98 protein-coding genes and 1 tRNA gene (1 of these 99 running past the window's edge) are annotated in these 106,251 nt (G+C 61.8%); 67 read left to right on the forward strand and 32 right to left on the reverse strand.

The genetic code is table 11. The features are described from left to right. The 17 genes from ACILRC_RS05200 to ACILRC_RS05280 all read left to right on the forward strand — a co-directional run. Positions 1–36: the end of a helix-turn-helix domain-containing protein gene (locus tag ACILRC_RS05200; RefSeq protein ID WP_395668296.1), read on the forward strand. Its footprint begins 891 nt before the window's first position; only the last 36 of its 927 coding nucleotides appear in the window; its start codon lies off the left edge, out of view; its stop codon occupies positions 34–36. After that, complete coding sequence (ispG, locus tag ACILRC_RS05205) at positions 36–1,310, forward strand: flavodoxin-dependent (E)-4-hydroxy-3-methylbut-2-enyl-diphosphate synthase (protein ID WP_395668297.1); 1,275 nt, start codon at positions 36–38, stop codon at positions 1,308–1,310. The genes ACILRC_RS05200 and ispG overlap by 1 nt, the downstream gene beginning before the upstream one ends. Before the next feature lie 7 nt (positions 1,311–1,317). Then, positions 1,318–2,631 (forward strand): histidine--tRNA ligase, encoded by a 1,314-nt coding sequence (gene hisS / locus ACILRC_RS05210; RefSeq protein WP_395668298.1) that lies wholly within the window; start codon positions 1,318–1,320, stop codon positions 2,629–2,631. A gap of 12 nt (positions 2,632–2,643) precedes the next feature. Next, a complete protein-coding gene (locus ACILRC_RS05215; RefSeq protein WP_395668299.1) occupies positions 2,644–3,324 on the forward strand; it encodes a YfgM family protein in 681 nt (226 codons plus the stop codon). Continuing rightward, positions 3,321–4,460, forward strand: a complete 1,140-nt coding sequence (gene bamB / locus ACILRC_RS05220; protein WP_395668300.1) for an outer membrane protein assembly factor BamB — start codon at positions 3,321–3,323, stop codon at positions 4,458–4,460. The genes ACILRC_RS05215 and bamB overlap by 4 nt, the downstream gene beginning before the upstream one ends. A 3-nt stretch (positions 4,461–4,463) precedes the next feature. Then, the gene (gene der / locus ACILRC_RS05225; protein WP_395668301.1) at positions 4,464–5,798 is read left to right on the forward strand and encodes a ribosome biogenesis GTPase Der; all 1,335 of its coding nucleotides are present in this window, start codon (positions 4,464–4,466) and stop codon (positions 5,796–5,798) included. Between the two features lie 93 nt (positions 5,799–5,891). Beyond that, positions 5,892–6,140, forward strand: coding sequence for an RNA chaperone Hfq (hfq, locus tag ACILRC_RS05230; RefSeq protein WP_395668302.1), 249 nt, complete (start codon positions 5,892–5,894; stop codon positions 6,138–6,140). 1 nt (position 6,141) lies between these two features. Then, on the forward strand, positions 6,142–7,344 hold the full coding sequence (gene hflX, locus ACILRC_RS05235; protein ID WP_395668303.1) for a GTPase HflX: 1,203 nt from the start codon (positions 6,142–6,144) through the stop codon (positions 7,342–7,344). 3 nt (positions 7,345–7,347) lie between these two features. Next, entirely contained in the window at positions 7,348–8,715 is a 1,368-nt protein-coding gene (gene hflK, locus ACILRC_RS05240; protein ID WP_395668304.1) for an FtsH protease activity modulator HflK, read from the forward strand. Positions 8,716–8,724: 9 nt separating this feature from the next. Beyond that, positions 8,725–9,630, forward strand: coding sequence for a protease modulator HflC (gene hflC / locus ACILRC_RS05245; protein WP_395668305.1), 906 nt, complete (start codon positions 8,725–8,727; stop codon positions 9,628–9,630). 14 nt (positions 9,631–9,644) lie between these two features. After that, positions 9,645–9,833: a DUF2065 domain-containing protein gene (locus tag ACILRC_RS05250; protein ID WP_395668306.1), complete on the forward strand. Its 189-nt coding sequence runs from the start codon at positions 9,645–9,647 to the stop codon at positions 9,831–9,833. Between the two features lie 57 nt (positions 9,834–9,890). Next, the gene (locus ACILRC_RS05255; RefSeq protein WP_395668307.1) at positions 9,891–11,039 is read left to right on the forward strand and encodes an ATP phosphoribosyltransferase regulatory subunit; all 1,149 of its coding nucleotides are present in this window, start codon (positions 9,891–9,893) and stop codon (positions 11,037–11,039) included. A gap of 12 nt (positions 11,040–11,051) precedes the next feature. Then, positions 11,052–12,428 carry an adenylosuccinate synthase gene (locus ACILRC_RS05260; RefSeq protein ID WP_395668308.1) on the forward strand — a complete coding sequence of 459 codons (1,377 nt, stop codon included), beginning with the start codon at positions 11,052–11,054 and terminating at the stop codon, positions 12,426–12,428. Positions 12,429–12,445: 17 nt separating this feature from the next. Continuing rightward, the gene (locus tag ACILRC_RS05265; protein ID WP_395668309.1) at positions 12,446–12,970 is read left to right on the forward strand and encodes a phosphoribosyltransferase; all 525 of its coding nucleotides are present in this window, start codon (positions 12,446–12,448) and stop codon (positions 12,968–12,970) included. A gap of 10 nt (positions 12,971–12,980) precedes the next feature. Further along, a complete protein-coding gene (locus ACILRC_RS05270; protein ID WP_395668310.1) occupies positions 12,981–14,186 on the forward strand; it encodes a PLP-dependent transferase in 1,206 nt (401 codons plus the stop codon). 70 nt (positions 14,187–14,256) lie between these two features. Next, positions 14,257–15,078 carry a DUF2189 domain-containing protein gene (locus ACILRC_RS05275; protein ID WP_395668311.1) on the forward strand — a complete coding sequence of 274 codons (822 nt, stop codon included), beginning with the start codon at positions 14,257–14,259 and terminating at the stop codon, positions 15,076–15,078. A gap of 17 nt (positions 15,079–15,095) precedes the next feature. Beyond that, positions 15,096–15,278, forward strand: a complete 183-nt coding sequence (locus ACILRC_RS05280) for a hypothetical protein (RefSeq protein ID WP_395668312.1) — start codon at positions 15,096–15,098, stop codon at positions 15,276–15,278. Between the two features lie 125 nt (positions 15,279–15,403). Here ACILRC_RS05280 and mnmH read toward each other — a convergent pair whose 3' ends face one another. Both mnmH and ACILRC_RS05290 read right to left on the reverse strand, forming a co-directional pair. Beyond that, a complete protein-coding gene (gene mnmH, locus ACILRC_RS05285; protein WP_395668313.1) occupies positions 15,404–16,471 on the reverse strand; it encodes a tRNA 2-selenouridine(34) synthase MnmH in 1,068 nt (355 codons plus the stop codon). Between the two features lie 28 nt (positions 16,472–16,499). After that, positions 16,500–17,183, reverse strand: coding sequence for an arylesterase (locus ACILRC_RS05290; RefSeq protein ID WP_395668314.1), 684 nt, complete (start codon positions 17,181–17,183; stop codon positions 16,500–16,502). Here ACILRC_RS05290 and ACILRC_RS05295 point away from each other — a divergent pair. Further along, entirely contained in the window at positions 17,182–17,853 is a 672-nt protein-coding gene (locus tag ACILRC_RS05295; RefSeq protein ID WP_395668315.1) for an ABC transporter ATP-binding protein, read from the forward strand. The two genes, ACILRC_RS05290 and ACILRC_RS05295, sit on opposite strands and share 2 nt — an antisense overlap. Positions 17,854–17,886: 33 nt before the next feature. Continuing rightward, positions 17,887–18,666 carry a 23S rRNA (guanosine(2251)-2'-O)-methyltransferase RlmB gene (gene rlmB / locus ACILRC_RS05300; protein ID WP_395668316.1) on the forward strand — a complete coding sequence of 260 codons (780 nt, stop codon included), beginning with the start codon at positions 17,887–17,889 and terminating at the stop codon, positions 18,664–18,666. Here the strand turns inward: rlmB and ACILRC_RS05305 are convergent. The 7 genes from ACILRC_RS05305 to ACILRC_RS05335 all read right to left on the reverse strand — a co-directional run bounded on the left by ACILRC_RS05305 (position 18,663) and on the right by ACILRC_RS05335 (position 24,161). After that, positions 18,663–19,259 (reverse strand): chromate transporter, encoded by a 597-nt coding sequence (locus ACILRC_RS05305; RefSeq protein ID WP_395668317.1) that lies wholly within the window; start codon positions 19,257–19,259, stop codon positions 18,663–18,665. The two genes, rlmB and ACILRC_RS05305, sit on opposite strands and share 4 nt — an antisense overlap. Further along, positions 19,256–19,822 (reverse strand): chromate transporter, encoded by a 567-nt coding sequence (locus tag ACILRC_RS05310; RefSeq protein WP_395668318.1) that lies wholly within the window; start codon positions 19,820–19,822, stop codon positions 19,256–19,258. The genes ACILRC_RS05305 and ACILRC_RS05310 overlap by 4 nt, the downstream gene beginning before the upstream one ends. Positions 19,823–19,908: 86 nt before the next feature. Then, positions 19,909–20,673 carry an ABC transporter ATP-binding protein gene (locus ACILRC_RS05315; protein WP_395668390.1) on the reverse strand — a complete coding sequence of 255 codons (765 nt, stop codon included), beginning with the start codon at positions 20,671–20,673 and terminating at the stop codon, positions 19,909–19,911. A 44-nt stretch (positions 20,674–20,717) separates the two neighbouring features. Further along, positions 20,718–21,848 carry a succinylglutamate desuccinylase/aspartoacylase family protein gene (locus ACILRC_RS05320; protein WP_395668319.1) on the reverse strand — a complete coding sequence of 377 codons (1,131 nt, stop codon included), beginning with the start codon at positions 21,846–21,848 and terminating at the stop codon, positions 20,718–20,720. Between the two features lie 11 nt (positions 21,849–21,859). Next, on the reverse strand, positions 21,860–22,573 hold the full coding sequence (locus tag ACILRC_RS05325) for an ABC transporter permease (RefSeq protein WP_395668320.1): 714 nt from the start codon (positions 22,571–22,573) through the stop codon (positions 21,860–21,862). Further along, entirely contained in the window at positions 22,570–23,259 is a 690-nt protein-coding gene (locus ACILRC_RS05330) for an ABC transporter permease (RefSeq protein ID WP_395668321.1), read from the reverse strand. Before ACILRC_RS05330 ends, ACILRC_RS05325 begins: the two co-directional genes overlap by 4 nt. Before the next feature lie 74 nt (positions 23,260–23,333). Beyond that, complete coding sequence (locus ACILRC_RS05335) at positions 23,334–24,161, reverse strand: ABC transporter substrate-binding protein (protein WP_395668322.1); 828 nt, start codon at positions 24,159–24,161, stop codon at positions 23,334–23,336. Between the two features lie 233 nt (positions 24,162–24,394). Between ACILRC_RS05335 and ACILRC_RS05340 the strand changes: the two genes are divergently transcribed. After that, positions 24,395–26,833: a YgiQ family radical SAM protein gene (locus tag ACILRC_RS05340; protein ID WP_395668323.1), complete on the forward strand. Its 2,439-nt coding sequence runs from the start codon at positions 24,395–24,397 to the stop codon at positions 26,831–26,833. Positions 26,834–26,931: 98 nt separating this feature from the next. Here the strand turns inward: ACILRC_RS05340 and ACILRC_RS05345 are convergent, their stop codons facing one another. The 6 genes from ACILRC_RS05345 to ACILRC_RS05370 all read right to left on the reverse strand — a co-directional run bounded on the left by ACILRC_RS05345 (position 26,932) and on the right by ACILRC_RS05370 (position 31,644). Then, positions 26,932–27,900, reverse strand: coding sequence for a hypothetical protein (locus tag ACILRC_RS05345; RefSeq protein WP_395668324.1), 969 nt, complete (start codon positions 27,898–27,900; stop codon positions 26,932–26,934). A 48-nt stretch (positions 27,901–27,948) separates the two neighbouring features. Continuing rightward, on the reverse strand, positions 27,949–28,557 hold the full coding sequence (locus ACILRC_RS05350) for a hypothetical protein (RefSeq protein WP_395668325.1): 609 nt from the start codon (positions 28,555–28,557) through the stop codon (positions 27,949–27,951). After that, a complete protein-coding gene (locus tag ACILRC_RS05355; RefSeq protein WP_395668326.1) occupies positions 28,547–29,965 on the reverse strand; it encodes an exonuclease domain-containing protein in 1,419 nt (472 codons plus the stop codon). Before ACILRC_RS05355 ends, ACILRC_RS05350 begins: the two co-directional genes overlap by 11 nt. A gap of 5 nt (positions 29,966–29,970) precedes the next feature. Continuing rightward, entirely contained in the window at positions 29,971–30,516 is a 546-nt protein-coding gene (locus ACILRC_RS05360; RefSeq protein ID WP_395668327.1) for an NUDIX hydrolase, read from the reverse strand. 69 nt (positions 30,517–30,585) lie between these two features. Next, positions 30,586–31,281, reverse strand: a complete 696-nt coding sequence (locus ACILRC_RS05365) for a fumarylacetoacetate hydrolase family protein (protein WP_395668328.1) — start codon at positions 31,279–31,281, stop codon at positions 30,586–30,588. Between the two features lie 60 nt (positions 31,282–31,341). Next, positions 31,342–31,644 (reverse strand): antibiotic biosynthesis monooxygenase family protein, encoded by a 303-nt coding sequence (locus tag ACILRC_RS05370; RefSeq protein ID WP_395668329.1) that lies wholly within the window; start codon positions 31,642–31,644, stop codon positions 31,342–31,344. A 78-nt stretch (positions 31,645–31,722) separates the two neighbouring features. Between ACILRC_RS05370 and pgeF the strand changes: the two genes are divergently transcribed. Continuing rightward, entirely contained in the window at positions 31,723–32,661 is a 939-nt protein-coding gene (pgeF, locus tag ACILRC_RS05375) for a peptidoglycan editing factor PgeF (RefSeq protein ID WP_395668330.1), read from the forward strand. Here the strand turns inward: pgeF and ACILRC_RS05380 are convergent. Continuing rightward, positions 32,590–32,895, reverse strand: coding sequence for a hypothetical protein (locus tag ACILRC_RS05380; RefSeq protein ID WP_395668331.1), 306 nt, complete (start codon positions 32,893–32,895; stop codon positions 32,590–32,592). The two genes, pgeF and ACILRC_RS05380, sit on opposite strands and share 72 nt — an antisense overlap. 88 nt (positions 32,896–32,983) lie before the next feature. Between ACILRC_RS05380 and ACILRC_RS05385 the strand changes: the two genes are divergently transcribed. From ACILRC_RS05385 to ACILRC_RS05405, 5 genes are all read left to right on the forward strand, one after another. Beyond that, on the forward strand, positions 32,984–34,693 hold the full coding sequence (locus tag ACILRC_RS05385) for a PHA/PHB synthase family protein (protein ID WP_395668332.1): 1,710 nt from the start codon (positions 32,984–32,986) through the stop codon (positions 34,691–34,693). A gap of 33 nt (positions 34,694–34,726) precedes the next feature. Continuing rightward, positions 34,727–35,905 carry an acetyl-CoA C-acetyltransferase gene (locus ACILRC_RS05390; RefSeq protein ID WP_395668333.1) on the forward strand — a complete coding sequence of 393 codons (1,179 nt, stop codon included), beginning with the start codon at positions 34,727–34,729 and terminating at the stop codon, positions 35,903–35,905. Positions 35,906–35,946: 41 nt separating this feature from the next. After that, entirely contained in the window at positions 35,947–36,684 is a 738-nt protein-coding gene (gene phbB, locus ACILRC_RS05395) for an acetoacetyl-CoA reductase (protein ID WP_395668334.1), read from the forward strand. A gap of 200 nt (positions 36,685–36,884) precedes the next feature. Continuing rightward, positions 36,885–38,165, forward strand: a complete 1,281-nt coding sequence (locus ACILRC_RS05400; RefSeq protein WP_395668335.1) for an HD-GYP domain-containing protein — start codon at positions 36,885–36,887, stop codon at positions 38,163–38,165. Next, positions 38,162–40,201, forward strand: a complete 2,040-nt coding sequence (locus ACILRC_RS05405; protein ID WP_395668336.1) for a putative bifunctional diguanylate cyclase/phosphodiesterase — start codon at positions 38,162–38,164, stop codon at positions 40,199–40,201. Before ACILRC_RS05400 ends, ACILRC_RS05405 begins: the two co-directional genes overlap by 4 nt. A 5-nt stretch (positions 40,202–40,206) precedes the next feature. On the opposite strand, the gene ACILRC_RS05410 is transcribed toward ACILRC_RS05405, so the two are convergent. The 3 genes from ACILRC_RS05410 to ACILRC_RS05420 all read right to left on the reverse strand — a co-directional run bounded on the left by ACILRC_RS05410 (position 40,207) and on the right by ACILRC_RS05420 (position 41,840). After that, positions 40,207–41,019: a sulfite exporter TauE/SafE family protein gene (locus ACILRC_RS05410; protein ID WP_395668337.1), complete on the reverse strand. Its 813-nt coding sequence runs from the start codon at positions 41,017–41,019 to the stop codon at positions 40,207–40,209. Between the two features lie 252 nt (positions 41,020–41,271). Then, positions 41,272–41,598: a cell division protein ZapA gene (locus tag ACILRC_RS05415; protein WP_395668338.1), complete on the reverse strand. Its 327-nt coding sequence runs from the start codon at positions 41,596–41,598 to the stop codon at positions 41,272–41,274. Beyond that, positions 41,595–41,840 (reverse strand): DUF904 domain-containing protein, encoded by a 246-nt coding sequence (locus tag ACILRC_RS05420; protein WP_395668339.1) that lies wholly within the window; start codon positions 41,838–41,840, stop codon positions 41,595–41,597. The genes ACILRC_RS05415 and ACILRC_RS05420 overlap by 4 nt, the downstream gene beginning before the upstream one ends. Before the next feature lie 192 nt (positions 41,841–42,032). Between ACILRC_RS05420 and ACILRC_RS05425 the strand changes: the two genes are divergently transcribed. From ACILRC_RS05425 to ACILRC_RS05445, 5 genes are read left to right on the forward strand one after another with little or no spacing between them, the layout of a single operon-like run. Beyond that, the gene (locus ACILRC_RS05425; protein ID WP_395668340.1) at positions 42,033–43,049 is read left to right on the forward strand and encodes a FecCD family ABC transporter permease; all 1,017 of its coding nucleotides are present in this window, start codon (positions 42,033–42,035) and stop codon (positions 43,047–43,049) included. Continuing rightward, complete coding sequence (locus tag ACILRC_RS05430; protein WP_395668341.1) at positions 43,046–43,849, forward strand: ABC transporter ATP-binding protein; 804 nt, start codon at positions 43,046–43,048, stop codon at positions 43,847–43,849. Before ACILRC_RS05425 ends, ACILRC_RS05430 begins: the two co-directional genes overlap by 4 nt. A gap of 15 nt (positions 43,850–43,864) precedes the next feature. Then, positions 43,865–44,980, forward strand: coding sequence for a nicotinate-nucleotide--dimethylbenzimidazole phosphoribosyltransferase (gene cobT / locus ACILRC_RS05435; RefSeq protein ID WP_395668342.1), 1,116 nt, complete (start codon positions 43,865–43,867; stop codon positions 44,978–44,980). A 13-nt stretch (positions 44,981–44,993) separates the two neighbouring features. Next, positions 44,994–45,836, forward strand: a complete 843-nt coding sequence (locus tag ACILRC_RS05440) for an adenosylcobinamide-GDP ribazoletransferase (protein ID WP_395668343.1) — start codon at positions 44,994–44,996, stop codon at positions 45,834–45,836. Continuing rightward, positions 45,833–46,423 (forward strand): histidine phosphatase family protein, encoded by a 591-nt coding sequence (locus tag ACILRC_RS05445; protein ID WP_395668344.1) that lies wholly within the window; start codon positions 45,833–45,835, stop codon positions 46,421–46,423. Before ACILRC_RS05440 ends, ACILRC_RS05445 begins: the two co-directional genes overlap by 4 nt. Here the strand turns inward: ACILRC_RS05445 and nth are convergent. Beyond that, positions 46,420–47,058 carry an endonuclease III gene (gene nth / locus ACILRC_RS05450; protein WP_395668345.1) on the reverse strand — a complete coding sequence of 213 codons (639 nt, stop codon included), beginning with the start codon at positions 47,056–47,058 and terminating at the stop codon, positions 46,420–46,422. The genes ACILRC_RS05445 and nth overlap by 4 nt on opposite strands. A 197-nt stretch (positions 47,059–47,255) precedes the next feature. On the opposite strand from nth, the gene ACILRC_RS05455 reads away from it, so the two are divergent. The 3 genes from ACILRC_RS05455 to ACILRC_RS05465 all read left to right on the forward strand — a co-directional run bounded on the left by ACILRC_RS05455 (position 47,256) and on the right by ACILRC_RS05465 (position 50,218). After that, positions 47,256–48,455, forward strand: coding sequence for a PLP-dependent aminotransferase family protein (locus ACILRC_RS05455; protein ID WP_395668346.1), 1,200 nt, complete (start codon positions 47,256–47,258; stop codon positions 48,453–48,455). Further along, positions 48,452–49,138, forward strand: a complete 687-nt coding sequence (locus ACILRC_RS05460; protein WP_395668347.1) for a DsbA family oxidoreductase — start codon at positions 48,452–48,454, stop codon at positions 49,136–49,138. The genes ACILRC_RS05455 and ACILRC_RS05460 overlap by 4 nt, the downstream gene beginning before the upstream one ends. Positions 49,139–49,345: 207 nt before the next feature. Then, entirely contained in the window at positions 49,346–50,218 is an 873-nt protein-coding gene (locus tag ACILRC_RS05465) for a restriction endonuclease (RefSeq protein WP_395668348.1), read from the forward strand. Positions 50,219–50,418: 200 nt separating this feature from the next. Here ACILRC_RS05465 and serB read toward each other — a convergent pair whose 3' ends face one another. Then, positions 50,419–51,135, reverse strand: a complete 717-nt coding sequence (gene serB, locus ACILRC_RS05470) for a phosphoserine phosphatase SerB (RefSeq protein ID WP_395668349.1) — start codon at positions 51,133–51,135, stop codon at positions 50,419–50,421. A gap of 113 nt (positions 51,136–51,248) precedes the next feature. Here serB and ACILRC_RS05475 point away from each other — a divergent pair, with 113 nt between their 5' ends. The 4 genes from ACILRC_RS05475 to ydiK all read left to right on the forward strand — a co-directional run bounded on the left by ACILRC_RS05475 (position 51,249) and on the right by ydiK (position 55,217). Further along, positions 51,249–52,184 (forward strand): chromate resistance protein ChrB domain-containing protein, encoded by a 936-nt coding sequence (locus tag ACILRC_RS05475; protein ID WP_395668350.1) that lies wholly within the window; start codon positions 51,249–51,251, stop codon positions 52,182–52,184. Then, entirely contained in the window at positions 52,181–53,557 is a 1,377-nt protein-coding gene (gene chrA, locus ACILRC_RS05480) for a chromate efflux transporter (RefSeq protein ID WP_395668351.1), read from the forward strand. Before ACILRC_RS05475 ends, chrA begins: the two co-directional genes overlap by 4 nt. Before the next feature lie 41 nt (positions 53,558–53,598). Continuing rightward, positions 53,599–53,925 carry a rhodanese-like domain-containing protein gene (locus ACILRC_RS05485; RefSeq protein ID WP_395668352.1) on the forward strand — a complete coding sequence of 109 codons (327 nt, stop codon included), beginning with the start codon at positions 53,599–53,601 and terminating at the stop codon, positions 53,923–53,925. A gap of 95 nt (positions 53,926–54,020) precedes the next feature. Beyond that, the gene (gene ydiK / locus ACILRC_RS05490; protein WP_395668353.1) at positions 54,021–55,217 is read left to right on the forward strand and encodes an AI-2E family transporter YdiK; all 1,197 of its coding nucleotides are present in this window, start codon (positions 54,021–54,023) and stop codon (positions 55,215–55,217) included. 85 nt (positions 55,218–55,302) lie between these two features. Here the strand turns inward: ydiK and mfd are convergent, their stop codons facing one another. After that, positions 55,303–58,809, reverse strand: coding sequence for a transcription-repair coupling factor (gene mfd / locus ACILRC_RS05495; protein ID WP_395668354.1), 3,507 nt, complete (start codon positions 58,807–58,809; stop codon positions 55,303–55,305). Between the two features lie 44 nt (positions 58,810–58,853). Here mfd and ispD point away from each other — a divergent pair, with 44 nt between their 5' ends. From ispD to ACILRC_RS05525, 6 genes are all read left to right on the forward strand, one after another. After that, a complete protein-coding gene (ispD, locus tag ACILRC_RS05500; protein ID WP_395668355.1) occupies positions 58,854–59,633 on the forward strand; it encodes a 2-C-methyl-D-erythritol 4-phosphate cytidylyltransferase in 780 nt (259 codons plus the stop codon). Beyond that, entirely contained in the window at positions 59,630–60,118 is a 489-nt protein-coding gene (gene ispF / locus ACILRC_RS05505) for a 2-C-methyl-D-erythritol 2,4-cyclodiphosphate synthase (RefSeq protein ID WP_395668356.1), read from the forward strand. The genes ispD and ispF overlap by 4 nt, the downstream gene beginning before the upstream one ends. A gap of 73 nt (positions 60,119–60,191) precedes the next feature. Next, positions 60,192–61,394, forward strand: a complete 1,203-nt coding sequence (locus tag ACILRC_RS05510; RefSeq protein ID WP_395668357.1) for an MFS transporter — start codon at positions 60,192–60,194, stop codon at positions 61,392–61,394. Between the two features lie 7 nt (positions 61,395–61,401). Beyond that, entirely contained in the window at positions 61,402–63,336 is a 1,935-nt protein-coding gene (locus tag ACILRC_RS05515) for a DUF294 nucleotidyltransferase-like domain-containing protein (RefSeq protein ID WP_395668358.1), read from the forward strand. After that, a complete protein-coding gene (locus ACILRC_RS05520; RefSeq protein WP_395668359.1) occupies positions 63,333–64,028 on the forward strand; it encodes a 3'-5' exonuclease in 696 nt (231 codons plus the stop codon). The genes ACILRC_RS05515 and ACILRC_RS05520 overlap by 4 nt, the downstream gene beginning before the upstream one ends. An 86-nt stretch (positions 64,029–64,114) precedes the next feature. Further along, on the forward strand, positions 64,115–65,866 hold the full coding sequence (locus ACILRC_RS05525; RefSeq protein ID WP_395668391.1) for a thiamine pyrophosphate-binding protein: 1,752 nt from the start codon (positions 64,115–64,117) through the stop codon (positions 65,864–65,866). Positions 65,867–65,933: 67 nt separating this feature from the next. On the opposite strand, the gene ACILRC_RS05530 is transcribed toward ACILRC_RS05525, so the two are convergent. Beyond that, positions 65,934–66,380 (reverse strand): SWIB/MDM2 domain-containing protein, encoded by a 447-nt coding sequence (locus tag ACILRC_RS05530; protein ID WP_395668360.1) that lies wholly within the window; start codon positions 66,378–66,380, stop codon positions 65,934–65,936. A gap of 193 nt (positions 66,381–66,573) precedes the next feature. Beyond that, entirely contained in the window at positions 66,574–67,515 is a 942-nt protein-coding gene (locus ACILRC_RS05535; RefSeq protein ID WP_395668361.1) for a DMT family transporter, read from the reverse strand. A gap of 143 nt (positions 67,516–67,658) precedes the next feature. On the opposite strand from ACILRC_RS05535, the gene speB reads away from it, so the two are divergent. Continuing rightward, positions 67,659–68,585, forward strand: a complete 927-nt coding sequence (speB, locus tag ACILRC_RS05540; protein WP_395668362.1) for an agmatinase — start codon at positions 67,659–67,661, stop codon at positions 68,583–68,585. 13 nt (positions 68,586–68,598) lie between these two features. Beyond that, the gene (locus ACILRC_RS05545) at positions 68,599–69,900 is read left to right on the forward strand and encodes an NAD(P)/FAD-dependent oxidoreductase (protein WP_395668363.1); all 1,302 of its coding nucleotides are present in this window, start codon (positions 68,599–68,601) and stop codon (positions 69,898–69,900) included. Positions 69,901–70,020: 120 nt separating this feature from the next. On the opposite strand, the gene ACILRC_RS05550 is transcribed toward ACILRC_RS05545, so the two are convergent. Continuing rightward, positions 70,021–71,484: a PLP-dependent aminotransferase family protein gene (locus tag ACILRC_RS05550; protein WP_395668364.1), complete on the reverse strand. Its 1,464-nt coding sequence runs from the start codon at positions 71,482–71,484 to the stop codon at positions 70,021–70,023. Between the two features lie 110 nt (positions 71,485–71,594). On the opposite strand from ACILRC_RS05550, the gene ACILRC_RS05555 reads away from it, so the two are divergent. The 20 genes from ACILRC_RS05555 (at position 71,595) to ACILRC_RS05650 (ending at position 93,553) form a co-directional block, all read left to right on the forward strand. Continuing rightward, the gene (locus tag ACILRC_RS05555; protein ID WP_395668365.1) at positions 71,595–72,407 is read left to right on the forward strand and encodes a gamma-glutamyl-gamma-aminobutyrate hydrolase family protein; all 813 of its coding nucleotides are present in this window, start codon (positions 71,595–71,597) and stop codon (positions 72,405–72,407) included. 3 nt (positions 72,408–72,410) lie between these two features. Beyond that, positions 72,411–73,778, forward strand: coding sequence for a glutamine synthetase family protein (locus ACILRC_RS05560; protein ID WP_395668366.1), 1,368 nt, complete (start codon positions 72,411–72,413; stop codon positions 73,776–73,778). Between the two features lie 36 nt (positions 73,779–73,814). After that, the gene (locus ACILRC_RS05565; protein ID WP_395668367.1) at positions 73,815–75,212 is read left to right on the forward strand and encodes an aspartate aminotransferase family protein; all 1,398 of its coding nucleotides are present in this window, start codon (positions 73,815–73,817) and stop codon (positions 75,210–75,212) included. A 77-nt stretch (positions 75,213–75,289) separates the two neighbouring features. Further along, the gene (locus tag ACILRC_RS05570) at positions 75,290–76,438 is read left to right on the forward strand and encodes an extracellular solute-binding protein (protein ID WP_395668368.1); all 1,149 of its coding nucleotides are present in this window, start codon (positions 75,290–75,292) and stop codon (positions 76,436–76,438) included. 116 nt (positions 76,439–76,554) lie between these two features. Continuing rightward, positions 76,555–77,652 carry an ABC transporter ATP-binding protein gene (locus tag ACILRC_RS05575; RefSeq protein ID WP_395668369.1) on the forward strand — a complete coding sequence of 366 codons (1,098 nt, stop codon included), beginning with the start codon at positions 76,555–76,557 and terminating at the stop codon, positions 77,650–77,652. Positions 77,653–77,663: 11 nt separating this feature from the next. Then, complete coding sequence (locus ACILRC_RS05580) at positions 77,664–78,590, forward strand: ABC transporter permease (protein WP_395668370.1); 927 nt, start codon at positions 77,664–77,666, stop codon at positions 78,588–78,590. Between the two features lie 10 nt (positions 78,591–78,600). After that, positions 78,601–79,461 (forward strand): ABC transporter permease, encoded by an 861-nt coding sequence (locus ACILRC_RS05585; protein ID WP_395668371.1) that lies wholly within the window; start codon positions 78,601–78,603, stop codon positions 79,459–79,461. 36 nt (positions 79,462–79,497) lie between these two features. Beyond that, positions 79,498–80,967, forward strand: coding sequence for an aldehyde dehydrogenase (locus ACILRC_RS05590; protein WP_395668372.1), 1,470 nt, complete (start codon positions 79,498–79,500; stop codon positions 80,965–80,967). A gap of 29 nt (positions 80,968–80,996) precedes the next feature. Then, complete coding sequence (gabT, locus tag ACILRC_RS05595; RefSeq protein WP_395668373.1) at positions 80,997–82,301, forward strand: 4-aminobutyrate--2-oxoglutarate transaminase; 1,305 nt, start codon at positions 80,997–80,999, stop codon at positions 82,299–82,301. Positions 82,302–82,328: 27 nt separating this feature from the next. Further along, a complete protein-coding gene (locus ACILRC_RS05600; RefSeq protein WP_395668374.1) occupies positions 82,329–83,660 on the forward strand; it encodes a type III glutamate--ammonia ligase in 1,332 nt (443 codons plus the stop codon). 269 nt (positions 83,661–83,929) lie between these two features. Beyond that, the gene (gene aceA, locus ACILRC_RS05605) at positions 83,930–85,249 is read left to right on the forward strand and encodes an isocitrate lyase (protein WP_395668375.1); all 1,320 of its coding nucleotides are present in this window, start codon (positions 83,930–83,932) and stop codon (positions 85,247–85,249) included. A gap of 275 nt (positions 85,250–85,524) precedes the next feature. Continuing rightward, positions 85,525–87,438, forward strand: a complete 1,914-nt coding sequence (thrS, locus tag ACILRC_RS05610; protein ID WP_395668376.1) for a threonine--tRNA ligase — start codon at positions 85,525–85,527, stop codon at positions 87,436–87,438. Between the two features lie 85 nt (positions 87,439–87,523). Beyond that, positions 87,524–88,111, forward strand: coding sequence for a translation initiation factor IF-3 (gene infC, locus ACILRC_RS05615; RefSeq protein ID WP_395668392.1), 588 nt, complete (start codon positions 87,524–87,526; stop codon positions 88,109–88,111). A gap of 170 nt (positions 88,112–88,281) precedes the next feature. Beyond that, a complete protein-coding gene (gene rpmI / locus ACILRC_RS05620; protein WP_094481090.1) occupies positions 88,282–88,485 on the forward strand; it encodes a 50S ribosomal protein L35 in 204 nt (67 codons plus the stop codon). Between the two features lie 25 nt (positions 88,486–88,510). Continuing rightward, positions 88,511–88,870 carry a 50S ribosomal protein L20 gene (gene rplT / locus ACILRC_RS05625; protein WP_293662877.1) on the forward strand — a complete coding sequence of 120 codons (360 nt, stop codon included), beginning with the start codon at positions 88,511–88,513 and terminating at the stop codon, positions 88,868–88,870. Positions 88,871–88,974: 104 nt separating this feature from the next. Further along, positions 88,975–90,045 carry a phenylalanine--tRNA ligase subunit alpha gene (pheS, locus tag ACILRC_RS05630; RefSeq protein WP_395668377.1) on the forward strand — a complete coding sequence of 357 codons (1,071 nt, stop codon included), beginning with the start codon at positions 88,975–88,977 and terminating at the stop codon, positions 90,043–90,045. Positions 90,046–90,085: 40 nt separating this feature from the next. Further along, on the forward strand, positions 90,086–92,521 hold the full coding sequence (gene pheT / locus ACILRC_RS05635) for a phenylalanine--tRNA ligase subunit beta (RefSeq protein ID WP_395668378.1): 2,436 nt from the start codon (positions 90,086–90,088) through the stop codon (positions 92,519–92,521). Between the two features lie 29 nt (positions 92,522–92,550). Continuing rightward, the gene (locus tag ACILRC_RS05640) at positions 92,551–92,877 is read left to right on the forward strand and encodes an integration host factor subunit alpha (RefSeq protein WP_395668379.1); all 327 of its coding nucleotides are present in this window, start codon (positions 92,551–92,553) and stop codon (positions 92,875–92,877) included. 111 nt (positions 92,878–92,988) lie between these two features. Beyond that, on the forward strand, positions 92,989–93,474 hold the full coding sequence (locus ACILRC_RS05645; protein ID WP_395668380.1) for a MerR family transcriptional regulator: 486 nt from the start codon (positions 92,989–92,991) through the stop codon (positions 93,472–93,474). A gap of 2 nt (positions 93,475–93,476) precedes the next feature. Then, a tRNA-Pro gene (locus ACILRC_RS05650) sits at positions 93,477–93,553 on the forward strand. Between the two features lie 202 nt (positions 93,554–93,755). Here ACILRC_RS05650 and ACILRC_RS05655 read toward each other — a convergent pair. The 4 genes from ACILRC_RS05655 to ACILRC_RS05670 all read right to left on the reverse strand — a co-directional run bounded on the left by ACILRC_RS05655 (position 93,756) and on the right by ACILRC_RS05670 (position 97,986). Next, entirely contained in the window at positions 93,756–94,688 is a 933-nt protein-coding gene (locus ACILRC_RS05655) for a bile acid:sodium symporter family protein (RefSeq protein ID WP_395668381.1), read from the reverse strand. A 34-nt stretch (positions 94,689–94,722) separates the two neighbouring features. Beyond that, the gene (locus ACILRC_RS05660; RefSeq protein ID WP_395668382.1) at positions 94,723–96,471 is read right to left on the reverse strand and encodes an AMP-binding protein; all 1,749 of its coding nucleotides are present in this window, start codon (positions 96,469–96,471) and stop codon (positions 94,723–94,725) included. Positions 96,472–96,633: 162 nt separating this feature from the next. Next, positions 96,634–97,548, reverse strand: a complete 915-nt coding sequence (locus ACILRC_RS05665) for an SPFH domain-containing protein (RefSeq protein WP_395668383.1) — start codon at positions 97,546–97,548, stop codon at positions 96,634–96,636. A gap of 12 nt (positions 97,549–97,560) precedes the next feature. Next, positions 97,561–97,986 (reverse strand): NfeD family protein, encoded by a 426-nt coding sequence (locus ACILRC_RS05670; RefSeq protein WP_395668384.1) that lies wholly within the window; start codon positions 97,984–97,986, stop codon positions 97,561–97,563. A gap of 142 nt (positions 97,987–98,128) precedes the next feature. Here ACILRC_RS05670 and ACILRC_RS05675 point away from each other — a divergent pair, with 142 nt between their 5' ends. Continuing rightward, on the forward strand, positions 98,129–100,399 hold the full coding sequence (locus tag ACILRC_RS05675; RefSeq protein WP_395668385.1) for an Orn/Lys/Arg decarboxylase N-terminal domain-containing protein: 2,271 nt from the start codon (positions 98,129–98,131) through the stop codon (positions 100,397–100,399). Positions 100,400–100,426: 27 nt separating this feature from the next. On the opposite strand, the gene ACILRC_RS05680 is transcribed toward ACILRC_RS05675, so the two are convergent. The 3 genes from ACILRC_RS05680 to ACILRC_RS05690 all read right to left on the reverse strand — a co-directional run. Beyond that, positions 100,427–102,655, reverse strand: a complete 2,229-nt coding sequence (locus ACILRC_RS05680; RefSeq protein WP_395668386.1) for a tetratricopeptide repeat protein — start codon at positions 102,653–102,655, stop codon at positions 100,427–100,429. A 40-nt stretch (positions 102,656–102,695) separates the two neighbouring features. Then, a complete protein-coding gene (locus ACILRC_RS05685; RefSeq protein ID WP_395668387.1) occupies positions 102,696–103,346 on the reverse strand; it encodes a methyltransferase domain-containing protein in 651 nt (216 codons plus the stop codon). Next, positions 103,346–106,251 (reverse strand): beta strand repeat-containing protein (locus ACILRC_RS05690; protein ID WP_395668388.1); only part of this gene is annotated, 2,906 nt, incomplete at its 5' end. The genes ACILRC_RS05690 and ACILRC_RS05685, both read right to left, overlap by 1 nt.

Below are 106,251 nucleotides of genomic sequence, written 5' to 3' on the forward strand. Positions count from 1 at the left end.
GCCAAAAGTAACGTTGCGCGCTTCGAGGTGAAATGATGCAAACCGACATGCCTATTGAGTTGGCCACGCCGCAAACCCGGCGCTCCTTGACCGCCAATGTGTCCTGGGGCGGAAAGACCGTGACTGTCGGTGGCGGTGCACCGGTGCGTGTGCAGTCGATGACCAATACCGACACCGAGGACGCGGTGGGCACGGCCATCCAGGTCAAAGAACTGGCATTGGCCGGGTCGGAGCTGGTGCGCATCACGGTCAACACCCCCGAAGCGGCCAAGGCGGTGCCCTACATCCGTGAGCAACTTGACCGCATGGGCATCGAAGTCCCCCTGATTGGCGACTTCCACTTCAATGGGCACCGTCTGCTCACCGAGTATCCCGACTGCGCCCAGGCGCTTTCTAAGTACCGCATCAACCCAGGCAATGTGGGTAAGGGTGACAAGCGGGACCGCCAGTTTGGCCAGATGATCGAGGCGGCCATGCGCTGGAACAAGGCCATCCGAATCGGTGTGAACTGGGGCAGCCTCGACCAAGAGCTGCTGGCTTCCATGATGGACGCCAACAGCAAGCGCGCGGTGCCCTGGGATGCCAAGCCGGTGATGTACGAGGCACTGATTACCTCGGCTATCGAATCCGCCAAGCGGGCAGAAGAGATGGGCCTGGCCGCCAACCAAATCATGTTGTCCTGCAAAGTCAGCGGGGTGCGTGACCTGATTGCGGTGTACCGCGAACTGGCCCAACGCTGCAACTACGCCTTACACCTTGGGCTCACCGAAGCGGGCATGGGCACCAAGGGCACGGTCGCCTCCACGGCGGCGCTCTCCGTCCTGTTGCAAGAGGGCATTGGCGACACCATTCGCGTTTCGCTCACCCCGGACCCGACCGAATCGCGCACCCAAGAGGTCATCATTGCTTCCGAAATCTTGCAGGCTCTGGGTCTGCGCACCTTTGTTCCCAGCGTGACCGCTTGCCCGGGTTGTGGCCGCACCACCAGTACCACGTTCCAAGAGCTGACCAAGCAAATCGACGATTTTTTGCGCTCGCAAATGCCAGTGTGGCGCGAGGCTTACCCGGGCGTGGAACACCTCAAAGTGGCGGTCATGGGCTGTATCGTGAATGGCCCGGGCGAGAGCAAGCATGCAGACATCGGCATTAGCCTGCCCGGCACCGGCGAGGCACCGGCGGCTCCTGTGTTCATTGATGGTGAGAAGCGCATGACGCTGCGCGGCGACAATATCGCAGGCGAGTTCCAGTCGGTGGTGGAGAACTACATCGCGCAACGCTTCGGCGGCGCTGGCCAAAAAGCGCCAGCCTGAGAGACCCATGGAAGAGAAGAAAACATCGCCCAAGGCGGAGAAACTGTTCGCCGTCAAGGGCATGAACGACATCCTGCCGCCCGACTCCGGGCGCTGGGAGGCCCTGGAAGACCAGGTGCGCCGCTTGATGCGGCGTTACGCTTACGAGAATGTGCGCACGCCCATCGTCGAGCCCACCGCACTTTTTGTGCGCGGTTTGGGCCAAGTCACCGATATCGTCGAGAAGGAGATGTATTCCTTCGTGGACCGGCTCAACGGCGAGGCTCTGACCCTTCGCCCTGAAAACACCGCAGGCGTGGTCCGCGCCGCGGTGGAGCATGCGCTTTTGTACAACGGCCCCAAGCGCCTGTTCTACATCGGCCCGATGTTCCGCCACGAGCGACCCCAGCGTGGCCGCTACCGGCAGTTCCACCAGATTGGTGCCGAAGCCTTGGGCTTCTCTGGCGGTGAGGTGGATGCGGAACTCATTCTGATGGCCCACGCACTTTGGAAAGAACTGGGTTTGACCGACGTGGCCCTGCAAATCAACAGCCTCGGCCAACCCGATGAGCGCAAGATGCACCGGGACGCACTGGTTGCGCACTTCGATCAGCACCACAACGTCCTGGATGAGGAGGCCAAGCGGCGGCTTCACCTGAACCCTTTGCGTTTGCTGGACAGCAAGAACCCTGCAATGCAGACTGTCATTGAAGCCGCCCCGAGGCTGATCGACTTCTTGGGCGCCGCGTCCAAGGCCCACCTGGCCACGGTCACTGCCATCCTCGACGCCAACGGCGTGGCCTACACCATCAATCCGCGTTTGGTGCGCGGCATGGACTACTACAACCTCACGGTGTTCGAGTTCGTCACCACCCAGTTGGGCGCGCAAGGCACTATTTGCGCTGGTGGCCGCTACGACTACTTGATGGAACAAGTCGGCGGCAAACCCACGCCGGCAGTGGGTTGGGCCATGGGTGTGGAGCGGGTGCTTGACATCCTGAAGTCCCAGGGCAGTGCGCAGTCTTTGCCACTACCCGATGCCTACGCCATCGTGCCCGACGCGCAGGCCCTGCCGGCGGCGATGGTGTGCCTGCAAGCGCTGCGCGAAGCGGGCGCCAGTGTTCTGATGCATGCATCCACACCGGACGGGCTGGCCAGCATCAAGTCGCAATTCAAACGTGCAGACAGCAGCGGCGCGCGCTACGCACTGGTATTCGGCGCGGACGAGATGGCGCTTGGAGAAGTCACCGTCAAGCCTTTGCGTGAGCCCGATGCGCCCCAGGTGCGCCGCCCGCTTGGCCAAGCTGCGCAGTGGGCGCACAGCCTACAATCCCCCGCCTAACCGAGTGGACCCATGGCAAACAATTTAGACCTCGAAGAACAGGAACAGCTCGACCAACTCAAGCACTTCTGGAAGCAGTACGGCAACCCGATCACCTGGTTGCTCATCCTCGTGCTGGGTGGTTTTGCGGCATGGAATGGCTACCAGTACTGGCAACGCAGCCAGTCCGCCCAAGCGGCCGCCATGTTTGACGAAGTGCTTCGGGTTATCCAAACCAACGAGCCCGACAAGGCCGAGCGCGCTTTCAGCGATATGAAAGAGCGTTTCCCCTCGGCCATCCAAACCCACCAGGCAGGCTTGGTCGCCGCCAAAACCTTGGTCGACGCCAACCAGGCAGACAAGGCCAAGGCGGTACTGACCTGGATGGCTGAGAAGCCAACGGATGCGGGTTACGCGTCGATTGCGCGCTTGCGCTTGGCCGCCTTGCTGCTGGAGTCCCAGTCATATGACGCGGCGCTCAAGCAGGTGGACGCGGTGCAGGACCCCGCATTCTCTGCACTGGCTGCCGACCGCCGTGGCGACATCCTGATGGCGCAAGGCAATCGGCCCCAAGCCCTGGCGCAGTACCAAAAGGCGTATCAAGCATTTCCTGAGCGCACCGAATACCGGCGCCTGGTCGAAGTGAAGTTGAATGCCTTGGGCGTGGACCCGACTGCATTGGCCCAGTCCAGTACGGCGGAGGTGGCCAAATGAAGGCGCGTGCATGGCCTATGCGCCTCTGGCTTGCACCGCTCGCGGCGCTCGCCTTGGGCGCCGTGCTGGCGGGCTGCACCAGCCCCGAGCGGCCTAAGCCTGCGCCACTGCCAGCCAATGTGGCGTTGATAGGCGTCAAGGCGGCGTGGACGAATTCCATCGGTGCCGTGGCATTTCCCCTGGAGTTGCGCGTGGTGGGTGATGTGCTGTTCGCTGCCGCCTCCGACGGTACGGTGGCCGCCATCAACACCACCACCGGCGCCGATGTCTGGCGCGCGCGGCTCAACACCGCCCTGAGTGCGGGCGTGGGCTCGGATGGCCGCTTTGCTGCGGTCGTCAGCAAAGAGAACGATTTGATCGTGGTGGAAGCCGGCAAAACCGTGTGGCGCCAACGGCTGGGCGCGGCGACCTTGACCGCGCCTTTGGTGGCCGGTGCCCGGGTGTTTGTGCTCTCGGCAGATCGTACCGTCACGGCATTTGACGCCGCCACCGGCCGGCGTCTGTGGCAACAGGTGCGCAGCGGCGAGGCGCTGGTGCTGGGCCAGTCGGGACTGTTGACCGCGGTCGGTGACACCTTGGTCGTCGGACTGGGAGGCCGATTGGTCGGCATGAATCCGCAAAGCGGCGCATCGCGCTGGGAAAGCCTGGTTGCAAGTGGCCGCGGCACCAATGAGGTGGAGCGGCTGGCCGACCTGGTGGCCGGTTTCAGTCGAGAAGGCAACCAGCTGTGCGTGCGCGCCTTCCAACATGCCATCGCTTGCGTGGATGCTGCCAATGGCCGAACGCTGTGGGCCAAAACAGCCAATGGTGGCGCTGGTGTCGCGGGCGATGCGGCCGCCGTGTTCAGCGCGGAGGGCGATGGACGCATCCTCGCGCTCAGCCGCAAAGACGGTGAGCGGCTGTGGCTTTCCGAGCGCTTGCGCTTTCGCCAGCTGAGCACGCCACTGTCACTGGGCCGGTCAGTCGTGTTTGGAGATGATGCGGGCAACCTGCATTTCCTCTCCAAGGAAGACGGTGCGCCATTGACCCGCGTTGCTACCGACGAATCGGGTGTGGCGGTGGCTCCGGTGTTATCAGGACAAACCTTGGTGGTGGTCACCCGCAAGGGCGTGGTTCGGGCCTTCCGTCCCGACTGACGCATGAAACCTGTTATCGCGTTGGTAGGGCGGCCCAATGTGGGCAAGTCCACGCTCTTCAATCGGCTCACCAAAACCCGCGACGCCATCGTGGCGGATTTTGCCGGTCTGACCCGTGACCGCCATTACGGCAATGGCAAACACGGCAAGCAAGAGTTCATTGTGGTGGACACCGGTGGGTTCGAGCCGGACGCCACTTCCGGCATTTACAAGGAAATGGCGCGGCAAACCCGCCAGGCAGTTGCGGAGGCCGATGTCGTGCTGTTCGTCGTCGATGCCCGTGCCGGTGTCAGCGCCCAAGACCACGAAATCGCCAATTACCTGCGCCGGCTGGGCAAACCCTGCGTGCTGGTGGCCAACAAGGCCGAGGGCGTCAAGCAAGGTGGCTCACTGGTCGAATTTTTTGAATTGGGCTTGGGTGAGGTATTGCCGGTGTCGGCCTCGCACGGGCAGGGCATGCGGGAAATGCTCGATGTCGCACTGCGTCCCTTAGACCTTGGCGATGCAGACACGCTCGACGCGCAGGCCGAGGAAGGCGTGATCGGCTTGGCGGTCGCAGGGCGGCCCAATGTCGGCAAATCCACGCTGATTAACACCTGGTTGGGCGAGGAGCGGCTGGTCGCGTTTGACCTGCCGGGCACCACCCGCGATGCGATTCGTGTTCCTTTCGAGCGCGATGGCCAAAAGTTCGAACTGATCGACACCGCCGGATTGCGTCGCAAAGGCAAGGTGTTTGAGGCCATCGAAAAGTTTTCGGTGGTCAAGACCTTGCAAGCCATTGGATCTTCCGGTGTCGTGTTGTTGCTGATCGACGCTGTGGATGGCGTGACCGACCAGGACGCCCATATTGCGGGTTTCATTCTGGAGTCCGGCCGGGCCGTGGTGATCGCGGTCAACAAGTGGGACGCCGTTGATGCATACCAGCGCGAGATCGTCAAGCGTTCACTAGAGACTCGCCTAGGATTTTTGAAGTACGCCACGGTGCACCTGATATCGGCCAAGAAGCGCCAGGGCCTGGGGCCCCTGTGGGAGTCCATCGTGCAAGCGCACCGTGCTGCCAATTGCAAGATGCCCACGCCCCTGCTGACGCGCTTGCTGCTGGAGGCAGTGCAGTTCCAGACGCCTCAGAAAAACGGCATGTACCGCCCCAAGCTGCGCTACGCCCACCAAGGCGGCATGAATCCGCCGGTGATCGTGGTCCACGGCAACTCGCTAGAGCATGTGACCGACGCTTACAAGCGTTTCCTCGAGGGGCGCTTTCGCAAAGAGTTCAATCTGGTGGGAACGCCGCTGCGCATCGAGATGAAGACCTCGTCCAACCCCTACGCCGACAAGTGATTGCGCAAAGACCTTGCGGGTGTGGGTAAGCGCACACCGTAAGGACAGTCAGTTGTGCTATCGTCGGCCCTCACTTTTAACACGGAGAATATCGTGAACAACAAAGGCCAATTGCTACAAGACCCGTTCCTCAATGCGCTTCGCAGGGAACATGTGCCCGTATCCATCTACTTGGTCAACGGCATCAAACTTCAAGGCCAAATCGAGTCCTTCGACCAGTACGTGGTGCTGCTTCGCAATACGGTGACGCAGATGGTCTATAAGCACGCTATTTCGACCATCGTTCCCGGTCGCGCAGTCAATTTTTCGTCCTCCGCTGCGGACGACGCGCCCGCCGCTTAGCTTGACCGATTTTTCACAGCGAACCCACGCACCCACTTTGCTGGTGGGTGTCGATTTGGGCAGGCCCAACTTCGACGCGGATCTAGAGGAGCTTGGCTTGCTCGCGAAGTCGGCCCATATGGAGCCGGTGGCGCGCGTCACCTGCAAGCGCCGTGCGCCAGACGCGGCCTTGTTTGTAGGCTCGGGTAAAGCCGATGAAATCAAGTTCTTGGCCCAGCAAACCGGCGCCACCGAGGTATTGTTCGACCAATCGCTCAGTCCCAGCCAGCAGCGCAATTTAGAGCGCCACCTGCAACTCCCCGTCAACGACCGCACCTACCTGATTCTGGACATCTTTGCCCAGCGGGCTCGCAGCCATGAAGGAAAGCTGCAAGTGGAGTTGGCCCGCTTGCAGTACCTCAGCACCCGGCTGGTGCGTCGTTGGTCGCATCTGGAGCGGCAAAGCGGCGGCATCGGCATGCGGGGCGGCCCTGGCGAAACCCAGATTGAACTGGACCGCCGCATGATTGGCGAATCCATCAAGCGCACCAAAGACCGCTTGGTTAAGGTCCAACGGCAACGCCGTACCCAAAGGCGCCAACGTGAGCGCAACGAGGCGTTCAACATCTCTTTGATTGGGTACACCAACGCAGGCAAGTCGACCTTGTTCAACGCGCTGGTAAAGGCCCGCGCTTATGCGGCGGACCAATTGTTTGCCACATTGGACACGACCACCCGGCAGCTGTACCTGGGCGACGCTGGGCGCACCGTGTCGCTGTCGGATACGGTCGGCTTTATACGGGACTTGCCCCACGGTTTGATCGATGCATTTCAGGCCACGCTGCAGGAGGCTATCGATGCCGATTTGCTGCTCCATGTGGTGGACGCATCCAACCCTGCCTATCCAGAGCAAATCCACGAAGTGCAGCGGGTGTTGCACGAAATCGGCGCACACGACGTGCCTCAGATGTTGGTATTCAACAAGGCCGATGCTTTGTCTGAGCCAAGCCGTCCGGCGAAGTCGCGAGACAGTTACGAGATCGACGGTGTTCAGACTTCCCGGGTTTTCGTGAGCGCGGCCAGCGGCGAGGGCCTGGGCCTCTTGCGCTCTGAGTTGGCAGCCCGCGTGCTTGCCCACCTACCGTCGCTCCATTCCAGTAACCCCGACCCAGTCGGGGCCGAGACCGACTTGGGCACAATCGCCCCTTTGGCCATGAGAAGCTAAGCTATGAGAATTAACGCGTTGAAAATCAACTGGCACCCGATGCGGGCCGCCATGGGGAGGATGTTCAACCTCAACGACTCACGGTGGGGCCGCGGTGACGATCCGAAGTCCGACGCCGGCAAGCCCGAGCAGGACCCGGCGGACAACCAGCCTCCCAGGCCACCGTACCAAAACAATGGGCCCACATCCGGCCGCCGCGGTGGCGCCAATGCTGGCCCCCCTGACCTTGACGAGCTGTGGCGCGACTTCAACCGCAAACTCTCCGGCATGTTCGGCGGCTCCAAGCCCCCGGGCTCCGGTGGACCCAAGGGTTTTCAACCCGATATGAAGAACGCTGGCCTGGGCTTGGGTCTGGTCGCCGGTGTGGCGGCCCTGATCTGGCTGGGAACCGGGGTTTTTATCGTGCAGGAGGGTCAGCAGGCGGTGATTACGCAGTTTGGTCGTTACCACACGACCATTGTGAATGCTGGAGTCAACTGGCGCCTGCCCTATCCGATTCAGCGACATGAACTGGTGTTTGTGACGCAAATTCGCTCAGTAGATGTAGGCCGGGACTCGATCATGAGTGTTACTGGCTTGAAGGACTCGTCCATGCTGACCCAGGACCAAAACATCGTGGACGTGAAGTTCTCGGTGCAATACCGACTCAATGACGCCCGAGCTTTTTTGTTCGAGAGCAAGAACCCCGGTGAGGCGGTGGTGCAGGCCGCTGAGTCGTCAGTCCGTGAGGTAATGGGGCGTACCAATATGGACGAGGCGCTGACTCGGAACACGATCGTTCCGCAGGTGAGAGAGCTGATGCAAACCATTTTGGACCGCTACAACGTCGGGGTTGAGATTGTTGAGATCAACCTTCAGCAGGGGGGCGTGCGACCGCCAGAGCAAGTTCAAGCGGCGTTCGATGACGTGAACAAAGCTGGTCAGGAGCGTGAGCGTGCCAAGAATGAAGCCGAGGCCTACGCCAACGACGTGATCCCCCGCGCGGTGGGTTCCGCGTCTCGATTGCAGCAAGAGGCCGACGCCTACAAAGCCCGCGTGGTGGCGCAGGCGCAGGGTGACGCACAGCGCTTCCGTTCTGTGCTTGCTGAGTACCAAAAGGCACCTCAAGTCACCCGAGACCGCATGTACCTCGATGCTATGCAGCAGATCTATACGAACGTGACCAAGGTGCTGGTCGAATCACGCCAAGGTTCTAGTTTGTTGTATCTGCCGCTGGAGAAAATTCTTCAAGCGGGAGCCTCACCGCAGGGCGAGGCACTCGGTACTGCGGTGCCTGGCTCTACGGTTATCCCGGCGCAGCCTGCTGCCGCAGGCACCGTGGATGCACGCAGCAGAGATGCTGCACGGACACGTGAACGTGAAACCCGCTAGGAGCCCAACATGAACCGTATCGGATTTGTTCTGACTGGCTTAGTGGCGCTAATCGTGCTGGCCAGTTCTACTCTTTTCGTTGTGGATCAACGCCAATTTGGTGTGGTTTACACGCTAGGCGAAATCAAGAAGGTGATTACAGAACCAGGGCTGAATGTCAAACTGCCACCGCCGTTTCAAAACGTGTCTTACATAGACAAACGGCTGTTGACCTTAGAAGGCAACGGGGCCGAGGAAATGCTCACCCAAGAGCAGCAACCTGTCGTAGTGGACTGGTATGTTCGTTGGCGTATTTCTGACCCGACAGACTACATTCGCACGGTCGGCGCTGCAGATGAAAGCCTCGGAGCTAACAGACTGAGCGGTGTAGTCCGTACCGCCTTCAATGAGGAAGTTCGCAAACGTTCGGTCAAGGAACTGCTTTCAGGTGAGCGCGAAAAGCTCATGGCCGACGTCAAGGCCCAAGTGCTAAGTACGGTGAGAGGGGCCAAGCCGTGGGGCATCGACGTGGTGGACGTGCGCATTACGAGGGTTGACTACACCAAAGCCATCACCGAATCCGTCTACCGCCGCATGGAAGCTGAGCGCAAGCGGGTGGCTAATGAATTGCGTTCCACTGGTGCAGCCGAAGGCGAAAAGATCCGCGCCGATGCGGACCGCCAACGCGAAGTGACGATTGCCAATGCCTACCGCGATGCGCAAAAGGTCAAGGGCGAGGGCGATGCACAAGCGGCTCGCATTTACGCAGAAGCCTTTGGGCGTGACCCCCAGTTCGCGCAGTTCTACCGCAGCTTGGATGCGTACAAGTCCAGCTTTAGCAGCAAGAGCGATGTGATGGTGCTGGACCCGGCGGGTAGCGAGTTCTTCAAGACCTTTCGCAGCGGTGGGCCAGGCGGCACGGCACCCAAAAAGTAGGCGTGTAGCTTCTGTTGGATAGCAACACGCTCTTGCTGGCAATCGCGATCGCACTGCTGATCGAAGGGTTCTTTCCTCTGATTGCGCCCGCGCTGTGGCGCAAGCGCTTAGAACAGCTCTTGCAACTCTCGGACGGTCAGATTCGGTTCTTCGCCATCGTCGTCGTGGCGATGGCATTGACCATCATTTGGTGGCCAGCGTAAGTCAACCGGGCCAGCGGGGCCGGTAAAATCTCGTCTTTTCACAGCCGCCACCAATTCATGTCTGCTTGGGTCCTGCCGGATCACATTGCCGATGTGCTGCCTTCCGAGGCCCGCCACATCGAAGAAACTCGCCGAACCCTGCTGGACATGGCCCGATGCTATGGCTACGAGCTGGTGTCGCCGCCGCTGTTAGAGCACCTGGAGTCTTTGCTCTCTGGCACCGGCAAAGCCTTGGATTTGCAAACCTTCAAGTTGGTCGACCAGCTTTCGGGCCGTACCATGGGCGTGCGGGCCGATACCACGCCGCAGGTGGCCCGTATCGATGCTCACCTGCTCAACCGCCGCGGCGTGGCCAGGCTGTGCTACTGCGGCCCGGTACTGCACACCCGCCCCAGCTCCTTGCATGCCACCCGCGAGCCACTGCAGTTCGGTGCCGAGATTTATGGCCATGCCGCGCTGGAAGCCGACCTTGAAATTCTGACCCTGGCGTTGGACCTGTTTGCTGGGGTCCACGCCGGCCCGGTCACGGTGGACCTGGCGGACGCGCGCTTGGTGGGTGCACTTTTCCACGCGGGCGCAGTGGCCACTGAATTGCAGGTTCAGATCCAAGCCGCCTTGGCCTCCAAAGACGGCGCCGAGTTGCGAGCCCTGACCCGCGGACTGCCCGCCGAGGTGGCCCAGGCTCTAATGCAGCTGCCGCAGCTGTATGGCGATGCAACCGTGCTGGACGAGGCCCTTGCCATACTCCCCAAGTTGCCCGCGGTGTCCAAGTCAATCGAGAGCCTGCGCTGGTTGGCGGGCCACTTGGATGCGGCGCGGGTCACTTTCGACTTGTCGGACTCGCGTGGCTACGCGTACTACACCGGCGTGCGTTTTTCCATTTTCTCCAATCGCTCCAACGACGCCCTGGCGCGTGGTGGCCGCTACGACGCGGTGGGTTCGGTATTTGGTCGTACCCGGCCCGCCGTGGGTTTCAGCCTGGACGTGAAGATGCTGGCCGCCGCCATGGAGCGTAGTCCGCTGCATCCGGCGATTCGGGCGCCTTGGGGCGAGGCGGCAGATTTGCGCGCGGCCATTGCCGGCCTGCGCCAGCGGGGCGAGACGGTCGTGTGCGTCTTGCCCGGGCATGAAAACGAAGTCGATGAATTCCACTGTGACCGCGAGCTGGTGCAGCGCGCTGGCGCTTGGGTTGTGCAAGCTGTTTGAGAACTCTGTGCGATGAACAAAACCAAAGGTCGTAACGTGGTCGTGGTCGGCACCCAATGGGGTGACGAGGGCAAAGGCAAGCTGGTGGATTGGCTCACTGAAAGCGCCCAAGGTGTGGTGCGTTTTCAAGGTGGGCATAACGCGGGGCACACCCTGGTGATCAATGGCGTGAAGACCGCCTTGCACCTGATCCCCAGCGGCATCATGCGTGCCGGTGTGCGCTGCTATATCGGCAACGGCGTGGTGCTGTCGGCCGGAAAGCTGTTTGAAGAAATTGCGGGCTTAGAGAAGGCCGGTGTCGAGGTGCGTTCTCGTCTTCGGGTGAGCGAGGCCTGTCCGCTGATTTTGCCTTTCCACGTTGCCTTGGACTTGGCGCGGGAGTTGGCGCGGGAGAAGGGGGGTTCGGCCAAAATCGGCACCACCGGTCGCGGCATCGGGCCGGCCTACGAAGACAAGATCGCACGCCGCGCGCTGCGGGTGCAAGACCTGATGCACCCCGATCGATTTGCGCAGAAGCTGCGGGAGCTTCTGGACTTGCACAACCACGTGCTCACCACCTACCTGGGCTCGCAGGCCCTGGATTTTGGTGACGCCCTCAAACCCTACATGGCCGATGGCCGGGTGCTGTTTGAGCCGGTCTACACGCAGGCCATGGAACATGCCCAGCTGCTCAAGCCCATGACTGCCGACGTGTCACGCGAGCTCAACGAGGCCCACCGGGCAGGCGCCAACTTGTTGTTCGAGGGCGCGCAAGGCACCTTGCTCGACGTCGACCATGGCACCTACCCCTACGTCACCTCGAGCAACTGCGTTGCGGGCAATGCCGCCGCGGGCGCAGGCGTTGGCCCTGGCATGCTGCATTACGTGCTGGGTATCACCAAGGCGTACTGCACCCGCGTCGGCGGCGGCCCCTTTCCCACCGAACTGGACTGGCAAACACCTGGCACGCCGGGCTACCACATGAGTACGGTCGGCGCCGAAAAAGGCGTGACCACCGGGCGCTCGCGCCGCTGCGGCTGGTTCGATGCCGCCTTGCTCAAGCGCTCGGCGCAGGTCAACGGTTTGTCGGGCCTGTGTATCACCAAGCTCGATGTGTTGGATGGACTTACCGAACTCAAGTTGTGTATAGGTTACGAGATGGACGGTCAGCGCGTCGACATCCTGCCCATGGGCGCCGACGACATTGAGCGCTGCGTTCCGATGTATGAGGTGATGCAAGGCTGGAGCGACAGCACGGTGGGCGTGACCCAGTTAGACGCCCTGCCGGTCAATGCCCGCTTGTATTTGCAGCGCATCGAGCAAGTCACCGGTGTACCAATCCACATGGTTTCCACCAGCCCGGACAGGGACCACACCATTATGATGCGCCACCCCTACCTGCCAGACTAAATCAAGGACCGAGCCCCATGTTGACTGAAGACGGCAAACACCTGTACGTGAGTTATGACGAGTACCACAACCTGATCGAAAAACTGGCCATCAAAGTTTTTCAATCCGGCTGGGAGTTCGACACTATCTTGTGCCTGGCGCGCGGTGGTCTGCGTCCGGGGGACATCCTCTCGCGGGTGTTCGACAAGCCTTTGGCCATCATGTCGACCAGTTCCTATCGCTCGGACGCAGGTACGGTGCAAGGCAAGCTTGATATCGCCCGCTTCATCACCACGCCCAAAGGTGAGATCGCAGGTCGGGTCTTGTTGGTCGATGATTTGGCTGATTCGGGCCACACCCTTCAGGCCGTGGTGGCCCAACTGGTGAACGAATACCCCCCCATCACCGAGCTGCGCAGCGCTGTGATCTGGACCAAGGCGTTGTCCACCTTTACCCCGGACTACTCGGTCGAGTTTTTGCCCACCAACCCCTGGATTCATCAACCGTTTGAGGGCTACGACGCACTGCGTCCGCAGCAGCTCATCGAAAAGTGGAGCGTCTGAGCCGCTGGCCATGGCAGATGCGATCACTGGACTGATCCACCACGGCTACGTCCCGCCCGAGGGCTTTGGTGCGCCGCAGCCGGGTGTTTTCAAGGCCTCCACGGTGTTCTTTCCCAGCGTTGCTGCGATGCGCAGCCGCGAATGGAAAGACAAGTCCGCCTACACCTACGGCCTGCACGGCACACCCACCACCTACACCCTGGAAGAGCGCCTGTGCGCGCTCGAAGGCGGGCTGCACTGCGTGTTGGTGCCCAGCGGGCTCGCGGCGGTGGCCACGGTGTGCCTGTCCTTGCTCAAAGCGGGCGATGAGGTGCTGATTCCTGACAATGCCTATGGTCCAAGCAAAGCGCTGGCCGAGGCCGAACTGCTGGCCTGGGGCATCACCCACCAGTACTACGACCCGATGGACCCGCAGGATCTGGAGGCCCAAATATCGAGCCGTACCAAACTGGTCTGGCTAGAAGCGGCCGGCTCGGTCACGCTGGAGTTCCCCGACTTGGTTGGCTTGGTGCGCATCTGCCAGCGCCGCCGGGTGCTCACCGCCTTGGATAACACCTGGGGCGCTGGACTTGCATTCCAACCGTTTGACTTGGTGCCGGGCACGCAGCCGACCGTTGCGGTGGACCTTACGGCCCATGCGCTCACCAAATACCCCAGCGGCGGCGGGGACGTGCTGATGGGCAGCGTCATGGTGCGCGACGCTGGCTTGGCCCTGCGCGTCAAGCTCACCCACATGCGCTTGGGTCTGGGCGTGGGTGCCAACGACGCCGAAGCGGTGCTGCGCGGACTGCCCAGCATCGGCTTGCGCTATCGCGCGCACGACCAGGCCACCCGCATCCTGGCGCAGTGGGCACAGACGCAGCCAGAGTTCGTTCAGGTGCTGCACCCGGCACTCGTCGATTCGCCTGGCCACGCGCATTGGCGCGACTTGTGTGTCAACGGCGAAGGCGGCGCGGCGGGCTTGTTCAGCGTGGTGTTGGATGCTCGCTTTAACCAAGACCAGACCGACGCCTTTTGCGACGCGCTGCGCCTCTTCAAGCTGGGTTACAGCTGGGGTGGCCCCATCAGCTTAGTGGTCCCCTACGATCTGCGTGGCATGCGAACAGCATGGCCGGCCCACCTGTCGCGCGGCACCGTAGTGCGGTTTTCCATTGGCCTGGAGGCAGTGCAAGACCTGCAGGACGACATTGCCCAGGCTTTGCGCGTGTTGCGCTGATAGCCAGCGGCCTGCGCCGTCGGTGTTTTCCACCATAGGACCCCGCACCGCCCGGGTGTAGCCTAGGTACATGACCTCGCTGCCTGAGTTTGAGTCGCCCCCACCTTACGTGCCGCCGCCCAGCCCGGCACCGCGCTACACCATTCGCGCCCTCGGCCCCACGGAGCCTCTGCGATGGTTGGTGCGCGGATGGCGCGATTTGGCAGCGCACCCAGCCATCAGCGGTTTTTTTGGGTTTGCGTTTTGGGTGATGGCGCTGGTGCTGGGTGCGGTGTTTCGCGCCAGCCCCGAGTACACCATGTCGATTGCCTCTGGCTGCCTGCTGCTAGGTCCGTTTTTGGCCATGGGGCTGTACGAGGTCAGTCGACGGCGGGAACTCGGCCTGGTGCCCGATTTGGGTGCTTGCGTTACCTGTTGGGAAGGGCATGTGCGCAGCATGGGCATGCTGGTCTTGGTGCTTATCGTTTTGGAGTTGCTGTGGGGCCGGGCGTCTTTGGTGGTGTTTGCGGTGTTCTTCAACACTGGCATGCCATCTACCACCGGCGTGGTGGAGGCCATATTCAACCCGGACAACCTGGAGTTTGTCGGCGCCTACTTGGTTGTGGGTGCGGCGTTTGCTGCCCTGGTGTTTTCGATTGCGGTGGTGTCCATCCCCATGATCCTGGATCGCGACACCGACGCAGTCTCGGCTGCGATCACCAGCATCGAAGTGGTCTTTCGCAACACATTCACCATGCTTGTTTGGGGGGTGGTGATTAGCACACTGGTCGCCGCCTCTTTGCTCCTGCCCTGGGGGCTTGGCCTGGTGGTAGTGGGGCCGGTTCTGGGGCACGCCAGCTGGCACGCGTACCGCGCGGCGGTGCACTGGAATCAAGATGGTACAGTCCACTGACATAACGAAAGCACACCTTGGCCACACCGAATTACGGATACGAGAAACGCCAGAAAGAACTGGCGAAAAAGAAGAAAAAGGAAGAAAAGCTCAAGAGTAAGGCCGAGAGAAAACTCGACGAGTCCCATCCCAATGGCGCGTCCGCTAGCCCCAGCCCTGATACATCGTCTGCCAGTGCAACCGATGTCCAAACCGGCTGATCGGTAGCTGCGTCAAGGGTGCCTGCGCAGGGACGATGGCAGCCCTCTAGGCTGCCTTTACCTCATCAATTCAAACTTGGAAGGACGCATTCGCTGCAAAGGCGCAGCAGGGTGTGTGCCCTGTTTCAAACAGCGTGGTGTCCTGCAAGCAAGGCCTTCGCCAGCACCTCCATCGACGCCATACTCCGGTCATGGGGTCTGAGGGCTGGGGCCTGAGGGTACTGCACAAAGTTGCGTTGGATGGACTGCAGGTAAATCGGGTCGTAATGCTCGGTCAGCAAGGCGCGCACCACGGGTGCCACCTTGCCTTGCATCACCTGGCTTTGCCACGCATGGACGGTCTCTTTGCCTCGGAATTCTTTGAGCAGATCGAGCCGCGCGCAAAAGAGCGCAGGGTCTTTTGCCAGGCTGTCGTAGTCCTCCAGCAGCAAGGCCACGCGCTCGTCCTCGGGCAGCGTCAGTTGCAAACACGGGCTGGCGCGCATGCGTTCCACCAAAGCGCTTGGCAGGGCCACATTGCCCACTTTTTTGCTTTCGCTTTCTACGTACACCGGCGTGTTGGAGTGAAAGCCCTTCAGCTGTGTCCAAATCAAGGTCTCAAAGTGTTTTTGGCTGGGCTGCTGCACACCCGGCACCGCGCCCAGCACTGAACTGCGGTGGCTGGCCAAGGCTTCCAGGTCAAGCACCTGCGCACCCTGCGCGGCCAAGGCCTGCAGCAAGCGGGTCTTGCCCGAGCCTGTGGTGCCGCAGACCACCTGAAATTCAAGGCGCTGCACCTGCCGAGGTATGTTGGCCACGACGGCGGCACGAAAGGCTTTGTAGCCGCCTTCCAGAAGGGTGACGCGAAAGCCAATTTGGTCCAATATGAGTGCGAGGGCGCCGCTGCGCTTGCCACCACGCCAGCAATAGGCCAGTGGCTTCCAGTCCCGCGGCTTGTCCAAGACCTCGCGCTCAATGTGCGCAGCGATGTTGCGCGCCGCGATGGCGCCCCCACGTTTTCTGGCCTCAAAGGGATTGACCTGCTTGTACAGCGTGCCGATGGTCATACGCTCGTCGTCGTGCAGCGTGGGCCAGTTCACTGCCAGTGGGAGGCGGTCCAGCGCATACTCACCTTCGCTTCGGGCGTCGATGATGGTGTCAAAGTCCGCCAAGTGGGCAATGGCCTCGTCAGCGCCCATCAGGTTCAAACCCATGGCAGGGCCCGAAAGTGTGGGCTGCGCCTCATGGCAGCAGCTTTCGGATAGCCGGCCACATGGTCTCCAAGATGATAGGGTGCGCCGCTTCGCTGGGGTGGATGCGATCGGCCTGGAACAGCGCGGTGGGGTTGGGACCATCGGCCACGCCCTTGAGGAAGAAGGGCACCAAGGCCGCCCGGTGTTCCTTGGCAACTTGGCTGAAGGTGTTGAAGAACTCTTCTCCGTAGCGCTGGCCGTAGTTGGGTGGCAACTGCATACCGGCTAACAGCACCTTGGCACCTGCCTTTTGGGCCATTTGGGTCATGGCGCTGAGGTTTTCGCGCGTCATGGTCAGTGGCAATCCGCGCAAGGCATCGTTACCTCCCAGCTCAATCACCACCAGCGTGGGCCGGTGTTGGGCCAGCAGGGCAGGCAAGCGGCTGCGACCACCCGAGGTGGTGTCGCCGCTGATGCTGGCGTTGACCACCGTGGCTTTGACCTTCTGTGCGGCAAGCCGACGCTCCAACAGCGCCACCCAGCCACTGCCGCGCTGCAGGCCATACTCGGCACTGAGCGAGTCGCCCAGCACCACGATGACAGGGGATGCAGTGGGGTTCGCATTGGCGGCTGCACTGCCAGAAGCTGGTGCCGTCTGCGCAACGCAAGTCCCTGCAATCGAGAGACCCAAAACCAGCGCGGTACAGTAGCGCCGAACCATTGAGAGATTCATGTCTGATTCAATTATTTCCGTAGAGCATGTAGGCAAGGCGGTGACCGATTCCACCGGCACGCTGGAGATCCTGCGCGACATCGATTTTGCACTCAAAGCCCGCGAGACCGCGGCCATTGTGGGCGCATCGGGTTCGGGCAAAAGCACCTTGCTGTCCATCATCGCTGGTCTGGACACGCCCACCAGCGGCACGGTGCGACTTGCTGGACAAGATCTGTTTGCCATCAATGAGGACGCGCGCGCTGCTTTGCGTTCCCGCCAAGTGGGTTTCGTGTTCCAGAGCTTTCAGCTGTTGGGCAACTTGACTGCGCTGGAGAACGTGATGCTTCCCCTGGAGCTGGACAACCGCAAGGACGCGCGCAAAGCCGCCACCGAGATGCTCTCGCGTGTGGGCCTGGCGCAGCGGTTGCACGCCTACCCTAAGGTACTCTCCGGTGGCGAGCAACAGCGCGTCGCGCTGGCGCGGGCCTTTGTGGTGCAACCGGCGGTGCTGCTGGCCGACGAGCCCACCGGCAGTTTGGACTTTGCCACCGGCGAAACCATCATGGAGCTGATGTTTGCACTCAACCGCGAGCAGGGCACCACACTGGTCTTGGTGACCCACGACCGCTCGATTGCGGCGCGCTGTGACCGCCGCATCACCATCGAGGCCGGGCGCTTGGTGCAGTGAGGGCCTGCGCGGCGCAGCCACGATAATCGCCGCATGTCTTCTCCCAAAGTTGTGTTCGGTTTCCATGCGGTGGGCGTGCGCCTGAAAACGGCGCCCCAGTCCATTCTGGAAATCTATTTCGAGCCCACCCGCCGAGATGCGCGTATGCGCAGTTTTCTAGAGAAGGTGGCGCAGTATGGCGTGAAGCTGGTCGAGGCCGACGGCCTGCGCTTGTCCAAGCTGGCTGGCAGCCACGCGCACCAAGGCGTTGCCGCCCGGGTGCAGGCCGTGCAACTGCGCACATCGTTAGACGAGTTACTCGAAGACCTGGAGGCGCGCAACGCCGCACTTCCACCGGCGCAGCGAACACCGCCCTTGCTGTTGGTGCTCGATGGCGTGACCGACCCCCACAACCTCGGTGCCTGCCTTCGCGTAGCGGACGGTGCCGGTGCGCATGCAGTCATCGCGCCCAAAGACCATGCCGCTGGCATCAACGCCACCGTGGCCAAGGTCGCCAGCGGTGCGGCCGACACCGTGCCCTATTTCATGGTGACCAACCTGGCGCGCACCCTCAATGAGCTCAAGGAGCGCAACATCTGGGTCATTGGCACCAGCGATGCGGCACCGCAGTCGCTGTACCAAGCCGACCTCAAGGGCGCTGTCGCCTTGGTGTTGGGCGCAGAAGGCGAGGGCATGCGACAACTCACGGCCAAGACCTGCGATGCGCTGGTCCACATTCCCATGCGCGGCGCGGTAGAGAGCCTCAATGTGTCGGTTGCCAGTGGCGTATGCCTGTACGAGGCACTGCGCCAGCGTCAAGTGCACATTGCCTAAACCCAGCCGACCCAGCCCAGTGCGCCGCCAGCGGCCAGCAGCCACAGCAGGTGGATGCGGGTTTGCCACACCACGATGCTGACCACGGCCGACACCAGCCACAAGCGCCAGTTCTGCAGCGGGCCACCGTGCGCGGAGGCGAGGATCCAGCCGGTGGCTGCCAGCAGGGCGATCACGATGGGCGCCATGCCTTGTTTGAAAGCGCGCACCGCGCGGCGCTCACGGTTGCGGTGGCCCCAGCGGGCCAGGGAGTAGGTCAGCGTGGTGCTGGGCAGCATGATGCCCACCATGGACAGCAGCACACCAAACAGCCCCAGCGACCAGGCAGCCCAGCCCGCTTGCATGCCACCGGCTGCATTGACGCCCACGTTCCACCCCATCAGCGCAACAAACAAAACATTGGGGCCGGGAGCTGCTTGGGCCAGTGCGATTCCCGTGGTGAACTGGCTGTCACTGAGCCAATGGCGCTCATCCACCAGGTAGCGGTGCATTTCGGGCGCGGTGGTAATGGCGCCGCCCACCGACAACAAGGACAGGGCCAGAAAATGGACAAACAGGTTGAGCCAATCGGCGGGCAGCATGGCAATCGTCATGGCGCGCTCTGCCTTGCTTCGGGAATTTTTCGGTAGGTCCACACACAGGCGCTGCCACCTATCACCAGCAGCACCCAGACTAAGGGCAATCGCAGCCATGCCACCGCGGCGAAGGTCAGCAGCGCAAACACGGCACACACGGTTTGTCCCATGGGGTTGTGCTTGAGTGCCGACAGTAACTTCAATCCAGTGGCAGTAATCAGTCCAGCGGCCACCGCGCCCATGCCGCGCAGTGCGCCTTGCACTTGCGGCAGGTCGGCCACACCGGCGAAGGCCACGGCAATCGCCAGCACAATGACCAGCGGAAAAGTCAGCATCCCAGCCACCGCCACCATCGCGCCCGTGAAACCAAAGTAACGGTCGCCAATTACCAGGGACAGGTTGATCACATTGGGACCCGGCAGGATCTGGGCCACCGCCCAGTCCTCAATGAACTGCTCTTTGGTGAGCCACCGTTTGCGCTCCACCAGCTCGCGCTGCACCACGGCGAGCACACCACCAAAGCCTTGCAGCGCCAACACCGAAAAAGACCAGAAGAGGTCGGTCAAAGATCTGGGTTGCATCAAACTGCCAGTTGTACGTCGAGGGGTTCAACCGGCCACAGGCAGGCTACGCTCAGTGGACCTAAGGCAAAGCTCCAGTGCATGCCTTACTTCAGACTACCCGATAGAAACTGCGCCAAGCGCTCGCTCTTGGGGTTGGCCAATACATCAGCAGGTTTGCCTTCCTCTTCCACCAGCCCTTTGTGCAAGAACATCAGGTGGTTGGCCACCTCGCGGGCGAAGCCCATTTCGTGGGTCACGACGACCATGGTGCGTCCTTCCAGGGCCAAGTTTTTCATCACTTTGAGGACCTCGGAGACCAGCTCGGGGTCCAGCGCGCTGGTGGGCTCGTCAAACAGCATGACTTCGGGCTCCACCGCCAGGGCGCGTGCAATCGCTACGCGCTGCTGTTGACCACCACTGAGGTGCGCAGGGTAACGGTCTTCGACGCCGGAGAGGCCCACTTTGTTGAGGTACATGCGTGCGGTCTCGATGGCCTGGTCTTTGGGGATGCCCAGCACACGCACCGGGGTTTCGGTGATGTTCTGGATCACCGTCATGTGGGCCCACAGGTTGAAATGCTGAAACACCATCGCCAGCTTGGTGCGCAATTGTTGTAGCTGCTTGGGGTCTGCGGCCTGCAGTTCACCACTCTTGGCTGCCACCAGTTTGAGGTCTTGGCCAGCGACCTGGATGCGCCCTTGGTGCGGCTTCTCCAACAAATTGATGCAGCGCAGAAAAGTGCTTTTGCCCGAGCCGGAGCTGCCAATGATGCTGATGACATCACCCGCGTGCGCGGACAGCGAGACGCCTTTGAGCACCTCGTTGTCGCCGAAGCGCTTGTGGATGTTTTCAACCAGGAGTTTGGGAATGGGTGAGGTCATGTGTGTCGCTTCAAAGGCGGTGGCGAAGAGTCTTAGTTGCCCAGCAGCTGCCCGGTGCGAAATGGGACTGCGCCTGCGATTTTTCCGATCTCGCAGCCTGCAGTGACATAGCGGTCGCGGATGCGGGCATAGAAAACGCCATCTACCTCGGCGAGCACGCGCAGCGCGGTGTTGGCGAGCGGGTCGATCACCTCGGCTACCAGTTCGCCGGTACGAAGGTGGTGGCCGACGTCGGCGGCGAACACCAGCAGGCCGGGGGACGCGGCGCGCAGCGTTTGTGAGCCTGCCAGCGGCGTGGGTTGGCACGGCAGGGCGGGGCAGGGTGGTGGCGTCTGGCCGCGCACTGCACCCGTGGTGCGCAGGTAGGCCAGGATGGCATCGGCGTCGCGCTGGGCGTACGTGTGGGTGACATCGGCTTCCCCACGCAGCTCAATGGTGGTGCTGGAGCAGCCCTGCGGCAGCGGATACGCAATTCCGGCCGCCGCAGCCGCTTGGGCCAGTTGCCACCACACGCCCGAGAGGCATTCGTCAAACGGGCCCCCGCCCGAGTCTTTGGCCAGTAAGACCGCCTGGCAGCCCAGGTGGCAGGCCAGTGGTTCTAAGGTGGGCCAGCAGCTCTCTTCGCAGTACAGGTGCAACACGCCCTCGCAGTCGCAGTGCAGGTCCAGCACGATGTCGGCGTCAAACGATAGCTGCAACAGGGCTTTGCGCAGGCTTTGGAGTTCGGTTTGGGGCTGCCACTGTTGCAAGTATTTGCCAATCGCGGCGCGCACCGTGCGCACATTGGCTTGGGCGTCTGGGCCCAGCGCTGCCAACACCTGCGGCGCCACCGCTTGGCACAAATTGGGGTAGTGGCGGTTGAAATTTTCTGAGCTATCGAGCTCGAAGCGGCCCATGGGCTTGTGGTCCAGCCGCTGGGATAAACCGATGGGGTTGGCCAATGGCACCAGCACGACCTCGCCGACGATGCCGCCGGTGGCGTCCAGCGCTTCCAACTGCTGACGCAGATGGTAGGCGGTGAGCATGCCCGGCAGCTCTTCTGCATGCAGGCTGGCTTGGATGTAGATTTTGGGCCCTTGGCCCGCCACACCAAAATGCCAGGCGCTCAGCGTGCGCTGGCACCCCAAACTGGGGCTGAGCAGGGCGTGTTCGCTGCGGTGCATAGATACAGGGTTTATTGCTTGCGTGGCGCAAGGTAGGCTAAAAATCGGCGTTCCATCAACCTGAAAAAGCCGATCAGGCAGAACGAGGTCAACAGGTACAGCACCGCCGCCGCAATATAGGCTTCAAACGGCAGGTAGTAGTCGGAGTACACCCGGCTGGCCGCTGCGGTCAGGTCTAACATGCTGGGCACGGCGCTGGCAAGGCTGGTACTTTGCAGCATCATCACCGCCTCGTTGCTGTAGGCGGGCAGCGTGCGGCGCAATGCGCTGGGCAACACCACGTGTAACAGAACCTGCACCCGACCCATGCCAAACGCCTGTGCCGCCTCAATTTCGCCAGCATGGGTTTCGCGGATGGCACCTGCCAGCATCTCGGCGGTGTAGGCGGCGGTGTTCAGGCTAAACGCCAGCAAGGCGCAAAAGAAAGGTTCTTTGAAATGGGTCCAGGGCCAGACGTCGTCCCAGCGCGCCTGGATCCACTCCAGCTGCCCCAGTCCGTAATAAATCATGTAAACCTGCAGCAGCAAAGGCGTGCCACGCATCACGTAGGTGAACGCGCCCACCACCCAGCGCGCCAGCGCCCAGGGGCCGGTCAGCAAGAGTGCACACACCAAGGCCAGCACCGCACCCACGGCCAAGGATGAGAACAGCAACCCCAACGTGGTGAGCAGCCCGGTCGCGTAAAGCTCCAGGTTCTGGGGCAGAAAAATGACGTCCCACTTCATCGCAAATCCGCCCGCTTGGTGCCCAGGCTGTAGCGCGCATTGAGTTTGCGAAGCACCACCAGCGACACGGTGGTATAGATCAGAAACAGCGCTGCGGTGAACAGAAAAAACGAGAACGGCGAACGGGTGGCCGCACTGGCCTGCTTGGCCAGGTAAGTCATCTCCTGCAGCCCGATCAGGCTGACCAGCGCAGTGGCCTTGATGAGTACCAGCCAGTTGTTGGTAAAGCCGGGCAGGGCGTAGCGCACCATTTGCGGCGCGGTGATCCGCAAAAACGTCTGTACGCGCCCCATGCCGAAGGCCCACGCGGCCTCCATCTGACCTTTGGGAATGGACAAGATTGCGCCACGGAAGGTTTCCGTCATATAGGCGCCGTAGATGAAGCCAATCGTAAGCACACCGGCTGCAAACGGGTTGATATCGATGGTGTGTTGGCTGCCCATCTGCTCGAGCAAGTGGTTGAGGCCGATCGTGCCGCCGTAAAACACCAACAGCATGACCACCAGCTCTGGCACACCGCGAATGACCGTGGTGTAGACCGTGGCAATGCCAACCCACAGCGGTTTGCCCGAGAGCTTGGCCGCAGCACCGAGCAAGCCCAGCACCACCGCCACCAGCAACGCCAAAAGCGAAACGCCTACTGTCAGCACCGCACCTTCAAGGATGGATGTGTAGTAGGCGCTCATGGCGTAGAACCTGTAGCCACCAAAAAGACAGCGCGCAAAGGGTGCACGCTGTCTTGATGCGGGGTCAGCGGAGATTAATCGCCGTAGACGTCAAGGTTGTACTTGGCGAAGTACTTGTCGTTGATGGTCTTGTAGGTTCCGTTGGCACGGATGGTCTTGATGGCTTCGTTGAGTTGACCCTTCAACTGGTCTTCACCCTTGCGCAATGCAAAACCGGCGCCGTAACCAAAGTACTTGAACAGGCTGGGGTCCTTGAGTTGCGGGCCCACAAAGCCGTAGTTCGCGCCTTCGGGTTTGCTCAGAAAACCGGCGGTGACTTCCATGTAGTCGGCCACGGTGCCATCCAGACGGCCTGACTTGATGTCGAGGTACACCTGGTCTTGCGCTTCATAGGCATTCACGACGGCGCCCAAGGGCTTGAGTTCACCCATGGCGTACTTCTCTTGGGTGCTGCCTTTGAGCACGCCGATCTTCTTGCCTTTGAGCGAGTTCAGGTCGGTGAACTTGATCGACTTCTTCAGTACGATCTGGCTGGGGGTGTTGTAGTACTTGTCGGAGAAGTCGACTTCCTTCATGCGCTCGTCAGTGATGGACATGGAGCTGATGATGACGTCGTACTTCTTGGCGTTGAGGCCGGGGATCATGCCGTCCCAGACTTGTTCCACAAACTCGCATTTGCGCTTGATTTGTTCGCACACCGCGTTGGCAATGTCCACGTCAAATCCAGTGGGCTTGCCGTCGGGCGTCTTGAAGGTGAAGGGTTCGTAGGTGGGGTCGATGGCGACTTTCAGTGCAGCCGGCTCAGGCGCTACAGCTACGGGTGCAGGGGCGGGCGCCTCTTCTTTTTTTCCACAGGCCACAACCAATGTGGTCATGGCGACTGCCAACAGCAGTTTCTTCATACAGGTTCCTTAAAGGCCCCACAGCGGTGCATGCGGGGGGTTGATGAAATCAAAAAAATCATTCTACGGGCCATTGCACGCAATTTCGGTGCCTGAACCAAGTTCGATGTTGGGGTTTCTACGGTGGGGTGCTGCACGCATACGGTGGCGATTTCTGCCTGTGGGTATTGGGTTGCGCGGTCCTGCAGGCAAGGGCAGCCACCTAAAATGCGGTGCAAACTCCCGGCCCCCCTATGAACGCCCCTGTCGACGTGTCTTTCTTTGCGCGCGACGCAAAGCCCCTGTCTAGCTACCGCAAGTACTGGGCCGCGCGTTTTGGTACCGCGCCATTTTTGCCCATGAGCCGCGCCGAGATGGACGCCTTGGGCTGGGACAGTTGCGACATCGTGCTGGTCACCGGTGACGCTTATGTGGACCACCCCAGCTTTGGCATGGCCGTGATCGGCCGCATGCTCGAAGCCCAGGGCTTTCGGGTGGGCATCATCGCCCAGCCCGAGTGGCACAGCGCCGAGCCCTTCAAGGTGCTGGGCAAGCCCAACCTGTTTTGGGGCGTGACCTCGGGCAACATGGATTCAATGATCAACCGCTACACGGCGGATCGAAAAATTCGCACTGACGACGCTTACACCCCCGGCGATGTGGGCGGCAAGCGGCCCGACCGCGCAGCCATTGTGTATAGCCAGCGCTGCCGAGAGGCCTTCAAAGACGTGCCGATCGTGTTGGGTGGCATCGAAGGTAGCCTGCGTCGCATCGCCCACTACGACTATTGGAGCGACAAGGTGCGCCGCTCGGTGGTGGTCGATGCCAAGTGCGATCTGCTGCTCTACGGCAACGCCGAGCGTGCGATTGTCGAAATCGCCCACCGGCTTGCGGCCAAGGAGCCGGTGGAGGCCATCACCGATGTGCGTGGCACTGCCTTCGTACGCAGGCCAGACGATGCCAGCGTGCGTTGGGAGGCCGATGGCAGCGTGCATGGTTGGTTCGAGATCGACTCCACCAGCGTGGACACCCCCGGCCGGGTTGAGGCCCACGTCAACCCCTACATGACCACCAGCCAACAGGCGGCCGAGCAAGGTGCCACCTGCGCCCGCGAGGACGAGGCCCAGGCCGTGGCACAGGCAGCCATGGCCGGCGCCGCAAGTTCCACTTCCCAAGCTGCACCGGCCGCACCCACATCTGGCAGCACCACCCCATTGGCTGCGCCATCCACCTCAGCGGTGCAGCCGCTCACCTTCGTGCCTAACCCGGCGCTTGCAGCCAAGGGAAAAATCAAGGTGCCGCCGCGCGCACGCTCGGTCATTCGCCTGCCCAGCTACGAACAGGTCAAAAGCGATCCGGTGCTGTACGCGCATGCCAACCGGGTGCTGCACTTGGAAACCAATCCCGGCAACGCCCGCGCGCTGGTGCAGGCCCATGGCGAAGGCGCAACCGCCCGCGATGTGTGGATCACGCCGCCGCCCATTCCTTTGACCACCGCTGAGATGGATTTGGTATTTGGCCTGCCTTATGCACGCAGCCCGCACCCCCGCTATGCCGACGAGAACGGCAGCCACGACGGCGCTACCAAAATCCCCGCGTGGGAAATGATCCGTTTTAGCGTCAATATCATGCGCGGCTGCTTTGGCGGCTGCACGTTTTGTTCGATCACCGAGCACGAAGGCCGCATCATCCAAAGCCGCTCGGAAGACTCGGTCATCCAGGAAATCGAGGACATCCGCGACAAGGTCAAGGGTTTCACGGGAACCATCTCGGACCTGGGTGGGCCCACCGCCAATATGTACCGCCTGGGTTGTCGCAGCCCCGAGATCGAGGCGGCTTGCCGCAAGCCGAGCTGCGTCTACCCCGGCATTTGCCCCAACCTGACCACCGACCACGGCCCGCTGATCCGCATGTACCGCCGGGGCCGTGCGCTCAAGGGCATCAAAAAAATTCTGATTGGCTCAGGTCTGCGCTACGACCTGGCGGTCAAAAGCCCCGAGTACGTCAAAGAGCTGGTGCAGCACCATGTGGGCGGTTACCTCAAGATCGCCCCCGAGCACACCGAGGCCGGGCCTTTGTCCAAGATGATGAAGCCCGGTATTGGCTCTTACGACAAGTTCAAGCAGCTTTTTGACAAGTTCTCCGCCGAAGTGGGCAAAAAGCAGTACCTCATCCCCTACTTCATCGCAGCCCACCCAGGCACCACCGACGAAGACATGATGAACTTGGCGGTGTGGCTGAAGAAAAATGGTTTTCGCGCTGACCAGGTGCAAACCTTCTACCCCAGCCCCATGGCCACCGCCACGGCCATGTACCACTCCAACAAAAACCCGTTACGCAAAATCACCCGCGAGAGCGAGACGGTGGACATCGTGCGCGGCGAGAAGCGCCGCCGCCTGCACAAGGCGTTTTTGCGCTACCACGATGCCAACAACTGGCCGCTCTTGCGCGAGGCGTTGAAGGCCATGGGTCGGGCCGACCTGATCGGCAATGGCAAGCACCACTTGGTGCCTACTTTCCAGCCGCTAGACGGCGCCGGTTACCAGTCGGCCCGCAAAAAAAATAGCACGCCGCCGAGCCGCTCTGCCGCGCCCGCCCCAGGGCGATTGCTCACACAACACACTGGTTTGCCACCGCGCGCTGGCACGTCGGCAGTGGGATCGGCGACACGTCGCAAGTCGGTGCAGCGTTAGATTTTGGTGCCCTGATCTGCACTTCGCGAAGCTCGATGGCACGAGCCCCTCAGTGCGGTGCGGATTGTTGATCCAAGCGGCGGTGTATTCGCCCGAGCTCACCCGCGTGGAGCGTCGCGGCGCATCCACATGAAAGCCATGCCCGCCAAGCTGGCCAGGGTCAGCGCCGCCAAGGCATAGACCAGGCCGGTGGGCCACGGCGCAGACTGCGTCTGTGACTGCTGCAACTGTGCTTGCAGTGCCAGCAAACTCGCCTCGTTTTTGGCGGCTTGCTCCAAGAGGGCGCGTACGTCTTGTTGCAGGCGTGCAATCCGGTCGGCATCGCGCGCGGCCGGCTTTGCAGGGCCGAACTCCAGAGACAGAACGCGCTCGCTCAATATGTCCAGTGGGTCCAGCTGCAAACGCGGCTTGCCCGCGTCGGTGGGCTTGGCGGCTTTTGCACTTGCAGCAGGGGCTGCGTCTTTCTTTCGCGGCACTGGCGCAGCCAGGGCCGGGCTTGGTGCAGTTGGCACAGCGGTGGCCTGCGCTGCGGCCACATCGGTGGCCGACAGGGGCTTGGCGGGTGGGGCTTCGGCGGCTGGGGTTGAGGCCTTTGCATCGTCGGGCGGTACCGCGCGTTCAGCCAGCGGTAAATTGGTCTGGTTGACCGCATTGGGTGCGACGGGCGCGGCTACAAGTGGCGCCACCGGCGCTGGCGCGCTGGTTGGAAAATCTGCCAGCAGCACGTACTTGCGGGTGGTTTTTTGGCCGCATCCCACGCTGAGGTACACGCTCACCACGGGCTCATCCACCGGGCTGGCGGAGTTGATGCGCAGGGTGCGGCTGTCGGCCTGTGTGCCAGGCTCCAGCGTGACGCGCACCCGGGCCGGGTCTTGCCGACTGTCCGCGTGGTACACCTCGGCTTGAGCACACGCGTCGGTCTCCAACGGGTCCAGCTGCACCGCCACCAGCAATTCCAGCGGCTGTCCGATCCACGCGGCCCCGCGCTCCTTACCCAAACTAAGGGACTGCGCCGTCAGGGCGGCACTGGCCAGCGCACACCCGACTGCCCACGTTTTCAATCCCATAGCCGCGTCCCAATTCATGTTCCGGTCATTTTGGCACGCCGGATGTGGCTAGGGTGCTGCGTTGGACTGCTGCTGCGCCTCGGATTCAAAGAGGATCAAGGCATTTTTAGCGACCTGCATGGTGTCGGCATAGGCATAGGCGCCCACGCCGATGGCGCCTATCAGTGGAACCAGGCGCGCGCCGCCTTGCTTCAACAACCTGGTGGTGAAGTGCACGCCCAGCGCCTGTGCCAGCGCGGACACGGCCTTGGACGATGCCGCCTGGAACACGACGCGTTCGCCCACACGCACCGCGATATCACGCAGCAGTTGCGCTGACACCTGTTTGAACAAGCAGTACAACAGTTGTTCACGGCCCAAGCTGCAGGTTTTGCCGTACACCGCGGCGATGTCCGACACCATCTGGGCCTGCAGGCGCCACACCGCCAGCATCTCCGGCAACACCGTGAGCCAGCCTAGCGGTCCAGGTGGCAGCGCCAGCGAACCCGCTACCACGCTTGCGCGCCGAGCCGTTTGCTGCGCGATCGCGCGTGCCCGCCGGGCCGGTTCGTCGGCGACCTGCTCGCGGCTGCGGGGAATCTGCAGCACTACATCCAAAATGGCGGCGCTCAGTGCGCCATGGGCTGCTGGTGGCAGCGCTGTGAGTTCATTCGACATAGTGGGGATCTCCAATCAAGAACACTGCGTTGTTGCGTTCCAAGGGCGCGGACAACCGCTTGGCCAAAAGCCGGTAGGTGTCCAGGTCAAAGGCAATGGGGTGGCGCTCGCTGGCCAGCGCATGCAATTCCGCCTCGTTGTGCACCGTGGCCAAATGGCACCATTGGTCAAACACATGGATTTCGCTGCGCCCACTCGCTGCGTGGTATTCCCGAATGCCGACCCGGCCGCCGTGCGGCCAGGCTTGCATGCGCTGCGCAGCCAAGGCCATTTGCAGCCGCGCTGCGTGCAGGGCGGGGGCTACCCGGCCGGCGCACACGCCTTTGCACTGGCCGATTTGGTGGGCAAAGCACGGGCCTTTGCCGGACTCCAAACCCAAGATTTGGGGACAAAGGCCTTGGACCTGGGCAATGCTGCGCAGGCTATCGTGGGCATGGCGCTTGGAGCGGTAGACGCCGTACAGCTTGGACAACATGCCGTTGGCGATGTCGTCCAGCCGCACCAAACGCAGTAGAGGACGAGCTTGTGGGTCGTCTGCGAGTTGCCACGCCACCAGGCCGCTTTGGCGGCGCAATTGGCGGTTGTAGACCGGCTGCAGCTCCTTGACCAGTCGCGACTCCAGCAGCAAGGCCCCCAGCTCGCCCGCCGTCTCGCGCCACTCGACCCGGCGGATCTCGGTGAGGATGCGCATCTCCCGCGCCACCCGGCTGGCCGCCTGGAAGTGCGCCATGACCCGGCTGCGCAGCTTGATGCTTTTGCCGATATACAGCGGCAAGGGGCCTTCGCCAAAAAACAGGTATACGCCGGGCGACTCGGGGATGTCAGACAGCGGAGTTTCCAGCAGGGGCGGCAGGCTGGCGCTGCCTTGCAGCAAGGATTGCGCCGCTTGTGCCACCGCGTCGGCGCCTAGCTCAGCACGGGCCGCGTCCAGCCACTGCAGCACCACATCGACGTCGCCCATGGCGCGGTGGCGGGCCTGGGTGTGCAGGCCGTGGCGGCGCAAAATTGCGTCCAGCCCATGGCCCTTGTGTTGGGGATACAGAGTTCGCGAAAGCCGCACGGTGCACAGGGTTTTGACCTTGAGCGCGATGTCCATTCGCGCAAACGCCTGGAGCAAAAAACCGTGGTCAAAGCGGGCGTTGTGGGCCACCAGCACCGCGCCATCGAGCAGGTCCAAGAGTCTGCGCGCCACTTCCGAAAAGTCGGGCGCCGACTGCACCATGCCATCGGTGATGCCGGTCAGCGACTGAATAAAAGGGGGAATGCCGGTGTGCGGGTTGACCAGCGAGGACCAGCGCGCTTGCTCAACACCGTTTTCAATGCGTACCGCAGCAATTTCGGTGATGCGGTCCTGCACTGCGTTGCCGCCGGTGGTTTCCAAGTCCAAGACGACAAAGCATGGCAGCATGGCGCCTAGCCGATATCGATGTGGTGCACGCCGAAGTGGCCTCTCTCGCGGTCCGCGAAAAACCGCTCCAGGGTTTCCTTGGTGGTTCGAAAGGCGATGTCGTCCCAAGGAATTTGCGCCTGCGTAAATAGGCTCGCTTCCATGGTCTCCACACCAGGGTCGAACACATCGCTGGTCAGGCGGGCGCGGTAAAACAGGTGTACTTGGCCCACGCGCGCGACATTGAGCAAGGAAAACAAGCCCAACAGCTCAAATTGCGCACCGGCCTCTTCCACGGTCTCGCGGGCAGCGCCCTCTGCAGTGGTTTCGTCCAGCTCCATAAAGCCCGCAGGCAAGGTCCATTTGCCCCGGCGTGGTTCGATATTGCGTTTGCAAAGCAGCACCTTGTCTTCCCAAAAAGGGATGGTGCCCACCACGTTGAGCGGGTTTTCGTAATGGATGGTGTGGCAGGCTGGGCACACCGCGCGCAGCTTGGTGTCGCCGTCGTCGGGGATGCGGTGGACAACGGCGGCGCCGCATTCCTTGCAGTGCTTGATGGGGGAGCGCTTCATGGGGCTTAGGTGGGCGGCTGGGGTGGCGGTGCAGGCAAAGGTGGCGATGGTCTGGTGCAGCCGTTGCGCTCAGACCACCCGAACCCGCAGAGGCGCAAGCCCGGTGATCGTTGCGTCCAAAATGTCGCCGGGCAGCACTGCGCCGACGCCCTCGGGGGTGCCGGTGAAGATCAGGTCGCCGGGCTGCAGCGTCCACGCCTGGGAGAGTTTTTCGATGGTCTCCGCAATGCTCCAGATCATTTTTTCGATCGTGCTGCGCTGGCGTTGCGCGCCGTTGACCTGCAAGGCAATCTGCGCGGACCCGATGTCGGCTACCTCGGCCGCCGGCGTGATCCAGCCCAGCGGCGCCGAATGGTCGAAGCCTTTGCCAATGCTCCAGGGGCGGCCCTGTTTCTTCATGTCGTTTTGCAGGTCCCGCCGGGTCATGTCCAGGCCAACGGCATAGCCAAAAATGTGGCGGTGTGCGTCGGCGGCAGCAATGTTGCTGCCGCCTTGGCCCAAGGCGACCACCAGCTCCACCTCGTGGTGCAGGTTGCTGGTGAGCGTGGGGTAGGGCATGTCGGCGGTTGCGCCGGGCGCGGGCACCAGCACCGCATCGGCCGGCTTCTGGAAAAAGAAGGGCGCTTCGCGGCCGCTGCCGCCCATCTCCAATGCGTGGTCCAGGTAGTTTCTGCCCACACAGTACACGCGGTGCACCGGGAACGCATCAGCGCGCCCGGTGATGCCGACCGATGCGACGGCAGGTGGCGCAAACACATAGGTCATGGCGGGCTTTCAGTGGCGGGGGCGGGCGGGTCGCGGTGGTCTGGGACGCAAGCACACCGATCAAGGCGATGGGAGCAGCCCGTGAAAGTGCTCAACCACCGGGGGCGTCGCGAAAAACGGCCCCACGATGGCACGCCACTGGGTGAAGGCCTCCGATTGCCGAAAGCCGACGGTGTGGTCCTCCAAAGTGGCCCACACAATCTGCAACACATAGCGCTCGCTGCTCTCAATGCCTTTGTGTACGGTGAAGCCCTGGAAGCCTTTGGCCTTGGAGATGACGTCGCGCACACCGCGCGCAATCGCTTCCTCGAAGGCGGCGTTCTGGCCGGGGTGGATGCGGATGTCGGCAAGCTCAAGAATCATGGAGGCTCCGTACTCGGTGGTGGGGTGTGCAAACGCGGTCTGGCGTTGGACACTGTTGCGTTTGATTATGCTAGGGCCGTGAAACTCTACAACGAATGGGCCCACCAAACTGGCAACCTACCGACCGGCGTGTCGCAGGACGTGGAGTACCTGGTGCCCCAGTGGCCGGCACCTGCCACCGTGCGCGCGCTGTGCACCACCCGCGTGGGCGGCACATCGCAAGGCCCGTACCAGCAGATGAACCTGGGCACCCATGTGGGTGATGCGCCAGAGCGGGTGCAGGACAACCGTGACCGGTTGGCTGCATGGCTGGCTACCCACAGCCCATCGCCCACAGCCCCGCATGGGGCGTCGCATGGGTTCCCGCAAGGTGCGTCGGATGGGGCCCAGCAGGTGCCTGGGCGCACGTCGTCTGCGGTACCTCCACGCGCTGTGTTCATGGACCAGGTGCATGGCACCGAGGTACTCACGCTTGGTGCGGACACGCAAGATGGCTTGCGAGCCGATGCGGCATGGACCGAAAGTGCCAACCTGGCCTGCACCGTGTTGGTGGCGGATTGTTTGCCTATCTTGCTGTGCAATGCCGATGGCAGTCGTGTGGCCGCAGTGCATGCCGGGTGGCGCGGACTGGCTGGCAAAGATGGCCTGGGTGTGGTGGAAGCGGTATGGCCCATGCTGAACGAAGGGCCAGGTGGTGCGGCGCACAGCGGGGTGATGGCGTGGCTGGGGCCGTGCATTGGGCCCTCGGCATTTGAAGTGGGCGACGAGGTGCGTGCCGACTTTGTGCTCCACGGCGCCGAGGCGGCGGCGTGCTTTACGCCGCTGGGTGCAGGGAAGTGGCTGGCCAACTTGCCCGCTCTGGCGCGCCAGCGGCTGCGCGCCTTGGGCGTGACGGCTGTCTATGGCAATGACGGCAGCCCAGCATGGTGCACAGTGGCTAACCCCTCACGGTTCTTTTCGTACCGGCGCGACGGTGTCACCGGCCGCATGGCCGCTTGCATCTGGCGCTGCGCCTGAATCTGGCGCATCGCTTACGGCCTGTTGTGCCTCGCTGCGACCCGCCAGCTCTTTTTGCCGCAGCGCCCGTTTGCGACCCGGTGTGCCCATGATGTACATCAATAACGCCAGTGGCAGCACCCCGTACAGTACAAAGGTGATCAGGGCCCCCAAGACCGTGCCGTTGGAGCTGGTCGCCTCGGCGACGCTCATCATGAGCACCACGTAAATCCAGCCGATTGCAACAAGGTACATAAGGGTTACAGATAAGGGCTTGTAAGGAAAATGCGGTGCCAAGCCTGAGATACTTAACGCACTGCTGGAACAAAACAAAGGTATCGCCGTGACCCACGATTCTCCCGACTTCTGGACCCAATCGGCCCAACAGTTCCAAAATTCCATAGCGGACGGCTGGGCCAAGGCGCTCCAATCGATGCAAGGCATAGGGACGGCACCCGGAGCAGGGGGCGCGGCCGCACCAGAGATTCACTTCGACCCCCAGGCGCTGGAGCGCGTCCAGCAGCAGTACATGCTCGAAGCGATGGGCGTGTTCACCGACGGCTACAAAGCACCCAAAACCAGCGCGGACCGGCGCTTTGCCGACCCGTCCTGGAGCGACAACCCGATCGCCGCCTATTCCACCGCCATCTACTTGCTCAACGCTCGCGCTCTGACTGGACTGTCCGATGCAGTTCTGGCAGACGCCAAGACCAAAAGCCGCATCCGTTTTGCTGTGGAGCAATGGATAGCGGCAGCTGCGCCCAGCAACTTCATGGTGTTCAACGCCGAGGCGCAGAAGAAGGCCATCGAAACCAAAGGCGAGAGCATTGCCAAAGGCCTGCGCAATCTGGTGCACGACCTGCAGCAAGGCCATGTGTCCATGACCGATGAGAGCCTGTTTGAGGTGGGCAAGAACGTGGCCACCACCGAGGGTGCGGTGGTGTTCGAGAACGAGTTGTTCCAGCTCATTGAGTACAAGCCGCTGACCGAGACGGTGTTTGAGCGCCCCTTCCTGATGGTGCCGCCTTGCATCAACAAGTTCTATATCTTCGATCTGCAGCCTGAGAACTCATTCATCCGCTACATCGTGTCCCAGGGCCACCGCACTTTTGTGCTGAGCTGGCGCAACCCGGATGCATCTCTTTCGCACGCGCGCTGGGACGACTATGTGCAGGACGCGGTGATTCGGGCGATCGAAGTTACCCGAGAAATCACCGGTGCCCCAACCATCAATGCGCTGGGGTTCTGCGTCGGCGGCACACTCTTGACCTCCGCCTTGGCCGTGTTGGGCGCACGCAAACAGTCGCCCGTGGCCAGCCTGACCTTGCTGACCACCTTGCTGGACTTCTCGGACACCGGCATCTTGGACGTGTTCATTGACGAGGCCATGGTCAAGTACCGCGAGTCGGAAATGGGCAAGGGCGGCCTTATGAAGGGCGGCGACCTGGCCAGTACCTTCAGCTTTTTGCGCCCCAACGACCTGGTGTGGAATTACGTGGTGGGCAACTACCTCAAAGGTGAAACCCCGCCGCCGTTTGACCTGCTGTACTGGAACTCCGACAGCACCAACCTGCCGGGCCCCTTCTACACTTGGTACTTGCGCAACACCTACCTGGAAAACAACCTGGTGCGCCCTGGCAAGGCCACGGTCTGTGGTGAAAAATTCGACCTCGCCAACGTCAACCTGCCCACCTACATCTACGGCTCGCGCGAGGACCACATTGTTCCTATCGGCGGCGCGTATGCATCCACCCAGGTGCTGCCTGGCAAGAAGCGCTTTGTGATGGGCGCATCTGGCCATATTGCGGGCGTCATCAACCCACCGGCCAGCAAAAAGCGCAGCCACTGGATTCGCGCCGACGGCAAGTTGCCAGCGTCCCACGCCGACTGGCTCAGCACCGCGGTTGAGCACCCCGGCAGCTGGTGGACCGACTGGTCCACTTGGTTGAAGCGTCACGCGGGCAAACCGGTGGCCGCACCCAAGCGCTACGGCAAGGGCAAGCACAAGCCCACCATGCCCGCGCCCGGCAGCTACGTGATGGCCAAGGCCTAAAGATTGACAGTTAACACTAAAGGAGACACAAGCATGCAAGACATCGTGATCGTCGCAGCGGCCCGCACCGCAGTAGGCAAATTTGGGGGCACACTGGCCAAGGTGCCCGCGCCCGATTTAGGAGCCGCCGTGATTCGCAACCTGCTGGAGCGCACCAAGCTGGGCGCTGACCAGGTGGGTGAGGTCATTTTGGGTCAGGTGCTCGCAGCAGGCTCGGGCCAGAACCCGGCCCGCCAGAGCCTTTTGAAGAGCGGTATCGCCAAGGAAACGCCTGCCCTGACCATCAACGCGGTCTGCGGCTCGGGCCTGAAGGCGGTGATGCTGGCCGCCCAATCGATCGCTTACGGCGACAGCGATATCGTGATTGCCGGCGGCCAGGAAAACATGAGCGCCTCGCCCCACGTGCTGATGGGCTCGCGCGACGGCCAGCGCATGGGCGAGTGGAAAATGGTGGACTCCATGATCGTGGACGGATTGTGGGACGTCTACAACCAATACCACATGGGCATCACCGCCGAGAACGTTGCCAAAGCCCACGGCATCACCCGCGACATGCAAGACGCACTGGCGCTGGCCAGCCAGCAAAAGGCGGCTGCGGCGCAAGACGCTGGCAAGTTTGTCGACGAGATCGTGCCCTTTAGCATCCCGCAAAAAAAGGGCGACCCCCTGGTTTTTGCTGCCGACGAATTCATCAACCGCAAGACCAACGCCGAGGTGCTGGCCGGTTTGCGCCCCGCATTCGACAAGGCCGGTGGTGTGACCGCTGGCAACGCATCAGGCATCAACGATGGCGCCGCCGCGGTGATGGTGATGACCGCCAAGAAGGCCGCCGAGTTGGGGCTTACGCCTCTGGGCCGAATCGCCAGTTTTGCCACCAGCGGCCTGGACCCGGCCATGATGGGCATGGGCCCGGTTCCCGCGTCCCAGAAGGCACTCGCGCGCGCCGGCTGGAAGGCGCAAGACCTCGATCTGCTGGAAATCAACGAAGCCTTTGCCGCCCAGGCCTGCGCGGTGAACAACGCCATGGGGTGGGACACGTCCAAGGTCAATGTCAACGGTGGCGCCATAGCCATCGGCCACCCGATTGGCGCTTCCGGTTGCCGCATTCTGGTGACCTTGCTGCACGAGATGCAGCGCCGCAACGCCAAGAAAGGCATCGCCAGCCTGTGCATCGGCGGTGGCATGGGCGTGGCCCTGACCATCGAGCGTTGAACCATTTTTCGCGTCAGTAAAACCAAAGAGGAGAAAGAGCAATGAGTCAAAAAGTAGCGTATGTCACGGGTGGTATGGGTGGTATCGGTACCGCAATCTGCCAGCGATTGCACCAGGAGGGGTTCAAAGTCATCGCCGGTTGCGGCCCCACCCGCGACCACGCCAAGTGGCTGGCCGAGCAGTCTGCACTCGGCTACACCTTTTACGCATCGGTAGGCAACGTGGGTGACTGGGATTCCACGGTCAGCGCGTTCACCAAGACCAAGGCCGAGCACGGCACCATCGATGTACTGGTCAACAACGCCGGCATCACCCGGGACCGTATGTTCCTCAAGATGAGCCGCGAAGACTGGGACATGGTGATCGAGACCAACCTCAATTCCATGTTCAACGTCACCAAGCAGGTGGTCGCCGACATGGTCGAGAAGGGCTGGGGCCGCATCGTGAACATCTCCTCGGTCAACGGCGAGAAGGGCCAGGCCGGTCAAACCAATTACTCCGCCGCCAAAGCGGGCATGCACGGTTTCACTATGGCCTTGGCGCAAGAGCTGGCCACCAAAGGTGTCACGGTCAACACCGTGAGCCCAGGCTACATCGGCACCGACATGGTCAACGCCATCCGCGAGGACGTGCTGGCCAAGATTGTTGCCACTGTGCCCGTCAAGCGCCTGGGCAAGCCCAGCGAGATCGCGTCCATCATTGCGTGGTTGGTGTCCGAAGAGGGCGGCTACTCCACCGGTGCGGACTTCTCGGTCAATGGCGGTCTGCACATGGGTTGAAGGCCAGCCGGCCCTAGACCCTCAAGTGTTGTAAAAACCCCTGCGTGCTCGGCTGCACGCAGGGGTTTTTTTGTGCTTTTGCGCCATCGGCTTATGTTTGGTGTTCTCCCTCAGCCATCCACAGGTTGGCAGGGACATAATGAACACTATCTTAAAAGTGCCCGGCAGACGGTGCCAGGGCCAACAGCGTTCACGGGTGTATGAAAGAAAACGGTATCGAATGGATCGCGGTTGACGATTTACGGGTCGGCGTGTTCGTCGAACTTGAGTCGGGCTGGCTGGACCATCCGTTTCCCAGCGGCAAATTCAAGATTACATCGACCCGGCAGATTGACACCCTGCGCGAACTGGGCCTGAGCCGCATCCGTGTCAACCGCAGCAAAAGCGACGCTCCGTCGGGCGACGCAGCCGGCGCGCCGCAATCCGCCACTTCAGCCAACCCAGCCTCAGCGCGCCCGAAGGACACGCCTCACACACCGACACGCGCTGAGCTGTTGGCGCTGCAGCGCCGTGGCTTGCAGGCCTGTGAGCGGCGCTTTAATGACTCGGTCAAGCTCTACCGCAAGACCCTGGAGCAGGTGCACAACCATCCCAAAGACGCCGCCCAAGATTGTCTGAACCTGGTCAACGCCATCGTCGACGAGTTGTTGCAAGACGGTGAGAGCGCGATCCGCCTTCTCTCGGAGACTGCGGGTGACAAAACCTCCATGCACTCCGTTAACTCCGCCATCGTCTCCCTGTTGCTAGGGCAAGTGCTGGGCATGTCACGTGCGGAGCTGGTCGACCTGGGCTTGGCCGCTTTCCTGCACGACATCGGAAAGATTGAGCTGCCAGACCGTGTGCGTTGGTTCGACGAGAAGTTCACATCAGCCGAAACCCATCTGTACCAAGAGCACGTGGCCCTGGGCGTACAGCTGGCCCGAAAGATGGCGCTGTCGCCCGCAGTGCTTGCAACCATCGCGCAGCACCATGAAATGGTCGATGGCACAGGTTTTCCGCTGCGCTCCAAGGGTGAGGCCATCAGTCGCAGCGGACACATCCTGGCGCTGGTGAACCGCTACGACAACCTGTGCAACTCCAATCGCCCGGGTGCCTCTATGACGCCCCACCAGGCACTGTCCCTGCTGTTTACCCAGTACAACAACCGCTTTGACCCTGCCACTTTGGGCGCCTTCATTCGCATGATGGGGGTGTATCCGCCGGGCTCGGTGGTACAACTGGCCGACGAGCGCTACGCGCTGGTGGTATCAGTCAATACCGCCAGACCCCTCAAGCCGCGGGTGCTGGTGTACCAACCCGATGTGCCTAGGCATGAGGCCTTGGTATTGGACTTGGAGCGCTCGCCCAGCCTGGGCATTCGCCGCAGTCTTAAGCCTGCCACCCTGCCCAGTGACGCCCATAGCTACCTCGCGCCGACCCAGCGGGTGAACTACTTCTTTGAGCGCTCGGCCGACGCGTCCATGCAGGGGGCGCTCGCATGAGCCTGCGCGGATGGCGGCCTATGCTCGATGGCATGCTCGATGCCGTGTGGGCGGTGGACCCGGCGACCCTGAACATCGTCGAGGTCAATGCGCAAGCGGCAGCTTTGATGGGTTTGCCACGCGAGGCCTGCTTGGGGCGCGCCGTGATTGATTTCACTGGCACGCCGGAAGACGTTTTTTTCTGGGAGGATGTTGCCGCCGGGCTGGCTTTTGACATCCACTCCAATACCTTGATGCGCAACGCCGGTGGCGTTTCTTTTGCGGTGGAGCGCAAGGTCAGCCGCATCCAAACCGGCGCAGGCGAGCCGCTTTTTTTGGTGGGGCTGCGCGATTTGCGCCCCGAACAGCAAATGGCTAGCCAGCTCGAGGCCCGCATCGCCGAGCTGCGCGCCACCCTGGAGTCCACAGCGGACGGTATTTTGGTGACAGACTTGTCCGGACGGGTCAGCAACTACAACCAGCACTTCGTCGATTTGTGGCGCATTCCCAGTGGCTTGCTAGAGGCGCACTCAGACACCGAGATGTTCGAGTACATGGCCAGCAGCAGCAAGAACAGCCCCGCCTACCGAGCACGCATGGCGCAAATCATGCAAGACCCCTTGCTCGATTGCCGCGATGTGCTTGAGCTCAACTCCGGCCGCCTGGTGGAGCGCACCACCCGCCCCCAGATCAGCCGTGGCCGCGCCACCGGCCGTGTTTTTGCGTTTCGCGACCTGACCGAGCAGATGGAGAGCCAGCGGCGCATCGAGAGCATGGCCTATACCGACGTGCTCACCGGCTTGCCCAATCGCATCTTGCTCAAGCAGCGGGCCGAGTACGCGCTGCGCATCGCCCAGCGCAACAGTGAGAGCGCAGCCGTGCTCCTGGTCGACTTGGACCGTTTCAAAAACATCAACGATTCCCTGGGCCACCGCAGTGGCGACCGGGTGCTGATCGAAGTGGCCCAGCGCATCCGCGCCGAGCTCAGCGACATTGACACTTTGAGTCGCATCGGTGGCGACGAGTTTGTGGTGCTGCTCGAAGGCGCGGACGCCTTGTCGGCAGAAATTGCCGCCCGTCGCATCATTGGTGCGATGGCCGCGCCGTTTGTGCTCGATGACGTGTCCTTCACTCTGGGCTGCAGCGTGGGCGTTGCGATGTTCCCAGACGATGAGGTTGGCATCGATGCACTCATCAAATGTGCCGACTCGGCGATGTACCGGGCCAAAGAAAACGGTCGTGGCGGATTTTGCTTTTACCAGTCCCAAATGGACGTGGACTTGCTCTCGCGCATGAAGATGGACCACGCCATGCGCCAGGGCATGGAGCAAGGACAGTTCCGGCTCGTCTACCAACCGCAGGTATCGCTGGCCGATGGCCGCCTACTTGGCGCCGAGGCCCTGGCACGTTGGCACGACAAGGATTTGGGCGAAGTTCCACCTTCCGTGTTCATCAACCTGGCGGAGGAAACTGGCTTCATCATTTCGGTTGGCAACTGGGTTTTGCACGAGGCCGTTCGGCAGGCTGCTGTATGGCGCTTGGCCGGCAGGCCGGTGATCGTCTCGGTCAACGTCTCGCCGCTGCAGTTTCAGCAGGTTGATTTTGTAGAGCGCGTGGAGCGCACCTTGCGCGACGCTGATTTGCCAGCCGGGCTGCTCGAACTGGAACTCACCGAGTCGATTCTGGTGCGCGATGCCAACGAGGCGTTGGTGCGTCTGCATGCGCTGGCCGACCTGGGCGTCAGCCTGGCCATTGACGACTTTGGCACCGGCTATTCCAGCTTGGCCTACCTGAAGAAGTTCCCCATCTCCAAGCTCAAAATGGACCGCACGTTCGTCATGGGCTTGCCCAACGACGAGGGTGACCGCGCCATTGTCAGCGCCACCATTGGTATGGCCCGCGGGCTCAAGCTTTCGGTGGTGGCAGAGGGCGTGGAAACGCAAGCCCAGCGCAGCTACCTCGAAGGCCTGCAGTGCAACGCATTGCAAGGATTCTTGTGTGCGCCAGGGCTGGATGCAGCCGCTTTTGAGCAATTCATCCGCACCCTGCCGCAGTAGTTGGATTACGCGCGCAGACCTTTGGCCAGCATGTACGCCGCCAGGCAGTACAGCACCCCGGCAAAAACACGCTTGAGTTGTGCCACCGGCATGGCATGGGCCACCCTGGCACCCAGTGGCGCAGTTAACACACTGCAGCAGGCAATCACCAGCAAGGCGGGCAGCCAGATGTAGCCCAGCGAGCCCGGCGGCAGGTTGGCCACCCCCTGGCCGCTGATGGCGTAACCCGCAGCGTTGGACAAGGCCACCGGAAAGCCCAACGCCGCGCTGGTGGCTACCGCATAAATCAAACCCACGTTGTGCGCCACCAAATAGGGCACGCTGATGAACGCGCCACCGGCGCCCACCAGGCCCGAGACCAAACCAATCACCGAGCCGACGCTGGCCAAGCCCCAGGTGCCGGGCAAGGCTCTGCTGGGCTTGGGTTGGCGGTTGAGCAGCATTTGGGTGGCGGCAAAACCGATGAAGCCGGCAAACAAGAGCGCCAGAGTAGCCCCTTTGATGGCGGCAAATACGCCCCAGCTACCCACCAAGCCGCCCAGCACAATGCCTGGCGCGATTGCGCGCACCAGCGGCCACTGCACCGCACCACGCCGGTGGTGTGCCAACAGGCTGGACACCGAGGTGAACACGATGGTGCACATGGAAGTCGCAATCGCCATCTTGACCGCCAGGTCGGTGCCCACACCGCGGGCCGACAAAATAAGGGTGAGAAACGGCCCCAGCAACATGCCACCGCCAATGCCCAGCAGCCCGGCCATGAAGCCAGTGGCCAGGCCCAACACCATCAGTTCAAGAATGAGTTGCGGTTCGAGCATCGGGCGGTGTTGTGGAGGGGCGAAATGCAGGTGGGTTCGCGCGCTGGCGGAGAGGGTGTCTGCGGCTGCCACCGGACCGGCATCCTGAACCGGGGTTCAGGTGGGCGAGGTCAGCGAAAGCCTTGGGTTCATCTAACGCGAGATGATCACGCTGGCAGAGCAATGTTCCAAGCCCTGGCTCAAAGAGCATTGGTTCAAGGAAATATAAAGCCCGACAACGGCCGCAGACCGGGCCATTGTAGGCCGGGGGACCTACAGCAGTTGACCGTCCTTGCCGAGTGCGTCGTCCAGCCGTTTGAGCAGCGAGGTGAGCACCGCTTGGTCGTGGACGCCCGCTGCCGCAGAGGTGTCGTCTGCGGCCCTTGGCGTGTTGGGTTCGCCGCGGTCGGAAAGCTCAAACGCCAGGTTCAAAGCAGCGAGTACCGCGATGCGATCGCGGGCGCGGATTTTTCCGGCATCGCGGATCTTGCACATGGCCGCATCGACCCGTTGCACCGCATCACGCAGACGCGACTCACCGCCTTCGGGGCAGCCAAGCAGGTAGCTCTGGCCCATGATTTGCACTTCAAGCTGGTTCATGGTGTGTTCTTCGCGGAGTGGTCGGAGTCTGGCAGGCGTTCCAGCAGCGCGTCCACCCGGGCACGGGCCAATCCCAAGCGGGACTTGAGCGAGTCGCGTTCGCGCTCCAAGGTTTGTACTTGCTGGGTCAACAGCTCATGGGTGCGCTGCAGCTCGGCGTGGCGCAACAAAAGCCGGTCCACGCGCTCGGCAATGTGGTCGATTGGGGAAGGGTTCGACCGTGGGGTCGCATTGTTCGCCATAGTGGTCGCATTGTAGGGTTGGAGCACCTGCTGGCGCGCTAACATCCTTGTGTTGGTTGGCGCAGTGTGGCGTGCACACCGCGGCGAATCCTGCGAAGTCACCCGAGAGCCACCGATGCCACACCTTTTCTTTGCACACAGCCCGCGCCGCACGGTGTCGACACGCTGTGTCTGGGTGGTGGAGGGCGCGCTGTGACGGCACCCAAGCGGTGGCACGCGAGGGGCCTGGGCTTGGGGCTGCTCGTGTTGTCGGTGGCGTTGGCGGTGTTGGGTGCGGCGGTGGGCAGCACTGGGCTTGCGTCGATGGCGTCGGCGTGGGGCGACACCATCAGCGCCCAGATCGTGTGGGACATCCGGCTGCCGCGCTCGCTGGGTGCCTGGGCTGCGGGTGCTTTGCTGGGCTTGGGCGGCGCGATTGCGCAAGGCCTGTTTCGCAACCCCTTGGCCGACCCCTACCTGCTGGGCAGCGCCTCGGGTGCCTCGCTGGGTGTAGCGACGGCGATGGCGCTTTTTGGCGTGACGCCCATGGCCAGTGCGTGGGCAGGGCGTCTGGGCCTTACAAGTGCTGCCTTTGTAGGCGCGGTGGGCGCGGTGGTGCTCACCCTGTTGCTGGCGCGTGGCGTGCAGCACACCATTCGTTTGTTGCTGGCCGGGGTGGTGGTGGGCGTGGTGCTGGGTGCGGTGGGCTCGCTGGTGTTGCTGCTGTCGCCGCAGACCCTGCTGGCCATGCAAACTTTCATGTTGGGCAGCACCAGCTTTGTGGGCTGGGGTGCTTGTGTGTTGATGGTGGTCGTGTGGCTCTTGTGTACCGCCTTAGCCTGGTGGATGGCACCTGTGTTGGACGGTCTGGCTTTGGGCGAATTCACCGCGCGCAGCCTGGGGTTGCCGCTGGAGCGCACACGGGCCTTGCTGGTGGTGGTTCTGGGCCTGGCCACGGCCACGGCGGTGGCGCAGACCGGGCTCATTGCTTTTGTGGGTTTGGCCGCGCCCCACGTGGTGCGGGCGCTGGTGCGCTGCAGCCAGGGCACGCTGCTGCTTTTGTCCAGCGCCATGGGTGGTGTTTTGCTGATGGCAGCCGATTTGCTTGCCCGTGGTTTGGTATCGCCCCTGGAACTTCCGGTGGGGCTGCTCACCGCCGTCTTGGGTGGCGGTTACTTGCTGTGGTTGATGCGCCGTGGCAGCCCCACGCGCTTTGGGGGCGCGCCATGATGCAGAGCGCGCAGCCACCGGCTTTGCGGGCCGAGTCGGTGTCGGTGAGCCTGGGTGGCACGCCAGTTCTGCGCGGCGTGGATCTGTCGATTGCGGCGGGCCGATGGACCAGCATCGTGGGGCCCAATGGCGCGGGCAAGTCGACCTTGCTCAAGGCAATGGCTGGGCTGCTGCCCTGCAGTGGCATGGTCCATTTACTGGGCCACAACATCGCGCATTTGCCCGCGCGCCAGCGCGCCTGCCAACTCGCGTGGCTGGGGCAAAGCGAGTCGGTTGCGGACGACTTAACCGTGCTGGATGTCGCCTTGCTGGGCCGCCTGCCGCACCAAGCCTGGTTGGGCGGCCCCAACGCGCAGGACTTGGCGGCGGTTGAGCGCGCGCTGCGCGCCACGCAGGCCTGGGACTGGCGCTTTCGGCCCTTGGCGCAGCTCTCTGGCGGCGAGCGCCAACGGGTGCTGCTGGCGCGTGCGCTGGCGGTTGAGGCCCAGGTGCTGCTGATGGACGAGCCGCTGGCCAACTTGGACCCGCCGCACCAGGCCGATTGGCTGTGTGTGGCGCAATCGCTGGCCGACGCCGGCACGACGGTGGTCAGCGTGCTGCACGAAATTACCATGGCACTGCATGCCGACGCCATGGTCGTCTTGGCGGGCGGCACCGTGGTGCACCACGGCGACTGCGCCGACGCTGCCACCCACCGCGCGCTCGAGGCGGTGTTTGACCACCGCATTGCCATCCGCACCATCGATGGCCAACGGCTGGCGTTGCCAGTGGCTGTGCCCCACATTCGCCCCCAAGCCTGAACCACACGCCCCACCATGACCTTGCCCGCACTGAGCGACATCTACAACGCCACGCGCACCCAGAGCCTGCAGCACGCGCTGGACCACAAAACCAAGCCCTTGGGGTCCTTGGGCCGCATCGAGGCGCTGGCCTTGCAGATCGGCCAAATACTGGACAGCAACGCGCCCGAACTGCACGCGCCGCAGATGGTGGTGTTTGCCGCCGACCACGGGCTGGCTGCGCGCGGCGTGTCGGCTTACCCCAGCGATGTGACCTGGCAAATGGTGGAGAACTTTTTGGCCGGTGGTGCCGCAGTCAGTGTCTTGTCGCGCCAGCACGGCATCGCGCTCACGGTGGTGGACTGTGGGGTGCGCCACAACTTTTTGGCGGGCCTGCCGCCGGGCGCACAGCGCGCGGGCTTGCAGGTGCGAAAGGTGGGGGGTGCAGAGCAGGGCGCTGCCGACTCGACGCTCGCGCCAGCGATGGATGCCGCCCAATGCGCTGCTGCGATGGCGCAAGGGCAAGCGCTGGTGGCTGCGCTACCGGGCAACGCCTTGCTCCTGGGCGAGATGGGCATTGGCAACACCTCGGCGGCGGCTCTGTTGCTGTCGCGCTTGAGCGGACTCGACATCTCCCTGTGCACCGGCGCAGGCACGGGCCTGGATGCGCATGCGGTCCAGCACAAGATTGCGGTGCTGCGCACGGTGCTTACGCGCCACTTGGATGCCCAAACGCCCCTGCAGGCTCTGGCCGCCATGGGTGGTTTTGAGATTGCCACCATGGTGGGTGCGGTGCTGCAAGCAGCCCACGAGCGGCGGGTGGTGGTGGTCGATGGCTTTATTGCCAGCGCGGCGGTGCTGGTGTCACATGCCTTGCAGCCGCTGGTGTTGCAGCGCTGCGTCTTCGCGCACCGCTCTGGCGAGCGCGGCCATGAGGCCATGCTGCAGTACCTGGGTGTGCAGCCGCTGCTCGACCTGGGTTTGCGCCTGGGCGAAGGCTCGGGCGCGGCATTGGCCTGGCCTCTGTTGCAATCTGCCTGCGCCTTGCTGCGCGAGATGGCCAGCTTCAGCTCTGCCGGGGTGGCGACCAAGCGTGCGGACGCCCAGCCCCAATCCACAGACCCGCACGCTGCGCCGCAGCCCGCAACCTAAGCCCTATCGCGCCATGCTGCAGTTCGTTCGACACTACCTGATCGCGGTGCAGTTTTTCACCCGCATTCCGATCACCGGTGCGTTGGCGCAGTGGGTGGGTTTCAGCCCGGCCATGCTGCGCGCCAGTGCGGCGCATTTTCCCGGCGTGGGTTGCTTGGTGGGGGCGCTGGTGGCGGCGCTGAGCGTGGTGCTCTGGTGGGCTTTGCCGCAGAACTTTTATGCGCCGCTGGTGGTCGCTGCCTTGGGCACGGCGGCGGGCATCTTGCTGACCGGCGCGTTCCACGAAGATGGCTTGGCCGATGTGGCCGATGGCCTGGGTGGCTCCTACGACCGCAACCGTGCACTGGAGATCATGAAGGACTCGCGCGTAGGGGCCTTCGGTGCGATTGCGGTGGCCCTGGCTTTGCTCACCAAAGTGGCGCTGGTGGCCCAGTTGGTGGCCTTGGGCGCGTCGGCTTTGTTGACCGGCTTGTTGCTGGGGCATGTGGTGTCGCGCACCTGGCCGCTGTTGTTGATTGCGCTGTTGCCGCATGTGGGCGATGTGGCGGGCTCCAAATCCAAACCGCTGGCCGACCAAATCAGCGCGGGCGCGCTGGCCGCAGCGCTGCTGTGGTGCGCAGTGGCCGTGGCGGTGTGGGCCAGCTTGCATGCGCTGCTGCCGCCACCGTCTACCGCGCCACCGTGGGCTGCCCTGGGCGCGGCGCTGGCGTGCAGCGCGCTGGCGTTTGTGTGGATGTGGCGCTGGTTTCGCAAGCGGCTGCAAGGCTTTACCGGCGACTGTTTGGGCGCCACCCAGCAGGTGTGCGAATTGGCGTTCTACCTGGGTTTGGCGTTGGGCTGGGGCGCCGGAATATGAAGCTCTGGCTGGCACGCCACGCCGAGCCGCTGGTTGCGCCGGGCACTTGCTATGGCGCGCTTGATGTCGCTGCCGACGCACAGGCCACCCACGCCGCCGCGCAAGCCCTGGCGCAGGCTGTGCCCCATGGCGCGTGGGTAGTGGCTTCGCCCTTGCTGCGCTGCCAGCAACTGGCCCATGCGCTGCACCGCCTGCGCCCCGATTTGCGGCTGCACAGCGACCCCCGGCTGGCTGAGATGCACTTTGGCGTGTGGGAGGGTGCGCTGTGGTCCGACATCCCAAAGGCTGCGGTGGACGCGTGGACCGAGGACTTTGGCGCGCACCGCTTTGGCGGACAAGAGTCTGCCAACGCAATGCTGGCGCGGGTGGCACAGGCCTGGGACGAGGCGCTGCGCAGGGCACCTGTGCATCCGCAGCAACTGTGGATCACCCATGCGGGCGTCATCCGCGCGGCGCAGCTCATCGCCACGGGGGTTCGGCAGGTTGTGCATGCCGACGCATGGCCGCACGATGCGCCCGGCTACGGCCAGTGGACGGTGCTGGAGCCCAACGGGCGCGGTGCACCACCCCAACCCCCGGTCAGTTAAGGCGCCGGCGTCTTGTCTCGGTAGCCGCATTGCGGCGCCACCGCGCACTGCCAGCACAGCGGGGTACGTGCTTTGCACACGTAGCGGCCGTGCAAGATCAACCAGTGGTGGGCGTCGGCAAGAAAGGGCGCGGGGATGCGCCGCAGCAGCTTGTCCTCTACTGCCTGCGGCGTGCGCCCCGGTGCCAGGCTGGTGCGGTTGCCCAGACGGAACACATGCGTGTCCACCGCCATGGTGGGCTCGCCAAAAGCCACGTTGAGCACCACATTGGCCGTCTTGCGCCCCACGCCGGGCAGGGCCTCCAAGGCCTCGCGGGTGCGGGGCACCTCGCCGCCGTGCTGCTCCACCAAAATCTGGCAGGTCTGTAGCAGGTGCTTGGCTTTGCCGCGAAACAGGCCAATGCTGCTGATGTGCGCCTCCAGCCCCGGCAGGCCCAGCGCCAACATTTTTTGCGGCGTGTTGGCCACCGCAAAGAGGCGCCGGGTGGCTTTGTTGACGCCCACGTCGGTAGCCTGCGCTGACAACAAAACGGCTGCCAACAACTCAAACACCGAGGCGTACTTCAGCTCGGTTTGCGGATGCGGGTTGGCCGCGTGCAGGGTAGAAAAAAATTGCTGGATGTCTGTGGGTTTCATGTTGGCTCGCTTTCAGTGCAGTCGATGCTGCCTGATTGTGGACAGGCGGGGCCCGCAACGTGGACGCGGGGGCGCCTGCTGTTGTGGTGCGGCAGGTCGCTCCACAGGGCCAGGGCAGAAGGCGGCCGCCGTGTTTCAGTCACAATTTGCCCTCCCGCTCACACCACTCCAGCGCCATCCACCACAGGTTCTTGACCATGCAATTTGCCGACCGCCTCAACGCCATCGAAACCTCCGCCATCCGTGAGTTGTTTAAGCTCTTGGGCAAGCCCGGCATCATCAGTTTTGCGGGCGGTTTTCCGGACCCGGCGCTGTTCGATGTGGAGGGCATCGCCGAGTCTACGGCAGCGGTGCTGCGGACCCAGAGCAGTGCGGTGTTGCAGTACGGCGCGACCGAGGGCTACGGCCCGCTGCGCGAGGCGCTGTCGCAGTTCATGGCGGCCAAAGGGGCCACCGTGCCGCCCGAGGGGCTGATCGTGACCACCGGCAGCCAGCAGGCGCTGGATTTGGTGGGCAAAACGCTGATCTCGCCCGGCGACAAGGTCATCGTGGAGTCGCCCACGTTTTTGGCCACCATCCAATGCTTTCGCCTTTACGGCGCGCACCTGATCGGCGCGCCGATTGACGCCGACGGCGTGGACGTCGACCGGCTGGAGCAACTCATTGCAGAACACCGCCCCAAGCTGGTTTACTTGATCCCCACCTTTGGCAACCCCAGCGGCGCCACCCTGAGCCTGGCGCGGCGCAAGCGCATTTTGGAGTTGGCGGTGCGCACCGGCACCATCGTGGTGGAAGACGACCCGTATGGTGAGCTGTACTTTGACCAAGCGCCGCCGCCCAGCATGCTGGCCCTGAGCGACAGCGTGCCCGGCAACCGCGATTGGCTGGTGCACTGCGGTTCGCTTAGCAAGGTGCTGAGCCCCGGTCTGCGCGTGGGCTGGATGATTGCGCCCGCACCGTTGCTGGCGCGCGCCACCATGTGCAAGCAATTCAGCGACGCCCACACCAGCAACCTCACCCAAGCCACGGCCGCCCACTACCTGGGCCTCAACCGCCTGGACGCGGCACTGGCCAACGTGCGCCGCACCTACGCGGAGCGCGCCGGGGTGATGGCGCAGTGCCTGCGCCAGGAGCTGGGTGATGCGGTGTCGTTCAACGCGCCGCAAGGGGGCATGTTCTTCTGGGCGCGGTTGACGGGCGAGGGCAGTGGCAACGCGGTTGCTGGCCCCGACGCCGCCGCGTTTGCCAAGCGCGCCATCGACAAGCTGGTGGCCTTTGTGCCCGGCGCGCCGTTCTATTGCGAGCAGCCCGACCACGCCACCTTCCGCCTGAGTTTTGCCACCTCTGACCTTGCCAAGATTCGCGAAGGCATGCAGCGCTTGGGGCAGGCGCTGTGAGCGCCGCGCTGCCCAGTCAGCCCGGCGCGCAGGCCACCATCCAGATCGACTTTGTCTCCGACGTGGTCTGCCCCTGGTGCGCCGTGGGCCTGCGCTCTTTGGAAATTGCGCTGGAGCGCCTGGGACCTGCGGTGCAAGCCACGCTGGTATTCAGGCCGTTCCAACTCAACCCAGACATGGGCCCGCAGGGGGAAGACATTGGCGAGTACCTGCAACACAAGTACGGCTCCACCCCGCAGCAGCAAGCGCAGATGCGCGAAACCATCCGCCAGCGCGGCGAAGCAGTGGGCTTTGAATTTGCCATGGACAAGCGCCAGCGCACCTACAACACCTTTGACGCCCACCGCCTGCTGCACTGGGCGCACCTGGAAGGCAAGCAGCACGCCCTCAAGTCGGCCCTGCTGCGCGCGTATTTCACCGATGGCGAAAACCCCAGCGATGCGCAGGTGCTGCTGCGCTTGGCGCAATCGGTGGGCCTGAACCCAGCGCGCGCCCAAGCCATTCTGGCGGGAGACGACTACGCCGATGCCGTGCGCGCCGAGCAAGACTTCTACCGCCGCAGCGGCATCCAGTCGGTGCCCGCCATCATCCTGAACGAACGGCATTTGATTTCAGGCGGCCAGCCGCCGGAAGTGTTTGAGCGGGCGTTAAGGGGGCTGGTGGGGGAGATGGGTGGGGGCTAGCTACCAATCAAGGTTACGCCGCGCTGGCAGTGATTTATTGCGAATACAAAGAAGCGAAAATCTTGATCCCGAGATAAACACGCAGCTTTAAACATGGAATGGTCATTTTGGCATTTTGGCGCTTACATCTGGATTCTGATTAAGTAGTTGATGTATTGGGTGTCAACTTTGGCACGCGAATTCTGACAACAATATGGGAGTGTTAAATTGGAATTACCAAAATTCAATGAAACTTTTGTACCAATTTTGAATGTTCTTGGTGATGGCAAAGTTGTCACTTCTCGAAAGCTATTGGAGCTTGTTGAAGAAAAGTATTATTCTTCATTGCCACAAGAATTGCTTGACCAACTTACAAAAAGTGGTGAGCGCTTGATTGCAAACAGAATTGCATGGGGAAAGTCTTATTTGAAAAAAGGTGGAATGGTTGAGTACCCAGCGCGCGGGCAAGTCCAAATTACCGAGAAGGGAAGGCAGGCGATCAAAGAGTCAGTGACTTTGGAAGGCGTTACATCTGACGTAATCAGCTTCTATTCACCTGAAAAGTTGTCCGCAGAGAGGCCAATATCTACATTGAGCCCGCAGGATTTGATTGATAGTGGCATTGAACAAATTGAGCAAAGTGTAAAGAGCGAGTTGCTGGAAAGGTTGAAGGGCTACGATCCGTATGCCTTTGAAAAGGTTGTTTTGATTTTGCTGAGTAAAATGGGATACGGAGAGTATTTGGAAACGTCAAAGTCGCGAGATGGTGGAATTGACGGTGTGATTAACGAAGACAAGCTTGGACTTGAAAAGATATACATTCAGGCGAAGCGCTTTACCGAAAACAAAGTGCAAGAAACCGACATCAGAAATTTTATCGGGGCGATGAGTGGTGATACGACAAAGGGAATATTTGTTACGACAACGGATTATTCAGAAAGTGCGAAGAAAAAGGCAAAGGATGCTCACCATAAGATAATATTGATTGATGGTCTGCGGCTGGTTGAATTGATGTATAAATACGATGTCGGCGTTCAGACGAAGCGATCTTACGAGGTGAAAACTATCGATTCAGACTTCTTTGAAATCGGAGAAGTCTGACAAAATTCGATACTTATGAGCAGGGTTCAGTCGTTATCAAGCAGTGCTTTTTAGACATTTGGTGTGATTAATGTCGCCAAAGACGACATGTGCCCAGAACGTGTCGATATTCCATGGAAATTGGTACACGTTCGGGCTACATGCGGCACTGTGCGCAACTCACATCCGACGGCTCCCCCCCAAGGTGTAGGCATGGGCTCTCATCCCACCCCCACCACCTCCAACACCCGATCCAACCCCCCGTCATTAATCGCCACCATCGCCTTCTCCCGCACAGCGGGTTTGGCTTGGTAGGCCACGGACAGGCCAGCGACTCCCATCATCGGCAGGTCGTTGGCGCCGTCGCCCACGGCAATGGTTTGTTCTGGGGCAACGCCCAGCAGGCTGGCCACCTCCAGCAGGGTGCGGCGCTTCTCGGCGCCATCGCAAATGTCGCCCCAGCATTGGTCCACCATCGCGCCAGTGAGCAGGCCGTTGTGCACACCCAGCACGTTGGAGCGGGCGAAGTCGATGCCCAGGCGCGCGCGGATGCGGTCGGTAAAGAAGGTGAATCCGCCGCTGACCAACAGCGTTTTCAGGCCCGCTGCTTTGCACGCATCCACCAGCGTCTGCGCGCCGGGGTTGAGTTGTAGCCGCTGGTCGTACACCGCCTGCATGCTGTCCACCGACACGCCTTGGAGTAGCGCCACGCGGCGGCGCAGGCTGTCTTTGTAGTCGGCAATTTCGCCGCGCATGGCGGCTTCGGTGATGGCGGCCACCTCGGCTTTGCGGCCCGCAGCATCCGCAATTTCGTCCACGCATTCGATGTTGATGAGCGTCGAGTCCATGTCAAAAGCGATCAGCTTGAAGTCGCGCAGCCGCAGCGGGGGGGTGATGCCTTGGAGTACGAGGCCGGGGGATGTTTCAAGTTCGGGCATGGCGTGGCACGGAGTTGGTGGCACCCCAATCGTATTCGGTGCGCTAGCCCCGAATCGGGGTAGATGGAAAATGCTTGTAATGATTTCTACATATATGTAGACTTCAAGTCACTATGCAATGGCTTTCACTGGTTACATCACTGCCTACCGAGAACGCAACCCTGCGCCAGCGCGCTTGGCGGGCCCTCAAGGCCTCGGGCGCAGCGGTGCTTCGGGATGGCGTGTACCTTATGCCGGAGCGTGACAGTTGCCGGGCCACGCTCGATGGCCTTGCCGCCGAGGTGCGTGATGGCGGTGGCAGCGCCCATGTGCTGCGGGTTGAAGAGACAGAGGGTGACAACTTTGTGGCCTTGTTCGACCGGTGCGACGAGTTCGCGGCCCTGCTGTCCGACACCGGCGCCTGCCATCGGCGGCTGACGGTTGATACGGTGCAAGACGCTTTGCGGCAGGCGCGCAAACTGCGCAAGGCGTTTGCCACCCTTGCCGCGACCGACTTTTTTCCCGCCGAACCCCAACGCCAGGCCGATGCCGCACTGCGCGAGTTGGAGCTGGCCTGCGCGCGCATCGTTTCGCCCGACGAACCCCGCTTCCGCCAGGGGCGCACCGAGCGCTTGAACGCTGCTGCGTACCAGGGCAGGGTGTGGGCCACGCGGGCGCGGCCTTGGGTTGACCGGCTGGCCAGCGCGTGGTTGATTCAGCGGTTCATCGACCCTAAGGCCCAGTTCCTCTGGCTAGCCAGCCCCGCAGAGTGCCCCCCGCACGCGCTGGGGTTTGATTTTGATGGCGCGACCTTCAGCCACGTGGAGGGTCGCGTCACCTTTGAGGTGCTGGCGGCAAGTTTTGGTCTCCAAGACCAAGCGGGCATCGCCCAGATGGGGCTGCTGGTGCACTACCTCGATGCAGGCGGCGCTCAACCCCCCGAGGCGGCGGGCGTGGAGGGCGTTTTGAACGGCATGCGAGAGAGCATGCACGACGATGACCAATTGCTCGCCGCAGCGTCCACCGTGTTCGACGGCATCCTCATGCACTACAAAAAGACCCCGCCATGAACGCGCACCCTGCAAGCCAGCAAGACCCTGCGACGCCCAGTCCAACCCACGTTGACGCCCCGCAACCCGTGCGCTTTTGGAGTGCGTTTGCGTTCTGGCTCAAGCTGGGTTTCATCAGCTTTGGTGGGCCTGCGGGGCAGATTGCCATCCTGCACCAGGAGCTGGTGGAGCGGCGGCGCTGGATTTCTGAGCGGCGGTTCTTGCATGCGCTCAACTACTGCATGCTCTTGCCCGGGCCTGAGGCGCAACAACTGGCCATTTACCTGGGTTGGCTACTGCACAAAACCTGGGGCGGCATCGTGGCCGGGGTGTTGTTTGTGCTGCCTTCGCTGGTGATTTTGGTGTTGCTGTCCTGGGCCTACATCGCTTTGGGCGACACGCCGCTGGTGGCGGGCCTGTTGTACGGCATCAAGCCAGCGGTGACGGCCATCGTGGTGCAGGCGGCCCACCGCATGGGGTCACGCGTTCTCAAGAACCGCTGGTTGTGGGGCGTTGCGGCGGCGGCCTTCGTGGCGATTTTTGCGCTGCAGGTGCCTTTCCCGGCCATCGTGGCGGTGGCGGCGGCACTGGGCTATGTGGGCGGGCGGCTGCAGCCACACGCCTTCACCGTCGGGGGCGGCCACGGCAAGGCTGGCGCATCGTACGGCCCGGCGGTGATCGACGACCACACGCCTACGCCCGCGCATGCCATCTTCAGCTGGGGCCGCTTGGCCAAGATCGTGCTGGCGGGTGCTGTGCTGTGGACTGTGCCCATGGCCTTGCTCACTGCCAACTACGGCTGGCAGCACCCGCTGCCGCAGATGGCCTGGTTCTTCACCAAGGCCGCGCTATTGACCTTTGGTGGCGCGTACGCGGTGCTGCCCTATGTGTACCAGGGCGCAGTCAGCCACTACGGTTGGGTAACGCCCACGCAAATGATCGACGGCCTGGCGCTGGGCGAGACCACGCCCGGGCCGCTCATCATGGTCGTGGCGTTTGTGGGCTTTGTGGGCGGCTACGTCAAAGCCCTGTTCGGCCCCGACGCGCTTTTTTTGGCCGGGGTAGTGGCAGCCTGTTTGGTGACTTGGTTCACTTTTTTGCCCTCGTTCTTGTTCATCCTGGCCGGCGGCCCGTGGGTGGAAAGCACGCACGGCAACCTGAAGTTCACTGCGCCACTGACCGCCATTACTGCAGCCGTGGTGGGTGTGATCGTGAACCTGGCCTTTTTCTTTGCTTACCACGTGCTGTGGCCCACCGGCTTTGGTGGCAGCTTCGATGCCGTCTCGGCGCTGATCGCACTGGGTGCCGCCGTAGCGCTGCTGCGCTACAAGCGCGGCGTGATTCAGGTGATTGCGGCCTGCGCGGTGTTGGGTTGGGTGGTCAAGCTGGTGTGAGTTGTTTGGCTTGTGTTGTGTAAACCCTTTTGGAGATTGCCATGCCCGCTATCGATGTCGCCACCCTGTCTGGCCAACTAGACGGATCCCACCGCCCGCTTTTGGTTGATGTTCGCCGACACAGCGCGCGCGAAGCGTCCGGCCTTGCCATCCCGGGCGCCATCTGGCGTGACCCGGCTCTGTGGCTGGACTGGAAGGACGAGCTCGCGGCCCAGCCTGGGCCCGTGGTGCTTTTTTGTGCACACGGACGCGAAATCAGCCAAGGCCTGACCGCGGCCATGTGCGCGATGGGCCAAGACGCGCGCTACCTGCAAGGTGGCTTCGCGCAGTGGCAAGAGGCAGGCCAACCCGTGATGGCCACACGCTGAGGGTTGGCTCCAGCGGCTGCCTGCGGGTTTGGGCCCAGGCGACTCCACGATTGGCCAAGCGATATGGGCTTCTCAGTTAGCATCGAATTTCCGATATGCATGACCCAAACCCTATGACCGACATTCGCCGCGACCTGACCCGAACCACGCTGGCTGTGCTGTGCATTTTGGTGTTGCTAGCGTCCACGTTTTGGGTGCTGCTGCCGTTCTTGGCCTCGGCAGTTTGGGCCACGATGATTGTGGTGGCCACCTGGCCATTGATGTTGGCGCTGCAGCGCCGCTTGAAGGGGCGGCGCGGCTTGGCGGCTGCCACCATGTCGTTGGGTTTGGTGATGCTGCTGGTCGTGCCGCTCACCCTGGCCGTGGGCACGATTGCAGACCACGCCCAGGGCGTGGTGGGCTTGGTGCAAAGCCTGCGTGAATCCGGGTTGCCGCAGGCGCCTAGCGCGGTGCTGGCCATCCCGGTGGTGGGTGGCAAGCTGGCGCTGTGGTGGAACCAAATTGCCGATGGTGGGCCCGAAGGTCTGCTCAGCCACGCCATGCCTTATGCCCGACAGGCCGGGCAGTGGGCCGTGGCGCAGGTCGGTGGCCTGGGCTACATGCTGGTGCAGTTTTTGATGGTGGTAGTGATTGCGGCGGTGCTGTATGTCCAGGGCGAGGCCGCTGCCACCTTGGCGCGCCGCTGCGGCCAGCGCATCGCGGGCATGCAAGGCGAGGGCGCTGTCGTTTTGGCCGGCCAGGCGATTCGTGGTGTGGCGCTGGGTGTGGGTGTTACCGCCATGGTGCAAGCGCTGCTGGCCGGTGTCGGTCTGGCCGTGGCGGGGGTGCCGTTTGCGTCGCTGTTGTCGGCGCTGGCGCTGATGTTTTGCATCGCCCAGATTGGCCCTGCGCTGGTGCTGTTTCCAGCGGTGGGCTGGATGTACTGGTCGGGCGACACCGGCTGGGCCACGGCCTTGCTGGTGTGGAGCCTGTTCGTCAGCACCATGGACAACTTTTTGCGCCCCATGCTGATCCGCAAGGGCGCAGACCTGCCGCTGCTACTGATATTTGCCGGGGTGATTGGTGGCATGTTCAGCATGGGCCTGATCGGCATCTTCGTGGGGCCGGTGCTGTTGGCAGTGGCCTACAAGCTGCTGCAGGCATGGCTGGCCGACGCGCTGGACCACCCGCCGCAAATCCCCGTGCCGCTGGCAAACCAAGCGCCCTTAGAGACCCAGGCGCCCCATGCCAGTCAAGCGGCCCTGCCCAACGCTGCCCCACCGTCGCAGCCGCTGCCGCCACCGCAGCCTTGAAGAGAACGACTTTGTCGCGAAGCCCAACGCACCGGGCACCTGCCAAGCAGCAGGTACGTCAGCGCAACGCCTTCGCGCTGTGCTTTCAGGTGACTGGCACCGCAGCGATCGGTTGCCCCAGGCTGCGCAAGATGTCGCGCACCATTTGCGCGCGGTCCTTGGCCTCTGGCAGCGCGCGCTCGATGCGCAGCTTCTCGTTACCCGCCAGTCGGATGTGCTTGTTCTTCTGGATCAGCCCGATGATTTTCAAGGGGTCAATCGGCGGGTCCTTTTTGAAGGTGATGGTGGTCACGCCCGGCGCCGCATCCACTTTCACCACGCCGTAGGGTTTGGCGATGGTGCGCAACCGGTGCACGTCGATCAGGGTCTGCGCCTGCGGGGGCAGCTTGCCAAAGCGGTCCACGATTTCTTCTAGCAGGGTGTCGATCTGGTCGGTGTTTTTGGCGGTGGCCAGCTTTTTGTAGAACGACAGTCGCAGGTGCACATCACCGCAGTAATCGTCGGGCAGCAGGGCCGGCGCATGCAGGTTGATTTCGGTGGTGGCGTTCAAGGGGCTGAGCAGGTCAGGCTCGATGCCCGCTTTGAGGCAGCGCACCGCCTCCGACAGCATTTCGTTATAGAGCTGAAAGCCTACCTCGAGCATGTTGCCGCTCTGGTTTTCACCCAGCACCTCGCCAGCGCCACGGATTTCCAGATCGTGCATGGCCAGGTAGAAGCCGCTACCCAGTTCTTCCATTTGCGCAATCGCGTCCAAGCGCTGTTGGGCTTGCTTGGTGAGCCCCTCCAGGTCGGGCACCATCAGGTAGGCATAGGCTTGGTGGTGGCTGCGCCCCACGCGCCCGCGCAACTGGTGCAGCTGCGCCAGGCCGAACTTGTCGGCGCGGCTCATCACGATGGTGTTGGCCGTGGGCACGTCGATGCCGGTCTCGATGATGGTGGAGCACAGCAGCAGGTTGTAGCGCTGGGCCACAAAGTCGCGCATCACGGCTTCCAGCTGGCGCTCGGGCATCTGGCCGTGGGCTACCGCAATGCGGGCCTCGGGCAGCAACTCTTCGAGTTTGGCGCGGCGGTTCTCGATGGTCTCGACCTCGTTGTGCAAAAAGTACACCTGTCCGCCGCGTTTGAGTTCACGCAGCACCGCCTCGCGGATCACGCCCGTGCCTTCAGTGCGCACAAAGGTCTTGATGGCCAGACGGCGCTGCGGCGCAGTGGCAATCACGCTCAGGTCGCGCAGGCCTTCGAGCGCCATGCCCAAGGTGCGAGGAATCGGCGTGGCCGTCAGCGTGAGCACATCGACCTCGGCGCGCAAGGCTTTCATGGCCTCTTTGTGGCGCACGCCAAAGCGGTGCTCCTCGTCGATGATGAGCAGGCCCAGGTTCTTGAAGCGGGTGTCTTGGCCCAGCAGTTTGTGCGTGCCCACCACGATGTCGATGGTGCCGTCGGCCACGCCTTTGAGGGCGGCCGTGATTTCTTTGCCCGAGCGAAACCGGCTCATCTCAGCCACCTTGAACGGCCATTTGCCAAAGCGGTCCACCAGCGTGCGGTAGTGCTGTTCGGCCAGCAGGGTGGTGGGGGCCAGCACCGCCACCTGCTTGCCGCCGGTCACCGCGACAAAGGCCGCGCGCAAGGCGACTTCGGTCTTGCCAAAACCTACGTCGCCGCATATCAGCCGGTCCATGGGGCGCGGGCTGATCATGTCTTGGATGACCGCGTGGATGGCTGCCTTTTGGTCGGCGGTTTCCTCGAAGCCAAAGTCGTTGGCAAAAGCTTCGTAGTCGTTGGGCGAGTAGCGGAACGCATGGCCCTCGCGGGCGGCGCGGCGGGCGTAGATGTTGAGCAGCTCGGCGGCCGAGTCGCGCACCTGCTCGGCGGCTTTTCGCTTGGCTTTTTCCCACTGGCCGCTGCCCAGGCGGTGCAGCGGGGCCTCTTCGGCACTGACGCCGGTGTAGCGGCTAATCAGTTGTAGCTGGCTCACCGGCACATACAGCGTCGCCTGGTCGGCGTATTCCAGGTGCAAAAACTCTTGTAGCTCGGGCGCGCCTTGCGCGTCTTTGTTGCCCAAGTCCAATGTGACCAGGCCCCGGTAGCGGCCAATGCCGTGGCTGGAGTGCACTACCGGGTCGCCTAGGCTCAGCTCGGACAGGTCTTTGATGAGCGCTTCGACGTCGCTGACTTGCTCTTGCTTTTTGCGCCTGCGGGTGGTGGGGCCTGCTGCAAACAGCTCGGTCTCGGTGACCAAGTCGATACCGGCGTCCAGCCACGCAAAGCCGGTGGTCAGGGCGGCGATGGCAATGCCCCATTTCTCGTCGCTGGCCTGGAATTCCAGCAGGGAGGAGAAACCTACTGGTTGGATCTGCGAGGCGCGCAAAAAGTCCAGCAGGCTCTCGCGCCGCCCCTCGCTTTCGGCCAGCACCAAGATGCGCTGTGGCGTGCGGCCGGCGTGGGCTTTGAGCAAGACCAGCGGATCATCGGTGCCACGTGCCGCCGCCATCGGCGGCAGGTTGGCCAGCCCGGCGTACGCGGGCGCTGCCGCGTCTGGCGTGGCGGTGCTGTCGGGTGCAGCAGGGCGCAGTGCCAGCTGGGCGTAGCCATTGGCCAGCGCATAAAACTGCTCGGTGCCCAAAAACAGGCTCTCGGGCGGCAGCGCCGGGCGCTCGGGGTCGCCTTGCACCAGGCGGTAGCGGTCTTTGGTGTCTTGCCAAAAGCGCTGGAACACCGGCTCCAAATCGCCGTGCAGTACCACGGTGGCGCCGGCACCCAGATAGTCGAATACGGTGGCGGTTTGCTCAAAAAACAAGGGCAGGTAGTACTCGATGCCAGCCGTGGCCACGCCGTTGCCAATGTCTTTGTAAATGCGGCTCTTGGTGGGGTCGCCCTCCAGCAGTTCGCGCCAGCGGCTGCGAAAGCGCGCACGGGCCGCGTCATCCATCGGGAACTCACGCCCGGGCAGCAGGCGAACTTCCGGCACGGGGTAGAGGCTGCGTTGGCTGTCGGGGTCGAAGGTGCGGATGCTGTCCACCTCGTCGTCGAACAAGTCCACCCGGTAGGGCACCGCGCTGCCCATGGGAAACAGGTCGATCAGGCCACCGCGCACTGCGTATTCGCCGGGGCTAACCACCTGCGTGACGTGGCTGTAGCCAGCCAAGGTGAGCTGCGCCTTGAGCTTGGCCTCATCGAGTTTTTGCTTGGCCTTGAACTCGAAGGTGGTTCCGGCCAGAAAACTAGGCGGCGCCAGCCGGTACAGTGCGGTGGTGCCCGGCACGAGGATGACGTCGGCGCCCTGGTCCTTGTCGCGCTGAGAAATGCGCCACAGCGTGGCCAGCCGCTCGCTGATGAGGTCTTGGTGCGGCGAAAAGGTGTCGTAGGGCAGGGTCTCCCAGTCCGGGAACTGGGCGCAGCGCAGCTCGGGTGCGAAGAAAGGAATTTCCAGCAACAAACGTTGGGCGTCACTGGCGTCTGCGGTGACGATGGCCAGGGGTTGCTGCTTGGCTTTTTCGCGCTGGCCCAGGCGGGCCAGCAGCATGGCGTCGGACGAGCCCACGGGGCGGGGCAGGGTGTAGCGTTTTCCGCTTTGTAGTTTGGGTAAATCCATGGGTGGGCGGGATTTTAGAATGGCCGCTACTACAACGGACCTGCATGACCATTCCCACTGCTACTGACGACAGCGACACACCTGGGCCCATCCCGGTTCGCCTATGGGCCCTGATTCCTTGCGCTGGCTCGGGCGCGCGCTCCGGTGCACCGGGGCCCAAGCAGTACCAAAGCGTGGCTGGCAAACCCTTGGTGCTTCACACCTTGGAGGCGTTTTGCGCGGTACCGGACTTGGCGGGTGTGCTGGTGGTGGTCAGCCCAGGCGATGCCTTTTTTCAAGGCCAGCGCGGTGACTTCGTGGTGGCCGATTGCGGCGGCAGCACCCGAGCGCAGAGTGTGCTAAACGGCCTGCAAGCGCTGCGCTCGCACGGCGCGCAGGACCAAGACTGGGTGCTGGTGCACGACGCGGCGCGCTGTCTGATCCTGCCCACGCAGATCCAGAGTTTGGTTGCTGCATGCCGCACGGACGCCGTGGGTGGCTTGCTGGCGCTGCGCTTGCCCGACACCCTCAAGCGCGCGCGCGATGGCCGCGTGGCAGAGACAGTGGACCGCTCCGACAAGTGGCTTGCGCAAACGCCGCAGATGTTCCGCTTTGGCATGCTGACTGATGCGCTGCGCGCCGCCGGCGATGCCGTCACCGACGAGTCCAGCGCCATGGAAGCGCAGGGCCACCAGCCGCGCTTGGTCGAGGGCAGCGCACACAACTTCAAGGTGACTTACCCGGCGGACTTCGCTCTGGCCGATGCGTTGCTGCAGTCCCGCGCAGCGCCGATGCAGCCGCCCTCGCCAGCTTACTTGCCGCCAACTTTGGGAGACGCACCATGAACATTCGCATCGGCGAGGGCTGGGACATCCACGCCTTGGTGGAGGGGCGCAAATTGATGCTCGGTGGGGTGCACATCCCGTACAGCAAAGGGTTGTTGGGGCACTCCGACGCCGACGCCTTGCTGCACGCCATCACCGACGCGCTGTTGGGTGCGGTGGCCCTGGGCGACATCGGCAAACATTTTCCCGATACCGACCCGCGCTTTGCCGGCGCGGACTCGGCGCAATTGCTGGCCCATGCTGCGGCCTTGGTGCGGGACACAGGCTATGCAATAGGCAATGTAGACAGCACCGTGATCGCTCAGGCGCCCAAGCTGGCCCCGTACATCCTCCCGATGCGCCAACGAATTGCCGAGATTTTGTCGGTGCCCGTGGACCAGGTGAACGTCAAGGCCAAAACGGCCGAGAAGTTGGGTCCGGTGGGAGAAGGTCTGGCGATGCAGGCCCGGGCGGTGGTGTTGTTGATGCGTACCGCAGTGGCATGAGACTCCTCGCCTCGCGCTTGGTCCATCGGCAGGCTCTGGCCGATATGCAGCACCCCACCGCGGGCGGTGCATTGTGACCCCGGCGCAGGCCAACTCCGGCGGGCGTGGTTTGCTGGCCATATTCGGCTCCACGTTTTTGGAGTTGGTTGCCATCTTCATGCTGCAGCCTTGGCTGCTGTTGCAGCTCAAACAGGCCGAGGTGAGCAGCACCGTGGCGGGCCTTTTTGTGGCCTGTTCTTGGCTCGGAATTTTCGTCATGGCACCGTTTGCATCGGCAGTCACACAGGCCTTGGGTCAGCGCAACAGCCTGTGGCTCTCGGGTGCGATTCCGGTGGCAGGCGCGCTGGTGTTCGCAGGCACGCAGCATCTGGCCGTGTGGTTTGTGGTGTACCTGGTGATGGGTTTGGCTGGTGGCTTGCGTTGGGTGCTGGCAGAGGCGTTGGTTGCTGAGTTCGCGCCTGCGGCTTCGCGCGGGCGCTACGTGGGCCTATTTGAAACCATGGTTGGTTTGACCTTTGTCGCCGGTCCCGCTGTGTTGGTGGCTGTGGGTACTGACAGCCCCTGGGCGATTTGGATCACCGTGGCCGTAGCGGTGGCGGGTCTGGCCTGGAGCATGGCGCTACCACCCATCGCTGCAGCACATGACCAGCACACTGCGGTGGTTGGAATGCGCGGTGTCTGGCGGGCGCTCCTGGCGCACCCCATCATCATGCTGGCCGGCTTTGTGGGCGGATTTTTTGAAAGTGGCGTGACCAGCATCTTGCCCCTGTACGGTCTGGCCATGGGCTTGGGCGCAGCGGCAGCGGCCTTGTTGGTGTCCGCTAGCGGCTTGGGCAGTGCCTTGGTCATGCTGCCCGCTGGCATGCTGGCCGACCGCTTTGCCGACCCAGCGCGGGGCCGCCACACCATGATGGTCGTCTTTGCCGGCTTGACTTTGCTGGCCACCTGCGCCGTGCCCTGGGTTGCGCACATCAGCTGGTTGGCGTGGCCTCTGGTGTTTGTGTTGGGCGGTGCCGGTGGCAGCTTGTACACGCTGGCCATGATCGACATCGGTGCGCGCGAGCAGGGCATCACTTTGGTCAACAGCACCGCCGTGCTGGTGCTGACCTACACGTTTGGCGGCTTGTTGGCGTCGGCGAGCGGGGGGGCCTTGCTTGACTGGTCGCCCACGCTGGCGTTTCCTGGCGTACTGATGGCGGTGGCGGCGCTGGGCTTGTGGGCTTTGGTACGCTCGCGCCGTGCAAGCGCATCGGCGGGCATGCGCGACAACGTATAGGAGCAGCATGGTCACTCACCACCAAGCGACGCCAGTACCCGCACCCAGCTTGGTTGCCGCGCTGCGGGCCGAGCTGATGCGGTTTCCCCCTTTTCAGCAGATGGCGACCGAGGTGGTTGACCGGTTTGTGTTGGCGGCCGAGCAGCTTTACTACGCGCCGGGTGAGCTTGTTCTCTCGCCGGATAGCGGCGCGGTAACGCACCTGCTGTTACTGCGACGCGGGTCGGTGATCGGGCGCCATAGCGCTACCAGCGCTGCAGAGCCGTTTTTGCACGAGGCCGGCGACCTGTTTCCCGTGGGAGCGCTATTGGGCGCGCGCCCAGTGGCTGCGACCTACACCAGCGAAGGCGACACGTTTTGCTTGCGCGTGCCCTCAGCCGTGGTGAGACAACTGGCTGCTCAAAGCACTCCATTTGCAGACCACCTGCATCGTCGCGTCATGCATTTACTGACCTTGTCGCAGCAGGCGCTGCAGGCCAGCCACGCCTCGCAGTTGTTGGCCGAGCAGTCCTTGGAGTCTCCCCTGTCTGCGTTTGCCGCCAAAGCGCCCGCGATGGTGCCGGGCCACACCCCTTTGGCGGAGGCTTTGCAACTGATGCATGCGCGGCGCATTGGCTCAGTTTTGGTGGGAGGCAACGCGGTTGCAGACGGTGGCGTGGGATTGCAAGGCATCCTGACCCGCCATGACATTCTGGACCGCATCACGCTGCCACAGGTTCCGCTGGACACACCGATTGCGCAGGTGATGAGCACACCGGTGCACGCCCTGCGCATGGACGCGACGGCGCAGGATGCGGCACTGCTGATGTCGCGCCACGGTATCCGCCATGTGCCGGTGTTGGACGGCGCAGGGCGGGTGGTCAACCTGGTGAGCGAGCGGGACTTGTTTGCACTGCAGCGCATGTCCATCAAGCAAGTGGGCGTCGCCCTGCGCTCTGCCAGCGGCCCGGACGCACTGCGCGCGGCAGCGCAAGACATACGGGGCTTGGCCTCGGGCCTGATGGGCCAGGGCGTGCGTGCGCGCGAGCTCACCGAACTGATCAGCCACCTCAACGATGTACTGACTGAGCGGGTGGTGGCCTGGACCGCCGAGCAGCACGGCGTGGACCTCTCAAGTGCATGCTGGTTGGCGTTTGGTTCGGAGGGCCGTAGCGAGCAAACCATTGCTACTGACCAAGACAATGGCTTGGTATTTGAAAGCGACGACCCCGAGCGCGACCGTGGCGCATGGCTGGCCTTTGCCCACGACTGCAACCAGTTGCTCGACGCCTGCGGCTATCCGCTGTGCAAAGGCCAAATCATGGCGTCCAACCCTGCTTGCTGTATGACCGCCCAGGAGTGGATGGCATGCTTTGACCGGTGGATTGAGCATGGCAGCCCAAGTGACCTGCTCAAGGCCAGCATCTTTTTTGACTTTCGGCATCTTGCGGGACCAACAGAGCAGGTGGCTCAGATGCGTGCCCACGTCACCCGACAGGCTGCCAGCGTGCCACGGTTCTTGAAGCTGCTGGCCGACAACGCGCTGCGTAACCCTGCGCCCTTGAACTGGCGGGGGGCCATCGATACCCAGTCGCTGGCAGGCCGCGAGATGGTGGACCTGAAGATGCACGGCACCGCGCTGTTCGTGGATTTTGCGCGCCTGTACGCGCTGGCCTTTGGGCTTGCAGCTACCAATACCCGGGCGCGGCTGGAAGGCGTCGGACAGGCCTTGTCCGTGCCCACCCAGGAAAGCGAGGCCTGGGTGGCTGCGTTCGAGTTTTTGCAGTGGCTGCGCCTGCGGGTCCAGTTGCAGCGCCAAGCGGGAGCTGAAGGCGACCCGGACGACAACCCCAACCGCATTGATGTGTCCACCCTCAACGACATCGACCGTCGCATGCTCAAGGAGAGCTTGCGGGTGGCGCGTCGCCTGCAACAACGCATGGCGCTGGATTACCAACGATGACCACGCCCAGCGCCTCACCACCGCCTGCACCTCTGCATGTGGCTTGGTGGCACCGTTGGCGCGCGCGAAAAACTCCGATCGATGGTCGCCGCTGGGTGATTGTGGACACAGAAACCAGCGGCTTGGATGCCCAGCGAGACCGCCTGCTGGCGATTGCTGGTGTGGCCGTTCTCTGGGATCCGGCACAGCCGCGCATTGCCATTGGTGACAGCATGGAGGTGGTGCTGCGGCAGGCGCAAGCGCCGCTGAACAAGCCCAACATCCTGCTGCACGGCATCGGCGTTGCCGCCCAAGCGCAGGGCGATCCACCCGAAGTGGCATTGGCTGCGTTTGCGCGCTGGGTCGGAACCTCTCCGCTGATTGCATTTCATTCGGCCTTTGATGAAGCAGTCCTGGCGCGGGCACTGCAGGCTGTGGGGCAGTCCTTGCCAAAACCCTGGCTGGACTTGGCCCATGTAGCCGAGGTGGTTCGGCCCGACGCCAAAGCGCGTTCGCTGGACCAGTGGATGGCGGCATTGGGCGTGGTTTGCGCGGCGCGTCACCAGGCCGCCGCCGACGCGTTGGCCACTGGCGAAGTACTGCTGCGTTTGTGGCCCGACATTGCGAAGGCGCTGCGCCCTCGGGCGCCCGATTTCGCCGGCCTGCAAGGCCTGGCCGCACAGCGCCGTTGGGCCAGGCCAGCGCGCGGCTAAGGCCAGCCGCGCGGGTGTGGCTTAGGTCTATCGCCTAGGTGCTGGTGTGCACAATGGCACCCATGCAAAAAACGCCGCCCACACCCATGCCAACAACCCAGCCGCTACCTCTGCCCGCCCCCGAAATCGCTGGCCATTGGTTGGTGCGCTGTTTGGTGGAGCAGGGCGTGACCCACGCGTTTGGCGTCCCAGGCGAGAGCTTTTTGGCCGTGCTTGACGGGTTCCACCTCTACCGGGACCAGGTGCGCTTCATCGTCAACCGGCAAGAGGGCGGAGCCTGCTTCATGGCCGAAGCCCATGGCAAGCTCACTGGCCGACCTGGCATTTGCTTTGTCACCCGCGCGCCGGGCGCCACCAACGCGTCTATCGGTGTGCACACCGCGTTCCAGGACTCCACACCCTTGATTTTGTTTGTTGGCGATGTCGCCAGCGACACCCGCGACCGCGAGGCCTTCCAAGAGATGGATTACCGCGCCATGTTCGGGCCCAGCACCTTGGGGATGGCAAAGCGTGTTGAGCGCATTGACGACGCTAACCGCATTCCCGAGTACATCGCCCGCGCCTTTGCCACCGCCATGAACGGCCGTCCTGGACCGGTGGTGCTGGTTTTGCCTGAGGACATGCTGACCCAAACCGTGCGAGGGCAGGCAGCTTCGGATGCTTTGCTGCAGCCCTTGCCGCGGGTAGAGCCCAGCGATGCCTGGAGCGACCCCGGCGCGCTGCGCACCCTGCGCACCCTGCTGTTGCAAGCCCAGAGGCCGTTGGTGATTGCGGGTGGTGGTGGCTGGACACCGCAGGCCGCCCAAGCCCTGCAACGCTTTGCCGAGAACTGGCGCCTGCCGGTGGGCAACGCATTTCGCTTTCAAGACACCTTTGACAACCACCACCCGCAGTACGCAGGCGACGTGGGCATTGGCATCAACCCACGGCTTGCCAAGCGCATCCAGGACAGCGACTTGGTGATTGCCTTGGGCCCGCGTCTGGGCGAGATGACCACCGCAGGCTACACCCTGCTGACTGCGCCGCGCAGCGCCCAGAAGCTGGTGCACATCCATTCCAGCGCCGAAGAACTCAACCGCGTCTACCAAGCCGACTTGGCCATCCACGCCAGCATGCGAGCGGCGGCGCGTTCATTGGAAGTGTTGACCGCGCCGATTGCGCTGCCCTGGGAAGAGTGGACGCGTGCCTGCCACCAGGACTACCAAGACAATCTGCAGCCCAGCACCATTGCTGGTTTGCCCACGGACACGGCCAACGGCGTGGTGGACATGCCTGCGGTGATGGCGGTGCTGCAGCGGCACTTGCCGACCGATGCGGTCATCACCAACGGCGCGGGCAACTTCGCCAGCTGGGTGCACCGCTACCACCGCTACCGGGGCTTGGTCCATGGCCACAAGACGCAGCTTGCGCCCACCAACGGCGCCATGGGCTATGGCGTTCCGGCGGGCATTGCGGCGGCCATCACCACGGGTCGGCTGGCCTTCACCATCGCCGGCGATGGCGACTTTTTGATGAACGGCCAAGAGTTGGCCACGGCGGTCCAGTACGGTGCCAAGACCATCATCGTGCTGCTCAACAACGGCATGTTCGGAACCATCCGCATGCACCAGGAGCGCACGTACCCGCACCACGTGGCGGGCACCGACTTGAATAACCCCGACTTTGCCGCGCTGGCGCGCGCCTACGGTTATGCCGGTGTGACCCTGCGCCGCAGTGCCGACTTTGAAGCCGAGTTTCTGGCGGCGCTCGCGCGGCCTGAGGGCACCTTGATTGAGATCGTGTTGGAACCTGAAGTCATCACCACCCGCGCCAGCCTGTCGGCACTGCGCAAGCGGTGAGACACCGGCTTGCGATGGGCAAAAAAAAAGCCGGCGCGAGCCGGCTTTTTTGCAGGCGCTGTAGAGCTTACTTGAGGTGCTTGCCGATCAGGCCAGCCATCTCGAACATCGAGACCTGCACCTTGCCAAACACTTCCTTGAGCTTGGCGTCGGCGTTGATCATGCGCTTGTTGACCTTGTCTTGCAGGCCATTTTTCTTGATGTAGGCCCAGAGCTTGCTGACCACTTCGGTGCGGGGCAGCGCTGCTGCGCCAACGACCGCTGCGAGTGCTGCGCTGGGGGTGAGGGCCTTCATGAATGCCGCGTTAACCGTGCGCTTCTTGGCAGGTGCTTTTTTCGCGGCTACTTTTTTCGCAGGGGCTGCCTTTTTGGCGGCTACTTTTTTGGCCGGCGCGGCCTTCTTTGCAGGTGCTGCCTTGGCGGCTACTTTTTTCGCGGGGGCTGCCTTTTTGGCGGGCGCAGCCTTCTTAGCAGGAGCAGCTTTTTTCGCAGCCGGTTTTTTTGCAGTTGCCATAGTCGATTGTCCTTCTCGAAGTTGATTGATCACCAGTGAAAACAAGCGCCCTCACTGATAGAGCGGATGCTACTGGCAAAAAAGCGAGTTTCCAAGGGAGAAAACGCTTTTTTCACTCGCACGGAGGGTCTTTTTTGGGGTGTCGGCACAAGGCACTGCCCAAAATGGGCTGCGCCAGCCGCGAACAGGTTGCTCAGGGGCGCCGCTTTTCTGGTGTTGGCAACGTTGCCAACACCACGCCCAGCAATGCCATGGCAAACGCCAACCACTGCGCCGCACCAATGGACTCACCCAGCACCAGCACACCTGTCAGGACCGCAGCCACTGGCAGCATGACGGTGAAGACCCCAGCGCGTGCTGCCGCCACGGTCTTGAGCCCGGTCATCCAAAGCCATACGGTCCAGACGCTGGCGGCCAATGCATAGAACACCAGCAGGACCCAGGCGCTGATGGGCACACCGGCAAAGTCAAAACCGATGGCGTAGTACAGGCCCAGCGGCGTCATCAACGCGAAACCGCACAGGTTGATGAGCGCGCTGATGCGCTTGGGCGACAGCGCCCCGGTGAGTTTTTTTCCAATCACTGCGTACGCGGCCTCGCACAGCACGGCCGCAAACACCAGCAGGTTGCCCAGCAGTTCTTGCGAACCGATCGCCGCAGAAGCGTTCGATGCGCCAGAGCCTTTGCCCCATGCCAGCAATGCCATGCCCGCCGCACCGCAGGCCACGGCCAGCCACACCCGCAGTCCCACACGTTCTTTGAGGAAAACCCAGCTCAGCAACGCCACCATTGCGGGAATGCTCGCCATGATGACGCCAGCCGACACCGCACTGGTCATGCTCACACCAAACAGCATGCAAATCGAAAACAAGAAATTGCCAAGCAACGACTCGAGAAACACCAGCCAGCGGGTTTGGCGCGTCATTGCAGGCTCATTGGCGGGCTTTTTTAGCCAGCCTGCCATGGCGATCGCACCAATGCCAAACCGCAACCAAGCCAGCAAGAACACTGGCAAAGCAGCCACCAGCGGGCGCGACAGCGCCACATAGACGCCCACCAGCGACATGCTCAAGGCCAAAGCGCCATAGGCCAGCCAGCGGCGCTGGGCATCGGACAAGGTGGGGGAAGAGGGCATGTCAGTCGTTGAATTGGGCGAGCCCGCGAGGGTACACGAGTGCACACGCCACTGGATCACGGCGCCGCCGCCAAAGTGGTACCAAGCGAGCCAGTCCAAGTGCGTTACCGTCTCGGCTTTGCACCGCAGTGGGAACCCGACACATGACCATCGGACAGTTTGCTTACGCCAACAATGGCAACCACTTCCTGGCCGTGGAGGCACTGGCCGACCAGCCCTTTGCCATGTGCGGCATTCCATTTGACGGAGCAGTGACCAACCGTCCCGGCGCGCGTTTTGCGCCCCAGGAGGTGCGTCGCGCGTCTTTAATGCTGTGTGACGGCATCCATCCGGTGTTCAACGTCAGTCCAGTGGATTGCTTGGGCGACGCGCGCGATATGCGGCTGCCCAACGCATCGCCGCTGCCCGAGGTGCGCGCAGCAATCGAACAGCAAGCGGCGGCGTTGATGGCCATGCACCACTGTGTGTTCATCGGCGGGGACCATTCGGTCACCCTGCCTTTGCTGCGCAGCGCCAAGGCGCAGCATGGTCGGCTGGCCCTGGTCCATTTCGATGCGCACTGCGACACCTGGAGCGACCATTTCGGCGAGCCTTCGGGCCACGGCACCTGGACCTACGAGGCGATCCAAGAGGGCTTGGTGGACCCCCACAAAACGGTACAAATCGGCATCCGTTCCAGCGGCGAACGCTCGGCGCGCGAGTATGTGCAGGACCAAGGCGGCGCCATCTACACCGCCCGGGCGCTGCGCGGCAAAGATGGCGACGCGCTGGCTGCTTGGGTGGCGGATATTCGGGCCCGCATCGGGGACACACCGTGCTACTTGACGCTGGATATCGATTGCCTGGACCCCGCCTTCGCGCCGGGCACGGGCACGCCAGAGCCCGGCGGAATGAGCAGCTCGCAGGTGCTGACCTTTCTGGAAGGCCTGGCCGGCCTGAATATGGTGGGCATGGACTGCGTCGAAGTCGCCCCCGCCTACGATCACGCCGAACTCACCAGCCAGGCCGCGGCGGCGTTCATCTGGACCTACCTGTGTGGCCAGATCGCCAAGCGAGCCCCTTCGTCCTGAGAAAGACTTTCCTATGCTGTTGCAATCCGACACCCAACTCAACCAGACCAGCTACTACGAGGCCAGCGCGCAGCGGGATCCGCTTGCGCAACCGCTGCAAGGCGACGTGCAGGCCGATGTGGTGGTGGTGGGCGCGGGCTTTGCCGGCCTGTCCTCGGCCATCGAGCTGGCCAAGCGCGGCTACAAGGTGGTGGTGCTCGAAGCTGACCGGGTCTGCAGCGGTGCCTCCGGCCGCAATGGCGGCCAGTTCATCGCCGGATACGCCAGTGGCCAGGAGCCGTTTGAGCAACAACTCGGGACCGCGCAAGCTCGCATGACCTGGGACATGTCGCTGCGGGCACTGGACCTGATCGACGAGCGGATTGCGGAGTTCGGTATCGCTTGCGACCAGGTCAAAGGTTATTTGTATGTGGCGGACTCCGCGCACAAGGCCCGCAAGCTCAAAACTGACATGCAAACCCTGCGCGATCGCTATGGGTTCGAGGCCGCCATGGCCAGTGGCGCGGACGTTGCGCAATTCATTGACAGCCCGCGCTACTGCGCCAGCGCCTATGAGACCCGCTCCGGGCACCTGCATCCGCTCAAATACGGTTTGGGTTTGGCGCGCGCAGCGCGCTCACTGGGTGTTGAAATTTTTGAGCACTCTGCGGTCACTGGTCTGGCGCGCGGGACCACCTTGGTGGCCAGCACCGCGCACGGCAGCGTGCGGGCCCAGTTTGGCGTGTTGGCCGGCAACTGCACACTGGGCGAGTACGGGCCAGCGGTTGCGCCCGAGATTGCGCCGCGCATCATGCCGGTCGGCACCTATATCGTCGGCACGGCTCCGCTGGACTCCGCGCTTTGCAAGCGCCTGATTCCGCAAAACGCGGCGGTGTGTGACAACAACTTTGTTCTCGACTACTTTCGTTTCAGTGCCGATTGCCGCATGCTGTTTGGCGGGCGGGTGAGCTACTCCACCCGCACCCCGGCGGACTTGAAGAACATCATGGCCAAGCGCATGTGCCAAGTGTTTCCGGCTCTCCAGGGTGTGCCCATCGACTATGTGTGGGGTGGCTTCGTTGACATCAGCATGAACCGCGCACCCGACTTCGGTCGCTTGGGTGGCAACTTGTATTACCTGCAGGGCTTTAGCGGGCACGGGGTCGCACTCACCGGCCTAGCCGGACAGATGGTGGCGCAGGCGGTAGCGGGCCAAGCAGAGCGCTTTGATGTGTTTGCCCAACTTCAGCACCGCAACTTTCCGGGCGGCCGGTGGCTGCGTACCCCCAGTTTGGTGCTGGGGATGGCCTACCACCGGTTGCTGGACCTCTTCTAGAGAGCACGCTTGTAGCAAGCAAACTTGTACGGCCTGCGTACTGCGTGGCCGTTGGCTGTGGGGCCATGTCACCGAGTGGTGTACCAGTGAGCCACTCGCCGCAACAGCGGCAGGTTTGCGCTAGGCCAGTTCAGCAGCAATTGCGCGCGCCAGTACCGGCCCGAATCGGGCGATCTGGACCAAGGGCGCATAGCCGTATCCAATCACCACGCCCTTGGCATCGGTGCGCTCGAGGCAGTAGGCGCTGAGTGCGCGCACCGTGAGCCCCAAGCCTGCGATGCGTTGTACCAGCGCGGTGTCGTCCACATGCACGGGCAGTCGAAGGCAGAGGTGTAGGCCTTGCTCCGCACCGGAGATCTGGGCGCTGGGCCCCAGGCAAGGCTGTAGCGCCTCCAGCAAGGACTGGCGGCGCTGGGCGTAGCCTTGACGCGCACGGCGTAAGGCGCTGGCAAAGTGCCCCAACTCAATGAACTCTGCCAGCGCTGCTTGCAAAGGCATCTGGCCCGGACGGTTGAGGTCGTAGTGTGCCTGCTTGAACGCATCCACCAACCGCTTGGGCACCACCAAATAGCCCAGCTTCAGACCGGGGTAGAGCACCTTGGAAAATGAGCCCATGTAGAGCACGCGTTCGCTGTGGTCCAAGCCTGCAAGCGAGGAAAGTGGCGGTCCGCTGAAGCGAAATTCGCTGTCGTAGTCGTCCTCCAGAATCCAAGCCTTGTGAGCCTCGGCGATGGACAGCAACTGCTGGCGCCGAGTGAGCGACATCACCGCACCCGTCGGGTACTGGTGGGACGGTGTGGTGTAAATCAACCTTGGCGCGCGCTGCTCGTCGGCGGTGCGCGGTGCCATGCCATGCTCGTCCACCGGCACCGCATGGAGGTGCAAACCGGTGGCCATAAAAGCCTTTACTGCGCCCCAGTACGCTGGGTCCTCCAGCCAGACCGTGTCGCCATGGTCAGCCAGCAGTTGGGCGCATAACTCGAGCGACTGCTGTGTGCCGCTGGTGATGATGACTTGGTCGATATCCAGCGGTACGCTGCGAAACATGCGCAGGTACTGGGCCACGGCGCGGCGCAGTGGGGCGTGCCCCCCGGAGTAGCTGTAGTCCAGCATGTCGGGGTAGGTCATGCGCCAGTGCTTGTTTTGCAGCCGCTGCCACAGGGCCACGGGAAACGCGCTGAAGTCCGCTGGGCCGGGCGTGAAGGGCTGGATTTCCAGTTGTGTCGCACAGAACGTGGTGGACAGGGCCGTACCCCGGCGCGACAACTGCGCCACCGGGGCGTGTGCTCGGTGGGCTTTGGATCGGGCCTTGGCACGCGGCAGCTCGTCGTTCACGAAGGTTCCGCTGCCCACCCGGCTTACCAGGTAACCCTCGACCGCCAACTGGTTGAGCGCTGCCACCACCGTATTGCGCGAGAGCCCCAGGTCTTGGGTGAGTTCGCGGCTAGAAGGTAGTCGGTCACCAGCGCTGAGTTGGCCGTCCAACACCGCACGGCGCAGTGCCTCGTACAACTGGCGATGCAGGGGCAGGCGGTCGGCATCGCCGCCGCGGGCCATCTCAGTGACCAAAAACTCTGAAAGCATAGGATGCGTGGGCGACGTCGGTAAGTGGCACCAAGCAGACGCTCCAAATGGCTCCGCTGGCAAGCCAATTTTGCACCACAATGGGTGCCACCAATTGGAGCCCCGAACGTATGAAGAAGCCTCTACCCATGGTATGGCTGCCTGCAGACCACCGGCTGCTTGGCAGCGACGGACGGACCATGCCCTTTCTGGTCCTGGGCGACAAATATGCGCGTGCGGTAAAGGAGAGCGCGCAGGCCCAGCCGGTGGTTTTTCCACTCGCCGAAGCTGAGCAGATTGCCGCGTTGTTGGACTGTGTAGATGGCGTGATGCTGACCGGCTCACCGTCCAATGTGCACCCGTCCCACTTCGGTGCCGAAGTCGAGAACACTGCGCTGCCGCTGGACCCGCAGCGCGATGCGCTGACATTGCACCTGGTGCGCGCTTGCCTGGAAAAGGCTGTGCCTCTGTTAGGTATCTGCCGAGGCTTTCAGGAGATCAATGTAGCGCTTGGTGGCTCGCTGCACCAGCAAGTGCAGAACCTCCCCGGTATGCAGGACCACCGGGAAACCGCCGGACAAAGCTACGAAATGCAATACGCACCCAGCCATCCCGTTACGATTGCCGCCGACTCGCGCATGGCGCAGTGGGCTGGTGGGCTGACTGCGCAGGTGAACTCGCTGCACGGACAAGGCATCAACAGGCTCGCGCCGGGCTTGCGCGCAGTGGCACATGCACCCGATGGTCTGGTGGAAGCCTTTGAGGTGCGCGATGCTGCATCATTTGCGGTAGCGGTGCAGTGGCACCCGGAGTGGCGCACGCCACAGAACACCTTTTACAGCGCCCTGTTTGCGGCCTTTGGCGATGCATGCCGGGCGCGCAGCGAGGCCAGCGCTAAGCGGGCGCAGACGTCCAGCTTGCATGCGGTTACCAGCGAGGAATAGCCTATGAGCGAAAGCAAGACTATGAATTTCAACGAGTTGGAGCAATGGCTCAACGAGCGCCGGGTCACCGAAGTGGAATGCTTGGTGCCAGACCTGACCGGGGTGGCGCGCGGAAAAATCTTGCCACGGGCCAAATTCACCGAGGACCGCGGCATGCGCTTACCGCAGGCCATTGTTGCCATGGGCGTAACCGGTGAGTTTCCCGAGAGCGGCCCGTATTACGACGTCATCGACCCCACCGACAAGGACATGCAACTGCGCCCGGACCCGTCCACCGTGCGCATCGTGCCCTGGGCCACCGACCCGACCGCGCAGGTGATCCATGACTGCTTTGACCATGCTGGCAACCTGGTGCCCTTTGCCCCCCGCAGCGTGCTTCGCAAAGTGTGCGACCTGTTCGCCGCTGAAGGCTTGCAACCGATTGTCGCGCCCGAGTTGGAGTTCTACCTGACTGCCCGCAACACCGACCCCAACACCTTGCTGAGGCCACCAGTGGGGCGCAGTGGACGGGCCGAAACATCGCGCCAAGCCTACAGCATCGACGCGGTCAACGAGTTCGATCCGTTGTTTGAGGAGATCTACGACTACAGCGACAAGATGGAGCTCAACGTGGATACCCTGATCCACGAAGTGGGCGCCGGCCAGATGGAAATCAATTTCTTCCATGCCCAGCCTTTGGGTCTGGCTGACGAGGTCTTCTTCTTCAAGCGCACGGTGCGTGAGGCCGCGTTGCGCCACGACATGTACGCCACCTTCATGGCCAAACCGATTGCAGGGGAGCCGGGCAGTGCGATGCACGTGCACCAAAGCCTGGTCGATATCGCCACCGGCCGCAATGTGTTTAGCAAAGAAGACGGCACCCCGTCTGAGATGTTCTTGCACTATATCGGCGGCCTGCAGCGCTACATTCCGGCGGCCATGGTGCTGGTGGCGCCCTACGTGAACAGCTACCGCCGCCTGTCGCGCAACACGGCCGCGCCCATCAACATTGAGTGGGGCCACGACAACCGCACGGTGGGCATTCGGTCGCCGATCTCGTCGCCCGCAGCGCGGCGGGTGGAAAACCGGGTGATTGGTGCCGATGCCAACCCGTATGTGGCCATGGCCATGACGCTGGCCTGTGGCTACCTTGGCATCAAGAACAAGATCAAGCCCAAGCCCGAGATGAAGGGCGACGCCTACTTGGCGCCGTACTCGCTGCCGCGCAGCTTAGGCGAGGCGCTCGACTGGCTTCGCCGCGAGTCGGACTTGCACGATGTGTTGGGCAAGGAGTTCATCACGGTGTACCTGGAGATCAAGGAGCTGGAGTTCGACGAGTTCATGAAGGTGATTTCGCCGTGGGAGCGCGAACACCTGTTGTTGCACGTTTAGGCCGGCCCGCCGCCAACCCGCTGAAAGGAATTTTTTGTGAACTCGACCGTCGACACCAAACGCATCCAAGCACTGGACAGCGCGCATTTTTTGCATCCATTTACTGATTTCAAGGATCTGAATTCCCGCGGTGCGCGAGTGATCACCAAGGCCCAGGACGTCTATGTGTGGGATTCCGAGGGGAAGAAGATTCTGGACGGCATGAGTGGCCTGTGGTGCGTCAATGTTGGCTACGGCCGCAAAGAACTGGCGGACGCCGCCCACCGCCAAATGCTGGAGCTGCCCTACTACAACAGCTTCTTCCAGACCACCAATGTGCCGGCGGCGCAGCTCGCAGCCCGGCTTGCGTCCCTTGCGCCCAAAGTGGGCGATCGCAGTTTCGACCACGTGTTCTATTCGTCAAGTGGCAGCGAGAGCAACGACTCGAATGTGCGCATGGTGCGCCGCTATTGGGACTTGCTGGGTCAGCCGCAGCGCAAGGTCATCATCGGTCGTGTCAATGGTTACCATGGCAGCACCATGGCTGGTGCTTCACTGGGCGGCATGGGCGGTATGCACGCCCAAGGGGACTTGCCCATTCCGAACATCACCCATATCGAGCAGCCATACTATTTTGAGAAGCGTTTGCCTGGCGAGAGCGAGTCTGATTTCGGGGTGCGCGCTGCCGGCTGGCTGGAAGCAAAAATTCTTGAGATGGGCGCGGACAAGGTTGCGGCCTTCATCGCCGAACCGGTGCAGGGGGCAGGCGGCGTGATCATCCCGCCCGACACCTACTGGCCCGAAATCCAGCGCATCGTCGACAAGTACGGCATCTTGTTGATCAGCGACGAGGTGATTTGCGCTTTTGGCCGCCTGGGCCACTGGTTCGCGTACGAGAAGTTTGGCTACAAGCCCGACCTGATCACATTCGCCAAAGCAGTGACCAGCGGCTACATCCCATTAGGTGGTGTGATGGTGGGGAACCGGGTTGCCAAGGTGCTGATCGAGCAGGGGGGAGAGTTCAACCATGGGTACACCTACAGCGGCCACCCAGTGGCCTGCGCCGTGGCGATGGCCAATCTAGACATCATGGAGCGGGAGAATCTGGTTGGACGTGTGCGCGATGACATCGGGCCCTACTTGGCCCGCCGGTTTGAAGAGATCGCCGCCCACCCGCTGGTGGGAAGCACCCAGACCTGCGGCTTCGTTGCCGGCCTGGTTCTGGTGAAAGACAAAGCCAGCGGCGAGCGCTTCGACCCGGACCTGGCGGTGGGCATGATGTGCCGGGCGCACTGTTTTGGCAATGGCCTGATCATGCGGGCGGTGGGCGACCGGATGATCATTGCGCCGCCGCTCACCATGACGCATGCGCAGATCGACGAACTAATCGGGTTGATTCAAAAATGCCTTGACCTGACGCTCGCTGAGACTATTGCAAAAGGCCTGCGCGTCTGATCCCTATAATTATTTCGGCCCATTTGCGTTTGCATGGTTCTTGCTAAACATTTCAATTTTTTGGAGATCTGACGAACATGAAAAAGTACCTTTGGACTTTCGCGCTGTCGGCCATCGTGCTGGCGGCTTGCGGCAAAAAAGAAGAAGCACCCGCTCCGGCACCCGTTGCCAGCGCGCCTGCAGCGCCGGTCAACACCGAGGAAAAGGTTCTCAACATTTACAACTGGCCGGACTATGTTCCTGAGGGCTTGATTGCCGCCTTCGAAAAGGAAACCGGCATCAAGGTCAATTACGACACGTTTGAAACCAACGAAGCGCTCAACGCCAAACTGGTGGCTGGCAATACCGGTTACGACATCGTGGTGCCTGGTACGTCCTTCAGCCCGGCCCAAACCGAAGCTGGCTTTTTCCAACCGCTGGACAAATCCAAGCTCAAGAACTATGCCAACTTGGACCCCGCCATCATGATGGGCCTAGTCAAGGCCGATCCGGGTAACGCGCATTTGGTGCCTTGGGCCTGGGGTTTCACCACCGTGGGTATTAACCGCACCAAAGTGGAGAAGGCACTTGGCAAGATGCCGATGCCTGAGAACGCTTGGGACTTGGTCTTCAAGCCCGAGTACACATCCAAGCTGAAGTCCTGCGGCATCGCCTACCTGGATTCGCCCACCGAGATCATCCCGCCGGCACTGCACTACATCGGCAAGGACGCCTACTCCAACGAGCCGGCTGACCACAAGGCTGCGGCCGAGATGCTGGCCAAAGTGCGCAAAGACGTTCGCATTTTCAGCTCCACCATGATCGACGACATTGCGGGCGGCAAGGCCTGCGCGGTGGTCGGCTGGTCCGGTGACATCAACATTGCGGCTGGACGTGCCAAAGAGAATGGCTCCAAGGACGTCATTGAGGCGCTGTTGCCCTCCACAGGCGCGCTGGTTTTCTATGACACCATGGCGATCACCAAGGATGCTAAGCACCCCAACAACGCCCACGCCTTCATCGACTTTTACTTGCGTGCTGAAAGCGGCGCACAGGTGTCTGATGAGTTGAGCTATCCCACAGGAAACGCTGCTGCGTTGGCCAAAATGAAGCCCGAAGTGGCTGCCAACAAGACCATCTTTGTGGACGCTGAGTTCGCCAAGAAGTTGGTTGCGCCGGGCAAATTCACCAACGAGGGCAGAGAGTCCATCTCCAACGCATACAACGCGTTCAAGAAGGGTAAGTAAACCGCTTCTGATCTAAGTCCAAGGGCTGTTTGTACATTTGTATGAGCAGCCCTTTTTTGTACCCGCTTGTGTGGCATTGAGGGTGTATCTCACCCCCTGGATGGAAGGAAACTGGCATGTCTGATGCGAACGCGGCCGACTACTTGGTCACCCAGAAACTGGTCAAACGCTTTGACGAGGCCGTGGCAGTCGATGAGGTTTCGCTGTCCATAGGCAAGGGCGAGATTTTTGCGTTGCTGGGCAGCTCGGGATGTGGCAAATCGACGCTGCTGCGCATGCTCGCAGGCTTTGAATCGCCCACGTCAGGACGCATTTTGCTCGGTGGTCAAGACGTGGCGAAGTTTCCGCCATACGAGCGACCCATGAACATGATGTTCCAGTCGTATGCCTTGTTTCCGCACCTGGACATTTGGGAAAACATCGCCTTTGGCCTCAAGCGCGAAGGCCTGCCGCGCGACGAAATCAAACAGCGTGTTGGCGAGATGCTGGACTTGGTGCAACTGGGCCCATACGCCAAACGCAAGCCGCACCAGCTTTCTGGTGGACAGCAGCAACGGGTCGCTTTGGCACGCAGCTTGGCCAAGCGACCCAAGCTTTTGTTGCTCGATGAACCTTTGGGCGCGCTGGACAAAAAGTTGCGCGAACAAACCCAGTTTGAACTAGTCAACATCATTGAGAAGGTGGGTGTCACCTGCGTAATGGTGACCCACGACCAGGAAGAGGCCATGACCATGGCCAACCGCATCGCCATCATGAGCAAGGGCCGCGTGCTGCAAGTCGGTTCGCCTGAGGAGGTCTACGAGCACCCCGCCAGCCGGTTTGTGGCCGACTTCATTGGCAACGTCAACCTGATCGAAGGCAAGCTCACAGTGGACGAGCCGGACCACTGTGCCATCACCACCGGCATCGGGGTGATCTCGGTAGGCCACGGCATCAGTGGTGCACTGAACATGCCAGTTGCCGTGGCCATCCGGCCAGAGAAGTTGGAGGTCAGCAAGACCAAGCCCGATGTATCGACCAACCTCTTTACTGGCAAGGTCAAGGAAATCGCCTACTTCGGCTCTTACAACACCTACATCGTGATCGCCAACGATGGAAGTCGCATCAAGATCACCGAGGCTAACACCTCGCGCCACGACCTCAGCGACATCACCTGGGACGATTCCGTGTACTTTTGGTGGGGCGACCGCGCCGCCGTGGTGCTGCGCTCATAAGGGGCCATGCCATGAAACGCATTGTTCTTCGCATGCCCGGACGCAGCTTTGTGATCGGCGTGCCGTTCGTATGGCTGGGGGTCTTCTTTTTTCTGCCGTTCTGTATTCTGCTCTACATCAGCTTTGTGGACATGGGCGCAGACATCCATCCCTTTAAGCCGATATGGGACCCGCAAACCGGGATCCTGAGTCTGAAGTACGAAAACTACTGGTCCATATTCCGTACCGCCGAAGACGCGCCGTGGTTCAAGACCTTGTACGTAGAAGCCTACCTGCGCTCGGTGCTTTACGCACTCTGCACAGCGGTGCTGTGCCTGCTAATTGGATACCCGTTTGCCTACTTCATCGCCCGCTCTGCACCTAGCGTGCGTCCAGCCCTGTTGATGATGGTGATGCTGCCATTCTGGACTTCTTTCCTCTTGAGGGTCTACGCGTGGAAGGGCATCCTGGCCGATCAGGGCATCGTCAATAAACTCTTGATGGCTGTGGGCCTGACGTCCGAGCCGATCCAGATGCTGTACACCAACGTGTCGATGCTGGTCGGTATGACTTATGTCTACCTGCCCTTCATGGTGTTGCCGCTGTACGCGAACTTGGTAAAGATGGACTTTCGCTTACTTGAGGCCGCCTACGACCTGGGCGCTTCGCCGTTCAAGGCGTTTTGGTTGATCACAGTGCCACTGTCCAAAGCTGGCATCGTCGCAGGATTCATGCTGGTATTCATTCCCTGTGTGGGCGAGTTTGTGATCCCGTCCTTGCTGGGCGGCCCAGAGAACATCATGATCGGGCGGGTGGTGTGGGACGAGATGTTTACCAGCAACAACTGGCCACGTGCCAGCGCCTTGGCGGTAACCATGATCGGGTTGATCATCGTCCCCCTGGCCATCTATTACCACTACAGCGGCGAAGCCAGCGCACCGGCCGACAAGAAGAACTAAGGGGCACTCCATGAAAGCATTTCTGGAAAAAAACTTTGGAAAGTTCTGGTTGGCGTTGGTGTTCTTGTTTTTGTACATCCCGCTGTTTTTCATGATCGTGTTCTCGTTCAACAGCACCCGCCAAGACACCAGATTCACCGGTTTTTCGCTGCGGTGGTACGAGGCCTTGGCCAAAGACACCAAGATCGTGGATGGCTTTTTGCTCTCCTTGAAAGTGGCAACCGTTACCGGGGTGTTGTCGGCATTGCTGGGCACTTTTGCCGCGTTTGTTTTGGTACGGTATCGCCGGTTTCTTGGGCGCACCGTCTTTTCCGGCATGGTCAATGCGCCGCTGGTGATGCCTGAGGTGGTGATTGGTCTTTCCTTGCTGCTGCTGATGGTGGGCGTTCAAAACGCCATCGGTTGGCCCGAGCGGGGTTTTATGACCATCGTTTTGGGCCACACCTTGCTTGGCATGGCCTATGGCATGGTGGTGATCCAGTCGCGATTGCTGGAGGTGAACCGCTCGCTTGAAGAAGCGGCCATGGACTTGGGCGCACGGCCCTACCAGGTGTTTTTTCTGGTCACCTTGCCCAACATTTCGCAAGGCATTTTGGCGGCGTTCCTGCTCTCGTTCACCTTGTCCTTCGATGATGTCGTTATCTCAGAGTTTTTGTCTGGCCCGGGCGTAAGCACACTGCCGCAGGTCATCTTCGGCTATGCGCGCCGTGGAATCAACCCCACCATTTATGCGGCAGCCACTTTGCTGATCGTGACAGTCACCATCGTCATCATCGGCTACAGCGTGTGGGTTGCACGCCAGACTCGGCGCCGGGAGCGCGAGATCGCCGCTGCGATCCGGGCCGAAACAGCGCCGGTTTCGATCGCCTGAATCGGCTCATCCCCGAAACACGAAAGCACATCTTTAATGCAAGACCCCACTTTTGACGGCCGCGCACTCATCAACGGACGGCGTGTCGCCGCCGCCAGCGCCCAAGTTTTTGATTGCGTTTCCCCGGTAGACGGTCGTGTGCTTACCCAAGTTGCGCGCTGTGACGCCGCCGATGTAGACCTCGCGGTTGCGGCCGCACGCGCTGCGTTTGAGGACCATCGTTGGAGTGGCATGGCACCCGCGCAGCGCAAGCGTGTGATGGTGCGCTTTGCGGATCTGGTGCAGCAGCATGGCGACGAGCTTGCGCTCACGGAAACGCTTGACATGGGCAAGCCAGTGAAATACGCCCGCGCGGTGGACGTCAACAGTGCGGCCAATTGCCTGCGATGGTATGGCGAGGCGACCGACAAGGTGTACGACGAGATTGCCCCCACGCCGAGGACCGCACTGGCTCTGATCACCCGCGAGCCCGTGGGTGTGGTGGGCGTGATCGTGCCTTGGAATTACCCGATGATCATGGCCGCGTGGAAGATTGCGCCGGCCCTAGCGGCGGGCAACTCCGTGGTGCTCAAGCCCAGCGAGAAGTCGCCGCTGACCGCGCTGCGCCTGGCCGAGTTGGCGCTGGAGGCGGGCATCCCCGAGGGAGTTTTCAATGTGGTGCCAGGCTACGGAGCGGAAGCCGGTTCGCCGCTCGCGCTGCACATGGATGTGGACTGTATTGCGTTCACTGGTTCCACCCGCGTAGGCAAGCAAATCCACGTGATGGCCGGGCAGAGCAACCTCAAGCGTGCGTGGACTGAACTGGGCGGCAAGTCGCCCAACATCGTTTTCGCCGACTGCCCCAACCTCGATCGCGCAGTGCAAGCGGCGGTTGGCAGCATCTTTTTTAACCAGGGCGAGAGTTGTAATGCGCCTTCGCGCTTGTTTGTCGAGGCCAGCATCAAGGAGCGTTTTCTGGAGAAGGCTCTGGCCTTGGTGCCCGCCTACGCGCCAGCCAACCCGACCCATGCAGACACGGTGATGGGCGCCTTGGTAGACCAGGTGCAGATGAACACGGTGCTGGGCTACATCGCCAGCGGCAAAGCCGAAGGTGCCAAGCTACTGGCCGGTGGTGGACAGGCCTTGGCAGAGACCGGTGGTTGCTATGTGGAGCCCACCATTTTCGACGGCGTGAAACCCGAGATGACCATCGCCCGCGAAGAGATCTTTGGGCCGGTGCTGTCAGTTCTGTCGTTCACCGACACCGCCGATGTGGTGCGCCAAGCCAACGCCAGCGTGTACGGCCTGCAAGCCGGTGTCTGGACTGCCGACCTCAACAAAGCCCACGGCGTGGCGCGCGCGCTGCGCGCCGGTACGGTGCATGTCAACCAGTACGACGAGGACGACATCACCGTTCCATTCGGCGGCTACAAGCAAAGTGGCGTGGGCCGCGACAAGTCGCTGCATGCCTTTGACAAGTACACCGAAACCAAAACCACCTGGATTCGCATCGACTCGCCGGTTTGATTGCGAGACTTTTTACTCAAGAGACCACTATGAATGCTGTTTTGAAGCCCACCAGCCCACCCACTCACATCGGCTCCGGAACCAATGCCGAATGGCACGCCCGCCGCCAGGCTGCCACGCCACGTGGTGTAGCGGTGATGGGTGATTTTTTCATTGACCGCGCCAAGAACGCAGAGTTTTGGGATATCGAGGGCCGCCGCTTTATCGACTTTGCCGGTGGCATCGCGGTGCTCAACACCGGCCATGTGCATCCGAAAGTCCAGGCCGCAATCGCAGCCCAGTTGCAGCGCTTTACCCACAGCTGCTACCAAGTGGTGCCCTATGCCGAGTACGTGTCCTTGGCCGAGCGGATCAACGCAATTGCTCCGATCAGTGGACCAGTCAAGTCGGCGTTCTTCTCAACGGGCGCTGAGGCTGTAGAAAATGCGATCAAGATCGCGCGCGCCCACACCAAGCGCAGCGGGGTAATTGCTTTCGGTGGTGCTTTCCATGGGCGCAGCATGTTTGCGGTGGCGCTGACCGGCAAGGTGCAGCCTTACAAGGCTGGTTTTGGACCCTTTGCTCCCGAGATTTACCACGCCCCTTTTCCCTGCCACTGCGCCAGCTTGGAGGAAACCCAGCGCGCGATCGAGCAGCTCTTCAAGTGCGATATCGAACCCAGCCGCGTGGCGGCCATCATTTTCGAGCCGGTGCAAGGTGAGGGCGGCTTCAACCCGATCCAGCAAGCGGCCGTCACGTGGCTGCGCGCGTTGTGCGACCAGCACGGCATCTTGATGATTGCTGATGAAGTGCAAACTGGCTTCGCCCGCACCGGCAAGATGTTTGCGATGGAGCACTACGGTGTGTCCCCCGACATCATGACCATGGCCAAGAGCATGGCGGGTGGCACCACACTGTCGGCCGTGGTGGGTCGCTCCGAAGTGATGGACGCTCCCAACCCGGGTGGACTTGGCGGCACCTATGCCGGCAACCCGCTGGCAGTCGCCGCCGCCCATGCGGTGTTGGATGTGATGGCCGAGGAAAAGCTGCCCGAGCGTGCCAACCTGCTGGGCGAGCGTTTGTTGGGTCGGCTACACGCGGCCCGAGCCAAGAACGCGCGCATCGGCGACATCCGTGGTCTGGGCGCCATGGTGGCATGCGATTTCGTTCACCCCGAAACCGGAGCACCCGATGCCGACCTCGCCAAGCGGGTGCAGCAAGCGGCCTTGAAGCAGGGCTTGTTGTTGCTGACCTGTGGTGTGTATGGCAATGTGGTTCGCTTTCTGTTCCCGCTCACCATCGAAGACATTGTTTTCGAAGAGGCCATGGGCATCCTCGACACCGTTCTGGCCTAACCCGAGTTCGACCCTAAAGCGCTGCCAATGACGCATTACGACGCCAAAATCCAAGCGCTCACATCCCAGGGCATTCACTCCATCCTGACCCAGTTTTGCGACATCCACGGGGTCGCCAAAGGCAAGTTGGTGCCACTGCACAACCTCAAGGAATGGGTGGAGCAGGGGGCTGGCTTTGCAGGCCCGAGCATCTGGGGGACTGGCCTGCCGCGCCATGGCGCGCGTAGCGAATACTACGGTCGGGTGCAGATGGATTCGCTACGTGCGCTGCCGTTCATGCCTGGGGTGGCCCACGCGGTGTGTGACGGCTTTGCCGGCGGCCAGGCCCTGCAAACCTGCTCGCGCCAAATGCTCAAGACCGTTCTTGCTGGCTTGCAGCAGCGTGGCTGGACTTTGTGGGTGGGTATAGAGCCCGAGTTCTTTTTGATGCGCAAAGGCGCCGATGGCACTTGGCACGTAGCAGACGCTGAAGACCAACTCGACAAGCCCTCGTACGACCTGCGCGCGATCCACCGCAACGCCGGGTTTTTGGAGGACATGCGCAGCACCCTAGTGGCGCTGGGTTTTGATTTGCAGCAAATCGACCATGAAGACGCGTGCGGCCAGTACGAAATCAACTACCGGTTTGACCACGCGCTGGCGGCTGCCGATCGGTACATGCTGTTCAAGTTGGCGGCCCATGCAGTCGCGCAGAAGCACGGTGCTGTCTTCAGTTGCATGCCCAAACCACTGGCTGGCGCACCCGGCAGCGGCTTGCACTTTCACTTGAGCCTGACCGACGCGCAGGGCAAGGCCCTGTTCTCCGATCCGAGTGGCCCGTTGGGGTTGAGCCCCTTGGGGCACCAGTTTGCAGCGGGCCTTTTGCACCATGCAGACGCACTCAGCGCCCTGTGCGCGCCCACGGTGAACAGCTACAAGCGTTTGGCCAGCAGCGACAGCGCGTCGGGAACGACTTGGTCGCCTGTTTGGAAGGCCTATGGCGACAACAACCGGACCTGCCTCGTGCGCACTGTGGCAGGGCGCATGGAGTGGCGTCTGCCGGACCCGTCTTGCAATGTCTACGCAGCCATTGCAGGCACGCTGAGCGCGGGTTTATTGGGGATCGACCGGGCCTTGGTGGCGCCGCAACCCTGTGCAGACGACCTCTACGCGCGGCAGGCCATCGGCGCTGTTATGCCTGCGCGCTTGCCCAAGAGCCTGGACGCTGCCGTCGATGCTTTGGAGCTCGATGCAGCGCTTACGCAGGCGGTGGGCAGCGACTTTTGCACTGAGTTCATTCGTCTCAAGCGCGCTGAATGGGATAGCTACTCCCAGCAGGTGAGCCATTGGGAGCTGCAGCGCTACGCGAACGCTTTTTAAGGCACGGATGGCGTTTCTTGGATGTGCATCGGTGTTTCGCCATGCAAAAAATCATTGTTGCATCGCACCACGAATTTTTCGCAATATGTAATTTGTGTTTTGTATAGAGAAACGATGGCCGTAAGTCATTGATTTTAATAAGAAAACTTTTAGTCTTATATAAGACATAAGATTGCGATAGGTCTTCTATAAGACTTAGAATTCACTCCGCGGCACCGTACTTGCTTGGCAAGCCGACGCCAACGTTCAACCAACCTAGGAGTGCTCTTATGCCGAAATCACTGACCGAACAACTCAGCCGCGAACAACAAATCGCTGCGCTCGAGAAAGACTGGGCCACCAACCCCCGCTGGAAGGGCATCAAGCGCGGCTACACCGCAGCGGACATCGTGCGTCTGCGCGGCTCCTTCCAGGTCGAACACACCTTGGCCCGCCGTGGTGCCGAGAAGCTGTGGGACCTAGTGAACAACGAACCTTACGTCAATTGCCTGGGCGCACTCACGGGTGGCCAAGCCATGCAACAGGTCAAGGCGGGCGTGAAGGCCATTTACCTGTCGGGCTGGCAAGTTGCAGCCGACAACAACGGCTATTCCGCCATGTATCCCGACCAGTCGCTGTATCCGGTGGACTCGGTGCCCAAGGTGGTGGAGCGCATCAACAACGCTTTCACCCGCGCCGACGAGATCCAGTGGTCCAAGGGCGTTGGCCTAGGCGACAAGGGCTACATCGACTACCACGCGCCCATCGTTGCAGACGCAGAGGCTGGCTTCGGTGGCGTGCTCAACGCCTACGAGCTGATGAAGGCCATGATTCGCGCTGGCGCCGGCGGCGTGCACTTTGAAGATCAGCTCGCCTCGGTCAAGAAGTGCGGCCACATGGGCGGCAAGGTCCTGGTGCCCACCACCGAGGCTTGCCAAAAGTTGATCGCTGCCCGCATGGCAGCGGACGTGTATGGCGTGCCCACCTTGGTGATCGCTCGTACCGACGCGGAGGCGGCTGACCTGTTGACCAGCGACTACGATGCCAACGACAAGCCTTTCCTCACCGGTGAGCGCACCGCCGAAGGTTTTTACAAGACCAAGAAGGGCCTAGACCAAGCCATTTCCCGTGCCGTGGCCTATGCGGAGTACGCCGATTTGGTGTGGTGCGAAACCGGCACGCCCGACCTGGTGTTTGCCAAGAAGTTTGCCGACGCGGTGCACGCCAAGCACCCAGGCAAACTGCTCGCCTACAACTGCTCGCCGTCTTTCAACTGGAAGAAGAACCTGGACGACGCCACCATTGCCAAGTTCCAAAAGGAACTGGGCGCCATGGGCTACAAGTACCAGTTCATCACCTTGGCTGGCATCCACAACATGTGGTACCACATGTTCGACTTGGCGCAAGACTATGTTGCGCGCGGGATGTCGGCTTACGTAGACAAGGTTCAAGAACCCGAGTTTGCTGCGCGCGAGCGCGGTTACACCTTCGTGTCGCACCAGCAAGAAGTGGGCACGGGTTACTTCGACGAAGTGACCACGGTGATCCAAGGCGGCAAGTCCAGCGTGACCGCGCTGACTGGTTCCACCGAAGAAGAACAGTTCCACTAAGCGCAGCTTCGACGCGGCAAGGGCTGGCCCGCGCAAGCGACGCCAGCCCTTTTGTTTTGGATGGGCCCCGCAGCGCTGGGGTTAAAATCGCACATCCCTGAACTCACAAGAGCGAGAAAGGCAGTCTGGTTATGACACCGCGAACTCCGTCCTGCAAAGCAATGCACCTTTGAGGCCGCGGTCCGCGCGGCCCCGGTGCCCGCCCCACAGACAGACAGACAGACGAGCGCGGACACCCCGCGCTTTTCTTTTGCCCAAACTACCCTTGCACGCAAATGATTCAAATTACATTACCCGATGGCTCACAACGTGAGTTTTCCGTCCCAGTCACGGTAGGCGAGGTCGCTGCATCCATTGGTGCCGGCCTTGCCAAGGCGGCGCTTGCCGGCAAGGTCGATGGAAAACTGGTCGACGCCAGCTTTGTGATTGCCGCAAACAGCTCGCTGTCCATCGTCACCAGCAAAGATGCAGAGGCGCTGGATCTCATCCGCCATTCAACCGCGCATTTGCTGGCCTATGCCGTGAAAGATCTCTTTCCAGACGCGCAGGTGACCATCGGCCCGGTCATCGAGCACGGATTTTTCTACGACTTTTCCTACAAGCGGCCATTCACACCAGACGACCTGCTTGCCATCGAAAAGAAGATGGTTGAACTTGCCAGCAAAGACGAAGCGGTCGTACGCCGGGTGCTGCCGCGCGACGAGGCGGTGGCGTATTTCAAAGGCCTGGGTGAACATTACAAGGCGGAAATCATTGCCAGCATTCCCAGCGACGAAGATGTGTCGCTGTACCGCGAAGGCAAGTTCGAAGACCTGTGCCGCGGCCCGCATGTGCCCAGCACCGGCAAGCTCAAACACTTCAAGCTGATGAAGGTCGCAGGCGCGTACTGGCGCGGTGACCATAAGAACGAGATGCTCCAACGCATCTACGGCACCGCCTGGGCCACCAAAGAGGACCTGCACCAGCACCTCACGATGATCGAAGAGGCGGAAAAGCGCGACCACCGCAAACTCGGACGCGAACTGGACCTGTTCCACATCGACGACCACGCGCCTGGGCTGGTGTTCTGGCATCCCAAGGGCTGGACGCTGTGGCAGTCGGTCGAGCAGTACATGCGCCGTGTCTACCAGGACAACGGCTACCAAGAAGTCAAAGGCCCGCAAATTATCGACAAGAGCCTGTGGGAGAAAACCGGGCACTGGGACAAGTACCGCGAAAACATGTTCGTTACCGAGTCGGAGAAACGCGAGTACGCGCTCAAACCGATGAACTGCCCCGGCCACATATTGATCTTCAAGCAGGGCATCAAGAGCTACCGCGACTTGCCGTTGCGCTACGGTGAGTTCGGCAACTGCCACCGCAACGAGCCCTCGGGCGGCCTGCACGGCATCATGCGGGTGCGCGGTTTCACCCAAGATGACGGCCACATTTTTTGCACCGAGGAGCAGATCCTGGACGAGTGCGTCACCTACACCGCGTTGCTGCAACGGGTCTACACCGACTTTGGTTTCAAGAACATCATCTACAAAGTGGCAACGCGGCCAGCTCAACGCATCGGATCCGACGCCATTTGGGACAAGGCCGAAGCGGCGCTGATCGAAAGCCTCAAGGCGTCGGGCTGCGCGTACGAGATTTCTGCGGGCGAGGGCGCGTTTTACGGGCCCAAGATCGAGTACACCCTGAAGGACGCCATCGGGCGCCAATGGCAGTGCGGCACCATCCAGGTCGATTTCTCCATGCCCGAGCGACTCGATGCCGAATATGTAGGCGAGGACGGCGCCCGGCACCGCCCGGTCATGCTGCACCGTGCGATTGTTGGCAGCCTGGAGCGGTTCATTGGCATCTTGATCGAAGAGAGTGCGGGCGCGCTGCCGGCGTGGCTTGCGCCCGTGCAGGTTGCTGTGTTGAACATCACCGACGCACAGGCCCAATACGCCGGGAACGTGGCCAAAACGCTGCAAAATCAAGGGCTTAGGGTCGATTTAGACCTCCGCAACGAGAAAATTACCTATAAAATCCGCGAGCATTCGATGCAAAAGCTGCCGTATCTGCTGGTCGTGGGTGACAAAGAGATGGCAGCAGGTACTGTCGCAGTGCGTGCCCGGGGTGGACAAGATCTCGGCGCGATGTCCCTTGATGCCTTTGTGCACAAAATCTTGGCGGACATTGCAAACAAATCGGTCGTCTGAGGTATTTCCAAAGAACGTCTTTTGTGCGCGCGCAAGTTGCAGCAACCGCCATGGTTTTGTGGCAACACTAGAAAAGGATTGAGCCATCGCTACTGAATTTCGTGACCGCCGTCAGCGTGAAGAGCGCAAGCACCGCCTTAACCGTGAAATCATGGCCCCCGAGGTTCGCCTCACCGGCCCCGATAACGAGCCCCTCGGTGTCGTCAGCCTGATGGAAGCCCTGCGTCAGGCAGGTGAACTCGATGTTGATCTGGTTGAAATCTCTGCCACGGCGAACCCGCCGGTCTGTCGCTTGATGGACTATGGCAAGTTCAAGTACCAAGAGCAAAAAAAGGCAGCTGAGGCCAAGGCCAAGCAGACGGTCATCGAAATCAAGGAAATCAAGTTCCGCCCCGGCACCGACGACGGTGACTACAACATCAAGATGCGCAACATAAAGCGCTTTCTTGCCGATGGCGACAAGTGCAAGATCACTTTGCGCTTTCGAGGTCGTGAAATCACGCACCAGGACATTGGTTTGGCGATGTTGCAGCGTATGCGTGACGAATTGGGTGACCTAATTGTGGTGGAGCAGTTCCCGAAGTTGGAAGGCCGCCAGATGGTGATGATGATTGCGCCAGGCCGGAAAAAGCCGGCCGGCGCAGCAAAACCTGCGACAGAGACTGCAAGTTAATGGGTTAAAGCGTTGCCGGTGAGTGCACTGGCAACGCAGATACTGCGGAACCTCACAGTTCCACAGGCTGGCAAGGTGCCGTTAGGTGCCGCCAAAAAGTGGCTCGGGGCCAACAAGGCTGGAAATAGTTTCCAGACGCCTCACGAGCACAAACGAAAAGGAGCATGCATATGCCCAAAATGAAGACCAAAAGCGCGGCGAAGAAACGCTTCCGCGTCCGTCCAGGTGGAACCGTCAAGCGCGGTCAAGCCTTCAAGCGTCACATCCTGACGAAGAAGACCACCAAGAATAAGCGCCACCTTCGCGGCTCAACTGGAGTTCATGAGACCAATATGGGTCACATGGCACAGATGCTGCCCGGCCGTGGTATTTAACTAACGACGAACAAGGAGTAACACAATGCCTCGCGTCAAACGTGGTGTAACGGCTCGCGCCCGCCACAAAAAAGTTCTAGCCCTTGCCAAAGGTTTTCGCGGCCGCCGCGGTAATGTTTTCCGTATCGCTAAAGAAGCGGTAATGAAGGCAGGGCAGTATGCCTACCGCGACCGCCGTACCAAGAAGCGTGTTTTCCGCCAGTTGTGGATTGCCCGTATCAACGCCGCTGCGCGCCAGTGCGGCATGACGTACAGCCAGTTTGCCAATGGCCTGAAAAAGGCAAACATCGAGATCGACCGCAAGGTGTTGTCCGATATCGCTATCCACGACATGGCGGCGTTTGCTGGCATCGTGGACCAAGTGAAGGCCAAGTTGGCAGCCTGATCCACGGCCAAGCTCCCTTTTCTGGCGCTTGGTACGTTAGAAACAAGGGCTAGCGCTTGCAAAAGCACTAGCCCTTTTTCGTTGGACCCCATTCAAAAGAACCTATGCAAGAGTTGAACGCCATTGTCGAGTCCGCCCAAGCCGCATTTGCGCAGGCCCATACCCCCCCCGAGCTAGAGAACGCCAAAGCGCAGTTCTTGGGCAAAGCAGGGCGCATCACCGAACTGATGAAAGGCATGGCCTCCTTGAGCGTGGACGAGAAAAAGTCCTATGGCGCAGCCATCAACGTAGCTAAGCAAGCCATTGAGGATGCGCTCAACGCACGGCGCAAGGCCTTGGCAGACGCTGAATTGCAAGCCCAGTTGCGGGCCGAGGCGCTGGACGTGACCCTGCCAGGACGCCAGCGCGGCCAAGGTGGGCTGCACCCGGTATCGCTGACATTGGAGCGGATCGAGGCGATCTTCGGGTCGATGGGTTTTGATGTGGCCCAGGGACCTGAGATCGAGTCGGACTGGTTCAATTTCACCGCACTTAACACGCCTGAAGACCACCCTGCGCGGTCGATGCACGACACGTTTTATGTGGAAGGTGGTTCGCCCAGTGCGCCCAATTTGCTGCGCACCCACACCAGCCCCATGCAGATTCGCCACGCAGTACAGCATGTCAAGCGCTACCGCAAAGCGGCAGCCACCGGCCCAGGCGATCTCTTCAGCGGTGACATGCCGGAAATTCGCGTGATCGCGCCCGGACGCACCTACCGCGTCGACAGCGACGCCACGCATTCGCCGATGTTCCACCAGTGCGAGGGCCTGTGGGTGGGCGAAAACGTCAGCTTCAAGGACCTGAAGTTTGTTTTCACCGATTTTTGCCGTACCTTTTTTGAAAGCGAGGATTTGGTACTGCGCTTTCGTCCGAGCTTTTTCCCATTCACCGAGCCCAGCGCCGAGATAGATATCCAATTCCAAAGCGGTCCGTTGGCAGGCCGCTGGTTGGAAGTTGCCGGCTCCGGTCAGGTGCACCCCAACGTGATTCGCAACATGGGGCTCGATCCGGAAAAGTACATTGGCTTTGCGTTCGGCATGGGACCCGACCGGCTGACGATGCTGCGTTACGGCGTCAATGACTTGCGCCTGTTTTTTGACGGTGATCTGCGTTTCCTGTCGCAGTTCCAGTAAGGCGCTGCACTGACCGCGAACCAACCGACACACACTGACCATGCAATTTCCTGAATCCTGGCTGCGCGCCTTTTGCAATCCGCCACTGACCACCCAAGAGGTGGCCGACACCCTGACCATGGCCGGTCTGGAGGTCGAGGAGCTCAAGCCGGTGGCACCGGCTTTTTCGCACGTCGTCGTAGGTGAAATCCTCACTGCGGTACAGCACCCCAATGCGGACCGCCTGCGCGTATGCACGGTCGATGTCGGGCAAGTGGAGCCGCTCAACATTGTTTGTGGTGCGCCCAATGCACGCGCTGGTTTGCGGGTTGCCTGCGCGTTGGTGGGGGCTGAATTGCCGCCTGGCGATGACGGCCAGCCTTTTCTGATTCGCCTGGGAAAGCTGCGTGGTGTTGAGAGCCAGGGCATGCTGTGCTCGGCGAGCGAACTCAAGCTGTCGCAAGACCACGCTGGCCTGTTGGAGCTGCCGCAGGATGCGCCGCTGGGCCAGAACCTTCGTGAAGTCCTGCAGCTCGACGACACCTTGTTTACCCTGAAACTGACGCCCAATCTGGCGCATTGCCTGAGCGTGTTTGGTGTCGCGCGTGAGCTCTCGGCATTGACTGGCGCGCCTTTGTGTGCGCCCGAGTTTCCAAGCGCTCGGGTGGGCAACCAGGACACGGTCCGCGTGACCATTGAAGCACCTGATTTGTGCGGCCGTTTTTCAGGCCGGGTGGTGCGCCATCTCAATGCCGCGGCCAAGACTCCGCAGTGGATGGTGGACCGTTTGGCGCGGTGCGGGCAGCGCAGCGTGAATGCTCTGGTGGACATCTCCAACTACGTCATGTTCGAGCTGGGCCGCCCCAGCCACATCTTCGACCTCGACAAGCTCCAAGGTGGGCTGCAGGTGCGGTGGGGCAGAGCGGGTGAGCAGCTCAAGCTGCTCAACGGCAGCACGGTCACCGTCGATGGCAGCGTGGGAGTGATCGCCGACGAGGCGCAATTGGAGTCCTTGGCGGGCATCATGGGCGGAGACGCCACCGCTGTGTCTGATACCACACAGCATGTGTACCTCGAAGCCGCGTTTTGGTGGCCCACATCGGTGGCGGGGCGTTCGCGACGGTTCAATTTTTCTACCGATGCGGGACACCGGTTTGAGCGCGGCGTTGACCCCAGCACCACGGCAGAGCATATCGAGCACATCACTCAACTGATTTTGGAGATCTGTGGCACTGCGGACAGCACCTGCGGCCCCATCGACGACCAAAAGGTCCGCATGCCGACGCCTATGCCCGTCACCTTGCGGGTGGCACGCGCTGCCAAAGTCATCGGCATGCCCCTGACCCAGGAGCAATGCGCCGGCGCGCTCGAGCGATTTGGGTTGCCGATAACGCAGCGTGAGGGCGCAATCACGGTCCTGCCGCCGCCTCACCGTTTCGATTTGCAGATTGAAGAAGACCTGATTGAAGAGGTGGCGCGCATGGTGGGCTACAACCAGCTGCCGCACACGCCACCGATTGCACCGATCACGGCCCGGCTCCGGGCCGAGGCGCAGCGCAGCCCCTACGCGGTGCGGCGCAGCTTGGCGGCCATGGGCTACCAAGAAACCATCAACTTCAGCTTCGTAGATGCGCGCTGGGAGCATGAACTCGCGGGCAACCCCAACCCAATCCAACTGCTTAACCCGATTGCAAGCCAAATGGGGGTGATGCGCTCGTCGCTGCTGGGCTCTTTGCTGCAGGTGCAGAAGTTCAACCAAGCACGCAAGGTCGCGCGGGTGCGGGTGTTTGAGTTGGGGCGTGTGTTTCTGCGCGATGCCAGCGTTGAGAACACAGATACCACGGTGCAAGGCTTTGACCAACCCATGCGCATCGCCGGCCTGGCCTGTGGCAGCTCAGACACTTTGCAGTGGGGCCGCAAGGACCAAGACCTTGACCTCTTCGACGTCAAGGGCGATGTGGAGGCGCTGCTCGCACCGCGCAAGGCTGTTTTTTCACCGGGTTCGCACCCCGCCATGCACCCGGGCCGTTGCGCCAGTATTTCGGTGGACGGAAAACATGTGGGCCATGTGGGTGAGTTGCACCCGCAGTGGCGCCAGTCCTATGAGCTGTCGACAGCTTCCGTTGTGTTTGAGTTGGATCTCGATGCCGTGCTGCAGCGTGTGGTGCCGGAGTTCAAACCGGTGGCCAAATTCCAGCCTGTGCAGCGCGATATCGCGATGGTCGTGGGTGATACGGTCACGCACGCGGAACTGATGGCCGCGGTGTGGGCTGCGCCCAGCCAAGGCCTGTTGCGCGACGCGCAGCTGTTCGACGTGTACCGCCCCAAAGTTGGCAAGGACGCAACACCCGAGCAGGGTTCGCCCAACCGCAGTCTGGCGATGCGTCTTACACTGGGCAGCGACACTGCCACCTTGACCGACGAACAGATTGAAGCTGCAGTTACAGCGGTTATGGCGCAGTTGACCAGCTCACTGGGCGCCCGCCAGCGCAGCTAATCCGCGCAGCGATTTGTACAGAGAACACTATGGAAATTTCTGTCGAAAGTTTGGAAACGCCGGCACTGACGAAGGCCCGGCTCGCAGACCTGCTGTTTGAGCAAATTGGTCTGAACAAAAGAGAGTCCAAGGACATGGTCGATGCGTTTTTTGACCTCATCGCAGATAGCCTCGTCAACGGCACCGACGTGAAGATTTCGAGCTTTGGAAACTTTCAAATTCGCAGCAAAGCCCCAAGGCCAGGACGCAACCCCCGCACCGGTGAGGCGATCCCCATTGAGTCGCGGCGCGTGGTGACCTTCCACGCCAGCCACAAGCTCAAAGAACTCATCCAGGACGAGCGCTCAGTTCAATAGCGCAGATGAGCCTAGACCCGTGCCCGTTAGTCAGTTTCGTTGCTCGCACCTTTGCCGCGCCAGCGAACTTAGAGTAACCTCGTCGGTTTCTCTGCTGCCTCACTGACCCACATGGAGAACTCACTGCCCGCCATTCCGGCCAAGCGCTACTTCACCATCGGAGAAGTGGGTGACTTGTGCGGCGTCAAGCCCCATGTGCTGCGCTACTGGGAGCAAGAGTTCACCCAGCTTCGTCCTATGAAGCGACGTGGTAACCGCCGCTACTACCAGCACCATGAAGTGCTGATGATTCGCCGCATTCGCGATCTTCTGTACGACCAGGGTTTCACGATCAGCGGCGCACGTAACAAGATGCAAGAGCTGATGCAAACCGAGCGCGACAAGCGGCGCAACGGAGAGGTCATGCTCGAGGGGGTTGATGTGATCGAAGTCGACGGCGAGACCCTGGAGGACTTCGCAAACAGCGCGGCGTTTGATGTGACTCCCGAGCACCCGGAACAGTCAGCGCAACTGCGCCGCGAGCTCTTGGAAATACGCGACTTGCTTTCCCTAGACGACCATTTTCACCCTCTAGATGAAGCTATAATCCCGGGCTGATTCGGTGTGTGGCGCAGCCTGGTAGCGCACTTGCATGGGGTGCAAGGGGTCGAAGGTTCGAATCCTTTCACACCGACCAAATGAAACAAGGACTTAGAGCAGCAATGCTCTAAGTCCTTTCCTATTTGGCCCGGCCGTTGGTCATTTTGCCCCCAACTCCGCGGTTGCCGTCGACCGTACCAACGGTGGCGATATCGCGCAGCTGCGGCAGCCGCAAACTGTCGAGGCGTAGACCGCCACACCGGCTACCTCCACCTCGGTCCAGTTTGCCAAGGCCATCCTCACGAGGCCAGCACCGACCCGTCTTTGGCGCGGTCGCGGGCCAAGGCTTCGGCCTCGCTCTTGCGGCGGAAGAACACCGTGGCGATGCTGGCGGTGATGACGATGAACAGCGAGTACAGCACCGGGATCAGCAACACCTGTTGTTGCTGTTCGCCGCTGAAGGTGAGGGTAACAATCAGCACGCCCAGCGGGCCGTTTTGAATGCCAGTTTCAAGTGCGATGGTGCGAGAGCGCCTGGGGTCTTGCCGCACGAACCGGGCGAATAGGTAACCCACTGCAAAACCGAACACGCCCAGACCAATGGCGCCAAAGTACACGGGCCAAGGCGTGGTGAGCAGCAGCGGCCAGTTACGCGGTACCCAGGACACGACGAGAAACAGAATGACGACCACCCCAAGTACGCCGCCGACCAGCTCCAGCGTGGCGCCCAGATTGGGGTTGACTTTTCTGAGCACCATGCCGATGGCGGTGGGTACCAACAACACAAATAGCACTTGCGCCACATTTTCTGGGGGGATCTTCCAGTCGCCGTCGATGCCCATACTGAATACGCCAAGCGTCAATGGCACCATGATCACCGCCAACAAGGTCGACACGATAGTCATCAGCAGCGACAGCGACAGCACGCCTTTGCTGAAGTAGTTGAAGATATTGCTGGTGGTCCCACCGGGCAGGCAGGCCATGAGAATCAGGCTCACGGCATAGGCGTACCACTTGGTGTCTTCGGGGCTTGCGTGGGGCAACAGCACCAAGTGGGCGATGGTGAAACCTACGATGGGTGTCAAGAGGTAAGTGGTGACGATGCCAATTCCGATGCCCACGGGTTTTCGCAGGGCAATCAAAAAATCCTTCACGGTCAATGACGCGCCCATGCCCAGCATGATGACGATCATCATGATGCCCAGCAGCTTGGTTTCGGTTTCTGAAATCATTTGATGCTTCTCTATTTGGTTCGACGGATAGCGATCAGCCGCGGCTCATCTCTTCGGCCACGGCCTTGCGCAGGTCCTTGCGCAGCACCTTGCCAATGGGGCTCTTGGGCAGTTCGTCACGCACCACCACCAGCTTGGGCACCTTGTAGGCGGCCAGGTGCTGCTTGCAGTGGGCAATGACGTCTGCCGGCGTCAGCTCCTTGGCATGATCCGGGTTCTGCACCACATAGGCCCGAACAGCCTCGCCGGTCTTGGCGTCGGGCACGCCGATCACCGCCACTTCCAGCACATGGTCCATGTCGGCGATCACATCCTCCACCTCGTTGGGGTACACGTTGAAGCCGGAGACCAACACCATGTCCTTTTTTCGGTCCACGATGCGCATGAAACCGGCGTCGTCCATCACCGCCACGTCGCCAGTGGCAAACCAATCGCCCTGCATCACCTTAGCGGTTTCTTCTTCAGCGTTCCAGTAGCCCCCCATGACCTGAGGGCCACGCACCCAGATTTCACCTGGTGCACCGGTGGCGACGTCCTCTCCGTCGTCGCCCACCAAGCGCACATCGGTGCCCGGTGCAGGAATGCCGATACTGCCATCGCGCGGCGTGCCTGTCAGCGGGTTGAAACTCACCACCGGTGAGGTTTCGGTCAGGCCGTAGCCTTCTGCAATTGGCGTTTTGGTGAGTTCTCGCCAGCGTTGCGCGACCGCAGAGTGCAGTGCGGTGCCGCCGGAAATTGAAGCCTTGAGTGTCTTGGGAGGAAAGGCCACGAACCATTCTTCGTTGAGCAGGCCGTTGTACAGCGTGTTGACGCCCGTCATCCAGGTGACCGGATAGTTCTCCATGGCACGTTGCAGGTTTTGCACCGGTCGGGGGCTGGGTATGAGCACGTTGTGCCCGCCCACCGCCAAGAAACCCAGCAGGTTCGCGGTGAAGGCGAAGATATGGTAGAGCGGCAGGGCGGTGAGCACACATTCCTGTCCCGGTGCAATGTGGCTATGGCCCATGGCGCGGGTTTGTTGGATGTTGTCGAGCAAATTACCGTGGGTCAGCATCGCGCCTTTGCTCACGCCTGTTGTGCCACCGGTATATTGCAGCAGCGCCAAATCGTTGCGGCCAACCCCTTCCCAATACGTGCGTGCGGGTGTTTGTGCCAAGGTGGCGCGACCCTGTTCGAGCGCTTCGCGCAAGCGCAGGTGCGGCACCGTCACAGGCGGCAACACCCGGTTCCAAAATCGTTGCACGCCGCGCACGATGGCGCCGGGCACCAGGGGGAAGAACTCTGTCACTGCGGCCAACACCACCTTTTCAATCTTGGTCTTGGCCAGCACGGAGGGCAGCTTGTCGGCGAACATGTCTACCATCACCAGCACCTTGGCGCCGGCATTGTTGAACTGGTGCACCATCTCAGTCTCTGTATACAGGGGGTTGGTGTTGACCAGCACGCAGCCCGCTTTGAACACGCCCAAAGCGACCACCGGATAACCTAGGCTGTTAGGCAGTTGCACTGCGACCCGTTCGCCAGCTTGCAGCCCGACCACCGCACGCAAATAGCCGGCAAACGCGTCCGACAGCGCGTCCACCTCGGCAAAGCTCAAGCGGCCATTCATGCCGTTGGGTACCACGCAACTGAATGCTGCCTTGACCTGGCTCTCGGCTTTCCACTTGTCGCAGCATGCGTGAGCCATTTCGGCGAGGTTGCGGTGCGGCAATGGGTCCAATGTGGGCGCAATGCCGACTTGTTGGTAGTGCTTATGCCAAGGGCGATTGGAGACGTCGGACATGGTGGGTCAAGGTGTAAAAAAAGCGACAGGGGTTTGTGAGCTGGCTTGGGCTGCGCATTTTGCGCGCACCTCACGCACCGACTACCTGCCCTCAACAGGCACAAGGTGTTAGCCGATCGTAGGCGCCAAAGGCTCGATGCTTCGTACCAAGCCGCTTGAGAACTAGCGGGAGCTTTGCACCATCTTCATGGCGCTGGCAATCAAGGTGGACACCTCGGTCATGTTCCCCGGGACGATGAGTGTGGTGGTGGAATCCGCCGCCACTTTGGAGTAAGCCTCGACCGCTTTTTCCGCCACCTTGAGTTGCACTGCCTGCTCTCCACCGGGTTGGCGGATCGCAGTGGCGATGCGCTCAATGGCCGCTGCGGTAGCGTTGGCAACCTCGGTGATGGAGGCCGCTTCACCCTGGGCTTTGTTGATGACCGCCTGCTTCTCACCTTCAGAGCGGGCGATAAAGGCCTCGCGCTCGCCAGTGGCGATATTGATTTGCTCTTGGCGGCGGCCTTCGGACGCTGCAATCAGCGCACGCTTTTCGCGCTCGGCGGTGATCTGCGCTTGCATGGCGTGCAAGATTTCCTTGGGCGGTGTCAGGTCTTTGATTTCGTAGCGCAGCACCTTCACGCCCCAGTTGAGCGCAGCCTCGTCAATGGCGGCCACCACCTGTGCATTGATGATGTCGCGCTCCTCGAAGGTCTTGTCCAGTTCGAGCTTGCCGATGACCGAGCGCAGCGAGGTCTGGGCCAACTGCGAAATGGCGACGATGTAGTTGCTCGAGCCATAGCTGGCCCGCATCGCGTCGGTCACCTGGAAGTACAGTATGCCGTCGACCTGCAACTGGGTGTTGTCCCGGGTGATGCAAACCTGGCTGGCAATGTCCAAGGGAATTTCCTTGAGCACGTGCTTATAGGCAACGCTGTCGATAAAGGGCACCAAAAAGTTGAGACCAGGCGTCAGGGTGCCGTGGTACTTGCCGAGTCGCTCCACCACCCAAGCGTGCTGCTGCGGCACCACTTTGACCGACCTGGTCACAAAAATGACAGCAACCACCAGCAAGATGATTGCGATTTCTAATTGCATAACGTCTCCTCTTTAGATTTTTTCAAGCACCAGGCGGTTGCCCACCAATTCCACCACCCGGTGCGTTCCCGGTGTGGGTGTTGTTCCTTCCCGCATGATTGCGGTCCACTGCGCGCCGCGGTAATGCACGGCGGCAGTGCCATCGGCCTTCCAAGCCTCGACCGACACCGACTCACCGATATCGAGGTTCACGTTGACATTGCGTTGCGCGTTGCCATGCTCGCTTTGCTGGGCCTTGCGCAAACGCCAGGCCACCACTGCGCCACCACCGACAGCGGCGGCCACCACCAGCTGCAAAGCCAAGCCAGCACCGAGGTGGGCAGCAATGGCAGCGGCTGCCATACCCAAGGCAAGCATCAGCAGGTAGAAAGTACCCGACACCATCTCGAGCGCGACTGCCGCACCGGCAGCCAGCCACCACAGGGTTGCGTTCGCCATAGCCGCCTTGTCTTGTGTTGATGACGCGACATTGTGGGCGAAAACGCTGGGCCCACAACAAAGCTGCCGCATTAAGTCCTTACACTTCGCCCCTATTTACGCTTGCTTGTAGGCGTTTTGGGTTAGCCACTGGAGTTTTGCGATGAAGTTTCGTTTTCCCATCATCATCATCGACGAAGATTTTCGTTCCGAGAACACCTCGGGCCTGGGGATCCGCGCTTTGGCCCAGGCGATCGAGTCGGAAGGTTTTGAGGTGCTGGGTGTCACCAGTTACGGCGACTTAAGTCAGTTTGCCCAGCAGCAAAGCCGTGCCAGTGCGTTCATCTTGTCCATTGACGATGAGGAATTCACACCCGGCCCCGACCTGGATCCCGCCGTTTTGAACCTGCGCCACTTCATCGAGGAGGTGCGCCGCAAGAACCTCGACGTGCCGATTTATGTGTATGGCGAGACCAAAACCAGCCGCCATATTCCCAACGACATCCTGCGCGAGCTGCACGGCTTCATCCACATGTTTGAAGACACGCCCGAATTCGTGGCCAGGCACATCATCCGCGAAGCTAAAAGTTACCTCGAGGGCGTGCAGCCACCATTCTTCAAGGCCTTGCTGGACTACGCAGAAGACGGTTCATACTCTTGGCACTGCCCGGGTCACTCGGGCGGCGTGGCGTTTTTGAAGAGCCCGGTGGGGCAAATGTTCCACCAGTTTTTTGGCGAGAACATGCTGCGCGCCGATGTGTGCAATTCAGTGGAGGAACTGGGCCAACTGTTGGACCACAATGGCGCGATCGGAGCCAGCGAGCGCAACGCAGCACGCATCTTCAACGCCGACCACTGCTTTTTCGTCACCAACGGCACCAGCACCAGCAACAAGATGGTCTGGCACCACACGGTGGCACCCGGCGATGTGGTGGTGGTGGACCGCAACTGCCACAAGTCCATCCTGCATTCCATCATCATGACGGGCGCGATCCCGGTGTTTCTCAAACCGACACGCAACCACTTCGGCATCATCGGGCCGATTGCGCAGAGCGAGTTCGAGCCGGCTGCCATCCAGGCCAAGATCAAGGCCAATCCGCTGCTCCAGGGGGTTGACGCCAAAAAGGTCAAGCCCCGCGTGTTGGCCATCACCCAGTCCACCTACGACGGCGTGCTCTACAACACCGAGACCATCAAGTCCATGGTGGACGGCTACGTGGAGAACATCCACTTTGACGAGGCCTGGTTGCCCCACGCCGCGTTCCATCCCTTTTACGGCACCTACCACGCCATGGGCAAAAAACGCGCCCGGCCCAAAAATGCGGTGGTGTACTCGACCCAGTCAATCCACAAGCTGCTGGCGGGCATCAGCCAGGCCAGCCACGTGCTGGTGCAAGACTCGCAAACCGTCAAACTGGATCGGCCTTTGTTTAATGAGGCTTACCTGATGCACACTAGCACTAGTCCTCAGTACAGCATCATCGCCAGCTGCGATGTTGCCGCAGCCATGATGGAGCCGCCCGGCGGCACAGCACTGGTTGAAGAGAGCATCGCCGAGGCGCTGGACTTTCGCCGCGCTATGCGCAAAGTCGATGAGGAGTATGGCGACGACTGGTGGTTCAAGGTCTGGGGGCCGGACAAACTGGCAGACGAGGGCATAGGCCGCGCCGCCGATTGGGTGCTCAAGGGCGAGAGCAAAAGCATCAAGGCCCATTGGCACGGCTTTGGAAAGATTGCCGCTGGATTCAATATGCTCGACCCGATCAAGGCCACCATCGTGACGCCGGGCATGGACCTCAACGGAAAGTTCGCCAAGACCGGCATTCCGGCCAGTATCGTGACCAAGTTTTTGGCCGAGCACGGGGTGGTGGTGGAAAAGACCGGGCTCTACAGCTTCTTCATCATGTTCACCATCGGCATCACCAAGGGCCGCTGGAACAGCATGCTGACCGCCCTGCAGCAGTTCAAAGACGATTACGACAAGAACCAGCCGATGTGGCGCATCTTGCCGGAGTTCTGCAAAAAGCATCCGCGCTACGAAAAAATGGGCTTGGCCGATCTGTGCCAGCACCTGCACGCCATGTACGCCAAGTACGACATCGCCCGCTTGACGACCGAGATGTACCTCAGCGACCTCACGCCCGCCATGAAGCCCAGCGAGGCCTATGCCCATATTGCGCTGCGTAAAACGGACCGGGTGGAGATAGACCATTTGGAGGGGCGTACTACCGTCGGACTCGTCACGCCCTATCCACCGGGCATTCCCTTGCTGATACCCGGCGAGGTGTTCAACAAGAAAATTGTGGATTACCTCAAGTTCGCGCGCGAGTTCAACACCCTTTGCCCCGGTTTTGAGACCGACGTGCACGGCTTGGTGGAAGAAGAAGACGCCAAAGGGGTGAAGCGTTACTTTGCCGACTGCGTGCGGGCCTGAGCCCGGCTCGAACCTGCCAGCACCCGGCTAGGGCGAGGCCGCAATCCAGCGCGCAGACGGGACCAGCGCAGCAAGGTCGTTGCCAGGAGGGTCCTGGCAATAGCAGGCCCACATGCGTTGCAACAGCGCCTCATAGTGAGCCACATAGCCTGCGATGTCGCACAAAGGCGAAGCGGCCATACGCTCGCGCAGCGCACTGCGTTGATTTCTCAACGCCGCGCTTGTACCAGCCAACGCCACCGCGGCCGCCACATACGCGTCTTCATCGTCCGCAACCCACGCCGGCTGCCCCAGTGTTGCCATGAAGCTCGCTCCCATGCGGCTGACAAAATTGCCACCGGCCAGCGCCACCACCGGCACGCCCATCCACAGCGCCTGCAAGGTGGTGGTGCCACCGTTATAGGGCGTAGGGTCGAGGGCGATATCGATGTCACCGTACGCCTGCATCATGTCGGCCAGGCCACTAGGGCCACGCAGCAGCAAGCGCGCGCCCGCGATGCCGTGCTGCGCAAACAAGCCCACAAAGCGCTCTTGCACACCAACATCGCCCAAGGCTGGAGCTTTGAGTAAGAGCTGCGAGCCTGGCACCGCATGCAAGATGCGGGACCACAGCGCGACCGTCCTGGGCGACAACTTCATCGCATTGTTAAAGGAGCCAAACACCACAGGTTCATGTGGCGCACGCGCCGGTGGTAGCGGGTAGCTGTCCACCGGTGCCCAGCAAAAAACGCTGTGCGGTAGCTGCGCGATCCCCTCGCTGAAAAGGTGGGCGTGCTCGCGTGGGCTTGTCACTGCATCGCCGATGAACCAGTCGATGGTGGACAGACCGGTGGAGTGGGGGTAACCCAAAAAAGTGGCTTGCACTGGCGCAGCGCGCATGGCAAGTACACCCAGCCGGTGGCTGGCGGTATGGCCTGCCAGATCGACCAAAACATCCACCCCATCGTCAACGATGGCTTGCTGCAGGGCTGCGTCGCTCAGAGCCGCAGCCTCCAACCATCGGTCGGCGCAGGCGCGGGCTTGCTGGGTGTATACGTCATGCATGGTTCCAGTGTGATAGATGCAAACTTCAAACTGGCCGTGATCGTGGCGCAGCAGTACGGGCAGCATGAAGAGGTTCACCGGATGCTGGCGGTGCAAGTCGCCAGTGACATAGCCGAGGCGCAGGCGTCGAGCTGTCGTACGGGGGTTACCAAACACTGTTTTCCGCACCACTCGGGCCTCAATGGGGGCGCACAGGCGGCGGTGCATTTGGGCTACTTCGGCGTTGGGCAAGTCGTCTTGGTAAAGCGCGCTCATAGCCACGCTGGACGCCAAGCGCGACAGCGGGTCACCACCTGTAGCCAGCGCTACTTGCATGCCATGCAGATGGGCTTTCGCGTCCCCCATGCGACCCGGTAGAGCAGACGACAGCAGCTGTGCTTCCCGGTTGTTCGGGTCGAGCGCGCCAATGCGGTCCAAGGTCTTGCTGCAATCCGCCAGCGCATAAACTTCCGACTGGATCTTTGCCAAGGCCAGCAAGATCGGAACAGAGTCCGGGCGCAGGCCTAGCGCTTTGTTCAATACTTCAATCGCTTCTTGCCAGTAGTTGTATGCGTACACCTTGGCCGAGAGCAGGAGCAAAAAGTCCGGGTTGTTAGACAGCGAGGCGCGGGTGAAGGCCTTCTGTGCGGCAACCCGCTGGCCGACGCGCTCAAGGGCCTCGCCCAGCGTCATCATGGACCCGTAGCGCACCGGACGGACATCCAGCAATTGCGCCAAGGCCGCGACTGCACCCGGCGCATCCCCCGCATGCAAGCGCCACACGCCCGCCCAGTGCTGTGATTCGCCGGCAATCGGCTCCAATCGCACCGCGTTCGCCAAAGCTGTCCGCGCCACATCCTGTTGGACAAGGCCGACCTGCGCCTGCATCTCCTGCAAGCGCGCCGAGTACAACCAAGTGAGCCAGTCTCCAGGACACCCGCGCAGATGCATTGCGTACTGCGCGACCACTTCGGCGATGCCGTCCAACGTAGGACGCCCCAGCAGGCCATCACCGGCGCTGGCGTCATGCCACGTGTCCAGTTGCAGCGCTTCCAGCTGTGCGAGCAGGTCGGGAGCCAACCGATGCGCCTGGCGCGCCGCGTATCCCGCCTGCCACACCAGGTCCAAGGCCGCATAACACTGCGCCAAAGCCAGCCAGGTGACGCCCTGCAGTGGCGATCGGCGCAGGCGTTGCCAGAGCGTGGCAATGTTGTCGCCTTCGGTGAAACGCATTGCGGTGAGATCTGGTCGGCTTAGGAGCGCGTGGGCCCTCTTAGCCGCGGATCAGGCCCAAGGCAGGGGCCCAGCACGCCAGGCGCACTGCGCCAATCTGCTGGTTCAAGGCAACCAGCATCTGCGCAGGTTCGACGCGAATTTCCCGGGTGCCACCTTTGCGAAAACCGTAGAAATACAGGTCGAACATTCTCGGGGAGTAAAGAAAGTGGAAGTACTCAAACCAGCCCTGTAGGTGGAAGGTGTTCATGAAGTCTTCGGCGTCGAGGTTGCGGTAATGGTCCCAGCCTTGGGCGTGCGTTAGCGGCGACATACTGATACCGGTGCGCGCCGTTCCGTGCTCGGGCCGCCCGGTGGAGGCGCAACTGAATGCGACCAACCCACCGGGGCGGGTCATGCGCAGCATGTTGGCAAAGGTTTCCACCCAAAATGGGTTGTGCTCGAAGCACTCGGCGCTCAGCATTGCGTCGAAATGCCCACTGGGCAGGCCCACAAGCTGGCCTTGCACCACCTGGTCCACACCGGGTCCGGGGCCTAGATCAAAACCTGTGTAATCACACTCTGAAAAGAAGCCGCGCACCGAGCCGTTGATGTTGAGCGAACCGACTTCTCCAACTCTGACACGTTCAAAGAACTGCGGATAGAGCCGCTTGAGTTGTCCAAAAAAAGCCTGCTGCTCTGGGTGCGCCATCAGACCACCGTCTGCGTTACTTCAGTATCTATCAGCAGCTGTGCATACAGCCCCTGGTTGTAGACGTTGTAAGTCACGCCGCCATGGGTCACGGTGCCCACCGATGGGCCCCATCCGCTTGCATTCACAACATCCCCCGCGTCGCCGTCGATCACCAGTTGGTGGCGCTGCTCGGGGTTGGCGCCGTTGGCGCCTCCCGCCGCAAGGTTGTAGGTGCCGTCAGCCCAACCGCTCGCGTTGTTGAAGCTGTTCATGCCTGCCATGTCCAGCACATCGCTCAGACCCACGGTCAGGGTGTTGTTGCCGCTGCCGGTCAGGTCGATGCGCTCAATCGACTCGATGCGTGAGTGGCTGCCAGGCGTGCTGCCGCCTTGGTTGGCGATGTTGGCCAAATTAAGTGCGATGCCGCTACCGTCGAGACGGAACGTGTCGATACCGGTGCCGCCGTCCACGCGGGCCAGCTGGCCGTCCGTGACGCCCGCTGCCAGCTTGGCCACGTTGTCGGCATTGAGCACAAAGGTGTCATCCCCCGAGCCACCGTAGAGCACGTCGGCGCCCCCGTTGCCGCTCAAGGTGTCGTTGCCTGCGCCTGCAACCAAGGTTTCCGATACGCCGCTGCCGACCAGCGTGTCGTTGCCGCTCGTGCCCAGCTGGTCCACTGCCGTTTGGTTGAACGCGCCAAAGACGGATCCAAATATGACGTAGCTGCGCCCGGCATTGGCGCCTGCGGCGGGGTCGCTGAGTCGGGCCCCAACAATCAAGTCGTCCAAACCGTCGCCATTGACGTCTCCAGCAGCAGAAACCGACAGCCCGCTGTTGTCGCTGGCACCCTGGCCATTGATCACAAAACCGCCGTTGCCTGCTGCCACGGCCGACAAGTTGACTTCGGTGCTGCTGGTTTTGCCAAACACCACATAACTGCGCCCGGCGTCGGTGCCGCCAGGACCGAGGTCGCTGCCTGCCGCTGCAACAATCAGGTCGGCTAGGCCATCGCCGTTGATGTCGCCCGCACTGGCTACGATCTTGATGGCGTCTGTGGTCGCAGCGGCGGCATCGGCTGCGCAGTGGCCGTTAATGACAAAGCCATTCCCCGTACCTGCCGCAATGGCAGACAGGTTGACTGCCGAAGCACCTGTTTGCCCAAACACGACATAGTTGCGGCCAGCGTTGGCGCCTCCTGCGGGGTCGCTATTGGGTGCAGCGACAAGCAGGTCCGCCAAACCGTCACCGTTGACATCGCCCGCGCCTGCGACAGTGAAGCCACTGGCGTCGTCGGCACACTGGCCGTTGATGACAAAGCCATTTCCAGTCCCAGCGGCTATCGCCGACAGGTTCACCACTGTGGTGCCGGTTTGCCCGAACACCACGTAGCTGCGTCCAGCATTGCTACCGGCTGCCGGGTCGCTGTTGACCGCACCCACGATCAGGTCAGCCAAACCGTCGCCGTTGACGTCGCCTGCGCCGCAGACGCTGACGCCACTGTTGTCGCCAGCGCCCTGGCTGTTGATGACGAATCCACCTGTCCCAGCCGCAATGGCCGTCAGATTGACCGCTGCAGTGCCGGTCTTGCCAAACACCACATAGCTTCGTCCAGACACGTCACCGTTGGAATCGTTGTCCCGGGCCGAGACGATCAAGTCCGCCAGGCCGTCTCCGTTGACATCGCCCGCGCCAAAGGCGCCTAGGCCGAAGGCGGTGTCTTGCGCACATTCGCCATTGATGACGAAGCCTCCGCTGCCAGCCGCAATCGACGACAGATTGGTAAAGGTCGTATCAGTCTTCCCAAAGATCACATAGCTGCGCCCCGAGTTAGCGCTGCTTCCATTTCCTCCGAAGTCACTCCCCGGCGCACCGACAATCAGGTCTGCTAAACCGTCGCCGTTGATGTCGCCCGCTGCAGCTACGGTGGCCCCCGACGAGTCACCTCCTGTGTGGCCATCGATGCGGAAGCCTCCAACGCCACCTGCAATCGCCGAGAGGTCAACATTCCCGCCGTCGGCCTTTCCAAACACGACGTAGGTGCGCCCAGAATTGCTAAGGGTGCCGGGCTGGCCTTGGTTGTTGCGGAGTGCACCCACCAGCAGATCGGCAAGACCATCACCGTTCACGTCGCCCGCGCCGGCAACACTGAAGCCGCTTTGGTCGCTGGCGCCTTGTCCATTGATCACAAAGCCGCCGAAACCCGAGGCGACCGTGGAGAGGTCGAGGCTAGACCCAGAGACGGGTCGCGTAGCGAAGTTGAGGGTGGTCGAATTGGCAATGCCGGCATAGGCATTACCCACTGCATCTTGCAGCACGCCAGACGCGATCTGTACGTTGTAGTTGCCGATCGGGTTCAGGTCGGCTGTCGGATTGATGGTCACCGTGGTCCCACTGATCGTGACCTGGCTGACGTCATTGATCGAGATGGTGCGGGTGTCGCCCGCACCGTCGCTGATGACGATGTTGCCCGCACCTGCCTGCACCGTTTCATTGAACGTCAGCACGATATTGCTGCCAATAGCCACCTCTGAGGCGTTGTCTGCGGGGGTGCTGGCGACAAGCGTAGGCGCCAGCATGTCCACTGCCTGCACGCTCTGCGTGGCCGCCGTGTTGCCATTGCCCGCCGCATCGTTGGCAGCTGTAGCGGCTACATCGACCGTCACGTTCCCCTCGAAGCCCGGTGTGGGTGTGACCACCAAGGTGTACTGCGTGCTGCTGACTGCGGTGAACGTGCCTTTGCTGCCGTTGAGCACCGCAATGTCAGCAGCCGTAAACCCTGTCACTGCCTCGCTAAACGTAAACGTGTAGGTGATATCGCCACCGGCTACGTTGCCCGTTCCTGCTTCGTCGTCGGTGATGACAACGGTGGGCGCCAGTATGTCCACTGCCTGAACACTCTGCGTGGCCGCTGTGTTGCCATTGC

This window comes from Rhodoferax sp., assembly GCF_044236835.1.
GTDB lineage: Bacteria > Pseudomonadota > Gammaproteobacteria > Burkholderiales > Burkholderiaceae_C > Allorhodoferax.

What these genes read in the sequence shown, in the direction of transcription:
- cobT (WP_395668342.1), top strand. Translation starts at nt 43,865, where the DNA reads ATGACCTTGCCCGCACTGAGCGACATCTACAACGCCACGCGCACCCAG.
- ACILRC_RS05550 (WP_395668364.1), bottom strand. Translation starts at nt 71,484, where the DNA reads ATGCTTTCAGAGTTTTTGGTCACTGAGATGGCCCGCGGCGGCGATGCC.
- ACILRC_RS05430 (WP_395668341.1), top strand. Translation starts at nt 43,046, where the DNA reads ATGATGCAGAGCGCGCAGCCACCGGCTTTGCGGGCCGAGTCGGTGTCG.
- speB (WP_395668362.1), top strand. Translation starts at nt 67,659, where the DNA reads ATGACCATCGGACAGTTTGCTTACGCCAACAATGGCAACCACTTCCTG.
- ACILRC_RS05405 (WP_395668336.1), top strand. Translation starts at nt 38,162, where the DNA reads ATGAGCCTGCGCGGATGGCGGCCTATGCTCGATGGCATGCTCGATGCC.
- mnmH (WP_395668313.1), bottom strand. Translation starts at nt 16,471, where the DNA reads ATGGGTTTGAACCTGATGGGCGCTGACGAGGCCATTGCCCACTTGGCG.
- ydiK (WP_395668353.1), top strand. Translation starts at nt 54,021, where the DNA reads ATGCATGACCCAAACCCTATGACCGACATTCGCCGCGACCTGACCCGA.
- der (WP_395668301.1), top strand. Translation starts at nt 4,464, where the DNA reads ATGAAACCTGTTATCGCGTTGGTAGGGCGGCCCAATGTGGGCAAGTCC.
- ACILRC_RS05485 (WP_395668352.1), top strand. Translation starts at nt 53,599, where the DNA reads ATGCCCGCTATCGATGTCGCCACCCTGTCTGGCCAACTAGACGGATCC.
- ACILRC_RS05330 (WP_395668321.1), bottom strand. Translation starts at nt 23,259, where the DNA reads ATGAGCGCCTACTACACATCCATCCTTGAAGGTGCGGTGCTGACAGTA.
- ACILRC_RS05555 (WP_395668365.1), top strand. Translation starts at nt 71,595, where the DNA reads ATGAAGAAGCCTCTACCCATGGTATGGCTGCCTGCAGACCACCGGCTG.
- ACILRC_RS05575 (WP_395668369.1), top strand. Translation starts at nt 76,555, where the DNA reads ATGTCTGATGCGAACGCGGCCGACTACTTGGTCACCCAGAAACTGGTC.
- aceA (WP_395668375.1), top strand. Translation starts at nt 83,930, where the DNA reads ATGCCGAAATCACTGACCGAACAACTCAGCCGCGAACAACAAATCGCT.
- serB (WP_395668349.1), bottom strand. Translation starts at nt 51,135, where the DNA reads ATGCCCGAACTTGAAACATCCCCCGGCCTCGTACTCCAAGGCATCACC.
- ACILRC_RS05665 (WP_395668383.1), bottom strand. Translation starts at nt 97,548, where the DNA reads ATGCAATTAGAAATCGCAATCATCTTGCTGGTGGTTGCTGTCATTTTT.
- hflC (WP_395668305.1), top strand. Translation starts at nt 8,725, where the DNA reads ATGAACCGTATCGGATTTGTTCTGACTGGCTTAGTGGCGCTAATCGTG.
- ACILRC_RS05590 (WP_395668372.1), top strand. Translation starts at nt 79,498, where the DNA reads ATGCAAGACCCCACTTTTGACGGCCGCGCACTCATCAACGGACGGCGT.
- ACILRC_RS05515 (WP_395668358.1), top strand. Translation starts at nt 61,402, where the DNA reads ATGGTCACTCACCACCAAGCGACGCCAGTACCCGCACCCAGCTTGGTT.
- ACILRC_RS05680 (WP_395668386.1), bottom strand. Translation starts at nt 102,655, where the DNA reads ATGCGTTTCACCGAAGGCGACAACATTGCCACGCTCTGGCAACGCCTG.
- hisS (WP_395668298.1), top strand. Translation starts at nt 1,318, where the DNA reads ATGGAAGAGAAGAAAACATCGCCCAAGGCGGAGAAACTGTTCGCCGTC.
- ACILRC_RS05475 (WP_395668350.1), top strand. Translation starts at nt 51,249, where the DNA reads ATGCAATGGCTTTCACTGGTTACATCACTGCCTACCGAGAACGCAACC.
- ACILRC_RS05685 (WP_395668387.1), bottom strand. Translation starts at nt 103,346, where the DNA reads ATGGCGCACCCAGAGCAGCAGGCTTTTTTTGGACAACTCAAGCGGCTC.
- ACILRC_RS05545 (WP_395668363.1), top strand. Translation starts at nt 68,599, where the DNA reads ATGCTGTTGCAATCCGACACCCAACTCAACCAGACCAGCTACTACGAG.
- ispF (WP_395668356.1), top strand. Translation starts at nt 59,630, where the DNA reads ATGAACATTCGCATCGGCGAGGGCTGGGACATCCACGCCTTGGTGGAG.
- ispG (WP_395668297.1), top strand. Translation starts at nt 36, where the DNA reads ATGCAAACCGACATGCCTATTGAGTTGGCCACGCCGCAAACCCGGCGC.
- ACILRC_RS05270 (WP_395668310.1), top strand. Translation starts at nt 12,981, where the DNA reads ATGGCAGATGCGATCACTGGACTGATCCACCACGGCTACGTCCCGCCC.
- nth (WP_395668345.1), bottom strand. Translation starts at nt 47,058, where the DNA reads ATGAAACCCACAGACATCCAGCAATTTTTTTCTACCCTGCACGCGGCC.
- ACILRC_RS05380 (WP_395668331.1), bottom strand. Translation starts at nt 32,895, where the DNA reads ATGTACCTTGTTGCAATCGGCTGGATTTACGTGGTGCTCATGATGAGC.
- ACILRC_RS05675 (WP_395668385.1), top strand. Translation starts at nt 98,129, where the DNA reads ATGAAGTTTCGTTTTCCCATCATCATCATCGACGAAGATTTTCGTTCC.
- ACILRC_RS05320 (WP_395668319.1), bottom strand. Translation starts at nt 21,848, where the DNA reads ATGCACCGCAGCGAACACGCCCTGCTCAGCCCCAGTTTGGGGTGCCAG.
- ACILRC_RS05265 (WP_395668309.1), top strand. Translation starts at nt 12,446, where the DNA reads ATGTTGACTGAAGACGGCAAACACCTGTACGTGAGTTATGACGAGTAC.
- bamB (WP_395668300.1), top strand. Translation starts at nt 3,321, where the DNA reads ATGAAGGCGCGTGCATGGCCTATGCGCCTCTGGCTTGCACCGCTCGCG.
- ACILRC_RS05445 (WP_395668344.1), top strand. Translation starts at nt 45,833, where the DNA reads ATGAAGCTCTGGCTGGCACGCCACGCCGAGCCGCTGGTTGCGCCGGGC.
- ACILRC_RS05560 (WP_395668366.1), top strand. Translation starts at nt 72,411, where the DNA reads ATGAGCGAAAGCAAGACTATGAATTTCAACGAGTTGGAGCAATGGCTC.
- ACILRC_RS05570 (WP_395668368.1), top strand. Translation starts at nt 75,290, where the DNA reads ATGAAAAAGTACCTTTGGACTTTCGCGCTGTCGGCCATCGTGCTGGCG.
- ACILRC_RS05275 (WP_395668311.1), top strand. Translation starts at nt 14,257, where the DNA reads ATGACCTCGCTGCCTGAGTTTGAGTCGCCCCCACCTTACGTGCCGCCG.
- ACILRC_RS05415 (WP_395668338.1), bottom strand. Translation starts at nt 41,598, where the DNA reads ATGAACCAGCTTGAAGTGCAAATCATGGGCCAGAGCTACCTGCTTGGC.
- ACILRC_RS05535 (WP_395668361.1), bottom strand. Translation starts at nt 67,515, where the DNA reads ATGCCCTCTTCCCCCACCTTGTCCGATGCCCAGCGCCGCTGGCTGGCC.
- rpmI (WP_094481090.1), top strand. Translation starts at nt 88,282, where the DNA reads ATGCCCAAAATGAAGACCAAAAGCGCGGCGAAGAAACGCTTCCGCGTC.
- ACILRC_RS05260 (WP_395668308.1), top strand. Translation starts at nt 11,052, where the DNA reads ATGAACAAAACCAAAGGTCGTAACGTGGTCGTGGTCGGCACCCAATGG.
- ACILRC_RS05295 (WP_395668315.1), top strand. Translation starts at nt 17,182, where the DNA reads ATGTCTGATTCAATTATTTCCGTAGAGCATGTAGGCAAGGCGGTGACC.
- ACILRC_RS05660 (WP_395668382.1), bottom strand. Translation starts at nt 96,471, where the DNA reads ATGTCCGACGTCTCCAATCGCCCTTGGCATAAGCACTACCAACAAGTC.
- ACILRC_RS05670 (WP_395668384.1), bottom strand. Translation starts at nt 97,986, where the DNA reads ATGGCGAACGCAACCCTGTGGTGGCTGGCTGCCGGTGCGGCAGTCGCG.
- ACILRC_RS05400 (WP_395668335.1), top strand. Translation starts at nt 36,885, where the DNA reads ATGAAAGAAAACGGTATCGAATGGATCGCGGTTGACGATTTACGGGTC.
- chrA (WP_395668351.1), top strand. Translation starts at nt 52,181, where the DNA reads ATGAACGCGCACCCTGCAAGCCAGCAAGACCCTGCGACGCCCAGTCCA.
- ACILRC_RS05355 (WP_395668326.1), bottom strand. Translation starts at nt 29,965, where the DNA reads ATGCTGCCATGCTTTGTCGTCTTGGACTTGGAAACCACCGGCGGCAAC.
- gabT (WP_395668373.1), top strand. Translation starts at nt 80,997, where the DNA reads ATGAATGCTGTTTTGAAGCCCACCAGCCCACCCACTCACATCGGCTCC.
- thrS (WP_395668376.1), top strand. Translation starts at nt 85,525, where the DNA reads ATGATTCAAATTACATTACCCGATGGCTCACAACGTGAGTTTTCCGTC.
- ACILRC_RS05600 (WP_395668374.1), top strand. Translation starts at nt 82,329, where the DNA reads ATGACGCATTACGACGCCAAAATCCAAGCGCTCACATCCCAGGGCATT.
- ACILRC_RS05325 (WP_395668320.1), bottom strand. Translation starts at nt 22,573, where the DNA reads ATGAAGTGGGACGTCATTTTTCTGCCCCAGAACCTGGAGCTTTACGCG.
- ACILRC_RS05350 (WP_395668325.1), bottom strand. Translation starts at nt 28,557, where the DNA reads ATGTCGAATGAACTCACAGCGCTGCCACCAGCAGCCCATGGCGCACTG.
- pheS (WP_395668377.1), top strand. Translation starts at nt 88,975, where the DNA reads ATGCAAGAGTTGAACGCCATTGTCGAGTCCGCCCAAGCCGCATTTGCG.
- ACILRC_RS05255 (WP_395668307.1), top strand. Translation starts at nt 9,891, where the DNA reads ATGTCTGCTTGGGTCCTGCCGGATCACATTGCCGATGTGCTGCCTTCC.
- ACILRC_RS05645 (WP_395668380.1), top strand. Translation starts at nt 92,989, where the DNA reads ATGGAGAACTCACTGCCCGCCATTCCGGCCAAGCGCTACTTCACCATC.
- ACILRC_RS05525 (WP_395668391.1), top strand. Translation starts at nt 64,115, where the DNA reads ATGCCAACAACCCAGCCGCTACCTCTGCCCGCCCCCGAAATCGCTGGC.
- ACILRC_RS05340 (WP_395668323.1), top strand. Translation starts at nt 24,395, where the DNA reads ATGAACGCCCCTGTCGACGTGTCTTTCTTTGCGCGCGACGCAAAGCCC.
- ACILRC_RS05585 (WP_395668371.1), top strand. Translation starts at nt 78,601, where the DNA reads ATGAAAGCATTTCTGGAAAAAAACTTTGGAAAGTTCTGGTTGGCGTTG.
- ACILRC_RS05655 (WP_395668381.1), bottom strand. Translation starts at nt 94,688, where the DNA reads ATGATTTCAGAAACCGAAACCAAGCTGCTGGGCATCATGATGATCGTC.
- ACILRC_RS05410 (WP_395668337.1), bottom strand. Translation starts at nt 41,019, where the DNA reads ATGCTCGAACCGCAACTCATTCTTGAACTGATGGTGTTGGGCCTGGCC.
- mfd (WP_395668354.1), bottom strand. Translation starts at nt 58,809, where the DNA reads ATGGATTTACCCAAACTACAAAGCGGAAAACGCTACACCCTGCCCCGC.
- ACILRC_RS05440 (WP_395668343.1), top strand. Translation starts at nt 44,994, where the DNA reads ATGCTGCAGTTCGTTCGACACTACCTGATCGCGGTGCAGTTTTTCACC.
- ACILRC_RS05290 (WP_395668314.1), bottom strand. Translation starts at nt 17,183, where the DNA reads ATGAATCTCTCAATGGTTCGGCGCTACTGTACCGCGCTGGTTTTGGGT.
- ACILRC_RS05215 (WP_395668299.1), top strand. Translation starts at nt 2,644, where the DNA reads ATGGCAAACAATTTAGACCTCGAAGAACAGGAACAGCTCGACCAACTC.
- ACILRC_RS05420 (WP_395668339.1), bottom strand. Translation starts at nt 41,840, where the DNA reads ATGGCGAACAATGCGACCCCACGGTCGAACCCTTCCCCAATCGACCAC.
- rplT (WP_293662877.1), top strand. Translation starts at nt 88,511, where the DNA reads ATGCCTCGCGTCAAACGTGGTGTAACGGCTCGCGCCCGCCACAAAAAA.
- ACILRC_RS05370 (WP_395668329.1), bottom strand. Translation starts at nt 31,644, where the DNA reads ATGATTCTTGAGCTTGCCGACATCCGCATCCACCCCGGCCAGAACGCC.
- pheT (WP_395668378.1), top strand. Translation starts at nt 90,086, where the DNA reads ATGCAATTTCCTGAATCCTGGCTGCGCGCCTTTTGCAATCCGCCACTG.
- ACILRC_RS05305 (WP_395668317.1), bottom strand. Translation starts at nt 19,259, where the DNA reads ATGACGATTGCCATGCTGCCCGCCGATTGGCTCAACCTGTTTGTCCAT.
- ACILRC_RS05345 (WP_395668324.1), bottom strand. Translation starts at nt 27,900, where the DNA reads ATGGGATTGAAAACGTGGGCAGTCGGGTGTGCGCTGGCCAGTGCCGCC.
- hflK (WP_395668304.1), top strand. Translation starts at nt 7,348, where the DNA reads ATGAGAATTAACGCGTTGAAAATCAACTGGCACCCGATGCGGGCCGCC.
- ACILRC_RS05530 (WP_395668360.1), bottom strand. Translation starts at nt 66,380, where the DNA reads ATGGCAACTGCAAAAAAACCGGCTGCGAAAAAAGCTGCTCCTGCTAAG.
- ACILRC_RS05640 (WP_395668379.1), top strand. Translation starts at nt 92,551, where the DNA reads ATGGAAATTTCTGTCGAAAGTTTGGAAACGCCGGCACTGACGAAGGCC.
- ACILRC_RS05580 (WP_395668370.1), top strand. Translation starts at nt 77,664, where the DNA reads ATGAAACGCATTGTTCTTCGCATGCCCGGACGCAGCTTTGTGATCGGC.
- ispD (WP_395668355.1), top strand. Translation starts at nt 58,854, where the DNA reads ATGACCATTCCCACTGCTACTGACGACAGCGACACACCTGGGCCCATC.
- ACILRC_RS05390 (WP_395668333.1), top strand. Translation starts at nt 34,727, where the DNA reads ATGCAAGACATCGTGATCGTCGCAGCGGCCCGCACCGCAGTAGGCAAA.
- ACILRC_RS05360 (WP_395668327.1), bottom strand. Translation starts at nt 30,516, where the DNA reads ATGAAGCGCTCCCCCATCAAGCACTGCAAGGAATGCGGCGCCGCCGTT.
- ACILRC_RS05455 (WP_395668346.1), top strand. Translation starts at nt 47,256, where the DNA reads ATGCAATTTGCCGACCGCCTCAACGCCATCGAAACCTCCGCCATCCGT.
- ACILRC_RS05520 (WP_395668359.1), top strand. Translation starts at nt 63,333, where the DNA reads ATGACCACGCCCAGCGCCTCACCACCGCCTGCACCTCTGCATGTGGCT.
- ACILRC_RS05310 (WP_395668318.1), bottom strand. Translation starts at nt 19,822, where the DNA reads ATGCAACCCAGATCTTTGACCGACCTCTTCTGGTCTTTTTCGGTGTTG.
- rlmB (WP_395668316.1), top strand. Translation starts at nt 17,887, where the DNA reads ATGTCTTCTCCCAAAGTTGTGTTCGGTTTCCATGCGGTGGGCGTGCGC.
- ACILRC_RS05335 (WP_395668322.1), bottom strand. Translation starts at nt 24,161, where the DNA reads ATGAAGAAACTGCTGTTGGCAGTCGCCATGACCACATTGGTTGTGGCC.
- ACILRC_RS05365 (WP_395668328.1), bottom strand. Translation starts at nt 31,281, where the DNA reads ATGACCTATGTGTTTGCGCCACCTGCCGTCGCATCGGTCGGCATCACC.
- phbB (WP_395668334.1), top strand. Translation starts at nt 35,947, where the DNA reads ATGAGTCAAAAAGTAGCGTATGTCACGGGTGGTATGGGTGGTATCGGT.